At 67.0% G+C, this 114854-nt stretch carries 102 protein-coding genes, 3 tRNA genes and 1 pseudogene (2 of these 106 running past the window's edge); 69 read left to right on the top strand and 37 right to left on the bottom strand.

The window, feature by feature from the left end; translation table 11 throughout:
• On the top strand, positions 1-28 hold the final stretch of the coding sequence (locus tag OY559_RS13010) for a pirin family protein (RefSeq protein ID WP_277726658.1). 680 nt of this gene lie to the left of the window's left edge; 28 of the gene's 708 nt are visible here — the last part of the coding sequence; its start codon lies beyond the left edge, outside the window; the stop codon is at positions 26-28.
• An 80-nt stretch (positions 29-108) separates the two neighbouring features.
• On the opposite strand, the gene OY559_RS13005 is transcribed toward OY559_RS13010, so the two are convergent.
• The 7 genes from OY559_RS13005 to OY559_RS12975 all read right to left on the bottom strand — a co-directional run bounded on the left by OY559_RS13005 (position 109) and on the right by OY559_RS12975 (position 5948).
• The gene (locus tag OY559_RS13005) at positions 109-264 is read right to left on the bottom strand and encodes a DUF1427 family protein (protein WP_277726657.1); all 156 of its coding nucleotides are present in this window, start codon (positions 262-264) and stop codon (positions 109-111) included.
• A gap of 23 nt (positions 265-287) precedes the next feature.
• Complete coding sequence (locus OY559_RS13000) at positions 288-494, bottom strand: DUF1427 family protein (protein WP_277726656.1); 207 nt, start codon at positions 492-494, stop codon at positions 288-290.
• Positions 491-2125, bottom strand: coding sequence for an MFS transporter (locus OY559_RS12995; protein WP_277726655.1), 1635 nt, complete (start codon positions 2123-2125; stop codon positions 491-493). The genes OY559_RS13000 and OY559_RS12995 overlap by 4 nt, the downstream gene beginning before the upstream one ends.
• Before the next feature lie 3 nt (positions 2126-2128).
• Positions 2129-3970: an amidohydrolase gene (locus OY559_RS12990; protein ID WP_277726654.1), complete on the bottom strand. Its 1842-nt coding sequence runs from the start codon at positions 3968-3970 to the stop codon at positions 2129-2131.
• Positions 3971-4097: 127 nt separating this feature from the next.
• Positions 4098-4754, bottom strand: coding sequence for a hydrolase (locus tag OY559_RS12985; RefSeq protein ID WP_277726653.1), 657 nt, complete (start codon positions 4752-4754; stop codon positions 4098-4100).
• A 91-nt stretch (positions 4755-4845) separates the two neighbouring features.
• Positions 4846-5445, bottom strand: coding sequence for an NAD(P)H:quinone oxidoreductase (wrbA, locus tag OY559_RS12980; protein WP_277726652.1), 600 nt, complete (start codon positions 5443-5445; stop codon positions 4846-4848).
• A 59-nt stretch (positions 5446-5504) separates the two neighbouring features.
• Positions 5505-5948, bottom strand: a complete 444-nt coding sequence (locus tag OY559_RS12975; RefSeq protein ID WP_277726651.1) for a helix-turn-helix transcriptional regulator — start codon at positions 5946-5948, stop codon at positions 5505-5507.
• 228 nt (positions 5949-6176) lie between these two features.
• On the opposite strand from OY559_RS12975, the gene OY559_RS12970 reads away from it, so the two are divergent.
• From OY559_RS12970 to OY559_RS12955, 4 genes are all read left to right on the top strand, one after another.
• A complete protein-coding gene (locus OY559_RS12970; RefSeq protein ID WP_277726650.1) occupies positions 6177-6794 on the top strand; it encodes a response regulator in 618 nt (205 codons plus the stop codon).
• Between the two features lie 77 nt (positions 6795-6871).
• Entirely contained in the window at positions 6872-7678 is an 807-nt protein-coding gene (locus OY559_RS12965) for a MipA/OmpV family protein (protein ID WP_277726649.1), read from the top strand.
• A gap of 137 nt (positions 7679-7815) precedes the next feature.
• A complete protein-coding gene (locus OY559_RS12960) occupies positions 7816-8292 on the top strand; it encodes a GNAT family N-acetyltransferase (protein ID WP_277726648.1) in 477 nt (158 codons plus the stop codon).
• Positions 8285-9415 (top strand): MBL fold metallo-hydrolase, encoded by a 1131-nt coding sequence (locus OY559_RS12955; RefSeq protein ID WP_277726647.1) that lies wholly within the window; start codon positions 8285-8287, stop codon positions 9413-9415. Before OY559_RS12960 ends, OY559_RS12955 begins: the two co-directional genes overlap by 8 nt.
• Before the next feature lie 15 nt (positions 9416-9430).
• Here OY559_RS12955 and OY559_RS12950 read toward each other — a convergent pair whose 3' ends face one another.
• The 3 genes from OY559_RS12950 to OY559_RS12940 all read right to left on the bottom strand — a co-directional run bounded on the left by OY559_RS12950 (position 9431) and on the right by OY559_RS12940 (position 11705).
• Complete coding sequence (locus tag OY559_RS12950) at positions 9431-10807, bottom strand: ATP-binding protein (RefSeq protein ID WP_277726646.1); 1377 nt, start codon at positions 10805-10807, stop codon at positions 9431-9433.
• Positions 10804-11436, bottom strand: a complete 633-nt coding sequence (locus OY559_RS12945; protein ID WP_277730003.1) for a response regulator transcription factor — start codon at positions 11434-11436, stop codon at positions 10804-10806. The genes OY559_RS12950 and OY559_RS12945 overlap by 4 nt, the downstream gene beginning before the upstream one ends.
• Before the next feature lie 194 nt (positions 11437-11630).
• A tRNA-Glu gene (locus tag OY559_RS12940) sits at positions 11631-11705 on the bottom strand.
• 118 nt (positions 11706-11823) lie between these two features.
• On the opposite strand from OY559_RS12940, the pseudogene pcnB reads away from it, so the two are divergent.
• The 6 genes and pseudogenes from pcnB to pgi form a co-directional block, all read left to right on the top strand.
• Positions 11824-13134, top strand: a pseudogene (gene pcnB, locus OY559_RS12935) (polynucleotide adenylyltransferase PcnB); the annotation flags it as partial.
• Entirely contained in the window at positions 13131-13622 is a 492-nt protein-coding gene (gene folK, locus OY559_RS12930) for a 2-amino-4-hydroxy-6-hydroxymethyldihydropteridine diphosphokinase (protein WP_277726645.1), read from the top strand. The pseudogene pcnB and the gene folK, both read left to right, overlap by 4 nt.
• Positions 13623-13639: 17 nt before the next feature.
• Positions 13640-14452: a 3-methyl-2-oxobutanoate hydroxymethyltransferase gene (gene panB, locus OY559_RS12925; protein WP_277726644.1), complete on the top strand. Its 813-nt coding sequence runs from the start codon at positions 13640-13642 to the stop codon at positions 14450-14452.
• Positions 14453-14488: 36 nt separating this feature from the next.
• Positions 14489-15331: a pantoate--beta-alanine ligase gene (gene panC, locus OY559_RS12920; RefSeq protein ID WP_277726643.1), complete on the top strand. Its 843-nt coding sequence runs from the start codon at positions 14489-14491 to the stop codon at positions 15329-15331.
• Positions 15332-15433: 102 nt separating this feature from the next.
• Positions 15434-15814, top strand: coding sequence for an aspartate 1-decarboxylase (gene panD / locus OY559_RS12915; protein WP_192201462.1), 381 nt, complete (start codon positions 15434-15436; stop codon positions 15812-15814).
• Position 15815: 1 nt separating this feature from the next.
• Positions 15816-17327: a glucose-6-phosphate isomerase gene (gene pgi, locus OY559_RS12910; protein ID WP_277726642.1), complete on the top strand. Its 1512-nt coding sequence runs from the start codon at positions 15816-15818 to the stop codon at positions 17325-17327.
• Between the two features lie 188 nt (positions 17328-17515).
• Here the strand turns inward: pgi and queG are convergent, their stop codons facing one another.
• Entirely contained in the window at positions 17516-18595 is a 1080-nt protein-coding gene (gene queG / locus OY559_RS12905; protein WP_277726641.1) for a tRNA epoxyqueuosine(34) reductase QueG, read from the bottom strand.
• A gap of 67 nt (positions 18596-18662) precedes the next feature.
• Between queG and OY559_RS12900 the strand changes: the two genes are divergently transcribed.
• The 6 genes from OY559_RS12900 to OY559_RS12875 all read left to right on the top strand — a co-directional run bounded on the left by OY559_RS12900 (position 18663) and on the right by OY559_RS12875 (position 26108).
• Positions 18663-20135 carry an NAD(P)H-hydrate dehydratase gene (locus OY559_RS12900; RefSeq protein ID WP_277726640.1) on the top strand — a complete coding sequence of 491 codons (1473 nt, stop codon included), beginning with the start codon at positions 18663-18665 and terminating at the stop codon, positions 20133-20135.
• Between the two features lie 50 nt (positions 20136-20185).
• Positions 20186-20668: a tRNA (adenosine(37)-N6)-threonylcarbamoyltransferase complex ATPase subunit type 1 TsaE gene (gene tsaE, locus OY559_RS12895; RefSeq protein WP_277726639.1), complete on the top strand. Its 483-nt coding sequence runs from the start codon at positions 20186-20188 to the stop codon at positions 20666-20668.
• Positions 20669-20755: 87 nt separating this feature from the next.
• Positions 20756-22342, top strand: a complete 1587-nt coding sequence (locus OY559_RS12890) for an N-acetylmuramoyl-L-alanine amidase (protein WP_277726638.1) — start codon at positions 20756-20758, stop codon at positions 22340-22342.
• Between the two features lie 65 nt (positions 22343-22407).
• The gene (gene mutL, locus OY559_RS12885) at positions 22408-24219 is read left to right on the top strand and encodes a DNA mismatch repair endonuclease MutL (RefSeq protein ID WP_277726637.1); all 1812 of its coding nucleotides are present in this window, start codon (positions 22408-22410) and stop codon (positions 24217-24219) included.
• Between the two features lie 34 nt (positions 24220-24253).
• A complete protein-coding gene (locus OY559_RS12880; RefSeq protein WP_277730002.1) occupies positions 24254-25159 on the top strand; it encodes a DUF1684 domain-containing protein in 906 nt (301 codons plus the stop codon).
• 13 nt (positions 25160-25172) lie between these two features.
• Positions 25173-26108: a TraB/GumN family protein gene (locus OY559_RS12875; protein WP_277726636.1), complete on the top strand. Its 936-nt coding sequence runs from the start codon at positions 25173-25175 to the stop codon at positions 26106-26108.
• 12 nt (positions 26109-26120) lie between these two features.
• Here the strand turns inward: OY559_RS12875 and rnfB are convergent, their stop codons facing one another.
• The 5 genes from rnfB to OY559_RS12850 all read right to left on the bottom strand — a co-directional run bounded on the left by rnfB (position 26121) and on the right by OY559_RS12850 (position 34575).
• A complete protein-coding gene (gene rnfB / locus OY559_RS12870) occupies positions 26121-26537 on the bottom strand; it encodes an Rnf electron transport complex subunit RnfB (RefSeq protein WP_277726635.1) in 417 nt (138 codons plus the stop codon).
• 22 nt (positions 26538-26559) lie between these two features.
• Positions 26560-28620, bottom strand: a complete 2061-nt coding sequence (metG, locus tag OY559_RS12865; RefSeq protein ID WP_277726634.1) for a methionine--tRNA ligase — start codon at positions 28618-28620, stop codon at positions 26560-26562.
• A 116-nt stretch (positions 28621-28736) separates the two neighbouring features.
• A complete protein-coding gene (locus OY559_RS12860; RefSeq protein WP_277726633.1) occupies positions 28737-29174 on the bottom strand; it encodes a DUF2147 domain-containing protein in 438 nt (145 codons plus the stop codon).
• 182 nt (positions 29175-29356) lie between these two features.
• Complete coding sequence (locus tag OY559_RS12855) at positions 29357-32263, bottom strand: TonB-dependent receptor plug domain-containing protein (RefSeq protein ID WP_277726632.1); 2907 nt, start codon at positions 32261-32263, stop codon at positions 29357-29359.
• 293 nt (positions 32264-32556) lie between these two features.
• Positions 32557-34575, bottom strand: a complete 2019-nt coding sequence (locus OY559_RS12850) for an alpha/beta hydrolase family protein (RefSeq protein WP_277726631.1) — start codon at positions 34573-34575, stop codon at positions 32557-32559.
• Positions 34576-34817: 242 nt separating this feature from the next.
• Between OY559_RS12850 and apbC the strand changes: the two genes are divergently transcribed.
• Both apbC and dcd read left to right on the top strand, forming a co-directional pair.
• Positions 34818-35657, top strand: a complete 840-nt coding sequence (gene apbC / locus OY559_RS12845; protein WP_277726630.1) for an iron-sulfur cluster carrier protein ApbC — start codon at positions 34818-34820, stop codon at positions 35655-35657.
• A 97-nt stretch (positions 35658-35754) separates the two neighbouring features.
• Positions 35755-36327 (top strand): dCTP deaminase, encoded by a 573-nt coding sequence (dcd, locus tag OY559_RS12840; RefSeq protein ID WP_062353420.1) that lies wholly within the window; start codon positions 35755-35757, stop codon positions 36325-36327.
• A gap of 190 nt (positions 36328-36517) precedes the next feature.
• Here the strand turns inward: dcd and pcp are convergent, their stop codons facing one another.
• From pcp to OY559_RS12800, 8 genes are read right to left on the bottom strand one after another with little or no spacing between them, the layout of a single operon-like run.
• Positions 36518-37171, bottom strand: a complete 654-nt coding sequence (gene pcp / locus OY559_RS12835; RefSeq protein ID WP_277726629.1) for a pyroglutamyl-peptidase I — start codon at positions 37169-37171, stop codon at positions 36518-36520.
• 24 nt (positions 37172-37195) lie between these two features.
• Complete coding sequence (locus OY559_RS12830; protein WP_277726628.1) at positions 37196-38161, bottom strand: 5-oxoproline transporter, DUF979 family subunit; 966 nt, start codon at positions 38159-38161, stop codon at positions 37196-37198.
• The gene (locus tag OY559_RS12825; protein WP_277726627.1) at positions 38148-38849 is read right to left on the bottom strand and encodes a DUF969 domain-containing protein; all 702 of its coding nucleotides are present in this window, start codon (positions 38847-38849) and stop codon (positions 38148-38150) included. The genes OY559_RS12830 and OY559_RS12825 overlap by 14 nt, the downstream gene beginning before the upstream one ends.
• Positions 38846-39607, bottom strand: coding sequence for a 5-oxoprolinase subunit PxpA (locus OY559_RS12820; RefSeq protein WP_277726626.1), 762 nt, complete (start codon positions 39605-39607; stop codon positions 38846-38848). Before OY559_RS12820 ends, OY559_RS12825 begins: the two co-directional genes overlap by 4 nt.
• 20 nt (positions 39608-39627) lie before the next feature.
• Entirely contained in the window at positions 39628-40566 is a 939-nt protein-coding gene (locus OY559_RS12815; RefSeq protein WP_277726625.1) for a 5-oxoprolinase subunit C family protein, read from the bottom strand.
• Positions 40563-41261, bottom strand: coding sequence for a 5-oxoprolinase subunit PxpB (gene pxpB, locus OY559_RS12810; protein WP_277726624.1), 699 nt, complete (start codon positions 41259-41261; stop codon positions 40563-40565). The genes OY559_RS12815 and pxpB overlap by 4 nt, the downstream gene beginning before the upstream one ends.
• Positions 41258-41665, bottom strand: coding sequence for an HIT domain-containing protein (locus OY559_RS12805; RefSeq protein ID WP_277726623.1), 408 nt, complete (start codon positions 41663-41665; stop codon positions 41258-41260). The genes pxpB and OY559_RS12805 overlap by 4 nt, the downstream gene beginning before the upstream one ends.
• The gene (locus OY559_RS12800) at positions 41662-42321 is read right to left on the bottom strand and encodes a dienelactone hydrolase family protein (RefSeq protein ID WP_277726622.1); all 660 of its coding nucleotides are present in this window, start codon (positions 42319-42321) and stop codon (positions 41662-41664) included. The genes OY559_RS12805 and OY559_RS12800 overlap by 4 nt, the downstream gene beginning before the upstream one ends.
• A 146-nt stretch (positions 42322-42467) precedes the next feature.
• On the opposite strand from OY559_RS12800, the gene rimO reads away from it, so the two are divergent.
• Together rimO and OY559_RS12790 are read left to right on the top strand one after the other, a co-directional pair.
• Positions 42468-43829 carry a 30S ribosomal protein S12 methylthiotransferase RimO gene (rimO, locus tag OY559_RS12795; RefSeq protein ID WP_277726621.1) on the top strand — a complete coding sequence of 454 codons (1362 nt, stop codon included), beginning with the start codon at positions 42468-42470 and terminating at the stop codon, positions 43827-43829.
• Positions 43826-44653 carry a DUF3025 domain-containing protein gene (locus OY559_RS12790; protein WP_277726620.1) on the top strand — a complete coding sequence of 276 codons (828 nt, stop codon included), beginning with the start codon at positions 43826-43828 and terminating at the stop codon, positions 44651-44653. Before rimO ends, OY559_RS12790 begins: the two co-directional genes overlap by 4 nt.
• A 3-nt stretch (positions 44654-44656) precedes the next feature.
• Here the strand turns inward: OY559_RS12790 and greB are convergent, their stop codons facing one another.
• Genes greB through OY559_RS12775 form a run of 3 tightly spaced genes read right to left on the bottom strand, consistent with a single transcriptional unit; the run spans position 44657 to position 47073 of the window.
• Positions 44657-45160: a transcription elongation factor GreB gene (gene greB / locus OY559_RS12785; RefSeq protein WP_277726619.1), complete on the bottom strand. Its 504-nt coding sequence runs from the start codon at positions 45158-45160 to the stop codon at positions 44657-44659.
• A 1-nt stretch (position 45161) separates the two neighbouring features.
• On the bottom strand, positions 45162-45560 hold the full coding sequence (locus OY559_RS12780) for a copper resistance protein NlpE N-terminal domain-containing protein (protein WP_277726618.1): 399 nt from the start codon (positions 45558-45560) through the stop codon (positions 45162-45164).
• Positions 45561-45570: 10 nt separating this feature from the next.
• Positions 45571-47073 carry a helicase HerA-like domain-containing protein gene (locus OY559_RS12775; protein WP_277726617.1) on the bottom strand — a complete coding sequence of 501 codons (1503 nt, stop codon included), beginning with the start codon at positions 47071-47073 and terminating at the stop codon, positions 45571-45573.
• A 135-nt stretch (positions 47074-47208) separates the two neighbouring features.
• Between OY559_RS12775 and OY559_RS12770 the strand changes: the two genes are divergently transcribed.
• Positions 47209-48789 carry a transglycosylase SLT domain-containing protein gene (locus OY559_RS12770; RefSeq protein WP_277726616.1) on the top strand — a complete coding sequence of 527 codons (1581 nt, stop codon included), beginning with the start codon at positions 47209-47211 and terminating at the stop codon, positions 48787-48789.
• A gap of 61 nt (positions 48790-48850) precedes the next feature.
• Here the strand turns inward: OY559_RS12770 and OY559_RS12765 are convergent, their stop codons facing one another.
• The 3 genes from OY559_RS12765 to OY559_RS12755 form a co-directional block, all read right to left on the bottom strand.
• Complete coding sequence (locus OY559_RS12765; protein WP_277726615.1) at positions 48851-49297, bottom strand: REP-associated tyrosine transposase; 447 nt, start codon at positions 49295-49297, stop codon at positions 48851-48853.
• A gap of 360 nt (positions 49298-49657) precedes the next feature.
• Entirely contained in the window at positions 49658-50500 is an 843-nt protein-coding gene (gene asd / locus OY559_RS12760) for an archaetidylserine decarboxylase (protein WP_277726614.1), read from the bottom strand.
• Positions 50497-51150 carry an SCO family protein gene (locus OY559_RS12755; protein ID WP_277726613.1) on the bottom strand — a complete coding sequence of 218 codons (654 nt, stop codon included), beginning with the start codon at positions 51148-51150 and terminating at the stop codon, positions 50497-50499. The genes asd and OY559_RS12755 overlap by 4 nt, the downstream gene beginning before the upstream one ends.
• Positions 51151-51288: 138 nt before the next feature.
• On the opposite strand from OY559_RS12755, the gene prmB reads away from it, so the two are divergent.
• The 7 genes from prmB to OY559_RS12720 all read left to right on the top strand — a co-directional run bounded on the left by prmB (position 51289) and on the right by OY559_RS12720 (position 58951).
• Positions 51289-52218 carry a 50S ribosomal protein L3 N(5)-glutamine methyltransferase gene (gene prmB, locus OY559_RS12750; protein ID WP_277726612.1) on the top strand — a complete coding sequence of 310 codons (930 nt, stop codon included), beginning with the start codon at positions 51289-51291 and terminating at the stop codon, positions 52216-52218.
• Positions 52219-52355: 137 nt separating this feature from the next.
• Complete coding sequence (aroC, locus tag OY559_RS12745) at positions 52356-53459, top strand: chorismate synthase (RefSeq protein WP_277726611.1); 1104 nt, start codon at positions 52356-52358, stop codon at positions 53457-53459.
• Positions 53452-54486 carry a 2-hydroxyacid dehydrogenase gene (locus tag OY559_RS12740; RefSeq protein WP_277726610.1) on the top strand — a complete coding sequence of 345 codons (1035 nt, stop codon included), beginning with the start codon at positions 53452-53454 and terminating at the stop codon, positions 54484-54486. Before aroC ends, OY559_RS12740 begins: the two co-directional genes overlap by 8 nt.
• 76 nt (positions 54487-54562) lie before the next feature.
• On the top strand, positions 54563-55588 hold the full coding sequence (locus OY559_RS12735; RefSeq protein WP_277726609.1) for an aspartate-semialdehyde dehydrogenase: 1026 nt from the start codon (positions 54563-54565) through the stop codon (positions 55586-55588).
• A 38-nt stretch (positions 55589-55626) separates the two neighbouring features.
• Positions 55627-57354, top strand: coding sequence for a type IV pilus assembly protein FimV (locus tag OY559_RS12730; protein WP_343228721.1), 1728 nt, complete (start codon positions 55627-55629; stop codon positions 57352-57354).
• A gap of 15 nt (positions 57355-57369) precedes the next feature.
• Positions 57370-58188, top strand: coding sequence for a tRNA pseudouridine(38-40) synthase TruA (gene truA / locus OY559_RS12725; RefSeq protein WP_277726608.1), 819 nt, complete (start codon positions 57370-57372; stop codon positions 58186-58188).
• Between the two features lie 124 nt (positions 58189-58312).
• Positions 58313-58951 carry a phosphoribosylanthranilate isomerase gene (locus tag OY559_RS12720; RefSeq protein WP_277726607.1) on the top strand — a complete coding sequence of 213 codons (639 nt, stop codon included), beginning with the start codon at positions 58313-58315 and terminating at the stop codon, positions 58949-58951.
• A 3-nt stretch (positions 58952-58954) separates the two neighbouring features.
• Here OY559_RS12720 and OY559_RS12715 read toward each other — a convergent pair whose 3' ends face one another.
• Positions 58955-59836 (bottom strand): LysR family transcriptional regulator, encoded by an 882-nt coding sequence (locus OY559_RS12715; RefSeq protein ID WP_277726606.1) that lies wholly within the window; start codon positions 59834-59836, stop codon positions 58955-58957.
• 96 nt (positions 59837-59932) lie between these two features.
• On the opposite strand from OY559_RS12715, the gene trpB reads away from it, so the two are divergent.
• The 5 genes from trpB (at position 59933) to OY559_RS12690 (ending at position 65384) form a co-directional block, all read left to right on the top strand.
• The gene (trpB, locus tag OY559_RS12710) at positions 59933-61144 is read left to right on the top strand and encodes a tryptophan synthase subunit beta (protein WP_277726605.1); all 1212 of its coding nucleotides are present in this window, start codon (positions 59933-59935) and stop codon (positions 61142-61144) included.
• Between the two features lie 100 nt (positions 61145-61244).
• Positions 61245-62042 (top strand): tryptophan synthase subunit alpha, encoded by a 798-nt coding sequence (trpA, locus tag OY559_RS12705; protein ID WP_277726604.1) that lies wholly within the window; start codon positions 61245-61247, stop codon positions 62040-62042.
• Positions 62043-62129: 87 nt separating this feature from the next.
• Entirely contained in the window at positions 62130-63023 is an 894-nt protein-coding gene (accD, locus tag OY559_RS12700; RefSeq protein WP_277726603.1) for an acetyl-CoA carboxylase, carboxyltransferase subunit beta, read from the top strand.
• A complete protein-coding gene (gene glmM, locus OY559_RS12695; RefSeq protein WP_277726602.1) occupies positions 63020-64369 on the top strand; it encodes a phosphoglucosamine mutase in 1350 nt (449 codons plus the stop codon). The genes accD and glmM overlap by 4 nt, the downstream gene beginning before the upstream one ends.
• 76 nt (positions 64370-64445) lie before the next feature.
• A complete protein-coding gene (locus OY559_RS12690; RefSeq protein ID WP_277726601.1) occupies positions 64446-65384 on the top strand; it encodes an isopenicillin N synthase family dioxygenase in 939 nt (312 codons plus the stop codon).
• Between the two features lie 73 nt (positions 65385-65457).
• On the opposite strand, the gene OY559_RS12685 is transcribed toward OY559_RS12690, so the two are convergent.
• Complete coding sequence (locus OY559_RS12685) at positions 65458-66270, bottom strand: SDR family NAD(P)-dependent oxidoreductase (protein WP_277726600.1); 813 nt, start codon at positions 66268-66270, stop codon at positions 65458-65460.
• Positions 66271-66381: 111 nt separating this feature from the next.
• On the opposite strand from OY559_RS12685, the gene tpiA reads away from it, so the two are divergent.
• The 28 genes from tpiA (at position 66382) to OY559_RS12545 (ending at position 96079) form a co-directional block, all read left to right on the top strand.
• On the top strand, positions 66382-67140 hold the full coding sequence (gene tpiA, locus OY559_RS12680) for a triose-phosphate isomerase (RefSeq protein ID WP_277726599.1): 759 nt from the start codon (positions 66382-66384) through the stop codon (positions 67138-67140).
• A 68-nt stretch (positions 67141-67208) separates the two neighbouring features.
• Positions 67209-67646: a preprotein translocase subunit SecG gene (gene secG, locus OY559_RS12675; RefSeq protein ID WP_277726598.1), complete on the top strand. Its 438-nt coding sequence runs from the start codon at positions 67209-67211 to the stop codon at positions 67644-67646.
• 49 nt (positions 67647-67695) lie between these two features.
• Positions 67696-67780, top strand: a tRNA-Leu gene (locus OY559_RS12670).
• 309 nt (positions 67781-68089) lie between these two features.
• Positions 68090-68446 carry an NADH-quinone oxidoreductase subunit A gene (locus OY559_RS12665; protein ID WP_055943822.1) on the top strand — a complete coding sequence of 119 codons (357 nt, stop codon included), beginning with the start codon at positions 68090-68092 and terminating at the stop codon, positions 68444-68446.
• A complete protein-coding gene (locus OY559_RS12660) occupies positions 68437-68991 on the top strand; it encodes a NuoB/complex I 20 kDa subunit family protein (RefSeq protein ID WP_093299488.1) in 555 nt (184 codons plus the stop codon). The genes OY559_RS12665 and OY559_RS12660 overlap by 10 nt, the downstream gene beginning before the upstream one ends.
• A gap of 45 nt (positions 68992-69036) precedes the next feature.
• A complete protein-coding gene (locus OY559_RS12655) occupies positions 69037-69762 on the top strand; it encodes an NADH-quinone oxidoreductase subunit C (protein WP_277726597.1) in 726 nt (241 codons plus the stop codon).
• Positions 69759-71063, top strand: coding sequence for an NADH-quinone oxidoreductase subunit D (locus OY559_RS12650; protein ID WP_277726596.1), 1305 nt, complete (start codon positions 69759-69761; stop codon positions 71061-71063). Before OY559_RS12655 ends, OY559_RS12650 begins: the two co-directional genes overlap by 4 nt.
• Entirely contained in the window at positions 71060-71587 is a 528-nt protein-coding gene (gene nuoE / locus OY559_RS12645) for an NADH-quinone oxidoreductase subunit NuoE (RefSeq protein ID WP_277726595.1), read from the top strand. The genes OY559_RS12650 and nuoE overlap by 4 nt, the downstream gene beginning before the upstream one ends.
• A 4-nt stretch (positions 71588-71591) precedes the next feature.
• Positions 71592-72962: an NADH-quinone oxidoreductase subunit NuoF gene (gene nuoF, locus OY559_RS12640; protein WP_277726594.1), complete on the top strand. Its 1371-nt coding sequence runs from the start codon at positions 71592-71594 to the stop codon at positions 72960-72962.
• Entirely contained in the window at positions 72959-75193 is a 2235-nt protein-coding gene (gene nuoG, locus OY559_RS12635; RefSeq protein WP_277726593.1) for an NADH-quinone oxidoreductase subunit NuoG, read from the top strand. The genes nuoF and nuoG overlap by 4 nt, the downstream gene beginning before the upstream one ends.
• Positions 75190-76281, top strand: a complete 1092-nt coding sequence (nuoH, locus tag OY559_RS12630; RefSeq protein WP_277726592.1) for an NADH-quinone oxidoreductase subunit NuoH — start codon at positions 75190-75192, stop codon at positions 76279-76281. The genes nuoG and nuoH overlap by 4 nt, the downstream gene beginning before the upstream one ends.
• Positions 76282-76770, top strand: a complete 489-nt coding sequence (gene nuoI, locus OY559_RS12625; RefSeq protein ID WP_055943845.1) for an NADH-quinone oxidoreductase subunit NuoI — start codon at positions 76282-76284, stop codon at positions 76768-76770.
• Between the two features lie 10 nt (positions 76771-76780).
• Complete coding sequence (locus OY559_RS12620) at positions 76781-77434, top strand: NADH-quinone oxidoreductase subunit J (RefSeq protein WP_277726591.1); 654 nt, start codon at positions 76781-76783, stop codon at positions 77432-77434.
• Positions 77431-77736, top strand: coding sequence for an NADH-quinone oxidoreductase subunit NuoK (nuoK, locus tag OY559_RS12615; protein WP_277726590.1), 306 nt, complete (start codon positions 77431-77433; stop codon positions 77734-77736). Before OY559_RS12620 ends, nuoK begins: the two co-directional genes overlap by 4 nt.
• Positions 77737-77752: 16 nt before the next feature.
• Positions 77753-79987: an NADH-quinone oxidoreductase subunit L gene (gene nuoL, locus OY559_RS12610; RefSeq protein WP_277726589.1), complete on the top strand. Its 2235-nt coding sequence runs from the start codon at positions 77753-77755 to the stop codon at positions 79985-79987.
• A gap of 58 nt (positions 79988-80045) precedes the next feature.
• The gene (locus OY559_RS12605; RefSeq protein ID WP_277726588.1) at positions 80046-81557 is read left to right on the top strand and encodes an NADH-quinone oxidoreductase subunit M; all 1512 of its coding nucleotides are present in this window, start codon (positions 80046-80048) and stop codon (positions 81555-81557) included.
• Between the two features lie 9 nt (positions 81558-81566).
• On the top strand, positions 81567-83030 hold the full coding sequence (gene nuoN / locus OY559_RS12600) for an NADH-quinone oxidoreductase subunit NuoN (protein ID WP_277726587.1): 1464 nt from the start codon (positions 81567-81569) through the stop codon (positions 83028-83030).
• A 125-nt stretch (positions 83031-83155) separates the two neighbouring features.
• Positions 83156-83232: transfer RNA gene (locus OY559_RS12595), tRNA-Met, on the top strand.
• Between the two features lie 167 nt (positions 83233-83399).
• A complete protein-coding gene (gene rimP, locus OY559_RS12590; protein WP_277726586.1) occupies positions 83400-84014 on the top strand; it encodes a ribosome maturation factor RimP in 615 nt (204 codons plus the stop codon).
• A 3-nt stretch (positions 84015-84017) separates the two neighbouring features.
• Complete coding sequence (gene nusA / locus OY559_RS12585; protein ID WP_277726585.1) at positions 84018-85529, top strand: transcription termination factor NusA; 1512 nt, start codon at positions 84018-84020, stop codon at positions 85527-85529.
• Positions 85530-85671: 142 nt separating this feature from the next.
• A complete protein-coding gene (gene infB, locus OY559_RS12580; protein ID WP_277726584.1) occupies positions 85672-88320 on the top strand; it encodes a translation initiation factor IF-2 in 2649 nt (882 codons plus the stop codon).
• Between the two features lie 2 nt (positions 88321-88322).
• Positions 88323-88700 (top strand): 30S ribosome-binding factor RbfA, encoded by a 378-nt coding sequence (gene rbfA / locus OY559_RS12575; RefSeq protein WP_277726583.1) that lies wholly within the window; start codon positions 88323-88325, stop codon positions 88698-88700.
• Between the two features lie 201 nt (positions 88701-88901).
• The gene (gene truB / locus OY559_RS12570; RefSeq protein ID WP_277726582.1) at positions 88902-89855 is read left to right on the top strand and encodes a tRNA pseudouridine(55) synthase TruB; all 954 of its coding nucleotides are present in this window, start codon (positions 88902-88904) and stop codon (positions 89853-89855) included.
• Between the two features lie 152 nt (positions 89856-90007).
• Positions 90008-90268: a 30S ribosomal protein S15 gene (gene rpsO / locus OY559_RS12565; RefSeq protein WP_162336597.1), complete on the top strand. Its 261-nt coding sequence runs from the start codon at positions 90008-90010 to the stop codon at positions 90266-90268.
• 182 nt (positions 90269-90450) lie between these two features.
• Positions 90451-92559: a polyribonucleotide nucleotidyltransferase gene (gene pnp / locus OY559_RS12560; protein WP_277726581.1), complete on the top strand. Its 2109-nt coding sequence runs from the start codon at positions 90451-90453 to the stop codon at positions 92557-92559.
• A 199-nt stretch (positions 92560-92758) separates the two neighbouring features.
• The gene (locus OY559_RS12555) at positions 92759-94024 is read left to right on the top strand and encodes a CynX/NimT family MFS transporter (RefSeq protein ID WP_277726580.1); all 1266 of its coding nucleotides are present in this window, start codon (positions 92759-92761) and stop codon (positions 94022-94024) included.
• A gap of 57 nt (positions 94025-94081) precedes the next feature.
• Positions 94082-94303 carry a hypothetical protein gene (locus OY559_RS12550; protein WP_277726579.1) on the top strand — a complete coding sequence of 74 codons (222 nt, stop codon included), beginning with the start codon at positions 94082-94084 and terminating at the stop codon, positions 94301-94303.
• Between the two features lie 633 nt (positions 94304-94936).
• Positions 94937-96079: an NAD-dependent epimerase/dehydratase family protein gene (locus OY559_RS12545; RefSeq protein WP_277726578.1), complete on the top strand. Its 1143-nt coding sequence runs from the start codon at positions 94937-94939 to the stop codon at positions 96077-96079.
• 157 nt (positions 96080-96236) lie between these two features.
• Here the strand turns inward: OY559_RS12545 and OY559_RS12540 are convergent, their stop codons facing one another.
• From OY559_RS12540 to OY559_RS12530, 3 genes are all read right to left on the bottom strand, one after another.
• Entirely contained in the window at positions 96237-97721 is a 1485-nt protein-coding gene (locus OY559_RS12540) for a DUF1501 domain-containing protein (protein WP_277726577.1), read from the bottom strand.
• Positions 97722-97728: 7 nt separating this feature from the next.
• Positions 97729-99606 (bottom strand): DUF1800 domain-containing protein, encoded by a 1878-nt coding sequence (locus tag OY559_RS12535; RefSeq protein WP_277726576.1) that lies wholly within the window; start codon positions 99604-99606, stop codon positions 97729-97731.
• Between the two features lie 98 nt (positions 99607-99704).
• Entirely contained in the window at positions 99705-101108 is a 1404-nt protein-coding gene (locus OY559_RS12530) for a GntP family permease (protein ID WP_277726575.1), read from the bottom strand.
• 190 nt (positions 101109-101298) lie between these two features.
• On the opposite strand from OY559_RS12530, the gene OY559_RS12525 reads away from it, so the two are divergent.
• The 3 genes from OY559_RS12525 to OY559_RS12515 all read left to right on the top strand — a co-directional run bounded on the left by OY559_RS12525 (position 101299) and on the right by OY559_RS12515 (position 107879).
• Entirely contained in the window at positions 101299-103524 is a 2226-nt protein-coding gene (locus OY559_RS12525) for a TonB-dependent receptor (RefSeq protein ID WP_277726574.1), read from the top strand.
• A 424-nt stretch (positions 103525-103948) separates the two neighbouring features.
• A complete protein-coding gene (locus OY559_RS12520) occupies positions 103949-107293 on the top strand; it encodes a hybrid sensor histidine kinase/response regulator (RefSeq protein ID WP_277730000.1) in 3345 nt (1114 codons plus the stop codon).
• 97 nt (positions 107294-107390) lie between these two features.
• Entirely contained in the window at positions 107391-107879 is a 489-nt protein-coding gene (locus tag OY559_RS12515) for an NUDIX hydrolase (protein ID WP_277726573.1), read from the top strand.
• Between the two features lie 884 nt (positions 107880-108763).
• Here OY559_RS12515 and OY559_RS12510 read toward each other — a convergent pair.
• Positions 108764-109426, bottom strand: coding sequence for a response regulator (locus OY559_RS12510; RefSeq protein ID WP_277726572.1), 663 nt, complete (start codon positions 109424-109426; stop codon positions 108764-108766).
• Positions 109427-109525: 99 nt separating this feature from the next.
• Positions 109526-110293 (bottom strand): 3-hydroxybutyrate dehydrogenase, encoded by a 768-nt coding sequence (locus tag OY559_RS12505; RefSeq protein ID WP_277726571.1) that lies wholly within the window; start codon positions 110291-110293, stop codon positions 109526-109528.
• Between the two features lie 133 nt (positions 110294-110426).
• Here OY559_RS12505 and OY559_RS12500 point away from each other — a divergent pair, with 133 nt between their 5' ends.
• From OY559_RS12500 to OY559_RS12485, 4 genes are all read left to right on the top strand, one after another.
• Positions 110427-112262, top strand: a complete 1836-nt coding sequence (locus tag OY559_RS12500; protein ID WP_277726570.1) for a 3-hydroxybutyrate oligomer hydrolase family protein — start codon at positions 110427-110429, stop codon at positions 112260-112262.
• A gap of 206 nt (positions 112263-112468) precedes the next feature.
• Positions 112469-113083 carry a CDP-alcohol phosphatidyltransferase family protein gene (locus tag OY559_RS12495; RefSeq protein ID WP_185742028.1) on the top strand — a complete coding sequence of 205 codons (615 nt, stop codon included), beginning with the start codon at positions 112469-112471 and terminating at the stop codon, positions 113081-113083.
• 72 nt (positions 113084-113155) lie between these two features.
• Positions 113156-114547: a class III poly(R)-hydroxyalkanoic acid synthase subunit PhaE gene (phaE, locus tag OY559_RS12490; RefSeq protein ID WP_277726569.1), complete on the top strand. Its 1392-nt coding sequence runs from the start codon at positions 113156-113158 to the stop codon at positions 114545-114547.
• On the top strand, positions 114544-114854 hold the 5' end (the start) of the coding sequence (locus tag OY559_RS12485) for a class III poly(R)-hydroxyalkanoic acid synthase subunit PhaC (protein WP_277726568.1). The gene runs 760 nt beyond the window's last position; only the first 311 of its 1071 coding nucleotides appear in the window; the start codon lies at positions 114544-114546; its stop codon lies beyond the right edge, outside the window. Before phaE ends, OY559_RS12485 begins: the two co-directional genes overlap by 4 nt.

The following is a 114854-nucleotide window of genomic DNA, read 5'->3' as shown; positions in this document are numbered from 1 at the left end:
GGTGTTCGACCTGCCGCCGTTGAAGTAGGCGGGTAGCGCTGCGGCGCTTGTATCGACCAGAAAGGGTGCGCGGACACGCATCCTTTTCTGTTTCCGCAAAGGCGGCGATCAGGCGAGCATGCGCTCCGCGACCAGGAAGCCTGCCGTCATGGCGACCACCAGCAGCGCGCCCTGCAGCCGGGGCGGTGCGGGCAATGGCACGTCCAGCAGACGGCAGCCCATGCCGATGGCCAGCGCGAGCACGAGGCCAAGCAACGCCATCATCCGGGGTGTCCTCCCTGTTTCGTCTAGCCGGTCGGTCCGCCACAGTGGGCGACGTGGCGTGCTTCGCGGCGCGCCATGAAACGGTCTGCGACCACATACCCCAGCGTCATCGCCACCACCAGCAGCGCGCCCATCAGCACCGGCGGCGCCGGCACCGGGATGCCCATCCAGCGACAGCCGAAACCGATGGCGAAGCCCAGCAGCACGCCCGCGAAGAATTTCAGGTTCACGCCATGCCTCCGGGTGCCTGCGATGGTGCCGGCACGCGATGGCCCGGTGCACCGCCGATGAAATGCCGCACGGTGGGTGCGTGGGTCGGGTCTTCCAGCAGCGCCTTGATCGTGTCCTGCAGGGCGCGCTCGTCTTCGGTGACGCGTTCGTGCTGGCGGAGGTGCTCGTGCCAGGAGCAGTCGACGAAGTATTCCAGGTAGGTGCCGGGCTGGGTGCTGTCTTCGGCCACGCCCCATTGCACGGCGCCGTTGCGTCGGCGTGCGTGCCCCAGGGGCTGCATGCGGGCCAGGAATTCCTCGCGCCGCGCGACCGCCACGCGGTACTCGACCGTCACCAGCACCGGGCCGCGGTCACCACCGACATCACCCGCGACCACCGGTTGTGGCCAGTGGCCGGACGGGGTGACGTTGACGCGCGCGGCCTCGCCCAGCTTGAACCGCCAGCTGGCGAGTGCAGCGATCACCGTGCCGATCCCCGCCACGATCAGCGCCGTCGGCGTTCCGCAGGCCTGTGCGATCGCGCCCCAACCCAGGCTGCCGACCGCCATGCCGGCGGAAAACACCACGATGTACAACGACAGCGCCCGTGCCCGTACCCACACCGGCACCGAGGTCTGCGCGGCGATCTGCAGCGATGACAGTACCGTGATCCATGCGAAGCCATTGAACAGCGACACGACGTACAGCACGGGGATGCTCCGCAGCAGGGCGAGCGCCACCATGCAGCCCGCGTAGACGCCGGTGGCGGCCAGCACCATCGCGTCGGGATCGAAGCGCGTGCGCAGCGTCGGCAGCAGCATGGCGCCGCCGATCGCGCCGATGCCGATACAGCCCAGCAGCAGGCCATAGGTGCCTGCACTGGCACCCAGCTCCTGCTTCACCACGATGGGCAGCAGTGCGGTCAACGCGCTGGTGAAAACGAAGAAGCAGGCGGCCTTCACCAGCACCGACTGCAGCACCGATGCCTGCCTGGCGTAACGCAGCCCCGCGCGGAGCGCCATGCCGAACGTTTCCGGCGGCAGCGCCGAGGATGCCGGCGTGCGCCGCCAGCGCCACAGCACCACGACCACGCCGAGGAAACTCAACGCGTTCACCGCGAACGCCCATGCGATGCCGGCCTGCGCCACGATCAGGCCACCGAGCGCAGGACCGATGGAGCGCGCGATGTTCATGCTCAGCGAGCCCAGCGCGACCGCCGGGCCCAGCATCGGCCGGGGCACCAGCTCGGGCGTGGTCGCCTGCTGCGCGGGCATCGCCATCGCTGCACCGATGCCGAGCGCGAACGTCAGCGCGACCAGTGTCCATGGCCGCAGCATGTCCAGGTGCGCCAGCACCGCCAGCGTGCTGGCGACCAGCAGCATCCACAGCTGCGCGATGATCAGGTAGCGCCGCCGGTCGACGATGTCGGCCAGCGTGCCGGCCACGATGGCCAGCAACACGACGGGCAGGGTGGTGGCGGACTGCACCGCGGCCACCATCAACGGCGAACCCGTGGTTTCCGCCATGACCCAGGCGGCCGCGACATCGTGGATCCACGTGCCGATGTTGCCGACCAGGATGGCCAGCCACAGTGCACGGAACGTCGGTTGTTTCAGTGGTGACCAGGGTCCGGCGGGTGCGGGCGTCGCCATCGGTCAGAACGCGAAGCAGGAGCAGCCCATCGCGCCCCAGAAATTCCGCAGGTCATGCGTGGGCGTGGCGTGGTGCGCGGCATGGCCGTGCTCATGCACCTGGCAGTGCTTGCCATGTGCATGCGATATCGCCGCGGTCGCCTGCGCCAGGGTGCCGCCCTGATAGCCACCGAAACGGTTGACCGGCGACCAGTCCGGCATCGGCGGCGGCAACGTGGGGGCGAGCGGTGCATAAGGGCCGTCGCCGTGCACGATGCGGCCGCCCACCACGGTCAACACGCTGGTGATGTCGGGGATGTCGGCCTCGGGCACGCTGAAGAAATCCGCGGACAGCAGCGACACGTCGGCGAACTGGCCCGGCGCCAGCCGTCCCTTGTGGTCCTGTTCGCTGGAGAACCACGCGCTGCCCCGGGTCCACAGCGTCAGTGCTTCCTCGCGTTCCAGCCGGTTGTTATCGCCGTACATGCGCAGGCCGCCGAGCGTGCGCCCGCTGACCAGCCAGTACAGCGCCACCCAGGGGTTGTAGCTGGCGACGCGGGTGGCGTCGGTGCCGGCGCCGACCGGCACGCCCGCCTGCAGCATGCGGCGTACCGGTGGTGTGTGCTTCAGCGCGTCGCTGCCATAGCGTTCGGCGAAGAACTCACCCTGGAAGGCCATGCGGTGCTGGATGGCGATGCCGCCGCCCAGTGCGCGCACGCGGTCGATGTTGCGCGGCGAGATGGTCTCGGCGTGGTCGATGATCCAGTGCAGGCCATCGAACGGCACGTCGCGGTTCACGCGCTCGTAGACGTCCAGCACGCGACTGATGCTTTCGTCATACGTGGCGTGGATGCGGAACGGCCAGCGCTTTTCGGCCAGCAGGCGCACCACGCCATCCAGCTCGCCTTCCATGCCGGCTGGCAGTTCCGGGCGCGGTTCGCGGAAATCCTCGAAATCGGCCGCCGAGAACACCAGCATCTCGCCGGCGCCGTTGTGGCGCAGCATGTCGTCGCCCTGGCGCGGCGAGAGCAGCCCTGACCAGCGCTGGAAGTCGGCCAGTTCCTGGCCCTTTTTCTGGGTGAACAGGTTGTAGGCGATGCGCACGGTCAGTTCGTCGTCCGCGTGCAGTTTCTGGATGATCTCGTAGTCTTCCGGGTAGTTCTGGAAGCCGCCGCCGGCATCGATCACCGACGTGATGCCGAGCCGGTTCAATTCGCGCATGAAGTGGCGCGTGGAATTCAGCTGGTACTCGGCCGGCAGCTTCGGTCCCATGGCCAGCGTCGCATACAGGATCAATGCATTGGGTTTGGCCAGCAGCAGCCCGGTGGGATTGCCTGCCTTGTCGCGCTGGATCTGCCCGCCCGGGGGATCGGGCGTATCGCGGGTGTAGCCCACCGCACGCAGCGCGGCGCGGTTGAGCAACGCGCGGTCGTACAGGTGCAGCAGGAATACCGGCGTATCCGGCGCCAGCGTGTTGATCTCCTCCAGCGTGGGCAGGCGCTTTTCGGCGAACTGGTGCTCGCTGAAGCCGCCCACCACCCGCACCCATTGCGGCGCCGGTGTGCGATCCACTTGGGTCTTCAGCATCGCCATGGCGTCGGCCAGCGAGCGCACGCCGTCCCAGCGCAGCTCCAGGGTGTAGTTCAGGCCGCCGCGGATCAGGTGCGTGTGGCTGTCGTTGAGGCCGGGGATCAGCCGGCGTCCGCCGGCGTCGACGACGCGCGTGGCCGTACCTGCCGTGGCCATCACCGTGGCTTCGTCGCCGACGGCCAGCACGCGACCCTCCGCGATCGCCAGCGCCGACGCCGAGGGACGTGCGTCATCAAGGGTGGTGATGCGCGCGTTGCGGATGATCAGGTCTGCCATCGGACGGTCTCCGGAATAGGCGCGGCCGGCACTCGCCATGACCGCAGCCGCGGCCACGCCTTTCAACAGGCTTCGGCGCTGGTCATCGATCGAAGGCATCGCGGAGGTCCAGGTCGCGTTGCCGGATTCAATGACCGCCTTCGGTCGCCCCGAACATGCTCTTGGCATACTGGATGCCCAGCCCGTAGCCGCCGCCGTGGATCTTCGCGATGCCGGTGGTCAGGTCGTAGGTCGCGCCACGCGCCCAGTCGCGTTGGAGTTCCAGCAGGTACTGCACGCTGGTCATCGGTCGAACGCCGGCCTGGATCATGCGCTGCATGGCGCGCTCGTGCGCCTCGGCGGTGACGTCGCCGCAGGCATCGGCTATCACGTAGACCTCGAACCCCTGGTCCAGCGCCGACAGCGCCGGCCCGACGATGCACACACTGGTCCACAGGCCACCGAGCACGATGCGCCCTTTTCCGGAGGCGTTTACCGCCGCGATGACCGCCGTATCCTCCCAGCAGTTCATGGTGGTGCGGTCGAGCGCCTTCGCATTCGGGAAGGCCTCGGGGATTTCGGGGAACAGCGGACCGGAGAAGGATTTCTCGGCCACGGTGGTCAACAGCGTCGACACGCCGAAGCCGGCCGCGCCCTTGGCGACCAGCGCAACATTGTTGCGCAGCATCGCCACATCGATGGAATGCGTGGCGAACGCCATCTGGGACTGGTGGTCGATCAGCACCAGCGTGTGGTCGTTCGGCGTGAGCAGGGTCTTGCCGGCGGCGGGGGTGGCGGTGGGCATGGCGGGCTCCGGGTCGGAAGGTGGAATCGCAACACTGTCGCGTGCCGGCACGCGCGCCGGATTGCATCGGCGTGCGCGCTACCCGCGAACCTCAACCGTGCAGCTTGATCGCGGTCTCGGCGACGCGCTGGCCCTGGTAGCGTGCGGCGTCCAGTTCGTTCTGCGTGGGCTGGCGCGAGCCGTCGCCGCCGGCAATGGTCGTGGTGCCATAGGGAGAGCCACCGGTCACTTCGTCCAGTTTCATCTGCCCCACGAACCCGTAGTCCAGTCCCACGATGACCATGCCGAAGTGCAGCAGGTTGGTGATGATGGAGAACAGCGTGGTTTCCTGGCCGCCGTGCTGGGTGGCGGTGGAAGTGAAGGCGGCGCCGACCTTGCCGTGCAGCGCGCCCTTGGCCCACAGGCCACCCGCCTGGTCCAGGAAATTCGCCATCTGCGACGACATGCGGCCGAAGCGCGTGCCGGTGCCGACGATGATGGCATCGTAGTCGGCGAGTTCCGCGATGGTGGCCACGGGTGCGGGCTGGTCGAGTTTGTAGTGCGATGTCCGGGCGACCTCCTCGGGCACCAGTTCGGGCACGCGCTTGATGTCCGCGCTGGCGCCGCCTGCGCGCACGCCTTCAGCTACGGCATGGGCCATGGTCTCGATATGCCCGTAGGCGGAGTAGTAGAGGATCAGGACCTTGGCCATCGTGCGACTCCCGTGGAGGACGGAGGAATGCGGCGACCACGCCGCGATGCAGGGCAGGGTTACCCGTGCCGGGTTACAGGCGCGTGTAAGTGGCGGAATTCGCGCGGCGAGTAGCCGGTCATCCGACGGAAGGTGCGGGTGAAATGGCTCTGGTCGAAGAAGCCCAGCGACGCCGCGGTGGCGGAGATCTTCTGCGGTCCGCACGCCAGTTGCGCCTTGGCCAGGGCGATGCGCTTGGCCAGCACGTATTCCATCGGGCTCTGGCCGGTACTGATACGGAACAGGCGGGCGAAATGGAAGCGGCTGACGCAGGCCGCGGCCGCAATGTCCGTCAGCGTCAGGCTGTCGCCGATATGCCGTTCGATGTGGTCGAGCGCGCGTGCGAGTGCGCGGGCGCCGAGGCCTCGCGGCGGCGCATCGTCCGTGCCTGCACCAGCGGCGGCGGAGTGCGCGGGCGGCGCAGCTGTCGATTCGTGAAGGAACAGGGACGGGGAGCTATCCACGGCAGTGTCCTCGGGTGTTGGCGGTGGGATGCGCCCGCGATCGATGGCGGATGATGCAGGGCGGGTCCCGCCATGGTCCTTGCGCGGCAAGCAACGCATAACCCCTGATCGGGCGACGTGCGGACCCCCCGAATGGGGGGCGGGTTGCCTGTCCCGAGTCCGCGCCCGTATCGTGCCCGGACATGCTGCGTCGCCCCTCACGTCGCACCCGCCCAGGCCGATATCCGAATGCCCATCCGCATCCTCACCGTCGACGATCACCCCTTGCTGCGCGAAGGCATCGCGGCGGTGATCGAAGGGCAGTCCGACATGCAACTGGTGGGGGAGGCCGCCAACGGGCTCGAAGCCCTGCAGGTCTTCCGCGACTGTCGCCCGGACGTGACGTTGATGGATCTGCAGATGCCGGAAATGGACGGCGTGGACGCGATCGGCGCGATCCATCGCGAATTCCCGGAGGCGCGCATCGTGGTGTTGACCACGTACCAGGGCGACGCGCAGGCACTGCGCGCATTCAAGGCAGGAGCATCGGGGTACCTGCTGAAGAGCATGTTGCGCCGGGAACTGGTGGACACGATCCGCAGCGTGCATGCGGGGCGTCGGCGCATCCCGCCGGAGATCGCCACCGGCATCGCCGAACATGCGTCCGATGATGCGCTGACCCTGCGCGAGATCGAGGTGCTCCGGCAGGTCGCGGATGGTAACGGCAACAAGCGGATCGCCCACCACCTCGGCATCGCGGAGGAAACGGTGAAGGCGCACATGAAGAACATCCTCGCCAAGCTGGGTGCCAACGACCGTACGCATGCGGTCACGATCGCGGTCCGTCGCGGGATCTTCCATCTGTGAAGGATTTAAGGAGTTCTTAAAGAGCGTACGGGAGCATGGGTGGGCCGGATGTCCGGTCCCCCGCCTGCGAGGTCTCCATGAGTGCATTGCGTGCCTGTACGCCGTTGTTGTTGCTGTTGCCACTCTCCGCTGCCGCACAGGTGGTCGAACGCACGGACAAGCAGGCGCACGACCAGTTGCCGTCGCGCTGGAGCGCCGGTCTGGCGGTCGTCCACCGCGACAGCGAGTACGCCGGCGAAGGCACCCGCACGCGCCTGCTGCCCAACATCGCCTACGATGGCGACCGCTTCTACCTGCGTGGCGCCGCGTTCGGCTATCGCGCCTACAACGACGATCGCTTCGAGGTGCGTGCCTTCGTCGCAGGTCGCCTGGACGGTATCGATGCCGATGACTTCGGCAGGGCCGAACTGGCGCAGCGTGGCGTGGACCGGAATCTGCTGGAAGATCGCGACGACAGCGTCGACGTCGGCGCGGGTGCGAGCTGGAAGGGCGCCGCCGGCAAACTCGACCTGGATGCACGCGTCGATGTCACCGGCACCAGCGATGGCTATTCCATCGCATTGGACTACAGCTATCCGCTCACGCTGGGGCGCACGACCCTGGTGCCTTCCATCGGCGCGATGCGCCTGTCGGCGGACATGGCCGACTACTACTACGGCACGCTGGACGAAGAGATCGCACGCGGCGTGATCGCCTACCGTCCGGGTGCCGCGACGGTGCCGCGTGCCAGCCTCACCCTGATCCATCCCTTCGCCAAGCGCTGGGCGTTGCTGGGCAACCTGGAGTACCGCGCGTTGCCCGACGCGCTGCAGGACAGTCCGCTGGTCGAGGCGGGCAAGGACCGCAGCACGTCCCTGTTCATTGGCATATCGCGCGGATTCTGACGCGCGGCCCTGCTTTCCATCACCGGAGTGACCCGATGCTCTCCAGACCCCCTCATGCCGGGACGGAACCGCTGCCTGGTCCGACCTCCACGGCACACCTGCCTTCACCGGATGAACTGGGTGGGATGCATGTGCCCGTGGATCGGGACATCGTGATACGGCGTGTCTCGCGCCCCCAGGCTGCGGCGCTGATGCGGCTGTGCGATCGCCAGATGGCCGAACTGCCGCATGCGCCCGGCAGGCGCGTCGGCGGCGTGCTCGAACTCATGGAGGCCTTGTTCGAACCGCCCCTGCGCGCATGGGCCTGGATGGCGGAGCGGGGCGGTGAACCCATCGGCCATGCATTCGCCACGGTGGGCTTCTCGATGATCGAGCGCGCGTATTACTTCAACCTGGAATCGCTGTTCGTTCCAGCGAACGAGCGACCGTCCGGGGTCGCGGTCGCCCTGCTCGCCGAGGCCCGTCGCATGGCCGAAACGCTCGGCTGCGTGGATCTGCGCTGGCAGGTTCCGCTGGCGCAGGGCAGCGGGGAGATCGCGCTGCCCGGACACGCCGGCGCGGCGGCGATGGTCCAGTACGTTTTCCCCACCTTGCAGGACCTGCCGCATGACTGACGTACCCGGAAGACATCTGCAGCGCCTTGAGCCCCGCAAAGGGCGCTGGCACTTGCGGCGCCTGGTCGCGGCCGCCTGCGTTTCCGCCACCGCCTTCGGGTATGCCGGCCTGTCCGGCTGCAGCACGGTGTCGTATCCGCAATCGCCCCAGTTCGGCGAGGATGGATTCCAGAACACGCGCAAGCCACGCCCGCTGGGCTGGCGCCAGACCGGCAAGCTCTGGTGGGATTTCCTCATCGGCGGCAAACCGGCGGGCACGGTGCCCGCCGGCACGATCCCCGTGCAGGCAGTAACGACCGCGCAGTTGGACCACGCCGCAGACGGCACGCTGTACCGGCTGGGGCATTCCACGGTGCTGATGAAGCTGGACGGACGGTTCTGGCTGACCGATCCGGTGTTCTCCGAACGTGCGTCACCGGTCCAGTGGGCCGGACCGAAGCGTTTCCATTCGCCACCCTTGACCATCGAGCAACTGCCGCATCTTTCCGCCGTGGTGCTCTCGCACGATCATTACGATCATCTCGACCGGGACGCGGTGCGCGCGCTGGCAGCGAAGACGGACGTGTTCCTCACCCCGCTTGGCGTGGGTGATCGCCTGGTCCGCTGGGGCGTGCCGCGCGACAAGGTGCGGCAGCTGGACTGGTGGGGCGACGCAGCGCTGCATGGCGTGCGTTTCACCGCGACGCCGTCGCAACACTTTTCCGGCCGCACGCCGTTCGATCGCAATGCCACGCTGTGGGCGTCATGGGTGATCCAGTCGGACGATCTGCGGATCTTCTTCAGCGGGGACACGGGCTACTTCGACGGCTTCCGCACGATTGGCGAGCGCATGGGGCCTTTCGACATCACCTTGCTGGAATGCGGTGCCTACGACCGCCGTTGGCAGGACGTCCACATGCTGCCCGAGCAGACCCTGCAGGCGCACCTCGACCTCGGCGGCAAGTGGTTGCTGCCGATCCACAACAGCACCTTCGACCTGGCTTTCCATGGATGGAGCGAGCCGATGGAAACGCTGTACGTCCTTTCGCGGCAAGCGGGCGTGGACATCACCACGCCCGTGATCGGCCAGCCATTGGTGGTCAGGCAACCGGAAGGCACGCATCCATGGTGGCGCAGCGAGTGAGGGGTGTTGCGCGGCTCAGGCGTCCTGGGCCGCACTGAATCCGACCCTGCAGCCGAAGCCCCGGCCGGAGATGCCGTCACCGACCGTGATCGTCGCCTCGTGCGCGCGCGCAATGCGCTGGACCAGCGAAAGGCCGATGCCGCTGCCACGTTCGCCATTGCCCTGGCTGCCACGGAAGAAGCGCTCGAAGATGCGTTCGCGCTCGTCCGGGTGGACGCCGGGACCGTTGTCGCGAACCGTCAGCCAGGCGCTCGTGCCATCGGGGTCCGTGCCGCAAGCGATTTCGATGCGGGTACCTTCGCCGCTGTAGCGCACCGCGTTGTCCAGCAGGTTGCGGGCGAGGATGCCGAGATCGTCCAGGTCGCCCTGGACGCTGGCCGGCTCGGCGTGGATCGCGAGGGTCTGCTGGCGCCGCGACGCCATCGATTCGAACTCGCGCGCCACCATCGTCACCACATCGGGCAGTGCGACGATGGGACGGTCTTCGCGCAGGGGCGACGCATCCACGCGTGCAGAGTCGAGCAACTGCTGCGCAAGCCGCGAGGTGCGCTGGATGCCCTGCGCCAACTGCTCCAGCGCCGCATGCGCGTCGGCCTGGGTACCGGCGCGCAGCGCGACCTGGGTCTGCGTGAGCAGCGCCGCGAGTGGCGTACGAAGTTCGTGCGCAGCGTCTGCAAGGAACTGTCTCTCGCCCCGCATGGCGTGGGACAGGCGTTCGAGCAGGAGGTTGAACGAATCCACCAGCGGCCGGATCTCGCGCGGCATGCCCGCAGATGGCAGCGGGGCGAGATCGTGCGCATCGCGTTGCGCCATGTCCCGGCGCAGGCGGTTCATCGGCCTCAGGCTCCAGTGGATCGCCAGGCCTACCGTCATGGCCAATATGAGCAGGATGCCGATTCCGCTCCAAAGACTGATCTTCACCCAGTGGGCCAGTTCCGCGCGCATGGCGGACTGCGCCATGCCGGCCTGCACCTGGATGCGGCCGCTGGCATCGGAGACGGCATAGACGCGCCATGGTTCGCCGCCCACCTGGCTGATCACGAAGCCGGGTTCGAAATCGGGACGCAGCGGCTCGGTCGGTGCGCCGGCCGACAGCACGACAGGATGTTGACGGCCGAGGATCCACACCTGGTAACGCAGGGTTTCGAATTTCCTGTAGGTGGAGCGGGCACGCGTGGGCAACTGGAGTCGGGGCCCTTCGCTCAGTGCATCGAGGTTGGCCGGCATCGACAGCAGGATCTGCTCGCCGACCTCCTGCAGGAAATGGTCTTCGTGCCCCTTCTGCTGCCGCGTCATCTGGAAGTGCTGTCCTCCCAGCCAGCACGCCCACCCCACTGCCAGGGGCGTCATCACGGCCAGCAACAGTTTGGCCTTCAGCGAATGGTGGCTCATTCGCCTTCTCCCAGCCGGTAGCCGAAACCGTGCACGGTGGCGATGACGCCGTCGCCGAGCTTCTTGCGCAACTGGTGGATGTAGACCGCGATGGTGTTGCTCTCGATCGCCCCGTCGCCGCCATAGACCAGCGACTCCAGCGTTTCTCGCGCGATCACGCGGCCGGGACGTTCCATCAGCGCCAGCAGGGTGCGGTATTCGTGCACGCCGAGCTTGATGGGGCGGTCGTTCTGGCGGACCGAGCGATCCGCCGGGTCCAGCACGATGTCGCCGTGGCGCAGCACCGGTGCGACGCGCCCTTGTGTCCGCCGCACTACGGCACGCAGGCGTGCGCCGAGTTCGCCGGTTTCGAAGGGTTTGACGATGTAGTCGTCGGCACCGGCGTCCAGGCCGCGGACACGATCGCTCAACTGGTCGCGGGCCGTGATGATGAGGACCGGAGTGGTGTCGTAGCGCTGGCGCAACGCAGCCAGCACATCCAGCCCGGACCCGCGAGGCAGGCCAAGGTCCAGCAGGACCGCCGTGTAGCCGTGCTCGACCAGCGCGAGCCGAGCCGCAGGCGCATCTTCGGCACGATCGATGGACCAGCCATCCTGTGCCAATGCGGCGGCCAGTGCGTCGCCGAGCATGCGATCGTCTTCAACCAGGAGCAGGCGCGACACGGGCGACCCTTGGGGATGGCGGGGGCTCCATGCTAGGTCGAAGCGATTAAACAGTCTTTAATAGGCCCGTGGCACCGCCAGCTGAAACACAAAACCCCGCCGGAGCGGGGTCTTGAGTCGATTCACCGGCCATGGTTCTCAACCCGTGGCCCTGTGCCGGATGGCGCTCCCTAGGGGACTCGAACCCCTGTTTTAGCCTTGAGAGGGCCACGTCCTAACCTCTAGACGAAGGGAGCGTTTTTGGTGAAACCGGCTCAGCGGATTAGTATAGGCGGCGACCCGGTCCAGGGCAATCATCCTGGCTACCGCGCGACCCACCAGCATGGAACCGCCACTATCACGCCGCTCACCGCTCTGCGAACTATTCCCCGCGACCAGCACACCATCTCGCGCAAGGACATCAGCCCGAACGCGCTGCGCGTGCTCTACCGGCTGCGGGATGCCGGTTTCCAGGCCTATCTGGTCGGTGGCGCGGTGCGTGACCTGCTGGTGGGAGGGCACCCCAAGGATTTCGACGTGGCCACCGACGCCACGCCGGAACAGGTACGCCAGCAGTTCCGCAATTGCCGCCTGATCGGGCGCCGCTTCCGCCTGGCGCATGTGGTGTTCGGTCGCGAGATCATCGAGGTCGCCACGTTCCGCGCCAACGTCGACGACGGCAGCGGCGACCGCGAGATGGACAACGGCCGCCTCGTCCGCGACAACGTGTACGGCACCGTGGAAGACGATGCGGTGCGCCGCGACTTCACCGCCAACGCGTTGTACTACGCCATCGACGACTTCTCCGTGCGCGACTACGTGGGTGGTTTCGAGGACGTGATGGCGCGTCGCCTGAAACTGATCGGCGAGCCGGAACTCCGCTACCAGGAAGACCCGGTGCGCATGCTGCGCGCGGTCAGGCTGGCGGCGAAGCTCGATTTCGAGATCGACGCGGCCACCGCCGAACCGATCGGCCGCCTGGCGCCCCTGCTTTCGGAAGCCGCGCCCGCCCGCCTGTTCGAGGAAATCCTGAAGCTGTTCCTGTCCGGCCATGCGGTCGCCAGTTTCGAGGGGCTCGAGCGCTTCGGTTTGCTGAAGGTGCTCTTCCCCGAGACCGCCGCAGCGCTGGCGTCCAACCGCAGCGGCGCGTTGCGCCGGATGGTGATGGCGGGGCTGGCGGGAACCGACCAGCGCGTCGCCAACGACGAACCCGTATCGCCGGCCTTCCTGTTCGCGTTGCTGCTCTGGCCGGCGTACTGCCGTGCCCTGATGGGGCTGCAGGCCCAGGGCGTGCATGCCGAAGAAGCCCAGCGCCGCGCCGCCGACCGCGTCACGCTGCACCAGTTGAAGACCGTGGCGCTGCCTCGCCGTTTCTCGTTGCCCATGCAGGAAATCTGGTTGCTGCAGACCCGCTTCGGCAACCGGCAGCGCAAGCGCGTCACGCGACTGCTGTCGCATCCGCGTTTCCGCGCGGCGTTCGACTTCCTGGCGTTGAGGCTCGCGGCATCGCCGGAACATGCAGAGGACGTCGCGTTCTGGCGTGATGCACAGACGCAGTCCGGCGAAGAACTCGCGGCGGCCCTCGGCGTCGCGGTGCCGGAGGAGGCCTTGGGCGAAGAGGGGGGGCCGGCATCCAGGCGTCGCCGTCGCCGCCGTTCCCGCAGCACGGCCTCGTCGCCCGAATGAAGACGAGCGTCCAGGCCTGCATCGGCCTGGGAGCCAATCTCGGCGATGCCGAAGGCACGCTACGGCGGGCGGTGATCGCGCTCGGGCAATGCAAAGAGGTCACGGTGCGGCGGATGTCGCGCTGTTACCGCACGCCCGCGTGGGGCAGGGAAGACCAGCCCGACTTCATCAACGCGGCCGTGTTGCTGGAGACGAGCCTGTCGCCGCGCGCGCTGCTCGATCTTCTGCTGGCGATGGAAGCCGGTTTCGGTCGTCATCGGATCGATGGCGAGCGCTGGGGCCCGCGTACGCTGGACCTGGACCTGCTGCTCTACGGTGATGCGATGATCGACGAGCCCGGCCTGCGCGTGCCGCACCCGCATCTGCACGAGCGCGCGTTCGCGCTGGTCCCGTTGCTGGAGGTCATGCCGGATGCCCGTATCCCGGGTTACGGCGACGCGCGGGACGCTGTGTCCGTGCTGGAAATGTCCAACATCCATCCCTTATGAGTGGATAATGCGGGGCTATGAGCACGCACGCAGACAACAAGCCCTGGACCGTTCCCGCCCTCGCCGACGCCAAGCGCGAGGGCCGCAAGCTGGTGATGCTGACCGCCTACGACAACAGCTTCGCCCGGGTCATGGATGCCAATGGCGTGGACCTGGTGTTGATCGGCGATTCACTGGGCATGGTGGTGCAGGGTCATGACTCCACGCTCCCGGTGACGGTGGACGACATCGTCTACCACACCCGCGTGGTGGCGCGTGGATTGACCCGCGCGCTGCTGGTGTCGGACCTGCCGTTCCAGTCCGATGCCACCCCCGAGCGCGCGCTCGACGCGGCGACCGCATTGCTGCAGGCGGGTGCCGAGATGGTCAAGCTGGAAGGCGCGGGGCACAAGCTCGACGTCATCCGTTTCCTGGTCGAGCGCGACATTCCGGTCTGCGCGCACCTGGGGCTCACGCCGCAGTCGGTGCTGAAGTTCGGTGGTTATCGCGTGCAGGGTCGCGGTGACGCGGCGGCCGCGCAGTTGCGCGACGATGCGCGCGCGGTGGCGGAGGCAGGGGCGCAGATGCTGGTGCTCGAATGCGTGCCGTCGTCGCTGGCGACTGCGATCACGGCGGATATCGCCATTCCCACCATCGGCATCGGCGCGGGCCCCGGCTGCGACGGGCAGGTGCTGGTGCTGCACGATTTCCTCGGCCTGGACACGGGCCACCGGCGTCCGAAGTTCGTCAAGGATTTCCTCGTCGAAGGCGGCTCGGTGGCGGGCGCGGTCCGTGCCTATGCCGACGCAGTGCGCAGCGGGGCGTTCCCCGACGACGCCCACTCCTACTGACCGCGCTGCGCGCACCGATACGCCACAGGGGCCACGATGATCGAGACCATTACCGAACTTGACGCGTTGCGCGCACGCGTCAGGGAGTGGAAGCAGCAGGGCCTGCGGGTCGGCTTCGTGCCCACCATGGGCAACCTGCATGCCGGCCACTACTCGCTGGTGATGCTCGCGCGGCAGTACGCCGACCGCGTGGTGTCCAGCGTGTTCGTCAACCCGACCCAGTTCGGACCCAACGAGGACTTCACCCGGTACCCGCGCACGCCCGAAGCGGACATGAGCGGGCTCGAAGGCGCCGGCTGCGATGTCCTGTGGCTGCCGACGGTCGAGTCGATGTACCCGTTCGGGGTCGAACTGGCGGCCAAGGTGCACGTGCCCGGTGTCAGCAGCGTGCTGGAAGGCGCGCACCGGCCCGGTCACTTCGATGGTGTTTGTACGGTGGTCAGTCGCCTGTTCAACCAGGTGCTGCCCGACGTCGCCGCCTTCGGCAAGAAGGACTACCAGCAACTGGCGGTGATCCGGCAGATGGTCACAGACCTCGCGTTTCCCATGCAGATCCTGGCGGGCAGCATCGTGCGCGAGGCCGATGGCCTGGCGATGAGCTCGCGCAACCAGTACCTGTCCGCGGACGAACGGCCGCGCGCAGCGGAAATCCGCAGGACCCTGATCGCGATGCGTGAAGGCCTGCTGGCGGGGCAGTCCCGCCAGCAGGTCGAGTCCGACGCCGCGCGGCACCTTGCCGGCGTGGGCTATGCGGTCGACTACACCGTGGTCCGCCGTCACGACCTGAGCGAACCGCAGGACGGCGAACAGGGCGCGAAGGTCGCGTTGATCGCCGCGAAGCTGGGGCGTACGCGGCTGATCGACAACCTGGAATTCTGACGGCGCAGGCGATCCGGCGCCGCACGCGGTGTTGCACGGGCATGCACGCCATGGCGTGCACGAGCGGCTAAACTTCGCGTTCCCGTCCCCCATGCCGCCGACATGCACCTCAGCCTGCTCAAGACCAAGATCCACCGCGCCACCGTCACCCATTCCGAGCTGAACTACGAAGGCTCCATCGCCATCGACGGCCTGCTGCTGGACGCGACCGGCATCCGCGAGTTCGAGCAGGTACATATCTGGGACGTGACCAACGGCGCCCGCTTCTCGACGTACGCGATCCGTGCCGACGAGGGCAGCGGCATCATCTCGCTCAACGGCGGCGCCGCGCGCCACGTGCAGGTGGGGGACCTGGTGATCATCGCCGCGTTCGCGTCGATGAGCGAGGAGGAAGCCGACCGGTTCCAGCCCACGCTCGTCTACGTGGACGGCCAGAACCGCATCACCCACACCAACCGCAGCATCCCCAAGCAGGCTGCCTGACATGACCACCGGTTTCGATGCGCTGCAGTCCCACGCCACGCGCCTGCGTGGAGGCCCTCTGGGCGAGTTGCTGGCGCGCGAGCCCGATCGCGTTGCACAGCACGCCGTGCGCAATGGGCCGCTGTACTTCAACTTCGCACGCCAGTCCTACGATGCGCCGGCATGGCAGGCGCTGCTCGAGCAGGCGCGTGCCGCGGACCTGGCGGGCGCGTTCCGGCGCCTGTTCGACGGTGAGAAGGTCAATGTCACCGAAGGCCGCGCGGCGCTGCATACCGCCTTGCGCGGACAGCACACCGACGCGGTCGCCGCACGCGAGGCGCATGCGTCGGCAGTGGATGTCCGGCAACGCATGGCGGCACTGATCTCGCAACTCGAAGGCAGCGACGTGACCGACATCGTCAGCGTCGGCATAGGCGGTTCCGACCTGGGGCCGCGCCTGGTGGCCGATGCCCTGCGTGATCCATTGCCGGGCCGATTCCGCGTGCACTTCCTGTCCAATGTGGACGGCGCGGCCGCGCAGCGTACCCTTGCGCCGTTGGACCCGGCACGCACCGCGGCGGTGCTGATCTCCAAGACATTCGGCACGCAGGAGACGCTGCTCAACGGCACCATCCTGCGCGACTGGCTGGGCGGCAGCGAACGGCTCTACGCGGTCAGCGCGAATCCCGAGCGTGCGGCGGCGGCATTCGACATCGCGGCCGAGCGCGTGCTGCCGATGTGGGATTGGGTCGGCGGGCGCTATTCGCTGTGGTCGGCGGTCGGTCTGCCGATTGCGCTGGCCATCGGTTTCCCTCGTTTCGAGCAGTTGCTTGAAGGTGCGTCGTCGTTCGATGCGCACGTCATCGGCGCACCGCTGGCCGACAACATCGCGGTACGCCATGCGTTGACGGCCGTGTGGAACAGGAACGTGCTCGGCCATGCGGCGCAGGGCGTGATGACCTACGACCAGCGCCTGGCGCTGCTGCCGGCCTATCTGCAGCAGTTGGTGATGGAAAGCCTGGGCAAGTCGGTCAAGCTGGACGGCAGCCCGGTGGCCGTCGATACGGTGCCCGTGTGGTGGGGCGGCGCGGGCACGGATGTGCAGCACAGCTTCTTCCAGGCCTTGCACCAGGGCACGGGCATCGTGCCGCTGGATTTCGTCGGTACGGTCAACAGCGACGCGCCTTACGCGGAGAACCATCGCGCGCTGCTGTCCAACCTGCTGGCGCAGAGCGAGGCGCTCGCCAACGGCCAGCGCAGCGAAGATCCGCATCGCAGCTATGCCGGTGGCCGTCCGAGTACGCTGATCCTGCTGGATGCGCTGACGCCGCAGTCGCTGGGTGCATTGATCGCCATGTACGAACACAGCGTCTACGCGCAGTCAGTGTTGTGGGGCATAAATGCCTTCGACCAGTTCGGCGTGGAACTCGGCAAACAGCTGGCCAATGGGTTGCTGCCGGCATTGCGGGGCGAAGTCGAAGCGCAGGACCCGGTGACGCGCGCGTTGCTGGCGGAGATCGCCGCGCGCGGCTGAAGGCGCGCGCATCGCCGCATCCATTCTGTAGGCGCGACATGGGTCGCGACCGCACGAATGAAGCGCAGTCGACGACGGATCACGCGGATCACAGAGGACGTGGTCCCGCACGAGCGAGCTTCCGTGTCCGTTCGCATGATGCATGCCCCGCGTTCGCTTCGCTCGTGCGATCGCGACCCACGTTGCGCCTACCGGGAGTGATGCCTGTGCAGGGCCCATGCCACGTGTTCGCGCACGAGCGGGGAGGTATCTTCGCGTCGGCTTTCCAACGCGGCGAGTACGTCGGGCGTCGTCGGCGCATTGCCCAGCGCCACCGCGATGTTGCGCAGCCAGCGCTCATGCCCGCTGCGCCGGATCGCCGAGCCTTCGGTGCGGCGAAGGAACTCGTCCTCGTTCCACGCGAACAACTGCGGCAGGGTCGCCACGTCCAGATCGTTGCGCGCGCGGAAATCCGGTTCGTCGGTGCGCCTGGCGAACTTGTTCCACGGACACACCAACTGGCAGTCGTCGCAGCCGAAGATGCGGTTGCCGATCGCGGGCCGCAGGTCTTCCGGAATCGCGCCCTCGTGCTCGATGGTGAGGTAGGAAATGCAGCGGCGCGCATCTAGCCGGTACGGCGCGGTGATCGCCTGCGTCGGGCACACGTCGATGCAGCGCGTGCAGGTGCCGCAATGCGCCGAGGCGGGCGCATCGATCGGCAGCGGCAGGTCGACGTAGATCTCGCCGAGGAAGAACCACGAGCCGCCGTCCTTGTCGATCAGGCAGGTGTGCTTGCCGATCCAGCCGAGTCCCGCGTTGCGCGCCAATGCGCGCTCCAGCACCGGTGCCGAGTCCACGAACACCCGATGGCCGAACGCGCCGACTTCCTGCTGCAGGCGTTCGGCCAGCTTCTGCAGGCGGTTGCGCATCAGCTTGTGGTAGTCGCGGCCCAGCGCGTAACGCGCGACATAGGCGCGCGTGCCGTCCTGCAGCGTGTCCCAGGCGTCGTCACTGTCGTTCCGACCATAGTCGAGCCCCACGGAGATGACCCGCAACGTGCCGGGAATCAGTTCCTGTGGCCGTGCGCGCTTGTCGCCGTGGTGTGCCATCCACGCCATCGAGCCATACAGGCCCTGCGCCAGCCAGTCGCGCAGGTGGTGTTCGTCGTCGCCGAGTTCGATGCCCGCGATGCCGCAGCGCTGGAAGCCGAGTTCGCGCGCGAGGGCGCGCACGCGCAGCGCAAGCGCGTGCGAGTCTGGTGCGGGCGTCGTCGGGCCGGGCAGGGACATGCGGGAATTATAGGTGGCGGGAGCGCATTCACTTCCCCGCAACCCCGGCCAGTCCTAGAATCCGGCCATGTCCGGCACCTTGCCCCTTCATTCCACGCTCGCCGCGCGGGCATTGGACGAGCGCGCCACGCGTGCACTGGGGGATGATCCCTACGTGCTGATGCAGCGCGCCGGGCAGGCCGCTTGGCAGCATCTGCTGCTGCACTGGCCGGAGGCCCAGCGCATCGTCGTGGTCTGCGGCCCGGGCAGCAACGGCGGGGATGGCTACGTACTCGCACGACACGCACATCGCGCAGGCCGGCGCGTCGAGGTCGTGCACCTGCCGGCGCACGTGCCCGGCAACGCCGTCGCGCAGCGCGCGTGCACGGACTACGTGGCGGCCGGCGGGCACGTGACGTTGTTCGGCGGCACCTTGCCGAAGGCCGACATCGTGATCGACGCGCTGTTCGGCATCGGACTTTCGCGCGCACCGGATGCAGGCGTGCAGGCCGTGATCGATGCGATCAACATGCAGTCGGCGCCGGTGTTCGCGCTGGACGTGCCCAGTGGTGTGGACGCCGATCGAGGCAGCGCTCCCGGGGTGGCGGTGGTGGCGACGCGCACGTTGCAGTTCATCGCGCGACATGCGGGCCTGCATACAGGGGATGCGCTGGAATACACCGGCGTACTCGCGCTGGATGACCTCGGCCTGCCTGCCGACACGCATGACGGCGTGCAGGCGCAATCGTCGCTGTTGCAGCAGGAAGCGCTGGCACGCTGGTTGCTGCCACGCCGTCGCAACACGCACAAGGGAGAGTCCGGGCACGTGCTGTGCATCGGAGGAGATGAGGGCAGCGGCGGCGCGGTTGCCTTGTGCGCGGAAGCCGCGCTGCGCGCAGGCGCTGGCCTGGTGAGCGTGGCGACGCGCGCGGCGCACGTCGCGGCACTGCTGTCGCGCAGGCCAGAGGCGATGGTGCGGGCGGTAGAGTCGACGAGCGACCTGATGCCGTTGCTGGCGCGCTCGGATGTTGTCGCCATCGGGCCCGGACTTGGGCGGCACGACTGGGGGCAAGCCCTGTTCCAGTATGCCGTGCGCAGTGCGAAGCCGCTGGTGCTCGATGCGGACGCACTCAATCTGCTGGTCGACATGCCGCAATCGCTGGAAGACGCGATCCTGACGCCGCATCCGGGCGAAGCCGCGAGGTTGCTCGGCTGCAAGACGACGGACGTGCAGCGGGATCGATTCGGTGCTGCGGCAGCCATCGCGCAACGCCATGCATCCGTCGTGGTGCTGAAGGGCGCAGGCACCCTCGTTGCCGCGCCCGGCCAGGTGCCGCGGGTGATCGATGCAGGCAATCCCGGCATGGCGGTGGGTGGGATGGGCGATGTGCTCACGGGCATCATCGCGGCATTGCGTGCGCAGGGGCTGTCGGGGTTCGATGCGGCAAGTGCAGGCGCGTTGCTGCATGCGCTGGCCGGCGATGCGGCAGCGTGGGATGGCGAACGCGGCCTGCTGCCTGCGGATCTGTTTCCCCACGTACGGCGCTTGGCGAATCCCTGACGCGCAGGCAAGCGAACCGCCCGACGTGGGCAACCCCGTAGAATCCGGACATGCACATCCTTCTCGCCGACAGCGATGCCACCGAAGCGTTGGGCCATGCGCTTGCCCGCACCCGCCCGCAACCTGCCGTGGTGCACCTGCAGGGTGACCTGGGCGCGGGCAAATCGACCCTGGCACGCGCCCTGCTGCGTGAGCTGGGTGTAACCGGCGCGATACGCAGCCCGACCTACACGCTCGTCGAGCGCTACCCCCTGGAAGGTGGCGAAGCCTGGCATCTGGACCTCTACCGCATCGGCGATGCCGGTGAACTTGAATTCCTGGGCCTGGATGAAGGGGCTGCGGTGCTCTGGCTGGTGGAATGGCCCGAGCGTGGCATTGCGGCGCTGCCGCAGGCAGACCTGAAGGTGCTCCTGGATGTGGAGGGGAGGGGGCGTTCGGCGCGACTTGTCGCATCCTCACTGGCCGGTGAGCAGTGGTTGTCCCGGCTAGCCTCAGAGGGGCAGTTGCAGGCGCCATCTCTCCAGACTGGTTAGGAACATCTGGCAGGTCACGGATTATTAAGGGAAAACGCCTTGCATTCGTGACTCGATGGTGCTTGAATCCGCGGCATGATCCCGGGGATGCCCACCACCACCACCACCGCGTTGCGCCTTGCCCTCGCGGGCTTGCTGGCGTTGGCGCCTTGCGGGCTGCGCGCGGGTGAAGTCACCGCCGTCAGCCTGAGCCAGGGCAGTACCGGCACCCGGGCGGAAATCCAGCTCGCGGGCGCCGGGCAGTACAAGACCCTGACGCTGAAAGCACCGGACCGGCTGGTCGTCGACCTGCCGGCCTCCAAAGCGAAGGCCGGCCTGCGTCTGCCCGTGCCCGCAGGCGTCGTGCGTGCAGTCCGCACCGGCCAGCCCGATCCCACCACCCTGCGCATCGTGTTCGACCTGGCATCGCCGGTTGCCGCGCTGAAGCCCCGCATGGAGCAGGCGGGCGGAAGCTCGCGCCTGGTGATCGAATGGCCGGGCGATGGCGTGCCCGCATCCACGGCCCAGGCGCCGACGACCCCGCCCACGCAGGCAGCGACGGTGCCGACCACGGTCGCGTCGACTGCCGCATCGACTGCCTCGCCGCAGGCCGATGCCGCCCGCGCCACCGCGTTGCTGACCGCGCAGGTGGTGCAGGCCGGGAATGCGCCCGCGGTAGCCGTGCCGACGGCACCGGCACCGGCACAGACGACAGTGGGGAGCGCCGCCACGACGCCCTCGCCGCAGGCCATCCTCAATGGCCAGCCGACGCCGAATACCGCGCCGGCATCCACGGTGGGCGGCGAGCGTCCTGCCTATACCATCGCCACCGGTCAGCCGGCCCCTGTGCCTGGCTCGACCGTCACGCCGGCGACCGGAACGGCACCCGCGCCGGAGGCTCCGAAGCCGTCCAGCAGCCTCATCGCCGGTACGCGACCGCTCGTGGTTGCGATCGACCCTGGTCACGGCGGCCAGGATCCGGGCGCGATCGGCCCCAGTGGCCGCTACGAGAAGCATGCAGTGCTGGCCATCTCCAAGGAGCTGGCCCGGCAGATCAATGCCACCCCGGGCATGAGGGCCTACCTGGTCCGTGATACCGACGTCTATGTGGAACGCCCGCAGCGCGCCCGCAAGGCGCGTGGTGCGAAGGCCGACATGTTCGTGTCGATCCATGCGGACGCTGCGGAGAACCGCAGCGCTTGGGGCTCGTCCGTCTACGTGCTCTCGTTGCGCGGTGCGTCGTCGCAGCACGCGCGCTGGCTGGCCGACAAGGAAAACGCCTCCGACCTGGTCGGCGGTGTGCGCCTGACCAAGGACACGTTGTCGAACGTGTTGCTGGATCTCGCCCAGAGCGGCCACATGAAGGCGTCGCAGGACGCGGCGGGGCACGTGCTGACCTCCCTGAAGGGGTTGGGCAAGACCCACAAGCCGCAGATCGAGTTCGCGAACTTCGAGGTGCTGCGCAATTCCGACATGCCGGCGATGCTGGTGGAAACAGGTTTCATCTCCAATCCGGACGAGGAGAAGCGCCTGTTCGACCCGGCCCACCAGCGCAAGGTGGCAAGCGCCGTGCTGGAGGGCATCCAGTCCTACTTCACCCGCCAGCCGCCACCGGGCACGTTGTTCGCCGCGCGTGCGCAGGCCGAGGCCGAGGCGCGCACCGTCGCCGCCGGCGGTGCGGCCGGCGCGCCCTGATCCCGCACGCGCTCGGCTATCATCACGTCTGATTCCCCGGGACGGCGCGCCAGCGCCGCCAGCACGTGCCGATCCGCCAGCTCCCCGATACCCTCATCAACCAGATCGCCGCCGGCGAAGTCGTCGAACGCCCCGCGTCCGTGGTCAAGGAACTGGTGGAGAACGCGCTCGATGCCGGCGCGCGCCGCGTCGACATCGACCTGGAAGAGGGCGGCGTCCGCCTGATCCGCATCCGCGACGACGGCGGCGGCATCGCGCCGGACGAACTGCCGTTGGCGGTGTCGCGCCACGCCACCAGCAAGATCGCTTCGCTCGACGATCTGGAAGCGGTGGCCACGCTCGGCTTCCGTGGCGAAGCCCTGCCGTCGATCGCATCGGTCAGCCGCTTCGCGCTGACGTCGCGGCGCGCGCAGGATGAGCACGGCGCATCGCTGCAGGTGGAAGGCGGCAAGGTCGGTGAAGTCGCGCCCAAGCCGCACGCGGTGGGTACCACGGTGGAAGTGCGCGAACTGTTCTACAACGTGCCGGCGCGGCGCAAGTTCCTGCGCGCCGAACGTACCGAAATGGGCCACATCGAAGAGTGGTTGCGGTCACTGGCGCTGGCGCGTCCCGACATTGAACTGCGCGTCTCGCACAACGGCCGTCCGTCGCGGCGCTACAAGGCCGACGAGCTCGAATCGCTCGCACGGCTGGGCGAAACGCTGGGAGAGGAGTTCGCACGCAACGCGCTGCGCGTGGACCATGCCGCCGCCGGCCTGCGCCTGCACGGCTGGATCGCGCAGCCCGGTTACTCACGGGCCAGCGCCGACCAGCAGTACGTTTACGTCAACGGACGTTCCGTGCGCGACCGCAACATCGCGCACGCGGTGAAGATGGCCTACCAGGATGTGCTGTTCCATGGTCGCCAACCTGCGTACGTGCTGTTCCTGGAGCTCGATCCCACGCGTGTGGACGTGAACGTCCATCCGGCCAAGCATGAAGTCCGCTTCCGCGACACGCGACTGATCCATGACTTCGTCTACCGCACGCTGCATGAAGCCCTGGCGGAGACACGTGCGGGCATGGTGCCGCAGGGTGCCAGTGCATCGCCGTTCGCATCGCACGCCGCTGCTGCTGCGCCCGCGCCTTCGGCGTGGATGCCTACGCAGCAGTCTCCGCTGGGCCTCAGCGTGGCCGAGGCACCGGCGGCATACGCGGCGCTCTATGCGTCCGCGCCTGCGGCTCGCCCGGATCTGCAAGCGGCATATTCCCCATCCTCCATGCCGGTGATGCCGGCAGACGACGCGAGGGGCATTCCACCACTGGGCTTTGCCATCGCGCAGTTGCATGGCATCTATATCCTGGCGGAGAACGCCGATGGCCTGATCGTGGTGGACATGCATGCCGCGCACGAACGCATCGGCTACGAAAAACTGAAGGATGCGCACGACAGCATCGGCCTGCGTACCCAGCCGCTGCTGGTGCCGCTGGTGCTGGCGGTGGCCGAGCGTGAGGCGGACGTGGCCGAGCGCGAGGCCTCCACGCTCGCTGCACTGGGGTTCGATGTCACCCGCAGCGGCCCGCAGTCGCTGAGCGTGCGCAGCATCCCGGCCCTGCTGTCCAATGCCGAGCCGGAGGCATTGCTGCGCGATGTGCTGGCCGACCTGCGCGAGCATGGCGAAAGCCGGCGCGTCGCGGCTGCGCGCGACGAACTGCTGGCAACGATGGCCTGCCACGGCGCCGTGCGCGCCAACCGGCGCCTCACGCTGCCTGAAATGAATGCCCTGCTGCGCGAGATGGAAATCACCGAGCGCTCCGGGCAATGCAACCATGGCCGTCCGACCTGGACGCGCTTTTCCTTGGGCGAGATCGACCGCTGGTTCCTGCGAGGACGCTGAAATGGGGAAGAACACGGGATGGCTGGGGATGGCCATGCTGCTGGGCCTGCTGGCCGCGTGTGGAGGGGATGGCGGGAAGGGGGCGACGACCGGCAAAGTGGTCGATGCCGGCTTCCTGGCCGACAACGCCACGTGGCGCGAGCAACGGAAGAACGAACTGGTGGCGCCGGATGGCTGGACCAGCCTGGTCGGCCTGCACTGGATCGAACTGAAATCGCACTTCCTCGGCAGTGGACCGGCCAGTGGCATCAAGCTCGCCGTGGGCCCGGCGAAGATGGGCATGTTGACGCAGCAGGAAGGGCGCATCTTCTTCACGCCCGAGCGCGGTGTCGACCTGACACTCGACGGCGAACCGCTGAAGGGGCGCGTGGAACTGCAGAGTGATCGCGATCCTTCGCCAAGCGCCGTCGGGTTCGATGAAGGCAAGGGCACGCTGTCGGTCATCGAACGCGGAGGGCGCCACGCGCTGCGCGTGAAGCATGCCGATGCCGAATCGCGCACGCAGTTCGTGGGACTGGATTACTGGCCCCTCCAGGAGGCGTGGCGCGTGGAGGGGCGTTACATCGCGCACCCACCAGGCAAGACACTGACCATCGTGGACGTGATCGGCGTGACCAACGAGTCACCGAATCCAGGCGCGGTCGAGTTCGAGCGCGATGGCAAGATGTTCCGCCTCGAAGCGCTGGGTCCTCCCGAGGGACCGTTGTTCTTCGTGCTCGCCGATCGCACCAGTGGGCACGGCAGCTATCCCGCAGGCCGCTTCCTCGATGCGGAAGGACCGAGCAACGGCAAGGTGGTGCTGGACTTCAATCGCGCCTACAACCCGCCTTGCGCGTTCACGCCATACGCCACCTGTCCGCTGCCACCTGCGGAGAACCGCCTCGACCTGCTGGTCGACGCAGGTGAGAAGGCTTACGCGAAGCCCATCAAAGTGCTCTGAAAGGAAGGCTCCGATGCTGTTGCGCCAATCGCTGAAAACCTTCGTCCTGATCGGTGTGCTGGTCAGCACGTCCGTTCTCGCGGCAGATGTGCCCAAAGCGACGGGAGCGCCCGTACCGCTGATGTGGAAGGTCTCGGACAAGGACAATGCGGTGTACCTGCTCGGCTCGTTCCACCTGCTGCGGACCAGCGACTATCCGCTCTCCGCCGACATCGACGCCGCGTTTGCCGATGCCGAGCGACTGTTGTTCGAACTGTCGCCCGAGGAAATGCAGTCCCCGGCACTGCCGCAGTTGATGATGCAGGCCGCCATGCGTACCGATGGCAAGACGCTCCAGCAGGATCTGGATGAGGCGACATGGTCGCGCCTTGACGCCTGGGCCGGCGAGAACGGCATGCCGCTGGCCACGTTCAACAGTTTCGAGCCGTGGTTCGTCGCTCTTACCATCAGCATCGTCGAGATGACCAGGCAGGGGCTGGATCCGAAGTTGGGCCTGGACAACCACTTCATGGACAGGGCCAAGGCCGCCGGCAAGCCGACGGGCGGGCTGGAGCGCGCGCGGGAACAGATCGGTGTGCTGGACGGCATGGATGCCACCGAGCAGCGCCAGTTCATCACGGAAGCGCTGGAACAGGCCGACAAGGGGGCGGCGGAAACCGAGCGGCTGCACCAGGCCTGGCGTCGCGGCGATGCCGAAGGCCTGTGGACCCGCATGGCAGCCGACATGAAGCGCCAATACCCGCGCCTCTACCAGCGCATCAATGTGGAGCGCAACGACGCATGGGTGCCGAAGATCCGGCAGATCCTCACCCAGCCCGGCGACGACGATGCGCTGGTCGTCGTGGGCGCCTTGCATCTGCTGGGCAAGGATGGGGTGGTGGAGAAATTGCGTGCGCAGGGTTATACGGTCGAGCGCGTGTGCTCGGCTTGCGCAAACGGCGATCGTTGATCGTTCTCGAACTCAGGGTGCCCGGACCGGCTCCATCACAATGCAGTCCACCGGGCATGCAGGCACGCAGAGTTCGCAGCCCGTGCACAGGGGGTCGATCACCACGTGCATATGTTTCGCGCCGCCGATGATGGCATCCACGGGGCAGGCCTGGATGCACTTCGTGCAGCCGATGCAGTCGGCTTCGACCACCACTGCGACGATGGCCGCCTTGTGCGTACCGCGCGTGCGGTCGTAGGGCAGGGGCGGTACTTCCAGCACCCTTGCGAGGGCCCGCGCGCCCTCATCGCCACCGGGCGGGCAATGGTCCACGCCTGCGTCGCCATGCGCCATTGCCTGCGCGTAAGGCAGGCAACCGTCGTACCCACACTGGCCGCATTGCGTCTGCGGCAATAGGCGGTCGAGGCGTTCGACGAGATCGGCGTTCATCGCCGTAGCGCGACCGCGCGGATCAGCGCACCGGCATGCCGGGCAGGGCGCCGGCATCCGCATCCAGCAGCGCCAGTGCGCCACCATCGAAGCCGGCCGACAGGATCATGCCCTCGCTGAGGCCGAAGCGCATCTTGCGCGGGGCCAGATTGGCGATGAACACCACGTTGCGCCCGATCAGCTTTTCCGGCTCGCCGTAGCTGGCGCGGATGCCGGAGAAGATCTGCCGCTGGCCCAGGTCGCCCGCGTCCAGCAGGAAGCGCAGCAGCTTGTCGGAACCGTCGACGAAACCGCATTCCAGCACCTTGCCGACGCGCAGGTCGAGCTTGGCGAAATCGTCGATGCCGATGACGCCGGTGGCGTCCTTCGCTTCCACGGGCGCAGCCGACTTCGCCTCGGCCTTCTTCTCGGGGGGGGCAGGTGCGGGTGCGGCGAGCGTGTCCTTGGATGCGTCGGTCATGGCGTCGATCAGTTTCGGGTCGATACGGGTGAACAGTGGCGAGTAGGGCTGGATGGTGTGGCCGAGCAGCGGCGCAGCCACGTCGCTCCACAGCACCACCGGCGCGCTCAGGAAGGCTTCCGCCTCCGCCGCCGTGCGCGGCAGGACGGGTTTCAGTGCGGCGGCCAGGATGCGGAACAGGTTCAGACCTTGCGTACAGATGGCCTGCAGTTGGGTGTCGGCGCCCTCCTGCTTGGCGATCACCCACGGCTTCTTTTCGTCGATGTATTTGTTGGCGTCGTCGGCCAGTGCCATGGTCAGGCGCAGCGCGGTGGCGGGTTCGTTGCGTTCATAGGCCTCGGTGATGGGGCCGAGCGCCTCGACGAAGCGCTGGTACATCGCCGGCTCGGGCAACACGTCCGCGAGCTTTCCCCCGAAGCGCTTGTCGATGAAGCCCGCGCAGCGGCTGGCCAGGTTGACGAACTTGCCCACCAGGTCCGCGTTCACGCGCGCGATGAAGTCGCCCAGATTCAGATCGAGATCATCCACGCCGCCCGAGGACTTGGCGGCGTAGTAGTAGCGCAGCGCCTCCGGCTCCAGGCCGACATCCAGGTAGGTGCGCGCCATGATGAAGGTGCCGCGCGACTTGGACATCTTCGCGCCATCCACGGTCAGGTAGCCGTTGACGTGCAGCCGCGTGGGTGCGCGCAGGCCGACACCGTGCAGCACGGCAGGCCAGAACAGGCCATGGAAGTTGACGATGTCCTTGCCGATGAAGTGGTGCAGTTCGGTGTCGGTGCCGGCTTTCAGGTATGGGTCGAAGTCCATGCCCAGGCGTGCGCACAGCGTGCGGAAGCTGCTCAGGTAGCCGATCGGGGCATCCAGCCACACGTAGAAGTACTTGCCGGGCGCGCCGGGGATCTCGAAGCCGAAGTAAGGCGCGTCGCGCGAGATGTCCCAGGCGCGCAGGCCGCCCTCCGCATCCAGCCATTCGCGCAGCTTGGCCTTGACGCCCGGCAGTGCCACGTCGCCGGCCAGCCATTCCCGCAGGAACGCCTCGAAGCGGCCCACCTCGAAGAAGTAGTGTTCGGAGTCGCGGATCTCGGGCGTGGCGCCCGACAGCACCGACTTCGGTTCCTTCAACTCGGTCGGCGCGTAGGTGGCCCCGCACACTTCGCAGTTGTCGCCATACTGGTCGGCCGAACCGCAGTTCGGGCAGATGCCCTTGATGTAACGGTCCGGCAGGAACATGCCCTTGGCCGGATCGTAGAACTGCGCGACGCTGCGGCGCGCGATGTGGCCGCCGGCCTCCAGACGCCCGTAGAACGCTTCCGTGAGCTCGCGGTTGGCGACCGAGTTGGTGGAGTCGTAGTGGTCGAACGCCACGCCGAAGGCGGCGAAGTCGCGTTCGTGTCCGGCCTGGATGCCGGCGATGAAGGCCTCGGGTGTGATGCCCGCCTTCTCCGCGGCCAGCATGATCGGCGTGCCGTGGGTGTCATCGGCACACACGAAGAACACCGTGTCGCCACGCATGCGCCGTGCCCGCACCCAGATGTCGCCCTGGATGTAGCCCACCAGGTGACCGAGGTGCAGCGGTCCGTTGGCGTAGGGCAGGGCGTTGGTGACGAGGGCGGTGCGGCTCATGACGGACTTCGCGACGGGGGGCCGCGATTATCGCATGGACCGAACGGCACCCTTTCCGCCCCTGCAATGCAGCGGGCCCGGCAATGACCGGGCCCGCGGGAACTCATGAAAAGCGTTTACTGGCGGATCCAGGTCTGCGACTTGCAGATGAAGGCGATGCAGCCCGACACCTCCAGCTTCTTGCCGCCGTCGATCAGTTCCATCTTCGACTTGTACACCTTGCCTTCGTCCGGCTTCAGGATCGTGCCGCCGCTCCATTCATTGGCACCGTCGGCCTTCATGCCGCGGATGATCTCCATGCCGGTGATCGGCTTGTTCTTGCGGTCGTCCTTGCACTTGTCGCAGACCGGATTCGGCTTGCTCGGGTTGAGCAGCTCGATGATCCGGCCGCTGAGCGTACCGTTGGCGGCACGGGTGATTTCCACGATGGACTTGGGCTTGCCGGTATCGCTGTCGATGGTCTTCCAGCGCCCGGTCGCATCGGCAGCGGCGGCCGACAGCGACAGACCAAGCAACGGAACGGCCAGCCAGGCGGCCAACAGGGTCTTGCGCATGTTCCCCTCCCAGGGATGTTGGTCAGGCCCGCCGGCGGTGGCCGGCGGGATGGCCTCTTTATACCGCATCCGGTGGGGTATGGAAGAAGGGTCGTGCTCGACTTGTTGCCGGAGGTTCCGCAAAAAAGCAGAGGCGGCTTTCGCCGCCCCTGCCTGTTACACCACGATGCGCGGACCGGCCGTCAGAACTTGTAGTTCACACGGGCGAACAGCGAAACGCCGAGGTAGTCGTACTGGGTGGCACTCACCGGTACGTTGCCGTAGCGGTTGTAGCCAGCGGCGGCCGATATGGTGTCCGGTTCCTTGTTGAACAGGTTGCGGATACCCATCAGGAACGACCACTTCGGCTGTTCATACTGCACCGATACCGTGTGGTAGGTGCGGCTGTCGGCCTTGGTGTCGACGACGGCGTTGGGATGGCCGAAGTAGGTGTAGCTGCCGGTGGAGGTGAGTGGCGTCAGACGACGGGTGCTGTCGACGAACTCGATGCCCCAGTTGTACGTCCAGTCGCCGCGCTCCAGCGAAGCCGACAGGTTGCCGACGGTCTTCGGACGGCCGATGCCGCCGACGTAGTTGGAGATTGTCGAACCACCCGCCAGCGGACTGTCGAACAGCTGCACCACATCTTCTTTCATGTAGGTGACATTGGATTCCAGCGTCAGCTTGCCGAACGAGAAATCGTCTTCGTAGCGGACCAGCAGGTCATAGCCACGCACCTTCTGCTTGTTGATGTTGACGTAGGTCGCATAGACCTCCTGGATGCCGTTTGGTTCGACCGCAGCATCCGGTGCGTTACGCGTGAACATCGAGCAGAAGTTGTTCGGATACACGTCCGAGCCGTAGCAACTGGCGACGATCGTCTGCGCTTCCAGTTCGCCGATCTGGTCCAACACCTCGATCTCGAAGTAGTCCAGAGCGACACTTATCGGAGCGAATTCCGGGGTCCAGATCAGACCGCCGGTGAAGGCGTTGGAATGTTCCGGTGTCAGGAAGCCCGCACCGCCACCTTGGTAGATGGTGGCCGAACTGGGTGCGCCGTTGTAGTTGTCCGGAATACCTGCTGCACCGCAATTGGCACGGATGTTGGCATTGGAACTTTCGCCCCAGTTGATGCAGGGATCGATCGCTGTCTGACCCAGGAAGGCCGACTGATTGCCCAAGTACAGCTCATACAGGCCCGGAGCACGGTACGAAGTGCCCTTGGTTGCACGCAGGCGCAGCGAGGGCACGATCTGCCAGCCCAGACCGATCTTCCAGACATCGTCGCTGTCGCCTACCGAGTCGTAGTCGAACCAGCGGGTCGAAGCGTTGAACGTCAGCGACTCGACGCCCGGCAGGCCCTTCAGCAGCGGCACTTCGACTTCGGCGAACACTTCCTTCACCGAATCGTCGCCCTTGGTCTGCTGTGCAGAGGACGCGCCCCAAAGGAGACCGTTGACCGAGTAAAAGCCCGGCTGGTCGTCAATGCTGAATTCGCGGTACTCGGCACCGATCGCCGCGCCCACCGCACCTGCAGGCAGGTTGAACAGCTCACCGGTCACCACGCCGGTCACGACCGTCTGGTCGTACACGGTCTTGCCGGTATCCCACACACCAATCAGGCCGACCAGTTCGTCCATCCGGGTGCCATTGAGGAAACCCGGATCGAAGTAATTGATGGTCGGGGCATCTTCACCGTAGTTCCAGTCGCCGGTCTTGGATGCGTCGATCGCCAGATTGCTGTAAGTACCGCTGGAGCGCGAGTACGACGCATTGATGTCCCAGGACCACGTGTCGGCGAACAGGCCGTTGAAGTTGGTGTTGACGTAGTAGTAGTCGACCTTCTGGCTGCTGTTCGAGCGGAAAGGCATGACCGGCTGAGAAACACCGGAGGGTGTTGCGGTATTCCGGAAATCGGGGTCGTTGGCGTAGAAGTAGCCCGAACCACCGACGATGACCGGGAAGAACTGGCGGAAGCCCCTGTACTCGCTTTCGCGACGATTGACCAGGAGTTCGGTCTTCCAGTTCACGTCACCCAGTGAGAAGTCGGTCGACAGGTAACCGCTGAAGCGTTCGAGATCCTGGATGACGTACTGCTCGCCGAAGAAGGGGAAGTTCAGCACGTCGGTGTAGCTGGCCTGCGGCGAGTTCGCGTAGGTCGTGCTTACGCGCGGGCGGTAGCCCGGGATGTTGCCGATGGTCTGGCCGTTCCAGGTAGGCACGTAGCGCGCACCCGTCAGCAGGTCGCTGACGGTGTTCGCGTACAGGTTGCCGCTGGTGCAGCCGCCGAGCGGGGTGCCGGCGAGGATGGAGCGATCCTCGCGGTCGATGCGGTTGCCTTCCTGATCCCACACCAGGTCTTCAGCGCACTTCAGGAAGTCGCGGTCGCCGACAGTCAGCGGAGACTGCTTGTAGTACTCGCCCGCCAGCGTGATGCTGCCGTTGTCGAAGTTCCAGCCGGTCGCGCCGGACAGATTGATCACTTCGCCACCGCCAAAGAATGGGGCGCGGAAGCTCACGGAGATTTCCGGAGAGGTGATGTTCTTGCGGGTAATGACATTGGCCACACCGGCTACGGCATCCGAACCGTAGATCGAGGACGAGCCGTCTTTCAGCAGTTCGATGCGCTGCACGATCGAAGAAGGCAGCACGTTGAGGTCGAACGCGCCCACCTGGCCGCGCGTACCGGCCGGGCCGGGGCGGTGGCCATTGAGCAGGACCAGACTACGGTTCGGGCCAAGGCCGCGCAGCGACAGGGTCTGCGCACCCACGCCACCTTCGGTCACGAATGCGCCGAACTGGTGGCTGATCTGGGTAGCACCTGCAGCGATGCTCGACTTCTGCAGGAACTCGGAGGTTTCAACCTGCCCCAGCGCGATGTTGGTATCAGCGGTGATGACCTGGACCGGTGACACGGAGTCGTATTCGACACGCTTGAGCAGCGAGCCGGTAACCGTGATCTTGTCGAGCTGAACGGCTTCTTTCTTCTCCTCCGGTTCATTCTCGGTTGCCTCGTCCTGTGCCATAGCGTTGCCGCCGTACAGGCAGCCGAGGACGGCGACGAACAAAGGCAACTTCTTGAAGGCAATGCCTTTCTTTGCTTGCTGCATGGTTGAATCCCCTAAGAGTCCCGCTAGATGAGTGCCCCTGCACGTTATGCAGGGGTTAAGCGAGTATATGCACCGTCCGGTTCCCATAGCAACCAAATGTTAGAAACATGTGACACGGGCATAACCGCCTTCCGCGAAGCTGTGCTAAGGGGGGGGCGCGCAATACGCTGGCTTGTCGCACGGGAAACCGCAGATGAGGCCGGATCGGGCATCGGGCCGGTAGCACGCTCGGAGAACGGTGAAAAAAGAAACCCCGCCGGGCGGCGGGGTTCCAATGCGTGGAAGCGTGGGGGTCAGAGTCCGCCCGGCCCGCAATCCTTGGCCAGGAAGTTTTCCATCAGGCCAAGGGCTTGCTGCTGGTGGCGGTAGTACCACGGCATGCTGTGGGGCATGTCGGCGATCAGTTCGAATTTTGCCGGTACCTTGTCCTTGACCGCATCGTAGAAGCCGCGGGCATGGAAGGACGGGGTGCGTACATCGCGATCGCCCACGTACAGCAGTACCGGGACGTTGGCTTTGTCGGTATTGAGCATGGGGTCCATGCCCTTGACGGTCCGGCCTTGCAGGATCCGCTGCAGGCGGTTCTCACTCCATGACCAGCCCAGCTTGGTCAGGTCGGTCACCGGTGCGCCGGAGATTGCGCACTGATAAGGACTGTTGGGGCGGACCACGGCCGCCGCCGCTGCGAAGCCGCCGTAGGAATAACCGAAGATGGCCAGGCGTTCGGGGTCGGCGATGCCCTGCTTGACCAGCCAGTCAGCGCCATCGTCCTTGTCATCCTGCATCTTCTGGCCCCATTCGGCGTCACCGGCCAGCCACAGCTTGCGTCCCAGACCACTGGAGCCGCGGTACTGCGGACGGAGCACGGCGTATCCGCGCGAGGTGAGGAACGGTACCCAGCCCGACGCGTCCCAGCCGCCGTAGTCACGGGCCCAGGGACCTCCGTGCGGATGGATGATGGTGGGCAGCGGGCCATCGCTCTGCTTCCAACCGGCCGGCAGGTCGAGCAGGGCAGGGATGCTCAGGCCGTCACGGGCGGGATAGTTGACCCAGCGCTGCTCTCCAATCTGTTTGGAGTCGATCCAGGGGCGCTCATCGCCTAGGTCAACGACACGCTTGCGATCGATCAACAAGCGATAGCTGGATGCCTGCTGCGCACTTTCGGTGGTGAACAGCACACGCGACAGGTCATTGTTGTAACCCGTGATGGCGACCGTGCGGCCGGGATAGGCCTTCTTCAAGCCGGCGTGGATCGAGGTCAGTTCCGGGTCGACGTACGTCGCCTCCGGTTCCGGACCGTCGACGACAAAGCCGAGCACGCGGTTGAAGTTGCTTGGTTGCGAGCCCAGGATCAGGCGGCTGATCGAGAACTTGGGGTGGGCGAGCAGTGGCTCGCTATCGAACTTGCGCGTTGCAGGGTCATACATCCATGCCTGCACAAGGTCCGAAAACATGTCGGTCAGTACATAGAACTTGCCGGTCTGCTCATCGATGCCGACGATATCGACGGCATTGCGCTGGCTGAGTTTACTGGTCAGAGGCTCGTGCACCTCGAATTCGCCGGCCTTGTTGCGGATGAGGATGCGCTGCTCGTATTCGCCAGGCGAGATCGGTTCCAACTGGCTACGGGTCAGAAGTTCGCCATTGCGCGGATTGAACAGGCCGGGGCTGGTACGGTTGTTGGCGCGGAACAGCAGCTTCGTGTCGTTGGTACGCAGGTTGTAAAGGTAGTAGGCGCCGCTGAGCGACAGGCCGCTGGTCTGCGAAATAATGACGTTGTCCGGATCCAGCGGCAGCGTATGCACCAGATTGGCCGTGCCCGCGATCTCAAGGCAGCGCTTCAGGTCCTCGCCAACACCGAGGCGCCGTGTGTTGTCCGCGAACGCCTCGTCGAACTTCTGCTGTTTGACGTCGGTCAGGTAGGGCTTGACCACGAAGGTCTTGGTCGCGCCCACCGTGCTGCCTTCGCCGCAGCCGCCCAGTTGCCCCGTCCACTCCTGGCGGCCCAGGACGAGTACCCGGTTGGCCTTCATCGCATTGGCGGCGATGAACTTCATCCTGTCGCCGGAGGGCGTGATGACCGAGCCGGCATCCAGATCGTCCAGATTCCAGGTCGCCAGCCCTGTTTCCTGATTGTTGGAGCCGGGCATCGCCACGATGGCAACTAGGTTCTTGCCATCCGTGCTCATGGACACGGACTGGATGTTGGGCAGGCGCGCGAAGGATTCGATCGGAATCGCTTCTCTAGCCGTGGCGTTTCCGGTCATCAAAAGTAATGACGCAACGATCAAATATCCTTTCCCAATCTTCATGGTCTGTTTCGTACCCTGGAGTCTTATGAAATGGCGCCAATGGACGGCTGCAGCTGTCCAGATGATCCGATACTGAACATCTCGTTCAGGCATTGGCTTGCGGGCCAGAGTAGTGCAGCGGGCGCGGACTGGAAAGTCCCTCGGCCTGGAGTATGAGATGATCCGTGCCCGCTCTGCCGATGCGCGCGGTGCTTTCTCGACGCAATGGCACGCACTTTTGCCACGTCCCGAGTAGCTTTTCCATGTCAGTTCGAGCCCACACCGTCCAAGGCGCCCTCACTCCCCACCCCCGCGTCCGCAACGTCATCGCGGTCGGCTCTGGCAAGGGTGGCGTGGGGAAATCCACCACGGCGGTGAACCTGGCCCTGGCGCTGGCCGCCGACGGGGCGCGGGTCGGTGTGCTGGATGCCGACGTCTACGGGCCCAGCGTGCCGGCCATGCTGGGTCTGTCGGGACGGCCGGACAGCCCGGACAACAAATTGATCGAACCGATGCGGGCGTTCGGGGTGGAGGCCATGTCCATCGGGCTTCTGGTGGACCAGGACACCCCCATGATCTGGCGCGGACCGATGGCCACGTCGGCACTGATGCAGTTGTTCAATGACACCCTCTGGGGCGATCTGGACTATCTGCTGATCGACCTGCCGCCGGGTACCGGCGACATCCAGCTGACGCTGGCGCAGAAGATCCCGGTCGCGGGGGCCGTCATCGTGACCACGCCCCAGGACATCGCGACGCTGGACGCCAAGAAGGCGCTGAAGATGTTCGAGAAGGTCGAAGTGCCGGTGCTGGGCATCGTCGAGAACATGGCCGTCCACACCTGTTCGAACTGTGGCCACGTGGAGCACCTGTTCGGCCAGGGCGGTGGCGAGCGGATGGCGGCGCAGTACGGCGTGCCGCTGCTGGGGTCCTTGCCGCTGGACATCGCCATCCGCGAGCAGGGGGATGCGGGGCAGCCTGTCGTCGTGGCCGCACCGGATTCGGCTGCGGCACAGGCCTATCGGCAGACGGCGCGGGTGATGGCGGCGACGCTGGCGCAGCGACCGCGGGCGTCCGTGCCCATCGCCTCTTCGTTGGTTTGACCGGTCAGCCGAAGACGGCGGGCCGGGGCCCGCCCTACAATTCCCCGTCCGCCGCGCGCCGTCCGTGCGGCCTTCGCCCCACCAGACCAGGATTTGCATGAGCATCAAGAGCGACCGTTGGATCCGCCGCATGGCCGAACAGCAGGGCATGATCGAACCGTTCGAGCCGGGACAGGTGAAGCAAGTCAACGGCGAGCGCATCGTCAGCTACGGCACCTCCAGCTATGGCTACGACGTCCGCTGCTCGCGCGAGTTCAAGGTGTTCACCAACATCAATTCCACCATCGTCGACCCGAAGCACTTCGATCCGAAGAGTTTCGTGGACATCGAAGCCGACGAGTGCATCATCCCGCCCAACAGCTTTGCGCTGGCACGCACGGTGGAGTTCTTCCGTATCCCGCGCGACACGCTGGTGGTCTGCCTGGGCAAGAGCACCTACGCGCGCTGCGGCATCATCGTCAACGTCACCCCGCTGGAGCCGGAATGGGAAGGCCACGTGACGCTGGAGTTCAGCAACACCACGCCGCTGCCGGCACGCATCTACGCAAATGAAGGTGTGGCGCAGATGCTGTTCTTCCAGTCCGATGCCGACGACGTCTGCGAGACCAGCTACAAGGACCGTGGCGGCAAGTACCAGGGCCAGACGGGCGTGACGCTGCCGCGAACCTGAGTCTTCCCGCGCACGCATCCCAGGTAAGCAGCGCCACGCCGACGGGCAGGGCTATCCGCGGCATGCCATCGCCTACATCCCGTGCATGGGCTCGATCTACGTGCTGGTGGATGTGCCGATGGTCTTTCGGGACGATCGCCGTTGCCTGCACGACCTCATTGCGGGTACGGGGGTGGCCGTTTCGCGCTGATCAGTGTTCCGCGCCGCCCGGCAGACGCGCGTCCTCACGCACGCGCAGTGCGGCCTGCAAGGCGATACGGAGCGCGCCCGTCGCCGTTTCCACGGCAAGACTCGGTGCACCCGGATGCCTTGCGGCCTGCGCAGGCGAATAGGGCAGGTGGATGAAGCCGGCACGGACGTGGCGCTGCGCGCGCAGCGCATGCATCAGGCCGTAGAACACGTGGTTGCAGACGAAGGTGCCCGCGGTCTGTGAAATCTCGGCGGGAAATCCTGCCTCCTGCAGTGCCTGCCGCATCGCCTTGATCGGTAGCGTGGCGAAGTACGCCGCGGGCCCGCCAGTCACCACGGGGACATCCACCGGCTGCTTCCCGGCGTTGTCGGGGATGCGTGCGTCGTCCACGTTGATCGCGACGCGCTCCAGCGATATCTGCGCGCGTCCGCCGGCCTGGCCCACGCAGACCGCCAGCGCCGGGCGCGTGTCGCGCAGCGCAACCCGCAGCGCCTTCAGGGCGTCTCCGAACGCCACCGGAAGTTCGCGCGCCACCACGCGATGCCCGGCGATGCGCGTGCCATGCAAGGCCGCTACGGCTTGCCAGCTTGGGTTTTCCTGCTCCCCGCCGAAGGCCTGGAAGCCGGTCAGCAGGAGGGTACGGGTGGCGGTCATGTCAGAGCTCGGGAAAACATCGCATCAACGGAAACACAGCCAGGCCATCAGCAGCACGTTGGTGACCATCAGCCACAGTCCGGTGGCGGCCTGCGCGCGGATCACGCCGTACTGGTCGTCCAGCCCCAGCAGCACCGCCGGCACGATGTTGAAATTGGCGGCCATCGGCGTCAGCAGGGTGCCGCAATAACCGGTCAGCATGCCGATCGCCCCCAGGACGGCCGGGTCGGCACCATGCCGTTGCACCAGCAGCGGCAGGCCGATGCCGGCCATCATCACCGGGAATGCGGCAAACGCGTTGCCCATGATCACCGTGAACACCACCATCCCCAGCGCGAAGGCCAGCAGGCAGGCCATGCGGCTGTCGGCGGGAATCACCATCGAGACCAGCGACGCCACGGCTTCGCCCACGCCACTGACGGCGAAGACGCCACCCAGGGTCGCCAGCACCAGGGGCAGGAGTGCCGCCCAGCCCAGTGTGTCCAGCAACCGCCGGCCTTCGTCCGCGGCCCGCAACGGACGCTGGTGCGTCACCGCGACGGCCGCGAGCGCCGATACCGTGCAGGCCAATGCCAGCCCGGTCAGGGTGAGGCCGGCGGAGGCGAACAGAGGCGTTCCGGCGAGCGAAAGATGCGGACCCGCCAACACCACCAGGATGGTCAGCGCAGGAATCAGCAGCGCGGGGAGGAACAAGCGATGCCCCAGTCGCAGCGCGGACGCGAGGCGCTCCGATTCCGGCGCTTCGTCCTGGGGTTCGCGGCGCATGCGCGTGGCCAGCAGAGCGAGCGCGATCACCGCGGCACCGGCCAGCTGCGCGGGCAGCGCGTCGCCGGCCTTGCTGGCGCGCACTACGTGTCCTCCGCCCGCGAACAGCAACGCGATCAGTCCCCAGAACGCGGCGTGCGCGTACCGGTGCTGGCGGAGGTTCCTCCAGCCGGCGTAGGCCAGGAAGGCCGCCAACAGCAGGTAGAACTGGTCAATCGACAGCATCGCTGCGCTCCGTCGCCGGCACGGCCTTGCGATCCAGCCGGCGCTGGAACAGCACGATGCGCACCGCATGGATGACGAACGCGGCGATCGCCGTCGGCAGCGCCCACAATGCGATCTGCAGCGGCTCCAGCGCGATGCCGTGCTGGGCATAGAAGCCCTGGATCAGCAGCACCGCGCCGAAGGCCAGGAACACGTCCTCGCCGAAGAAACGGCCGATGTTGTCGGTGGCGGCGGCCATCGCATGCACGCGTTGCGCTTCCTCGCGCTGCAAGGGCGCACGGGTCTTTTCCGCGGCCGATTCAGCCATCGGGGCCAGCAGCGGGCGCACGGTCTGCGCGTGGCCGGCGATGTCGATCAACCCCACCATGCTGAGCCCCTGGCGCACCAGCAGGTAGCCCGCCAGCAGCCGCGACAGTGTCAGCCCGCGCAGTCCCGCGATCCAGCGCAAGGCATGCTCGCGCAGCCCCGCACGTTCCAGCAGCCCGATGGTGGGCAGGGTCAGCGCGAACATCAGCAAGGCGCGATTGGAGACGAAACTCTCCCCCAGCAACGCCAACAGGTCGGGGATCGACTTGCCGGCGGCAACGCCGCTGATCAGGCCTGCGCTGACCACCACGATCACCGGGTTGAAGCGCAGCACGAAGCCGAGGACCACCACCACGATGCCCAGCAACGGCCAATAGTTCATGCGTGACGCTCCATGCTGCGGACCGCGAAACCGGCGGCCTCGATGGCCTGACGCAGTGCGCGCGCGAAAGCCGCGGCATCGGCGCGGTCGCCATGCAGGCAGATGCTGTCGGCCTGCAGCGGCACGGCAGGCCCGGTGCGCGAGATCACGTCGCCCTGCCGCAGCATCCGCGCGACCTGCGCTACCGACGCGTCGATGGACGGCAGGCATGCATCCGCATGCGTGCGCGGCGTCAGGCTGCCATCGGATTCGTAGCGACGCTCGGCGAAGGCTTCATGCGCCACCTTCAATCCCAGTCCTTCACCGGCGGCGGTGAGCCTGCTGCCGGAAAGTCCGTACAGCACCAGTCCCGGGTCATGGTCATGCACGGCCTGCGCGATGGCGCCTGCGAGTGCCGCATCGTGCGCAGCCTGGTTGTACAGCGCGCCATGCGGCTTGACGTGATGCAGGCGCCCGCCGGCGGCACGCACGAAACCATCCAGTGCCGCGATCTGGTACAGGGTGAGCGCGTACGCGGCGGCGGGTTCGATCGCGTGCGGAATGCGGCCGAAGTTGTCGCGATCCGCGTGCGAAGGGTGCGCGCCGATCGCCACGCCGCCTGCCAGGCACAGCGCCACCGTCCGTTGCATGGTGTCCGGCGACCCGGCATGGAAGCCGCAGGCGATGCTGGCCGAACTGATGAAGGGCAGGAGCGCGGCGTCATCCCCGCAGTCCTCGCCCAGGTCGCAATTGAAATCGATGTCGCGCGTTGCGTGCATGCGATGAGCGTACCCCAGCCTTACAGGCGTTGCGCGATGGCCAGCCGCAATCGCGCCAGCCGGTGCTGGTACCCGAGCGCGAGTGCGCGGGCTTGCCGCAGTTCGATGGGCTCGAAGTGGACCGATTCGCCGGGTCGCAGCTGTGCCGCCCGGCCCAGGTCGCAGGCGATCACATGGCCCAGCCGTGGGTAACCGCCCACCGTCTGTGCATCGGCGAGCAACAGGATCGGTTGCCCGTCGGGAGGAAGTTGCAGCGTGCCCACCGCCACCGGCTCGGAGACGCCACTGCCGTCCTGCGCTTCGAGCGGTGCCCCGTCCAGTCGAAGGCCCTGCCGGTTGCTGTTCGGATGGACACGCCAGCGCTGCGTGCCGAGCGCCGACGCTGCAGCGTGATGCAACGGGACATAGCGAAGCACGTGCCGATCCACGGTCCACGGATCGTCGGGATCTATCCACCAGGCGGGAAACCGCGGCTGCGAGGCGGCATCATGTGTGCTGCCGGCAGGCAACAGGTCGCCAGCACGCAAGGCACGCCCTTCATGACCGCCGAAGCCCCCACGCAGGTCGGTGCTGCGGCTGCCCAGTGTCGGCGCGACATCCATGCCGCCGGTCATTGCCAGCCAGGCGCGCGCGCCGTCGCGTACCGCGCCGAGCGTCAGTTCCCCGGCGGGGACTCGGATCGGGCGGCCCATCGGCAACGGCACGTCGTTCCACGAGGCACGCACGTGTGCACCGACCAGCGCGATGTCGGCAGGCCGGGGCAGGCGAAGGCGTGGCCCCCGCAGCACGATTTCCAGCCCCGCGCAGGATTCCGCGTTGCCGACCAGCCGATTGGCCAATGCGAGCGCGGACGGGTCCAGTGCGCCAGCGCGTGCCACGCCCAGGTGACGCCAGCCGGTGCGCCCCTGGTCCTGCACGGTGGTCTGTACGCCCGGCGACAACACTTCCCAGCGGCTCATGGCTCGCCCGCCAGTGCGGCGAAGGCGTGTGCATCGATCGGTACGAAACGGACTTCATCACCGGGCAGCAGCAGCGAGGGCGCCTCGCGCCGTGCATCGAACAAGGTCAGCGGCGTGCGCCCGAACAGGCGCCAGCCGCCGGGCCCCGCATGCGGATAGATGCCGGTCTGCGCGCCGCCCACGGCCACGGAACCGGCCGGCACCCGTGCGCGCGGTGTCGCCAGCCGCGGCAGCGCGAGCGCCGGATCCAGCCCCAGCAGGTACGGGAATCCCGGCGCGAAGCCGAGCATCGCGACGCGATAGCGCGGCGCGCTGTGGCGTGCGATCAGCTCGGTTTCCTCCAGCCCCAGTTCACGCGCGGCCGTCGCGAGGTCCTCGCCGAAGCCAGCGCCGTAGCACACCGGGATGTCGTGGAGTGTGGGTGTCGCGTTCCCGAGGGGCGCCGGCGGGTCCACCCTGGCGGTCACGGCTTCCGCGATCACGGCATGGGGATCGTCGCCCGGCATGCAGGTGCTGTCGAAAAACACGCCGAGGCTGGCATAGGCCGGCACCAGGTCGCGCAACCATGCGGGTGATAGGGAACGCAGGTGACGGGCCAGGGCGTGCACACGCTGATTGGTGGCGTCGTCGATGCCATCGCCGAAGCGCAGCAGCAGCGCATCATCGCCCAGCCGTTCGATCTGGGGGCCGCTCATCGCAGCCGGTGCTGCCAGCGCGCGACTTCATCAGCCAACGCGCCGGGGGTGTGCCGGACCATCGCGCCGCTGCCCCACACCGGTCCTGGCCATGCCGCATCACCGTCATGCCGTCCGACCAGATGGACATGCAGTTGCCGCACGATGTTGCCGAGCGCGCCGATGTTGAGTTTCTGCACGCCGTCCTGCGCGCGGATCAGGTTGCCCGCCTGGTTGATTTCCGCCAGCAGCAGGCGCTGTTGGCCGCCGTCCAGCTCCAGCCATTCGGTGACGTCGGCGACGCGCGGCACCAGCACCAGCCAGGGGAAGCGGGTGTCGTCCATCAGCCGCACCTGCGACAGCGGGCCGTCGGCGATGAAAACACTGTCGGCGGCCAATCGCGGGTCGAGGACGAAGTCGCTCATGAAAGATGGGTCCTGAAGAAATCGAGCGTGCGCTGGCGCGCGATCTGTGCACTGGCGGGATCATAGTCGGCCCGCAGGTCGCAGTTGAACCCGTGTCCGGCGGGATAGGTGTGAACCGCCATCTGCGGTAGCGCGTCGCGATGCGCCTGCACCATGTCCGGCGGGATGGAGGCATCCTGTTCGCCGAAGTGGAACATCACCGCCGCCTGCGGCGTCTCATCCAGGAACGGCAGGTTGCGCGCGCCGTAGTAGCTGACCGACGGCAGGCCCAGCCGCAGCGCGGCGAGCAGCGCGACGGTGCCGCCCCAGCAATAGCCCACGGTGCCGACCCTGCCGTGGCCCGCCAGCGCATCAGCCGCGGCGCGGGTGATGTCCGACGCGCGTTCCAGGCCCAATGCAGTGATCAGGGCCTTGCCGCGCGCGATGCCATCGGCGTCGTAGTCCAGTTCCACGCCGAGCTCGACCGGGTCGAAGTAGGCTGGTGCCAGCGCGACATAGCCCTCGCGCGCAAATCCTTCGGCCACGGTGCGGATATGCGGATTGACGCCGAAGATCTCCTGCACCACGACCAGTGCACCGCGCGGTGGGCCCTCGGGATCGGCCCGCCAGGCGTGGATGCGGCCGTGCGGGGATTCGAAAGGCAGCCACTGGCCCATGCGCGGGGTCCGTTCGTGAGGGCAGGACAGTGTAGGCGCCGCCCGGTAGAGCGGTGTGCAGGGAGCACCGCCTGAACGGTCCGGCCCGGCCTACCGATGCCCGGGGGCTATAATCCGCGCCCCGTACACGCCGCCGCCGTACTCCCATGTCCCTGCAGAACCCCAAGGTGGGCTTCGTCAGCCTCGGCTGCCCGAAGGCCCTGGTCGACTCCGAACGCATCCTCACCCAGCTCCGCGTGGAGGGATACGACATCGTGCCGACCTACGACGCGGCGGACGTGGTGGTGGTGAACACCTGCGGCTTCATCGATTCCGCGGTGGCCGAATCGCTGGACGCCATCGGCGAGGCGATGAACCAGAACGGCAAGGTCATCGTCACCGGTTGCCTGGGCAAGCGCCCGGAGCAGATCCGCGAGCAGTACCCCGACGTGCTGGCGATCAGCGGTCCGCAGGACTACCAGAGCGTGATGGAAGCGCTGCACGAAGCGCTGCCGCCGAAGCACGACCCCTTCGTCGACCTGGTGCCGGACTACGGCATCAAGCTGACGCCGCGGCATTACGCCTATCTGAAGATCTCCGAAGGCTGCAACCACCGGTGCAGCTTCTGCATCATCCCGTCGATGCGTGGCGATCTGGTGTCGCGCCCGGTCGATGACGTGCTGCGCGAGGCCGAGCGCCTGGTGCGCGGAGGGGTGAAGGAATTGCTGGTGGTCTCGCAGGACACCTCCGCCTACGGCGTGGACGTGAAGTACGCCGAGCGCGAATGGCGCGGCAAGGCGTACCAGACGCGGATGAAGGCACTGTGCGAAGGGCTGGGCGAACTCGATGCCTGGGTACGCCTGCACTACGTGTACCCGTATCCGCACGTCGACGACGTGGTTCCGCTGATGGCCGAGAACAAAGTGCTGCCGTACCTGGACATCCCGTTCCAGCATGCCAGCCCGCGCATCCTCAAGCTGATGAAGCGCCCCGGCGCCGTCGACAAGACGCTGGAGCGGGTGAAGCGCTGGCGTTCCATCTGCCCCGACATCACCCTGCGCTCGACCTTCATCGTTGGCTTCCCGGGTGAGACGGACCAGGAGTTCGAGGAGCTGTTGCAGTTCCTCGACGAAGCGCAATTGGATCGCGTCGGTGCATTCGCCTATTCGCCGGTCGAAGGCGCCGCCGCGAACCTGCTGCCGGATCCGGTGCCGGAAGAGGTCAAGCAGGAGCGCCTGGCGCGCTTCATGGAGAAGCAGGCGGAGATCTCCGCCGCGCGTCTGGAGGCCAAGATCGGCACCGTGCAGCAGTGCCTGGTGGACCTGATCGAGGACGACATCGCCGTGGCGCGCTCGAAGGCCGATGCGCCGGAGATCGACGGCCTGGTGCACATCCAGAATGGCGGCGAGCTGGGTTTGCGCGTCGGCCAGTTCGTCGACGTGGAGATCACCGAAAGCGACGAGCACGACCTGATCGGTGATGCCATCGCCGGAACGGCGGGCACGCCGCTCGATCTCAAGGTGCTGTGACCGCGCCCACGACAGGAGCACACGCGGGCACTGGCCGGCGTCGTTTCGTCGCCCCCTTGCGTGAACAGGTGGATGCCGCGCGTTTCCGGCATCCCTTGTTCGAGGGCTTTGGCGAATATCTGGACCTGGTGACGGCCGCACGATGGCCCGATATCGAGGACCTCAATGCGCGGATGCCGCTCTCGGGGCCTCGCTTCGTGATGCAGGACGCGGCCTTGCTCGCCGACGGGTTGCACTACGAGGCACGCATCGCGCAGGGGCGCATCGCCACGCGGGCGGAGAACTGGCATGACCTGTTCAACGCGATGGTCTGGATGCGTCATCCGATCCTCAAACAAGCGCTCAACCGGCAGCAGTGCCGCGAAGTCGCGCGATGGGGCACGCGAGAGCGCGGTCCTGCGCAGCAGGCCCTCACCCAGTTCGATGAAAGCGGTGTCATCGTGCAGCTGCGCGACACCAGCCTGCTCGACCTGTGGGACCGGCACGACTGGCAGGCCCTGTTCCATGCGAATGCCGGGCGCTGGCGCGACGGTGGCATCGCGGTGGTGGCGGTGGTCGGTCACGCGTTGATGGAGCAGGCGTTGGTGCCGGGACGCCTGCTGGTCGGCAAGTGCCTGGTGGTGCCCGGTGATCTGGCCGACGGTGTCGCGCACGTGGCCGAATCGATGGCGGCGGGTGCGACCCTCGCCGCGCCGTCAGAGCTTCGTCCGTTGCCCCTGGCAGGCATCCCCGGGTGGCACGCGGAACAGTGCGAGGCGTTCTACGCGCAGGCGGACTACTTCAGGCCGCTGCGGGAGCGTCGCGTGTATCCGCGGCCCTGGTGAGCATCAGCCCGCGTAGCTGACATCCACCAGCACGAAGCGGGTGATGCCGCCGGGCAATTCGACCGAGAATTCATCGTCGATGCGTTTCTTCAGAAGCGCACGCGCCAGCGGCGAATCGATGCTGATCCAGCCGCGCACGGGGTCGGTTTCGTCGGGACCGACGATGCGATAGCGCGAGCTCTCGCCGCTGGCGAGGTTCTCCAGTTCCACCGTCGCGCCGAAGAACACCGCCTCCGGATCGCTGGGCGCGGTGTCGACCACCCGCAGCGCTTCCAGCCGCTTGCTCAGGTAGCGCACGCGACGGTCGATTTCGCCCAGCTGCTTCTTGCGGTAGGTGTACTCGGCGTTTTCCGAGCGGTCGCCTTCGGCCGCGGCGGTGGCCAGGGCTTTGACCACCTCCGGACGACGCGCGCGCCACAGATCGTCCAGTTCCGCCTTCAGGCGGTCATGGCCCTCGCGGGTGATCAGGGCGGTGCTTTTCTCGCCCGGCGGGCGCCAGCGCGACACCTCAGCGATCCCCGGCGGTGTCCGCGCGCCGCAGCGTGCGCCCGCGCGGGTCTTCGACCGGTTCGATGCAACTGCCCAAGGTCAGCACCAGCAGGTCGTCGTCATGGATGGCGAATTCCTGCGTCGGCTGGTCATCGTCCGGCGTGAGCTGCACGCAGGTGCCATTCCACGTCACCGACCAGCGGCCGGCACGTGCCGGTGCGGCGTGCAGGTCGTCCTGGCAGTGCGCCTGCAGGGTGTAGCGTCCGTCGGCGCGCAGGTCCAGCAACACGTTCTGCATCACGCAGCCGGTGGACGGCAGGCTGCCGAAGAACGGACCGGCGAAGGCCGCCGGTGTCGGGCTGGCGGCCGAAGCCGCCAGCGACACGGCGACGCCCGGCACGACGAAAAGCCGTTTCATGCGCATGCGATCAGCGTCGACCGCCGAAGATGCTGCCCAGGATGCCGCGCACGATCTGGTTGCCCAGCTTGGTGCCGATGGTGCGCGTGGTCTGCTTGGCCATCGTCTCGATCATGCCCTGGCGACGCTTGGTGCCGAACACCGCGTCCTTCACCGTCTGGCCGAAGCCGCCGGCATCCGGATCGTCCTTCTCTGTCTTCGCGGCAGGCGCATTCGCGGCCTCCATCGTCGACTCCGCACGCTTGGCCAGCATTTCGGCGGCGGATTCGCGGTCGATGGCGGTGTCGTACTTCCCGCCCACGGGACTGCCGTTGCGCACCTGCTGCCGCTCGGCCTCGCTGATCGCACCCATGCGGCAGCGCGGCGGCGACACCATCGTCTGCTGCACGGGCGAGGGGATGCCCTTCTCCTGCAGCGTCGAAACCAGCGCTTCGCCCGTGCCCAGTTTGGAGATGGCCTGGGCCACGTCCAGCTTCGGGTTCGGCACGAACGTTTCGGCGGCGGTTTTCACCGCCTTCTGGTCGCGCGGGGTGAAGGCGCGCAATGCATGCTGCACGCGATTGCCCAGCTGGCCGAGGATGTTGTCGGGCACGTCGTCGGGGAACTGCGAACAGAAATACACGCCTACACCCTTCGAGCGGATCAGGCGCACGACCTGTTCGATGCGTTGCTGCAGGGCGGCCGGCGCATCGTCGAACAGCAGATGCGCTTCGTCGAAGACGAACACCAGCTTGGGCTTGTCCAGGTCGCCGACTTCCGGCAGCGTCTCGAACAGCTCCGACAGCAGCCACAGCAGGAAGCTGGAATACAGGCGCGGCTTCAGGATCAGCTGGTCCGCGGCCAGGATGCCGATCACGCCGCGGCCGTCGGTGTTCGTGCGCATCAGGTCGGCCAGTTCCAGCGCGGGTTCACCGAAGAACATCTCGCCGCCTTCCTGCTCAAGCCGCAGCAGCGCGCGCTGGATGGCGCCGACCGACTGCGTGCTGACCAGGCCATAGCTGGTGGAAATGTCCTTGCGCTCGGCGGCGACCAGGCCGAGCAGCGCGCGCAGGTCTTCCAGGTCGAGCAGCAACAGGCCGCGGTCGTCGGCCAGCTTGAACACGATGTCCAGCACGCCGCTCTGCGTGTCGTTGAGTTCGAGGATGCGGGAGAGCAGGGTGGGGCCCATCTCGCTGACCGTGGTGCGGACGGGGTGGCCCAGCTTGCCGTACAGGTCCCAGAAGATCACCGGATTGGTGCCCGGCGCGTAGTCGGTGATGCCGATGTCCTTCGCGCGCTGCATGACGCGTTCGCTGCCATCGCCTGCGGCGGCCAGGCCGGCCACGTCGCCCTTCACGTCGGCCATGAACACCGGCACGCCCATCCGCGAGAAGCCTTCGGCCAGCGTCATCAGGGTGACCGTCTTTCCGGTGCCGGTGGCGCCGGCCACCAGGCCGTGGCGATTGCCGAACTTCGGTTGCAGCGTGACCGGAATGTCGTCCGTGACGCCCTTGCCCAGCAGGATGGGATCCATGTTCAACCTCGCGTGATGATGCCCGGATTCTAGCGGCTGGATGCTGCATCCGGGGAAACGTTCCATGACGCGCGACCTTGCCCGGGGTGCACGGCGGGGGCTACCCTCCCGACTCACACTCTGGATGCTCACCTGATGTCGTTTGCGGTTCCTGCCTGTCTGCGCCACTGGCCCGTTGCGGCCGTCCTTTCCCTGCTGCTGGTCTCGCCTGTTTCACTGGCCCAACGGGTGTCCGCGCGTGACCGCGCTGCTGCTGAGGCGCTCGAACAGCGCATGGCCGCCGCCGAGAAGCGCTACCGCGATGGCCTGGTGCTGGTGGCCAACAGCGATCCGCGCGGCGCAACTGAGAGCGACGCGGCGCTGGAGGACATGGAGGACGTGCTGGACGCCTGCATCAAGCAGCGCGGCTGCCAGGTGCCCACCTTGCTGGCAACGTACAAGCGGCTGCTCAAGGGCAACGCCGATGCGCAGGGTGAAGATGATGCGGGCGAGGGCGACGCGATCGATGCGCTGGACGACGGCACCGACCACGCCATCGCAGCGGGCGCCCCGGTGCCGGAGACGGCGCGCACCGCGGCGTTGCTCAACGACCAGCGGCATGCATTCGATCGCATGGTGGAGTACAACCCGGCGGTCCAGGCCGGCATCCGCCGCTGGCTGACCGACATGCGCCCGGCGTTGATCGACAGCTTCGAGAATTACCAGAACATGCGCTCGGACCTGTACCCCGCTTGGGAGCGAAGCGGCCTGCCGGAAGCATTGCTGTTCGGCATCATGGCCAAGGAATCCAACGGGCGCGTGCATTCCACCTCGCGCGCGGGTGCGGCCGGGCCGATGCAGTTCATGTTCCACACCGGCGCCCGCTTCGGGTTGGGCCGCGATGCCAGCGGCTTCGATACGCGTTATGACCCGTATGCCTCCGGGCAGGCCAGCGCGGCCTACATGAACGAGCGTATGCGAGGACTGAACAACAACATCGAACTGGCGTTGGCCGCCTACAACGGTGGCGAAGGGCGCGCGGCGCGCGTCTATCGCGAAAACCCCGGCCTCGGCTTCTGGGATGACGTGGTCTACCGGCAATTCCCGGGCGAGACGCGGGACTACGTGCCGATGGTGATCGCGGCGGCGTGGCTGTTCCTGCACCCCCGCCAGTACGGGCTCGAGTTCCCGAAGGTCAGTGCGCAGGCGGCCCCGCTGAAACTCGCTCGTGATGCATCCATCTACGAGTTGACCATCTGCCTGGGCAATGGCGGTACGCGCGAGGGTTACATGCGCACGCTGCGCAACCTCAATCCTCGTTACCAGGCGGAAAGCTGGATCCCGGCCGGCACCACGCTGAAAGCCAATGCGCGCATCGTGGGCCTCTACAACCGCCATTGCGTCAGCGGTCCCCGTGCCGAACTGGCCCGCACGCTGGTCAATGCCGATCCTGCCGCCGCGATCCGGCGCGCGCTGCCAACGGGCAGTGTCGCGGTCGGCGACGTGACGCCGGTGGCGGGCGTACCGACCACGGTCGCCACCGGAGAACCCCAGGCGGCGGAACCCAAGAAAGAGCAGACGCGCGAGTACCGCGTTGCCAAGGGCGATACGCTGGGCCGTATTTCGCAGCGCTTCCAGTGCGACCTCAAGAAGCTTGCGCGGGCGAACAAATTGAAGGCGCCAGCGTACGCGGTGCGCCCGGGCCAGGAGTTGAAGTTGGAGAGCTGCGGGAAGTAGCGTGCGCTATGCGCACGACATCGCGATGCCGGCAGGATTGAGGTCGTGCGCATAGCGCACGCTACGGTTCGCCGGCGTCTAAGGTATCGATGTCGCGGGTTGCACGCCAATTGCCGTCATAGGCGCCCGCATGGACATGTCGGGAGAAACTGGAATAGGGCCACGCTGCGGGAGCATCCGCGTGGCCGTGCCGGACGGGATTGAAGTGGATGTAGTCGACATGCCGATGCAGGTCATCGGTGTCGCGTATGAGATGTTCCCAATAGCGTCGTTGCCATAGCCCGCTTTCGCGACGCGCGACCATCGAACAGGAGCGCGCCATCGGCGGCAGTTCAGCCAGTTGGGATGTCCTGCGCTTGATGATCGACCAGCGTCGTGGATAGTCCGTATCGCCCTCTGGAAGTGTCCAGATCACATGAAGGTGGTCCGGCAGAATGACCCAGGCCGGCATCGAGAATGGCAGCGTTTGCTGAACTTCGCGCATTGCCGTGCCGAAGGCCGAGATCACGCGCGGGTCTGTCAGCAGGGGGCGCCGTCCTGCGGCGACGACGGTAAAGAACCAGGTCGCGCCTGGCGTGAATACGCGTCGAAAACTCGCCATCCTTGGCCGCCTTTTGGAGAGAACAGGCGGCCATGATGCGATTCATTTTTCGTCGGCGCCATTAACAATGCCCGCCGGATGGCGAGTATGGCGTCTGTGCGCCTCAGCGCGTCGAAGAGATGCATCGTGCAGTCGTGCGCATGGCGCACGCTACGGTTCAGGAGGGCGGTCCACGTAGCGTGCGCTGCGCGCACGACCATGGGATGCCTGGAGAGCTTGTGCACGTGTGATGCATCGTGCGGTCGTGCGCATGGCGCACGCTATCTGTTACCGCAGTCGGGCGAGAGCCTGACCTAATCGCACCGGTGATTCGGCTTTCAGATTCGGCGCCAGTTCCGCCACACCCGGCGGCAACAGCACGATCACCGTCGAGCCGTAGTTGAATCTCGCCATCTCCGCGAACCGCTCCAGCGTGATGCCCTTGCCCCGGTAATCCTTGCGCGTGACCGCGGTGCCGTAGGCAGGAATCTCTTCGCCGCTCCACACCGTTTCCACACCCGAAACAAGCAACGCGCCCACCATCACCGACACCATCGGGCCGAAATCGGTGTCGAAATGGCAGACCAGCCGTTCATTGCGCGCGAACAGGCGCGGCACGTTGGCCACCGCATCCGTGCCGACACTGAAGAGACGGCCGGGCACGTGCACGGTCTCGCGGAGCGTGCCGGTCCACGGCATATGCACGCGGTGGTAGTCGCGCGGCGACAGGTAGACCGTGGCGAACAAGCCGTTGCGGAACGGCTCCGCTGCCGCGGCATCGCCGAGCAGTTCGGCCGCGGTGAACGACTGGCCCTTGGCCTGGAAGATGCGCCCGTGCTCGATGGGGCCACACTGGCTGATGTGGCCGTCGGCCGGCATCAGCAGCGCGCGCGGATCGGAATCGGCGACGCGTGCGCCCGGCTTCAGCGCGCGGGTGAAGAAGGCATTGAAGCTGGGGTAGGCGCGCGGGTCGGGTTCGGCCGCCTCGCCGAGGTCGACATTGAACTTCCTCGTCACCGTGTCGATCAGCCAGCGGCTGGTGCCGGGCGAGGTGGAATACGCCAACCGGCGTGCCAGCGACGACAGGAACCGGTGCGGCAGGACGTACGTCAGCGAGGTCAGCAGGCTCATTTCGTCGACGCCTCGGTCAGCGCGCGCATGTCCGCTGCGATCGCCTTCGGCTGGAACGGCGGTCGGATCAGGCCGGCCAGGCGGCCCTGCGGGTCCAGCACGCCGATCGCCGAGGAGTGGTCCATGCTGTAGTCGTTCGGGTTCTGCTCGAAGCCGTCACCGGGCACTTTCATGAAGACGAAGCCGAGCGACTTGGCGAAGTTCTCCAGCGTCGGGACATCGGCCGTGGCGGCCATCGTGTCGGGATGGAAGGCGTGGGCGTACTCGCCGATGCGGGTGGGCGTGTCGCGTTCCGGGTCGACCGAGACGAACAGCACGCGCGGGCGGGTGGAGTCGGGCAGGTCCTTCCACTGCGCCTGCGCCTGGGCCAGTTCGGCCAGCGTGGTCGGGCAAACGTCCGGGCAGAAGGTGAAGCCCAGGAAGACCAGCGTCCAATGACCCTTCAGCTCGCCGTCGGCCAGTTGGGTGCCGTCCGACTGGCGCAGCGAGAAGGGCGGCAGCGGACGCGCCTGCGGGAACAGGGTCACCGTCTGCGTGGCCGGCCATTGGGTGGCGGGCGTGACCGGGCCGAAGAACGTCTGTGCGGCCAGCAGGCCCAGGCCGGCGGCGAGCGCCAGGATGAGGATGAGGCCGATCTTCTTGTTGAACATGCGGTGGGGTTCCCACGAGGAGGAGGGCGCAGCCGGTGGGCTGGGGCCGCATGGGCGCGGCGTGAAGGCGACCATGATACCGGGGCAGCCCCTATAATCGGCGGCCTTCGCCGTTCCGGCGTCTTCACAAGCCTTGCCATGACCGCCGACGTCGCCGCCGAACTGCACACCATCATCGATCTGATCCGCTACGGCGCCAGCCGTTTCAACGCCGCCGGCCTGACCTTCGGCCACAGCTACGACAACGCGCTGGACGAGGCCTCCCATCTGGTGCTGCACACGCTGCACCTGCCGCCGGACCTGGGCCCGGCGTACGGACAGGCGCGCGTCACCAGCGCGGAAAAGGCAGAGGTGCTGGCGCTGGTCGAGCGTCGCGTCAACGAGCACATCCCGGTCGCCTACCTGACCGGCGAGGCCTGGTTCGCTGGGCTCAGCTTCAAGAGCGATGCGCGCGCGCTGGTGCCGCGTTCGCCGATCGCCGAACTGATCGAAGCCGGTTTCGAGCCCTGGTTGGGAGGGCGTGAAGTGAACCATGCACTCGACCTGTGCACCGGCTCCGGCTGCATCGCCATCGCGATGGGCCACTACAACCCGGACTGGCAGGTCGACGGCGTCGACATCAGCGACGACGCGCTGGCGCTGTCGGCCGAGAACAAGGCACGCCTGCTGGCCGACAACGTGCAATTCCTCAAGTCGGACCTGTTCGCCGGCCTTACCGGCAAGCATTACGACCTGATCGTCACCAATCCGCCCTACGTCACCAACGACGAGACCGATGCGCTGCCGAGGGAGTATTCCTACGAGCCGGAACTCGGCCTGCGCGCTGGCGACGATGGTCTGGATCTGGTGCTGAAGATCCTGCGCGACGCGCCGCTGCACCTGAGCCAGGACGGCCTGCTGATCTGCGAGGTGGGCGAGTCCGAGCGCGCGCTGGTCAAGCTGCTGCCGGACGTCGAGTTCGCCTGGATCGAGTTCAAGGTGGGGCAGATGGGCATCTTCGCCGTCGAGTGCGCCGAGCTGATCCGCCACAACGCCCGCATCACCGAACTCGCCGCCGCGCGAAAATAAGGCCGCGCGCCTCGTGCGAACGTCCGCAGCGGTTGCGCCTGCAACCGTCGCGGCCGGCGTTGGCGCGCTGCACAATAGGGTGGCCGGCATGCGATGCTTCACGCCCCGGCACGGGTAGTTCCACAGCGGAGCGACGCTTGAGCAGCAACAGTTTCGGAAAACTCCTCACGGTCACCACGTTCGGCGAATCGCACGGGCCGGCCATCGGCTGTGTGGTCGACGGCTGCCCGCCCGGGCTGGAGATCGCACCGGAGGAGTTCCGTCACGACCTGGAACGCCGTGCCACCGGCAAGTCGCGGCATACGTCCGCACGCCGCGAGGCCGATGAGGTCGAGATCCTCAGCGGGGTGTACGAAGGCCGTACTACCGGCACGCCGATCGCGCTGCTGATCCGCAACACCGACCAGCGCAGCAAGGACTACACCGACATCGCGCGGCAGTTCCGTCCGGGGCACGCGGACTACACGTACTGGCAGAAGTACGGCATCCGCGATCCGCGTGGCGGCGGACGTTCGTCGGCGCGCGAGACCACCATGCGCGTGGCGGCCGGCGTGATCGCCAAGAAGTGGTTGCTGCAGCGGCATGGCGTGACCGTGCGCGGTTACCTGTCGCAGCTTGGCCCGATCGTGCCGGAAGGCTTCGACTGGAGCGCGGTGGAAGACAACCCGTTCTTCTGGCCGCATGCCGCGCAGGTGCCCGCGCTGGAAACCTACATGGACGCGCTGCGCAAGTCGGGTGATTCCATCGGCGCGCGCGTCAATGTGGTCGCCGACGGCGTGCCCGGCGGCTGGGGCGAGCCGATCTACGGCAAGCTCGACGGCGACCTCGCCGCGGCGCTGATGAGCATCAACGCCGTGAAGGGCGTGGAGATCGGCGACGGTTTCGCGGCGGTCACCCAGAAGGGCACGGAACACCGCGACCTGATGACGCCGGACGGCTTCCTGTCCAACCACGCCGGCGGCATCCTCGGCGGCATTTCCACCGGCCAGCAGGTCACTGCATCGATCGTGTTGAAGCCCACCTCCAGCCTGCGCCTGCCGGGCGCGACGGTGGATGTGGACGGCAACACCGTCGAGGTCATCACCACCGGCCGCCATGACCCCTGCGTCGGCATCCGGGCCACGCCCATCGCCGAAGCGATGATGGCGCTGGTGCTGATGGACCAGGCGCTGCGCCATCGCGCGCAATGCGGCGACGTGGGCGATGTACCGCCGTACGTTCCCGGCAGCGTCGATGGCTGAGCCGCGGCCGCGCGTCTGGGTGTCGCAGCCGCTGTTCGACGATATCGTCGCGCGGCTGGCGGCGCATTTCGACGTGCGATCGACGAGCCATGTCACCGAGTACACACCGCACGTCATCGCCGATGCGCTGCGCGACAGCGCGGGTGCGCTGGTCACGCTGAACGAGCGGATCGGCGCGGAGGAAATCGCCGCTGCCTCGTCGCTGCGCGCCATCGCCAACGTCGGCGTGGGCTACAACAACCTTGACGTCGATGCGCTGACGCAGGCCGGTATCGTCGCCACCAATACCCCCGACGTGCTGACCGAGACCACGGCCGACTTCGGCTTCGCGCTGCTGATGGCCACCGCGCGACGCATCACCGAGGCCGAACGCTGGCTGCGTGAAGGCCAGTGGCAGCAGTGGTCGTTCGGCACGCTGCTCGGCGCCGACCTGCACGGCAGCACGCTGGGCATCGTCGGCATGGGCCGGATCGGGCAGGGCATCGCCCGCCGTGCGCGCGGCTTCGGCATGCGCGTGCTGTACCACAACCGCAGCCGCGTTCCGGACACGGTGGAGCGGGAATGCGGTGCGAGCTACGCGGGTTTCGACGAGCTGCTCGCCCAGTCCGACCACGTGGTCCTGGTGCTGCCGTACTCGCCGCAGGTACATCACCTGGTCGATGCCGCGGCACTGGCGAAGATGAAGCCCACCGCCACGCTGGTGAATATCGCGCGGGGCGGCATCATCGACGAACTCGCGCTGGCCGATGCGCTGGCGAACGGCCGCCTCGCCGCCGCTGGGCTGGACGTGTACGAAGGCGAGCCTGCCGTGCGCCCGGAACTGCTCGCGCTGCGCAACGTGGTGCTGACGCCGCACATCGCCAGCGCCAGCCTGGCTACGCGCCGCGCGATGGTGTCACTGGCGGTGGACAACCTGATTGCCGCGCTGGGCGAAGGCCCGCAGGCCGGCCGTCCGCCGACGCCCGTGAATCCCGACGCGCTGGCCGCCCCCGCGAAAACCACCATCGCCAAACGACAGGGAGCCTGAGGCACGCCCGCAGGTTCCCCGAACACAGCCAACACGTGTCTGCTGTCTTCATTCCCTTCTTCGCGAAAACCCATCCATGAGCAACCAGAACCGAACCTTCAACGTCGCCGTCGTGGGCGCCACCGGCGCCGTCGGCGAAACCATGTTGTCCATTCTTGCCGAGCGCAACTTCCCCGTCGGCAAGCTCGTCGCACTGGCCTCGGAGCGCTCCGCCGGCAGCACGGTCGAGTTCAACGGCGAGAAGATCACCGTGCAGGACCTGGCCACCTTCGATCCGGCCGGCATCGACATCGCGCTGTTCTCCGCGGGCGGCGGCATTTCCAAGGAATTCGCACCCAAGTTCGCTGCGGCCGGCGCCGTCGTCATCGACAACTCTTCGGCGTTCCGCTACGACGCCGATATCCCGCTGGTCGTCAGCGAAGTGAATCCGGAGCAGGTGCAGAACCGTCCGCGCGGCATCATCGCCAATCCGAACTGCTCGACCATGCAGATGCTGGTGGCGCTGGCGCCGATCCACCGCAAGTACGGCATCGAGCGCATCAACGTGGCGACCTACCAGTCCGTATCCGGTGCCGGCCGTTCGGCGCTGGAAGAGCTCGGTCGCCAGACCGGCGCGCTGCTCAACTTCCAGGACCCGGATCCGCAGCGCTTCCCCGTGCAGATCGCCTTCAACCTGATCCCGCATATCGACGAGTTCCTCGACAACGGCTTCACCAAGGAGGAGATGAAACTGGTGTGGGAGACGCGCAAGATCCTCGGCGACGAGAGCATCCAGGTGAATCCGACCGCCGTGCGCGTGCCCGTGTTCTATGGCCACTCCGAAGCCGTCGCCATCGAGACTCGCGACAAGGTCACCGCCGCCGAAGCGCGCGCGCTGCTTGAAGCCGCGCCGGGCATCGAAGTCGTCGATGACCGTGCGCCGGGCGGCTATCCCACGCCCGTCACCCATGCCTCCGGCACCGATGCCGTCTACGTCGGCCGCATCCGCGAGGACATCTCGCATCCGCGCGGGCTGAACCTGTGGATCGTGTCCGACAACATCCGCAAGGGCGCGGCCCTGAATGCCGTACAGGTAGCGGAACTGGTGGCGAAAAACGGCTGACCGGCTATAGTCGTGGCCGGGAAACATGGGGAAGGGCCGTGAAACCGAAGCACAGACCTCGGACGGCAAGGCTCCTGCTGGCCGGCATGATCGGGCTGGGGCTCGCGTTGTTGAGCAACGCGGCCCTCGCGCTCGGCCTGGGGGAGATCAAGGTCAAATCGCAGCCCGGCCAGCCTTTGCTGGCCGAGATTCCGATCATTTCCAGCGAGCCGGGCGAGCTGGAACAGCTGAGCGCGCGCCTGGCGTCGCCGGTGACGTTCGAGCGCGTCGGCCTGCCGCGGCCGCAGGGCCTGGTCAATGAACTGGATTTTGCCGTCGCACTGGATGATGCGGGGCGCCCGGTGGTCCGCGTCACCAGCCGCACGCCTGTCGATGTGCCGGCGGTCAACTTCCTGATCGAAGTCGATTGGGGGCAAGGCCGGCTGGTGCGCGAATACTCCGCGCTCGTGAGTGCGCCAGGAACGCTGGCGGCCGCCGAGCAACCGGTGATCGACGCCCCGGTGGCCGCGCCCTCGGACATCATCAGCCGACCGGTCGAGCCGGTCGTCGTGGCGACGCCGGAACCTCCACCCGTGGCGCAACCGGCTCCCGAGGCGCCGGTGCGTGCGGCACCGGAGCCCGTCGCGACCGCCGCGCCCGTGCCGCAGGTTTCCCCTGGCGACACGCTGGCGCCGGTGCGCCGGGGCCAGTCGTTGTCGCAGATCGCGGCGCCGTTGGCGCGTGAGCAGGGCTACACGCTGGACCAGGCGATGGTCGCGCTACTGCGCGCCAATCCCGAAGCCTTCATCAACGGAAACGTCAACCTGCTCAAGCAGGGCGCGGTGTTGCGCGTACCGGAAACGGCCGAGGCGCAGACGATCCTGGAAAGCGAGGCCGCAGCGCTGGTGCGCAGCCAGATCGCCGAGTGGCGACGCGCGCGCGCGCCCATCCCGCAACCGGCGGCCGTGGTCGAGCCGACGGCGCCTGCTCCGGCGGCTGCGACGCCCGCGCCCCAGGTGGCGGAAGCGCGCCTGGAAATCGCGCCCGCGGCGACAAGCACGTCGGGTTCTGGAACGCAGTCCGGCGTCAATGCCGGCGGTGAGGGCGAGATGTTGGCGAACGAACAATTGCAGCAGTCGAAGGAAGACCTGGCCGCGCGCGAAGCGGAAGTGCAGGAATTGCGCTCGCAGGTCGCGGACCTGGAAAAGCTCAAGGCGCAGCAGGAAAAACTGCTGGCCATGAAGGACAGCGATCTCGCCGCCGCCCAGCAGCGCCTGGCGCAGAGCAATGGCAGCGATGGCGGTGTACCGGTGTGGGCGTGGGCAGGCTTCGGCCTGTTGTTCGCGGGTGCGCTGGCCTGGGGCTTCGCACAGCGTCGCAAGCGCCTGTCGCCGGCGCCGACACCGCGCAGCAGCGTGTTCGGCGAGTCGCCGGTCGTCAGCCGCGCCGCTGAACTCGCGGCGGGAATGCCGACGGCGCCCGTGGCGGAACCCGCGCCCAGCCCGACGCTGCAACCGGTGATCGTACCCACCGCTGCGCCGCCCTCGAAGCCGGTCGAGAAGCCGGCGCCGGTCGCGGCGGGTCCCACGTGGCATTCCGGCGGTGCGCCCACGCCCCTCGCACATCCTGCCCCGGCACCCGTGGGCCGCGAGCGGCTGGAATTGGCCGTGGCTTACCTGGACCTGGGCGATGTGGTCACGGCGCGCGACCTGTTGAACGAAGTCGCCGCCGGCGGCGATACCGCCGCCCGCGATGAAGCGCTGCAGTTGCTGCGCGAGATCGGATGACCGGGTGATGCGCTGATGCGTTACGCGCTGGGCGTCGAATACGACGGCGGCGGATTCCTGGGCTGGCAGCGGCTGAGCAAGTCCGGCACGCCGGACGACACCACCACCATCCAGGCGGCGCTGGAGGGCGCACTGTCGTCGGTGGCCAATGCCCAGGTGAACACCATCTGCGCCGGCCGCACCGACGCCGGCGTGCATGCGCAATGCCAGGTGGTGCACTTCGACAGCGATGCCGCACGCGACTCCCGGGGCTGGCTGCTCGGCACGACGGCGCGGCTGCCGCCCGCGGTGTGCGTGCGCTGGTGCCAGCCGGTGGCAGAGGACTTCCACGCACGTTTTTCCGCGCGGGCACGCCGCTACCGCTACACGCTGGTGAACCGGTTGGCACGCCCCGCGCTGGAACGCCAGTACCTGAGCTGGGAACGGATGCCGTTGGACGCCGCCGCGATGCATCGCGCCGCGCAGGTGCTGCTGGGTGAAAACGACTTCAGCGCGTTCCGTACGGTCCACTGCCAGTCCCCGCATGCGATGCGCAACCTGCATGCCATTTCGGTCACGCGCCATGGCGAGCGTGTCGTGGTCGAAGTGCAGGCCAATGCGTTCCTGCACCACATGGTGCGCAACATCGTCGGCTCGCTGCTGGTGGTGGGGCGTGGCGAACGGCCCGAAGACTGGATCGCCGAACTGCTGGCCGGGCGGGACCGCACGGTCGCCGGTCCCACGGCGCCTCCGGACGGACTGGTCTTCGTCAGCCCGCTCTATCCGCCCGAGTGGAAGATGCCCGCGGAAGTGACGTTGCAGGACATCCCGGACCGTCACGCCATCGCGCGGTAGCAGCGCCTTGCGGCGCGACGCACGGCGACCGGATCGCGGAAAGCACCGCGCCCGGGATCGCCTCCCAACGGGACCAGCCGAAAGCGGATACGCTTCGCCCACGCCTGATCGCCTTGCGCCCGCCATGCATACCCGCATCAAGTTCTGTGGCCTCACCCGTGCCGAGGATGTACGCCTCGCCGTCGAATTGGGCGTGGATTACCTGGGGCTGGTCTTCGCGCCGCACAGCCCGCGCCACCTGCTGCTGGGCCAGGCGCGCATGCTGCGCGAACTGGTGCCCGAGGAGATCGCGGTCGTCGCCCTCGTGATGGACAACCCGCGTGGCGAGGTGGAGCAGATCGTCGAATCGCTGCAGCCGGACGTGTTGCAGTTCCACGGCGCCGAGGACGATGCGTTCGCCGTGTCGTTCGGTATTCCCTTCTGGAAGGCGATCGCGATGGGCGGGCAGGGCGATGGCGCTTTCGCGACCCTGGCGGCGTACCCCGATGCGCAGGGGTTCCTGTTCGACGGTCATGCTGCGGGCGAGCAGGGCGGCAGCGGCCAGCGCTTCGACTGGCGGCGCATGCCGGCCGCCACCGACAAGCCGTTCCTGCTGGCGGGTGGTCTGTCGCCGGAGAACGTGGGGCTGGCGTTGCGCACGGCACGTCCCTGGGGCGTGGATGTATCCAGCGGCATCGAAGCGGGTCCCGGCATCAAGGACGCCGACAGGATGCGGCGCTTCGTCGACGCGGTACGCGTGGCGGACGCCAGGCCCTCACCGTAGGCGTCAAGCGAGTTCCGCGCGTAGCCAGTCGGCCAGCGCTGCGATGCGGGGATCAGGATTGCCGCGCGCACTGCACAGCGCCCATTCGCCCCCGGTGTCGGAGAACCCCCAAGGTGCCACCAGGCGACCGCTGTCGAGATCGGACTGCACCAGCTCGCGCGGCGCGATGGCGACGCCGAGGCCGGCGATGGCGGCTTCCAGCAGGTAGGTGAGGTGGTCGAAGCCGGTGCCCAGGCGCGGCGCATCCGGCAGTTGCCGGCTGGCGAACCAGCGCGGCCACGCCTGCGGTCGCGAGACCGTATGCAGGAGGGGCTCGTCCCGCAATGCCAACGGCGGGGCATCACGCAGCGCCGCGAAGTGCGCGTGGTGGGGGCTGAGCACAGGGCCGATCTGTTCGGGCGCCAGCGTCCGCACCTGCCAGGCCGAAGGCCATGGCGCCTCGCCCAGCAGCAGGGCCGCGTCCAGGTCGGCCGCGGCCAGATCTATCCCGCCTTCCTGTGCGGACAGGTGCAGCGTCAGGTCCGGCAGGTCGGTCGCCAGCCGTTCCAGCCGGGGGATCACCCAGCGCGCCAGAAGGCTGCCAGGACAGCCCAGCACGAAGGCGGCCGGCCGGCGTTCGTGCTGCAGTGCACGCCAGCCGGCCTGCAGGCTGGTGAAGGCGTCGCCGGCAATGTCGCGCAGGCGCTGGCCGTCGGCAGTCAGCGCGAGGCCTCGCCCTTCACGGACGAACAGCGGCCGGCCCAGCGCATCCTCCAGCGTGCGGATGTGGCGACTGATCGCGCCGTGGGTGACATGCAGTTCGCCTGCCGCCCGGCTGAGGCTGCCCAGGCGGGCGGCGGCCTCGAAGGCGCGCAGGGCGTTGAGGGGCGGCAGGGGACGTGACATTACGTGAGTCTAAGTCACGGATCGATGAGATTTCATCGTTTTTCCGCGGTCGACCTGCGCGCTAGAGTGACAGCCCACGACGACTGCCCTGCTGCCATGTCCATTCCCGCCGATTACCACGCCTATCCTGACGCTGCCGGCCATTTCGGTCGCCACGGCGGCCGCTTCGTCGCCGAAACCCTGATGGGTCCGCTGCAGGAATTGGCGGCGGCCTATGACGCCGCGCGGACCGATCCGGCCTTCATCGCCGCCTTCGACAAGGACCTCAAGCACTATGTCGGCCGCCCCAGCCCGATCTACCACGCCGAACGCCTGAGCCGCGAAGTGGGCGGCGCGCAGATCCTGCTCAAGCGCGAGGACCTGAACCACACCGGCGCGCACAAGATCAACAACACCATCGGGCAGGCCCTGCTGGCCAGCCGGATGGGCAAGAAGCGGATCATCGCCGAGACCGGTGCCGGCCAGCACGGCGTGGCCAGTGCCACCGTCGCCACCCGGCTGGGCCTGGAATGCGTGGTCTACATGGGCGCCACCGACATCGAGCGCCAGAAGATCAACGTCTACCGGATGAAGCTGCTCGGCGCGACCGTGGTGCCGGTCACCAGCGGCTCGGCGACGCTGAAGGACGCACTGAACGAAGCGATGCGCGACTGGGTGACCAACGTGCACGACACGTTCTACATCATCGGCACCGTCGCCGGCCCGGACCCGTATCCGCGCATGGTGCGCGACTTCAACGCCGTGGTCGGCCGCGAGGCGCGGACGCAGATGCTGGCCGACTACGGCCGCCTGCCGGATGCGATCACCGCGTGCGTCGGCGGCGGCAGCAATGCGATCGGGTTGTTCCATGCCTTCCTCAACGATCCCGGCGTCCGCATCGTCGGTGCCGAAGCCGCCGGCGATGGCATCGAGACGGGCCGCCATGCGTCCTCGCTCGCCGCCGGCCGCGTAGGCGTGCTGCATGGCAACCGCACCTACGTGATCTGCGACGACGATGGGCAGATCATCGAGACCCATTCGATTTCCGCAGGCCTGGATTACCCGGGCGTGGGCCCGGAGCACGCCTTCCTGAAGGACAGCGGGCGCGCGGAGTACGTCGGCGTCACCGACGAGGAGGCGCTCGCCGCGTTCCATCGGCTGACCCGCACGGAAGGCATCCTGCCCGCACTGGAATCCAGCCATGCCGTCGCGCAGGCGATCAAGCTGGCGCGCGACCTGCCGAAGGACCGACTGGTGCTGTGCAACCTGTCCGGTCGTGGCGACAAGGACGTGCACACGATCGCCGCCCGCGAAGGCATCACGCTGTGACCCTGTAGGAGGGGCTTCAGCCCCGACCGTGGATTCGGAAAGCGGTCGGGGCTGAAGCCCCTCCTACAACGGCCGACCCATTGAGCAACCTGAGCCCGCCATGTCCCGTTTCGAACAGAAATTCGCCGATCTCAAGGCCGCCCACCGCAAGGCATTGATCCCCTTCATCACGGCGGGCGATCCATCGCTGGAGTCCACCGTACCGGTGATGCATGCGCTGGTGGCTGCGGGTGCCGACGTCATCGAGCTGGGCGTGCCGTTCTCCGATCCGATGGCCGACGGTCCGGTCATCCAGCGCAGTTCGGAACGCGCGCTGGCGCGTGGGGCCGGCCTGCGTTACGTGCTGGAGGCGGTGGAAGTGTTCCGCCAACAGGACGATTCCACGCCGATCGTGCTAATGGGCTACCTGAACCCCGTGGAGATCCACGGTGCGGAGCGCTTCGCCCGCGAAGCGGTCGCGGCCGGCGTCGATGGTGTGCTGCTGGTCGACTTGCCGCCGGAAGAAGCCGCTGAGACGCGCGCCATCTTCGATGGCCACGGCCTGGCCCTCGTCGCGCTGGCGTCGCCGACCACCTCGCCGGAACGCCTGCGGATGCTGTGCGACACCGCCCAAGGCTACCTGTATTACGTCAGTTTCGCCGGTGTCACGGGCGCCTCCGACCGCCTGGACATCGGCGCGGCAGGCGAGCGGCTGAAGCATTTGCGGGCGGACTCGCGCGCGCCGGTGGTCGCCGGCTTCGGCATCAAGGACGCGGCCAGTGCAGCCGCGATGGCCGCGGATGCCGACGGCGTGGTGGTGGGTAGCGCGCTGGTCGCGGCATTGGCCGAGGCGGGCGCGGATGCGCCGGCGCGGGCCGCCGCCTTCCTTGCGCCGTTGCGCGCGGCGCTGGACAGCTGATCTACCGTACGGTTGTGCATGGACGACTGAGCTAAACTGCCGCGCTAATCCATTGGGCCCCTCCCGGGGCAGGCAGCAAGACCACGCATGAGCTGGCTCAGCAAACTGATGCCGTCGGGCATCCGCACCGAGGGCAACGCAGGCAAGAGCAAACGCAGCGTCCCCGAGGGCCTGTGGGAAAAGTGCGACCGCTGCGGCGCGGTGCTGTACCGGCCGGAGCTGGAAGAAAACCTGGAGGTCTGCCCGAAGTGCAGCTTCCACATGCCGATCCGTGCCCGCGCGCGCATGGCGGCCCTGTTCGACCCGGGCAGCACCCGCGAGATCGGCGCTGCGCTGGGTCCGACCGATGTGCTGAAGTTCAAGGACCAGAAGAAGTACGCCGACCGTATCAAGGCCGCGCAAAAAAGCACCGGCGAGCGCGATGCGCTGATCACCCTGCAGGGCACGCTGAAGGGCCGCGACCTGGTCGCCAGCGCGTTCGACTTCGCCTACATGGGCGGCTCAATGGGCTCGGTCGTCGGCGAACGTTTCTCGCTGGGTGCGGAGAAGGCGCTGGAGATCGGCTCGCCGTTCGTGTGCTTCTCCGCCAGTGGCGGTGCGCGCATGCAGGAGAGCCTGTTCTCGCTGATGCAGATGGCCAAGACCTCCGCGGCGCTCGGCCGCCTTCGCGAGGCCGGACTGCCGTACATCTCGGTGATGACGCACCCCACCACCGGTGGCGTGTCGGCCAGCTTCGCCATGCTGGGCGACATCAACCTGGCGGAGCCGGAAGCGCTGATCGGCTTCGCCGGCCCGCGCGTGATCGAGCAGACCGTCCGCGAGACGTTGCCAGAGGGTTTCCAGCGTTCGGAGTTCCTGGTGGTGCATGGCGCCATCGACCAGATCTGCGACCGCCGCGAGCTGCGTGACCGCCTCGCCGACCTGCTGGCGTTGATGATGCGACAGCCCAAGCCCGAGCAAAGCGAACTGGTGACCGCATGAGCCGCAAGTATTTCGGTACCGACGGCATCCGTGGCCGCGTCGGCACCAGCCCCATTTCCGCCGACTTCGTGCTGCGCCTGGGCAACGCGCTGGGTCGCGTGCTGTGCCAGAACGCCGGCGACGCGCGTCCGGTGGTGGTGATCGGCAAGGACACGCGCATTTCAGGCTACATGTTCGAAGCGGCGCTGGAAGCCGGCCTGGTCGCCGCCGGTGCCGACGTGCAGTTGATGGGCCCGATGCCCACGCCAGCGGTCGCCTTCCTGACCCGCACGCTGGGTGCCGATGCCGGCATCGTGATCAGCGCGTCGCACAACCCGCACTACGACAACGGCATCAAGTTCTTCTCGGCCGAAGGCGAGAAGCTGGATGACGCCACCGAACTGGCCATCGAAGCCGCACTGGATGCGCCGTTCTTCACCGCCGAATCCGAGAAACTCGGCAAGGCGATCCGCACCCGTGATGCGGTCGGTCGCTACATGGAGTTCTGCAAGGCCAGCGTGCCGCGCCGTTTCGACCTGAAGGGACTGAAGCTGGTGCTGGACTGCGCGCATGGCGCGACGTACCACATCGCACCGCTGCTGTTCCGCGAACTGGGCGCCGACGTCATCACCATCGGCGCCGAGCCGAACGGCGTCAACATCAACGACGGCGTGGGCTCCATGCACATCGACAGCCTGGCCGCGAAGGTGCGCGAGTCCGGCGCCCATCTCGGCATCGCCTTCGATGGCGACGGCGATCGCGTGCTGATGGCCGATGCGCAGGGCGCGCCGGTCGATGGCGACCAGTTGATCTACCTGCTGGCGCGCGACTGGCAGGCCAGCGGCCGCCTGCGTGGCCCCGTGGTCGGCACGCTGATGACCAACTACGGTCTTGAGCGCGCACTGGCCAAGCTGGAGATCCCGTTCGTCCGCACCAAGGTCGGCGACCGCTACGTGCACCAGGCGCTGGTCGAAGGCAATGCGGTGCTGGGTGGCGAAGCGTCCGGCCACCTGCTGTGCCTGGATCGCACGACCACCGGTGACGCCATCATCGCGGCGCTGCAGGTGCTGGAAGCCCTGAGGCGTCGCAAGGTCTCGCTGCGCGATGCGCTCGATGGCCTGGCGATGCTTCCGCAGAAGACCATCAACGTGAAGCTGGCCAACGGCGCCAGACCCACCGAGGCCGCGAGCGTGCAGGCTGCGCTCGCGCAGGCGCAGGCAGCGGTGTCGGGGCGTGGCCGGGCGTTCCTGCGCCCTTCCGGTACCGAACCGGTGGTGCGCGTGACGGTCGAGGCCGACGACGACGCGCTGGTGAAGAACACGCTGGAAACCCTGGCCGAGGCCGTGCGGGCTGCCGCCACCGCTTGAGCCTGATCAATGAACATCTGGCGCGGGAACGCTTCAATGGCGCTCCCGCGCAACACATCTGTTGGAGCAGAGTCGCATGAGTGCCCGTATCCCTACCTTGGACATCACCCGTTTCGACACCGACCGTGACGCCTTCGTGGCCGAGCTGGGCGCGGCCTATCGCGAATGGGGTTTCGCCGGCATCCGCAACCATGGTATTCCGCAGGCGCAGATCGATGCGGCCTACGACGTGTTCAAGCGTTTCTTCGCGCTGCCCGACGAGGTGAAGACGCAGTACCACTTGCCCGGCAGTGGCGGGGCCCGCGGCTACACGCCGTTCGGCGTGGAGACGGCGAAGGACTCCAAGCACTTCGACCTGAAGGAGTTCTGGCATATCGGCCGTGAGATCCCGGACGATTCGAAGTACCGCGACGTGATGCCGCCGAACCTGTGGCCGGACGAGGTGCCGGGCTTCCGCGAGCATGGCTATGGCCTGTACCAGGCGCTGGACCAGCTCGGTTCGCGCGTGCTGTCGGCGCTGGCGCTGCACATAGGTCTGCCGGAGGACTACTTCGCCGACAAGACCGATTCCGGCAATTCCATCCTGCGCCCGATCCACTACCCGCCGATCACCGCCGACGACATCCCCAACGTGCGTGCCGGGGCGCACGAGGACATCAATCTGATCACGTTGCTGGTGGGTGCCAGCGCCGCCGGTCTGGAAGTGAAGTCGAAGCAGGGCGAGTGGGTGCCGTTCACCTCCGACGCCGACACCATCGTCGTCAACATCGGCGACATGCTGCAGCGCCTGACCAACCATGTGTACCCGTCGACCACGCACCGTGTGACCAATCCGCCGGGCGAACAGGCGCGCCAGCCGCGCTATTCGGTGCCGTTCTTCCTGCATCCGAATCCGGACTTCCTGATCGACGTGTTGCCGTCCACGGTCACGCCGGACAATCCGAAGCGCTATCCCGAGCCGATCACGGCCCAGGGCTATCTGGAAGAGCGCCTGCGCGAGATCAAGCTGAAGTAGGGCGGGCCCAGGCCCGCCGTTGCGCAACCTTGCGACGCCGGGAGCTTCCCGGCGTCGTGCGTTTCCCGATGGATCAATCCAGTGGCCGCACCTTGCGCGAGTTCCGCGCCATCAAGCCCATCGCCAACCGGTGCGGCAGCAGCTTCACGATCATGTGCAGCAGCCGGTAGCGCCAACCGGGGACCACCAGCACGTCCCCGCGCTCGCTGCCGTCGATCCCGGCACGCGCCACCTCCGCCGCTTGCAGCCACATCGTCGGCGACACCCGCATGCGTGATCGGGTGCCGGTGACGTCGTGGAACTCGGAATACGTGAAGCCCGGGCACAGCGCCGTGGCATGCACGCCGCGATCGGCGTTTTCGAGCGCCATCGCCTCGCTGAACTTCAGCAGGAAACTCTTCGCCGGCGCATACAGTGTCTGGCCCTCGGCGGCCGGCATCAGCGCGGCGAACGAGGCGACGTTGAGGATGCGGCCCTGGCCGGAGGCGCGGATCGACGGCAGCAGTCGCCACGTCAGTTCGCATACCGCGGTCACCATCACCTGCAGGAACGCTGCATGATCGGCCCATGCGTTGCTGCCGTAGCGGCCCGGCATGCCGTAGCCGGCGTTGTTGACCAGGATGCGGATCGCCACGCCGCGCCGTTCCATCTCGGCGACCAGCGCCGCCGGAGCGGCCGGATCGGCCAGGTCCGCCGCCACGATCTCCACCGGTACCTGCGCCTGCAGTTCCGCCGCCAGAGCCTGCAAGCGCTCCACGCGGCGAGCCGTCAGCACCAGCGGTACGCCGCGGCGCGCGTACTCGCGGGCGATCTGTTCGCCGATGCCGCTGGACGCGCCGGTGATCAGGGCGTAGCCGGCGGCGCGGGCAGAAGAAGCATCGGTCATGGAAGATCCTGGTCGTCGAAGGCGGCTCGGCCTGCACGATAGCGCGACGGGTAGGTGCGCCGGACAACATCGGCTAGACTGCGCGACCCGAACTGGACAGGAATTGGTCTTATGCGCCGCAAGCTCGTGGCTGGGAACTGGAAGCTCCACGGCAACCGCGGTTTCGCCGCCGCGCTGATGGACGAGTTGGTCGCAGGCCTTCCTCTGGACGGCGTGGACGTGCTGGTCCTGCCGCCGTTGCCCTACCTGGGCGAGCTGATCGAAGACTACGGCCAGCGCGGCGTCGCGTTCGGCGCCCAGGACGTCAGCAGCAACGAGAAGGGTGCCTATACCGGCGAAGTCTCGGCCTCCATGCTGGTCGACGTGGGCGCGAGGTATGGCCTGGTGGGCCATTCCGAGCGTCGCCAGTACCACAACGAGAGCAGCGAGTTCGTGGCCCGTAAGTTCGTCGCGGCCAAGCATGCCGGCCTGATCCCGGTGCTCTGCGTGGGCGAGACCGAGCAGCAGCGCAAGGACGGCCAGACCGAGTTCCGCATCCTGAAACAACTGGAAGCGGTGTTCGACCTTGCCGGACCGCAGGCCTTCGCCGACGCAGTGATCTCCTACGAGCCGGTCTGGGCCATCGGCACAGGCCTGACCGCCACGCCGGAGCAGGCGCAGGCCGTCCATGCCTTCATCCGTGGCGAAGTGGCCGCGCGCGATGCTAGAATCGCCGATTCGCTGACCCTCCTCTATGGAGGCAGCGTGAAGCCCGACAACGCCGCGGAACTGTTCTCGCAGCCCGATGTCGATGGAGGGCTGGTGGGCGGCGCTTCCCTGGTCGCCCGGGATTTCCTGGCCATCGCGCAGGCGGCGGCCGGTCGGGGGTAGCCCCTGGCAAGACCGGACCCTCGCGGGCCGGACGACTCAACCGGTTGAGACTGATTCCGATGCAGTGGATGTTGATCCTGAATGTGGTTTACGTGCTGGTGGCCATCGCCATCATCGCGCTGGTGCTGATGCAGCGTGGCTCGGGTGCCCAGGCCGGTTCCGGCTTTGGCGGCGGGGCTTCCGGCACGGTGTTCGGTGCGCGCGGCGCGTCCAACTTCCTGTCCAAGAGCACCAAGTGGCTGGCCATCGTGTTCTTCGGCATCAGTCTGTTCATGGCGTGGTACGCCACGCACAGCGCGCGTCCGACCACGCAGCAGAACCTCGGCGTGATGTCGCAGCTGCCGGCGGCGCCTGCCGCTCCTGCTGGCGAATTGCCGAAGCCGTCGACCGTGCCGAGTACACCGATCCAGCAGGCGCCTGCACCGGCCGGCACCGTGCCCGCCGCGCCGCAGGACGCAGCGCCCGCAGGCGAACAGGTGCCGGCGACACCGCCGCAGGGCGGCTGAGCCCGGCTACAATGGCGGGGCGCGCGAAGCGCTGCGTAAAGGTTTGATTGCCCAGGTGGCGGAATTGGTAGACGCACTACCTTGAGGTGGTAGCGACGAAAGTCGTAGGGGTTCGAGTCCCCTCTTGGGCACCAATACGGCGGGTCGGCATGAATGTCGTTCCCGCATCGAAAAACCCGCCATCCGGCGGGTTTTTTCTTTTGTCGAGAACCGCGATATGCGCGGGTAATCGTTTACTAGCGAGTTCACGAACCGTTACAATCCCGGCGATTCATCGGGCGCCCGGTACGTGTTGCGGAAGGGCTCCCGCAGAAGGTGGGCCCGGGCGGCGTCGCCAGAGGGTCGGTCGCGGCATACGCCGGGGCCGGGCGGGCGATGCAAGCCCCATTCATGCCGAGCCGCAGTCATGCGCGCCGGCGGATAGGACAAGAAGAGACAAGCGAGTGCTGGCCAACTACCTGCCCACCCTGTTGTTCCTGATCGTCGCCACCGGCATCGGCATCGCGCTGATGGTGGCCGGCCGCTTCCTGGGGCCGCGTCGTCCGGACGCGCAGAAGCTGTCTCCGTACGAATGCGGCTTCGAGGCTTTCGAAGACGCACGCATGAAGTTCGACGTGCGCTACTACCTGATCGCCATCCAGTTCATCGTGTTCGATCTGGAAATCATCTTCATTGTTCCGTGGACGCTGGTGTTCCAGGAGCTGGGTCCGCGTGCGCTGGTCACGATGGGCCTGTTCGTGGGCATGCTGTTCCTCGGCTTCATTTACGTTTGGAAGAAGGGAGCGCTCGAATGGGAGTGATCCAGACCGTCGACCGTCTGATGAACAACCCGATCCCGGAAGGGCGGGTGGACGACATCCTGCGCCCCGAAGGCGACAATCCGTTGCTGGAAAAGGGCTACGTGACCACCAGCGTGGATGCGCTGATGAACTGGGCGCGTACCGGTTCGATGTGGCCGATGACCTTTGGTCTGGCCTGCTGTGCGGTGGAGATGATGCACGCGGGCACCTCGCGCCTGGACCTGGATCGCTACGGCGTGGTGTTCCGCCCGTCGCCGCGCCAGTCCGACGTGATGATCGTGGCCGGCACGCTGGTCAACAAGATGGCCCCGGCGCTGCGCAAGGTCTACGACCAGATGCCCGAGCCGAAGTGGGTGATCTCGATGGGCAGCTGCGCCAATGGCGGCGGCTACTACCACTACTCGTACTCCGTCGTGCGCGGTTGCGACCGCATCGTGCCGGTGGACGTCTACGTACCCGGTTGCCCGCCCACGGCCGAGGCGCTGGTGTACGGCATCCTGCAGTTGCAGAAGAAGATCTGGCGCACGCAGACCATCGCGCGCTGATTCCTGCTTCCCCCCGACATCCCCCTTCAGAGCACGCCACGCCCCATGGCAGAGCAAGCTGCAAACTTCACCGACCAGCTGCGCGCCCGCTTCGCGGACGCGACGGTCAGCGTGGCCGAGCCGCGCGGCGAGATCACCCTGGAAGTGCCCTCCGCGTCCTGGCACGCTGTCTGCCTGGCGTTGCGCGACGAGTTCGGCTTCGAACAGGCCGTCGATGTCAGCGGCGTCGATTACCTGGGCTACGGCAGTACCGAATGGGACACGGCCGACGTCTCCTCCGCGGGTTTCAGTCGCGGCGTGGAGGGGTTCGGTCCGGGTCGCTTCAACTGGGAGCAGCGCCCGCAGGGTGCCGCGCAACCCAACCGCTTCGCGGTGGTCCTGCACCTGCTGTCGTACCAGCACAACCGCCGCGTCCGCGTGCGCTGCTTCGCGCCGGATGACGGCCTGCCGGTGGTGGCGTCGCTGTGCGACGTGTGGCCGGGCCTGAACTGGTTCGAGCGCGAGGCGTTCGACCTGTACGGCATCATCTTTGAAGGTCATCCGGACCTGCGCCGCATCCTGACCGATTACGGTTTCGTCGGTCATCCGTTCCGCAAGGATTTCCCGCTGATCGGCAACGTCGAAGTCCGTTACGACGAAGAGAAGAAGCGCGTGGTGTACGAGCCGGTCACCTCGGTTGAGCCGCGCGTCGGCGTGCCGCGCGTGATCCGCGACGACGCCCGTTACCAGACCGCTGCAGGCGAAGCTGCTGCACGCGAGGGCAAGGCATGAGCAATCCGCAATCCGGCGTCGCGTTCGCCAGCAATCCTGCCGAGGGCAAGCAGGAAATCCGCAACTACACGCTGAACTTCGGCCCGCAGCATCCGGCCGCGCACGGCGTGCTGCGCCTGATCCTGGAAATGGACGGCGAGACCATCGTGCGCGCCGATCCCCACGTCGGCCTGCTGCACCGGGGCACCGAGAAGCTGGCCGAATCCAAGCCGTTCAACCAGTCGATCGGCTACATGGATCGCCTGGACTACGTGTCGATGATGTGCAACGAGCACGCCTACGTGCGCGCCATCGAGACGCTGATGGGCATCGAGGCGCCGGAACGCGCGCAGTACATCCGCACGATGTTCGACGAAATCACCCGCATCCTGAATCACCTGATGTGGATCGGTTCCAACGCGCTCGACCTCGGTGCGATGGCGGTGATGCTGTACGCCTTCCGCGAGCGCGAAGAGCTGATGGACTGCTACGAAGCGGTCAGTGGCGCGCGCATGCATGCGACGTACTACCGTCCGGGCGGCGTGTACCGCGACCTGCCGGACCGCATGCCGAAGTACAAGGAATCGCCCTGGCGCAAGGGCAAGGCGCTGAAGCAGTTCAACCAGGCGCGCGAAGGTTCGCTGCTGGACTTCCTGGAAGACTTCACCAACGAATTCCCCAAGCGCGTCGATGAATACGAGACGCTGCTGACCGACAACCGCATCTGGAAGCAGCGCACCGTCGGCATCGGCGTGGTCTCGCCGGAACAGGCGCGTGCGCTGGGCATGACCGGCGCGATGCTGCGTGGTTCGGGTATCGCCTGGGACCTGCGCAAGAAGCAGCCATACGCGAAGTACGACGTGGTCGATTTCGACATTCCGGTCGGTGTCAATGGCGACTGCTACGACCGTTACCTGGTCCGCGTCGCCGAGATGCGCCAGTCCAACCGCATCATCCAGCAGTGCGTGAAGTGGCTGAAGGCCAACCCGGGCCCGGTCATGGTGCAGAACTTCAAGGTCGCGCCGCCCTCCCGCGAGGAGATGAAGGACGACATGGAAGCGCTGATCCACCACTTCAAGCTCTTCAGCGAAGGCTACTGCGTGCCGGCCGGCGAAACCTATGCCGCGGTCGAGGCACCGAAGGGCGAGTTCGGTTGCTACCTGGTGTCCGATGGCGCCAACAAACCGTTCCGCGTGAAGTTGCGCGCGCCGGGCTTCGCGCACCTGTCCTCCATGGACGAGATCGTGCGCGGCCACATGCTCCCCGACGTCGTCGCGATGATCGGTACTTATGATCTTGTCTTTGGTGAGGTGGACCGATGAGGGCCACGGGTAATTTCGAGGCGGCGCAGAACGTCGATCCGCTGGTGGCGTTGAGCGACAGGACGCGCGCGCACATCGATCATTGGCTGACCAAGTTCCCGCCGGACCGCAAGCGTTCCGCGGTACTGCAGGGTCTGCATGCGGCGCAGGAGCAGAACGAAGGTTGGCTGACCGACGAGCTGATCGCCGCCGTCGCCAAGTACCTGGACCTGCCGCCGGTGTGGGCCTACGAGGTCGCCAGCTTCTACTCGATGTTCGAGACCGAGAAGGTCGGCCGCAACAATGTCGCCTTCTGCACCAACATCAGCTGCTGGCTCAACGGTGCCGAGGATCTGGTCGCGCACGCGGAGAAGAAGCTCGGCTGCAAGCTGGGCGAATCCACCGCCGACGGTCGCGTGTACCTGAAGCGCGAAGAAGAGTGCGTGGCCGCGTGCTGCGGCGCGCCGGTCGTGGTCATCAATGGCCATTACCACGAGAAGCTGACGCCGGCGAAAGTCGACGAGCTGCTGGACGGGCTGGAGTAAGCGCATGGCAGGCCACTCTCACTATTCCGAAGGCTACGGCCCGGTCGGCCCCGCTCCCAAGGAGCACCAGGCCGTCTACACCACGCTGCACTTCGACAAGCCGTGGTCGTACGAGAACTATCTGAAGACCGGCGGCTACGCCGCGCTGCGCAGGATCATCGAAGAGAAGATCCCGCCGGCCGATGTCGTCGAGATGGTCAAGCAGTCCGGCCTGCGCGGCCGTGGCGGCGCAGGTTTCCCGACCGGCCTGAAGTGGAGCTTCATGCCCAAGGGCGATATGCAGAAGTACATTCTCTGCAACTCGGACGAGTCCGAGCCAGGCACCGCCAAGGACCGCGACATCCTGCGCTACAACCCGCATGCGGTGATCGAGGGCATGGCGATCGCGTGCTACGCCACCGGCTCCACCGTGGGCTACAACTACCTGCGCGGCGAGTTCCACCACGAACCCTTCGAGCACCTGGAAGAAGCCACCGCCGAAGCCTACAAGCATGGCTGGCTGGGCAAGAACATCCTCGGCTCGGGCGTGGACATCGACCTGTACAACGCGCTCGGCGCGGGCGCCTACATCTGCGGCGAAGAAACCGCGCTGATGGAGTCGCTGGAAGGCAAGAAGGGCCAGCCGCGCTTCAAGCCGCCGTTCCCGGCCAACTTCGGCCTGTACGGCAAGCCGACCACGATCAACAACACCGAAACCTACGCGTCGGTGCCGGCGATCGTGCGTAACGGCGCCGAGTGGTTCATGAACTTGGGCAAGCCCAACAACGGCGGCTGCAAGATCTTCTCGGTCTCAGGCCACGTCGCGAAGCCGGGCAACCATGAGATCCGCCTTGGCACATCGTTCGCCGACCTGCTCGAGCTGTGCGGTGGCATGCGCGAAGGACGCAAGCTCAAGGCGGTCATCCCGGGCGGTTCCTCGATGCCGGTGCTGCCGGGCGAGGTGATGATGGGCCTGACGATGGATTACGACAGCATCCAGAAGGCCGGTTCCGGTCTGGGATCGGGCGCGGTCGTCGTGATGGACGACACCACCTGCATGGTGCGTGCCTGCCAGCGCATCGCGCGGTTCTACTTCAAGGAAAGCTGCGGACAGTGCACGCCGTGCCGCGAAGGCACCGGCTGGATGTACCGCATGCTGACCCGCGTGGCCGAGCACAAGGCCACGATCGAGGACCTGCACACGCTTCGCGCGGCCGCGGGCCAGATCGAAGGCCACACCATCTGCGCGTTCGGCGAAGCCGCCGCGTGGCCGGTGCAGGGCATGCTGCGCCACTTCTGGCACGAATTCGAATACGCGATCGTCAACAAGCGTTTCCTCGTCGACGACGAGCGCGACGGCACGGTGGTCCGTTCCAACCTGGAGGTGGCCGCGTGAGTGCGCAGCCCGTGAATCCCAACCTGCCGCCGGACCACGTCACCGTTTTCATCGACGGTGTCGAGATGGCCGCGCCCAAGGGTTCGATGATCATCCAGGCCGCCGACAAGGCGGGCATCCCGATCCCGCGCTTCTGCTACCACGAGAAGCTGCCGATCGCGGCCAACTGCCGCATGTGCCTGGTGGAAGTCGAGAAGATGCCGAAGCCGGCGCCGGCCTGCGCCACGCCGGTGATGGATGGCATGAAGATCGCCACGCGCAGCGACAAGGCGTTGAAGTCGCAGCGCAACGTGATGGAATTCCTGCTGATCAACCATCCGCTGGACTGCCCGATCTGCGACCAGGGCGGCGAATGCGAGCTGCAGGACCTGTCGCTCGGCTACGGCCGCTCGGTCAGCCGCTTCCAGGAACGCAAGCGCGTGGTGCCGGACGAGGACATCGGTCCTCTGGTCGCCACGGAGATGACCCGCTGCATCCAGTGCACGCGCTGCGTGCGCTTCACCGCCGACGTCGCCGGTACCTACGAGCTGGGCGGCATGTACCGCGGCGAGAACCTGCAGATCGGTACCTACGACGGCAAGCCGCTGACCACCGAGATCTCCGGCAATGTCATCGACGTGTGCCCGGTGGGCGCGCTGACCAACAAGGTGTTCCAGTTCCGCGCCCGTCCGTGGGAACTGATCGCGCGTGAATCCGTGGGCTTCCACGACGCGATGGGCTCCAACGTGTTCTATCACTCGCGCCGCGGTGAAGTGCTGCGCGCGGTGCCGCGCGAGAACGAAGCCGTCAACGAATGCTGGCTGTCCGACCGCGACCGCTATTCGCACCAGGGCCTGTACGCCGATGACCGCGCGGTGAAGCCGCTGCAGAAGATCAATGGCGAGTGGCGCGAAGTGTCCTGGGCCGAAGGCCTGGCCGCCGCTGCCGAGATCCTGCGCGCGAACAGGGGCGACAGCCTCGGCGTGCTGGTGCACCCGGCGGTGTCGAACGAGGAGGGCGGCCTGCTGGCCAAGCTCGCCGACGGCTTGGGCACCGGCAACCTGGATCACCGCATCAACAACCGCGACTTCTCCGATGGCGCGGTGGCCGAGCCGTTCGCGCTGCCGCTGGCGGAGATCGAGCAGGCCGATGTCATCGTGCTGTTCGGCACCAACATCCGCCACGAACTGCCGCTGCTGCACCAGCGTATCCGCAAGGCCGTCCGCAAGGGCGCCAAGGTGCATGCGGTCAATCCGGTCGACTTCGACTTCGCGTTCAGTCTGGCGGGCAAGCAGATCGTCGCACCGTCGAAGTTGGGCGAAGCATTGAACGGAGCCGCATTGCGCGATGTCGCCAGGGGCGCCAACCGTGCGGTCGTGATCGTCGGTGGCGTCGTCGAGAACCATCCGCAGGCCGCCGCGCTGCGCGCTGCCGCCGGCGAGTTCGCCACCGCGACCGGCGCTTCGCTGTGCCGCATCCCGCAGGGCGCCAATGCCGTTGGCCTGGCGCGTCACGGCGTGCTGCCGAGCGGTCGCGACGTGGCCGGCATGTTCGCCGAGCCGCGCAACGCCTATGTCATCTACGGCATCGAGCCGGGCCTCGATTTCGCCGATACGCCGGCCGCGTCGCGCGCGCTGGCCTCTGCGAAGGTCGTGGCGTTCAGCCATTTCGCGTGCAAGTCCACGCGCGACGTGGCCGATGTGATCCTCCCCATCGGTCTGCTGCCGGAAATCGAGGCGACGCTGACCAACCTCGACGGCGTGGACCAGCGCACGCAGGCCGCCGGCAAGTTGCCGGGTGAAGCACGCGAAGGCTGGAAGGTGCTGCGCGCACTCGGCGGCGAACTGCAGCTCGCCGGCTTCGAGTTCACCGATGTTGCAGGGATGCGCGATGCCATCAGCAACGCGAAGCCCGTCGTGATCGCGAAATCCGCAGCACCTGCACTGAATGGTCAGGGACTGGAACTGGCCGTCAGCGCGGCGATCTATCGCACCGACGGTACCGTCCGCCGCGCCGAAGCGTTGCAGGCGCACCCGCTGAACGTGGGTGACCGCATCGTGCTGAATCCTGCCGACGCGCAGGCCGCCGGCGTCGCCGAAGGCCAGATGGCCAAGGTCGGCAACGGCATCGGCACGGCCGCGTTGCCGGTAGTGGTGGATGCCCGCGTCGCGGCGGGCGCCGCGTGGATCGAGAGCGGCTACGGCGCGACTGCGCCGCTGGGCGCAGGACGTGTCACGGTGGTGAGCGCATGAACGAGCTGTTGATCAACGCCGTCGGCCCCCTGCGCGAGTGGTTCTTCGGGCTGGGCGACATCGGCATGGCGCTGTGGATCGTGCTGAAGATCCTGGTGATCGCCATGCCGGTGATCATCTCGGTTGCGTTCTACGTGGTGTGGGAGCGCAAGCTGATCGGCTGGATGCACGTGCGCCACGGGCCGATGTACGTGGGCATGGGCATCTTCCAGGCCTTCGCCGACGTGTTCAAACTGCTGTTCAAGGAAATCATCCAGCCCAGCAGCGCGCAGAAGACCATGTACATCCTGGCGCCGCTGATCACGCTGGCGCCGGCGTTCGCGGCATGGGCGGTGGTGCCGTTCGACTACCAGTTGGTGCTGTCGAACGCCAATGCCGGCCTGCTGTACCTGCTGGCGATGACCTCGCTGGGCGTGTACGGCATCATCATCGCCGGCTGGGCGTCGAACTCGAAGTACGCGTTCCTCGGCGCGATGCGTTCCGCCGCGCAGGTGGTCAGCTACGAGATCGCGATGGGCTTCGCGCTGGTCGGCGTGCTGATCGCCGCCGGCAGCCTGAACCTGACCGACATCGTGATGGCGCAGTCCGGCAACGCTGGCTTCTTCGAGTGGTTCTGGCTGCCGCTGTTCCCGCTGTTCATCGTGTACTGGGTGTCCGGCGTCGCCGAGACCAACCGCTCGCCGTTCGACGTGGTGGAAGGCGAGTCGGAAATCGTCGCCGGCCACATGGTGGAGTATTCGGGTGCGGCGTTCGCGCTGTTCTTCCTGGCCGAATACGCCAACATGATCCTGGTCAGCTTCCTGGTGTCGCTGTTCTTCCTGGGCGGCTGGCTGAGCCCGCTGCAGGGCTGGATCACCGCCGACGTATCGCCGTGGATCAACTGGATCTGGGCCGGCGGCTGGCCGTGGCTGCTGCTGAAGGTGCTGTTCTTCGCCAGCGCCTACATCTGGTTTCGCGCCAGCTTCCCGCGCTACCGCTACGACCAGATCATGCGCCTGGGCTGGAAGGTGTTCATTCCGCTGACCATCGCGTGGATCGCGGTGACGGCGTTGTTGGTGTTCTTCGGTGTGTTCGAGAAGGGTGTGTAAATGAACAAGGTTGTGCACTACTTCAAGAGCCTGATGCTGCTGGAACTGATGCAGGGCCTGTGGCTGACGCTGAAGTACACCTTCAAGCCGAAGTACACGCTGATGTACCCGATGGAGAAGTTCCCGCAGTCGCCGCGCTTCCGCGGCCTGCACGCGCTGCGCCGTTACCCGAACGGCGAAGAGCGCTGCATCGCCTGCAAGCTGTGCGAAGCGGTCTGCCCGGCGCTGGCCATCACCATCGACTCGGCCCCGCGCGAGGACGGCACCCGTCGCACCACGCGCTACGACATCGACCTGTTCAAGTGCATCTACTGCGGCTTCTGCGAGGAAAGCTGCCCGGTGGATTCGATCGTGGAGACGCACGTGCTGGAGTACCACTTCGACAAGCGCGGGCAGAACATCGTCACCAAGCCGCAGCTGCTGGCGATCGGAGACCGGCTGGAAGCCGAGATCGCCGAGCGCCGCGCCGCCGACGCCGCCTTCCGCTGAGGTCCGAAGAATGGATTGGGTCCTGATCAGTTTTTACGCTTTCGCCACCGTCGCGGTCATCGCCGCCGGCGCAGTGATCAGCGTGCGCAACCCGGTGCATGCCGTGCTGTGCCTCATCCTGACGTTCTTCTCGGTGGCCTGCACCTGGTTGCTGGTGGGCGCGGAGTTCCTGGGCGTCGCGCTGATCCTCGTCTACGTGGGCGCGGTGATGGTGCTGTTCCTGTTCGTGGTGATGATGCTCGACATCGATGTCGACGCGTTGCGCGAGGGCTGGGTGAAGTTCCTGCCGGTCGGCCTGCTGGTCGCCGTGGTCATGCTGGCGCAGATGCTGGTGCTGATCGGCATCAAGGCGAAGATGGCGATGCCGTTCCAGGACAACGCCGCGTCCGCCGCTGCCGAAGTGTCCAACACCGCGTGGCTGGCACGCACGCTGTTCACCGAGTTCCTGCTGCCGTTCGAGTTCGCCGCCGTTATCCTGACCGTGGCGGTGGTCGCCGCCGTGATGCTGACGCTGCGCAAGCGCACCGGCATCAAGACGCAGGACCCGGGCGAGCAGTCGCGCGTGAAGGCGCGCGACCGCATCCGCATGGTGTCGATGCCGGCCGAGAAGCCGGTGCGCGAAACGCCGGCCAGCGCCCCGGCAGAAGGGGAGGGCAAGGCATGATTTCCGTAGGCCACCTGCTGGCGCTCGGCGCCGTGCTGTTCTGCATCAGCCTGGCCGGCATCTTCCTGAACCGGAAGAACGTCATCGTGCTGCTGATGTCGATCGAACTGATGCTGCTGTCGGTGAACATCAACTTCGTCGCGTTCTCGCGCGAGCTCGGTGACGCGGCCGGCCAGATCTTCGTGTTCCTCATCCTGACCGTGGCCGCGGCCGAGGCCGCCATCGGCCTGGCGATCCTGGTCACCCTGTTCCGCACCCGGCGCACGATCAACGTGGCCGAAGTCGACACGCTCAAAGGCTGATGCACCGATGACCGGTATGGAAGTCCTCCTCTCCAAGAACGTGCTGCTGGCCATCGTGCTGGCGCCGCTGCTGGGCAGCATCATCGCCGGGCTGTTCGGCCGCTTCGTCGGTCGTGCCGGCGCGCACACCGCCACCATCCTGGGCGTGGCGACCAGCTGCGCGCTGTCGTGCTGGGTGCTGTACCAGCTGGTGGCGCAGGGCGCGTCGCCGTTCAACCAGAACCTGTACACGTTCTTCGAAGTGGGCAACATCACCGGCCACGTCGGTTTCATGATCGACAAGCTGACCGCGATGATGATGGTCGTGGTGACCTTCGTGTCGCTGCTGGTGCACATCTACACCATCGGCTACATGGCCGAAGATCCGGGCTACCAGCGCTTCTTCAGCTACATCTCGCTGTTCACCTTCAGCATGCTGATGCTGGTGATGAGCAACAACTTCCTGCAGCTGTTCTTCGGCTGGGAAGCGGTGGGCCTGGTGTCGTACCTGCTGATCGGCTTCTGGTTCAAGCGGCCGACGGCGATCTTCGCCAACATGAAGGCCTTCCTGGTCAACCGCGTCGGCGACTTCGGCTTCCTGCTCGGTATCGGCTGCGTGCTGCTGATGTTCGGCACGCTGGATTACGCCACCGTGTTCGCCAACTCACCGATGCTGGCCGGCAAGGCCGTGCCGGTGTGGTCTGGCGCGCTCACGCTGTTCGGCGAAACCTGGCAGGTCCTGGACCAGCCGGTGATCTGGTCGATGGCGACGCTCACCTGCATCTGCCTGTTCATCGGCGCGATGGGCAAGTCGGCGCAGGTGCCGTTGCACGTGTGGCTGCCCGATTCGATGGAAGGCCCCACGCCGATCTCGGCGCTGATCCACGCGGCGACGATGGTGACCGCCGGCATCTTCATGGTGGCGCGCATGTCGCCGCTGTTCGAGCTGTCGCAGACGGCGTTGGACTTCGTGCTGTTCATCGGTGCGACGACCGCGCTGTTCACCGGCCTGATCGGCATCGTGCAGAACGACATCAAGCGCGTGGTGGCGTACTCCACGCTGTCGCAGCTGGGCTACATGACGGTGGCGCTGGGCGTGTCTGCGTACTCGGCGGCCGTGTTCCACCTGATGACGCACGCCTTCTTCAAGGCGCTGCTGTTCCTGGCGGCGGGCTCGGTCATCATCGGCATGCACCACGAGCAGGACATGCGGAAGATGGGTGGCCTGCGCAAGCACATGCCCATCACCTGGATCACCAGCCTGATCGGCACGTTGGCGCTGGTCGGCACGCCGTTCTTCTCGGGGTTCTACTCGAAGGACACCATCATCGAGGCCGCCAAGCACCACCAGCACGTGGCGCACGAAGTGGGCGAGAAGGTGGCCGAGATGGGCGTGATGGCCGCGCAGGGATACCAGGGGCCGAGCGAGTGGATCGCCACCTACGGTTACTGGGCGGTGCTGCTGGGTGTGTTCGTCACCAGCTTCTACAGCTTCCGCCTGCTGTATCTGACGTTCCATGGCAAGGAGCGCTTCCGGGACGCGCATGCGGACCATGGCCATGGCCACGACGCCCATCACGACCACGCCCACGACGACCATGGTCACGACGATCACGGTCACCACGGCGCACACGAGCCGCACGAATCTCCCTGGGTGGTGACGGTGCCGCTGGTGCTGCTGGCGATCCCGTCGATCATCATCGGCTATTTCACCGCTGGGCCGATGCTGTTTGGCACCGACTGGACCGGTCACCATGAGGCGACGCCGTTCTTCCTGGGAGCGATCGACTTCCTGCGCCTCGACCCGTCGCTGGCCGTCTCACCACGCGATACCGTAATGGCGCTGAAGGACGAGCTGTGGCACGGCCCTTGGGCGCTCGCGCTGCATAGCGTGAAAACCCCCGCCTTGTGGCTGGCAGTGGGTGGCTTCGCGCTGGCGACGTTTCTGTACCTGTTCAAGCCAGACCTGCCGGGCAAGGTCCGCCACAGCACCGTTGGCGCCTTCCTGACCAACATCCTGGACAAGAAGTACTGGGCCGACCATCTCTGGATCAACGGCTTTGCCGGCGGCGGCGTGAAGCTGGGCAAGGCGTCGCGCGCCTTCGACAGCCACGTGATCGATGGCGCGGCGGTGAACGGTACGGCGAAGCTGGTCGACCTGGGGGCGCAGTTGCTGCGCAAGACCCAGTCCGGCTACCTGTACCACTACGCGTTCGCGATGATCGTCGGCCTGATCCTGCTGCTGGGCGTCGTCATCAAGTTTTGGCAGTAACGACCTGACACCGCTGCGTGCGGATCGTCCTGGCGAAGAACTCAACGGATAACACAACGTGTCGAACTGGCCCCTGCTTAGTGTTCTGATCTGGCTGCCCATCCTGGGTGGCGCGCTGGTGCTTGCCCTGGGCAACGCCCGGGCCGATGCCGCCCGCTGGCTGGGTCTGGTGGTTGCGGTGCTGACGTTCGTGGCCAGCCTCGGCCTGCTGACCGGCTTCGACTACGCGAATCCGAGCCTGCAGTTCATCGAAACCCACGCCTGGATCCCGAGTTTCGACATCCACTACAACCTCGGCGCCGATGGCATCGCGGTGGCGCTGTTGCTGCTCAACACGCTGATCACCGTGCTGACGCTTGCAGGCGCGTGGGGTTCGGTGAACAAGCGTGTGGCGCAGTACGTGGCCGCGTTCCTGATCCTGGAAGGCCTGACCAACGGCATCTTCGCTGCCAGCGATGCGGTGCTGTTCTACGTGTTCTTCGAAGCGATGCTGATCCCGATGTTCCTGATCATCGGCGTCTGGGGCGGTCCGCGCCGCATCTATGCCTCGCTGAAGTTCTTCCTGTACACGTTCCTCGGCTCGGTGTTGATGCTGGTCGGCCTGGTGTATCTGTACATCAAGGGCGGCAGCTTCCAGCTGGCCGACCTGTATGCGCTGCCCTTGAATGCGAAAGAACAGATGTGGCTGTTCTTCGCATTCCTGATCGCGTTCGCGGTGAAGATCCCGATGTTCCCGGTGCATACCTGGCTGCCGGACGCGCATGTCGAGGCGCCGACCGCGGGCTCGGTGATCCTGGCGGCGATCGCGCTGAAGATCGGCGGCTACGGCCTGCTGCGTTTCAGCCTGCCGATCGTCCCCGACGCCGGCCATGAGTGGGCCACGTTCGTCATCGTGCTGTCGCTGATCGCCGTGGTCTACGTGGGCCTGGTGGCGCTGGTGCAGGACGACATGAAGAAGCTGATCGCCTATTCGTCCGTTTCGCACATGGGCTTCGTCACGCTGGGCATCTTCATCGCCTTCAGCCTGGTGCGCGACGCCGGCAACCTGGACGGCGCGCGCCTGGGCCTGCAGGGCGCGATGGTGCAGATGATCAGCCACGGCTTCATTTCCGGCGCGATGTTCACTTGCGTCGGCGTGCTGTACGACCGCATGCACACCCGCATGATCAAGGACTACGGCGGCGTCATCAACACGATGCCGTGGTTCGGCGCATTCTTCATCCTGTTCGGCATGGCCAACTCCGGCCTGCCCGGCACCAGTGGCTTCGTCGGCGAGTTCATGGTCATCCTGGCCTCGTTCCAGTTGCACCCGCTGATGGCCTTCTTCGCCGCCACCACGCTGGTGATCGGTGCGGCCTACACGCTGTGGCTGGTCAAGCGCGTGATCCTCGGCGACGTGGCGAATGCCCATGTGGCCGAGCTGAAGGATGTGTCCCTGCGCGAGGCATTGGTACTGGGTGGGTTCGCCGTCTGCGTGCTGGCGCTGGGCGTGTATCCCAAGCCGCTGACCGACCTGATGGAGCCGTCGATCGCGCAACTGGCGATGCAGCTCGCCAACAGCAAGCTGTAAGGAAGAATCATGACGACGCCGATGCCCATCTCCGCCGCCGACCTGCAGCCGCTGCTGCCAGAACTGACCCTGATCGGCGGCGCGTTCGCGCTGCTGATGCTGGACCTGTTCCTCGACAATTCCCGCCGCTTCATCACCCATGCGCTGGCGCTGGTCGTCATGGCCGCCGTGGTCTGGATGCTGGCCACGGGCGTGGGCGGGCAGGGCGCCGTGTTCAGCGGGATGTTCGTGCGCGACACGCTGGCCGATGTCAGCAAGGTCGTGATCGTCGCGGTGAGCGCACTGTCGCTGGTCTACGGTTGGCCGTACCTGCGCGAGCGCAACCTGTATCCGGGCGAGGCGCCGGTGCTGGTGATGTTCGCGACCGCCGGCATGATGATGATGGTGTCCGCCGGCAGCCTGGTGATGGTCTACCTGGGCCTGGAGCTGTTGGCGCTGTGTTCGTACGCGCTCGTGGCGCTGAACCGCGACGACGGGCTGGCCACCGAGGCGGCGATGAAGTACATCGTGCTCGGCTCGCTGGCCTCGGGCCTGCTGCTGTACGGCATGTCGCTGGTGTATGGGGCGACCGGCTCGCTGCACCTGCCGGCGATCTTCGATGCGACCGGAGCCGCCTTGGGCGGCAGCAGTGATGCACGCATGCTGTTGCTGACGGGTGTGGTGTTCATGGTGGCAGGCGTGGCGTTCAAGCTGGGCGCGGCACCGTTCCACATGTGGCTGCCCGACGTCTATCAGGGCGCCTCCACGCCGGTGACGCTGTTCATCAGTGCGGCACCGAAGCTGGCCGCGTTCGGCATGGCATTCCGCCTGCTGCAGGACGGCCTGGGCCCGGCGGCGGCGCAGTGGCAGTGGCTGCTGGCCGGTCTGGCGGCGGCGTCACTGGTGATCGGCAACGTCATCGCCATCGCGCAGACCAACCTCAAGCGCATGCTGGCGTACTCGACGGTGTCCCACGTCGGCTTCCTGCTGGTCGGCTTCGCTGGCGGCGGCGAAACCGGATACTCGGCGGCGCTGTTCTATTCGATCAGCTACGCCACCATGTCGGCGGCGGCGTTCGGCGCGATCATCGTGCTGTCGCGGCAGGGTTTCGAAGCCGACAGGATCGACGACTTCAAGGGCCTCAATGCGCGCAATCCGTGGCAGGCGGGCCTGGTGCTGTGCGTGATGGCGTCGCTGGCCGGCGTGCCGCCGTTCCTGGGCTTCTGGGCCAAGCTGGTCGTGCTGGGCGCGGCGGTCAATGGCGGCTTCCTGTGGCTGGCCATCGTCGGCGTGCTGTGCGCGGTGATCGGTGCCTTCTACTACCTGCGCGTGATCAAGGTGATGTACTTCGACGAGCCGGTGGGCGAAATACCGCCGCCGCGGGCGGACCGCGTGGTGCCGCTGGTGTTCGGCGTCAATGCACTGGCCTTGCTGGCGCTGGGCGTGGCATGGAATCCGATCATGGCGTGGTGCAAGCTGGCGTTCGCCGGCTGACCGTACGCGACGGGGAGTTACCGCCGGAGAAAGGCGCCGGCGGCGCGCGATGAACGCGATGTTTCAAGTTGGTGCATGACAAGGCTTGCAATGCACCGGCGTATTCATCATAATTTCGCTTCTGCTGCGGGGTGGAGCAGTCTGGCAGCTCGTCGGGCTCATAACCCGAAGGTCGCAGGTTCAAATCCTGCCCCCGCTACCATGTTTGTCCGAGGCCGCCTGAGTACAGGCGGCCGACGAAAAACCTGGGCACGCAACGACGCATGTTCCCGTCGTTGCACCGACATCCAGCGTATCGGACAAGGGGCCCATCGGGCCCCTTGTCTGTTTCAGCGGCACGCAACACCACGAACCATTGGCAGCGAACCCGTGAGCGACAAGGCCAACGACATCGCCAACCTGCTGGCTCCCACCGTCCAGGCACTGGGCGTGGAACTGCTTGGCATCGAATACCTGCCGGCCCCCGGCGGCGCTACGGTGCGCCTGTACATCGACGTGCAGGAAGCCGAGCGCGCCACGCGGCACGTCAACATCGAGGACTGCGAAGCGGTGAGCCGTGAAGTGTCGGCGCAGCTCGACGTCGAGGACCCGATCACGGGCAATTACACGCTGGAAGTCTCCTCGCCCGGCGTGGACCGTCCGCTGTTCCAACTGGCGCATTTCGCACGCTTCGTCGGCGAATCGGCCAAGGTGGTGCTGAAGTTGCCGCAGGAGCGCCGCCGCCGGCTGCAGGGCACGATCAGCCGCATCGAAGGCGAGGACATCGTGTTTGCGCTGGACGGCGCCGAAATGACGGTGGCGTTCGATAATATCGACAAGGCGCGCCTGGTCCCCGACTGGGCCGCGCTGGGCCTGGCGCCCGAGAAACCCGGTGGCGGCCGCAAGGCCGGTGCCAAGAAGGCCGGCGACGCCAAGCGCGCGCCTGCCAAGAAAGCAAAGAAAAAACCCAACCAACCGGCGGCCCGCAAGCCGCGCGCGGAGTGATCAATGAGTAAGGAATTGTTGCTGGTCGTGGATGCGGTGGCCAACGAAAAGGGCGTGCCGCGCGAAGTCATCTTCGATGCCATCGAGGCCGCCCTGGCGTCCGCCGCCAAGAAGCGCTACATGGACCAGGACGTGCAGGTGCGCGTCACGATCGACCACAAGGACGGCAGCTACGAGACGTTCCGCCGCTGGGAAGTGGTGGCCGACGACGTGGTGATGGAATCGCCCGATCGCCAGATCCGCCTGATGGACGCCGAGGACGAAGCCGAAGGCGCCGAAGTGGGCGACTGGATCGAAGAGAAGATCGAGAACCCCGATTTCGGCCGCATCGCCGCGCAGGCCGCCAAGCAGGTCATCGTGCAGCGCGTCCGCGAAGCCGAGCGTGCGCAGGTGGTCGATGCCTGGAAGGACCGCGTGGGCGAACTGGTGACCGGCGTGGTCAAGCGCGCCGAGCGCGGCAACATCTACGTGGACCTGGGCGGCAACGCCGAGGCCTTCATCCCGAAGGACAAGGGCATCCCGCGCGACGTGCTGCGCGCCGGCGACCGCGTCCGCGGCTACCTGTTCGATGTGCGCTACGAACCGCGCGGCCCGCAGCTGTTCATCAGCCGCGCCGCACCGGAATTCATGATCGAGCTGTTCAAGCTGGAAGTGCCGGAAGTGGGCCAGGGCCTGGTCGAGATCAAGGCCTGCGCGCGCGATCCGGGCGACCGTGCCAAGATCGCGGTGCTCGCCCACGACACCCGCACCGACCCCATCGGCGCCTGCATCGGCATGCGCGGTTCGCGCGTGCAGGCCGTGAGCAACGAGCTGAACGGCGAGCGCGTGGACATCGTGCTATGGAACGACAACCCGGCCACCTTCGTCATCAACGCGATGGCGCCGGCGGAAGTGCAGTCGATCATCGTCGATGAAGAGAAGCACTCGATGGACCTGGCCGTGGCGGAAGACCGCCTGGCGCAGGCGATCGGCAAGGGCGGCCAGAACGTGCGCCTGGCCAGCCGCCTGACCGGCTGGCAGCTCAACGTCATGACCGCCGACCAGGTGCAGGCCAAGAGCGAGGCCGAACAGGCCGTCGCCCGCCAGCTGTTCATGGACAAGCTGGAAGTGGACGAGGAAATCGCCGCCATCCTGGTCGCCGAGGGCTTCAGCACGGTCGAGGAGATCGCCTACGTGCCGGTCGGCGAACTGCTGGCCGTCGAGGGCTTCGACGAGGACATCGTCGAGGAACTGCGCTCGCGTGCCCGCGACGCCCTGCTGAACGAGGCGCTGGCCGAGGAAGAGGGCCTGGAGGAAAACCACCCGGCAGAGGACCTGCTGGCGCTGGAGGGCATGGACGAAGAGACCGCGTTCGCGCTGGCCTCGCATGGCGTCCGTACCAGCGAGGACCTGTCCGACCTGGCCGCCGACGAAGTGGTCGAGTTCGGCATCGAGGGCCTGGACGAGGGTCGCGCCGCGGCGCTGATCCTGGCCGCCCGCGCCGAGGAAATCGCCCGTCTGGAGCGCGGCGAATGACCGCCCTCCGGGCTCGCCTGGGACGCGGCGCATGAGCCACCCATGAACACCGCCCTGGCACCCGCAGGGCTTAGAATTCCCCCTCTTGAACAGGGTTGCCCCACCACCACCGGGGGGGCGCAACACCCAACCTAGGATCCGAATGTCGCAGCAAACCACCATCCGCAAGCTCGCTGAACTGGTCAATACGCCGGTCGAGAAACTCCTGGAGCAACTGGCCGAGGCCGGGATGAGCTTCAGCGGTCCCGACCAGGTCGTGACCAGCATGGAAAAAGTGAAGCTGCTCGGCTTCCTCAAGCGCTCCCACGGCAAGAGCGATGCCGCCGCGGATGATGCCGGCTCCAAGAAGATCACGCTGAACCGCCGCAAGGTGCAGGAAGTGACCGTCGCGGCCGGCCGCAGCAAGACCACGGTGAACGTGGAAGTGCGCCAGAAGCGCACCTACGTGAAGCCGACCGACGCCGAATCCGTCAGCACCAACTGGCAGAACGAGCCGGACCCGGAGCGCGCCGAGATCCTGCGCAAGCTGGAAGAATCCCGCCAGCGCAACCTCGACGAACAGCAGCGCCTGGCCCAGGAAGACGCCAAGCGCGCCGAAGAGCTCGAGCGCCGCCGCCAGGAAGAAGCCGCCGCCCGCGCCGAAGCCGAGGCCGCGCGTGCGCAGGCCGACGCCGAGGCTGCCGCGCTGGCCGCCGGTGCCGTCGCCGTGGACGGCGACGAACCCGCGCGCCCGGCCAAGCCGGCCACCCCGGGCCACCACGTGCCCAAGATGGTCGTGCGCAAGGATCCGCCGCGCACCGACGACCGCAACAATGCCGCGGCCGCCAAGCACAAGACCCGCGGTTCGCACGCGATGGTGGCCGGCGTCGAAGACGACGACAACACCAGCCGCTTCGCCGGCCAGTTGCACCTGTCCGCCGCCGACCGTGCCCGTCGCGGCGCTTCGCGCGGCAAGCCCAAGCCGCCGCGCCGCCATGAGCAGAGCCGCGGTGGCGGCGGTGCGCACGGTTTCGAGCGCCCGACCGCGCCGATCGTGCGCGAAGTGGCCATCGGCGAGACCATCACCGTGGCCGACCTGGCGCAGAAGCTCGCGCTGAAGGGCGGCGATGTGGTGAAGGCGCTGTTCAAGATGGGCGTGATGGCCACCATCACCCAGTCCATCGACCATGACACCGCTGCGCTGATCACCGAGGAACTGGGCCACAAGGCTGTCCGTGCCGACGCCAACGACGTCGAGAACGAACTGCTGGCGCATTCGGAAGAGCAGCAGGGCGAGAAGGTCGCGCGTCCGCCGGTGGTCACCATCATGGGCCACGTCGACCACGGCAAGACCTCGCTGCTGGACTACATCCGCCGCACCAAGATCGCCAGTGGCGAAGCAGGCGGCATCACCCAGCACATCGGCGCATACCACGTGGAAACGCCGAAGGGCGTCATCAGCTTCCTCGACACCCCGGGCCACGCCGCGTTCACCGCGATGCGTGCCCGTGGCGCCAAGCTGACCGACATCGTGGTGCTGGTGGTCGCGGCCGATGACGGCGTCATGCCGCAGACCCGCGAAGCCATCCAGCATGCGAAGGCGGCCAAGGTGCCGCTGATCGTGGCGGTGAACAAGATCGACAAGTCCGACGCCGACCCGCTGCGCGTGAAGAACGAGCTGCTGGCCGAGGAAGTGGTCGCCGAAGATTTCGGCGGCGACACCCAGATGGTCGAGATCTCGGCCAAGACGGGGCAGGGCGTGGACAACCTGCTGGATGCCATCTCCATCCAGGCCGAACTGCTGGAACTGAAGTCGGTCGAAGACGGTCGCGCCAGCGGCGTGGTCATCGAATCCTCGCTGGACAAGGGCCGTGGCCCGGTCGCGACGGTGCTGGTGCAGCAGGGCACCCTGAAGAAGGGCGACTACCTGGTCTGCGGCGTCCAGTACGGCCGCGTGCGTGCGCTGTTCGACGAGACCGGCGCCCAGCCGCCGTCGGCCGGCCCGTCCATCCCCGTGCAGGTGCTCGGCCTGTCGGGCGTGCCCGAGGCCGGCGACGACTTCGTGGTGGTCGAGGACGAGCGCCTGGCCAAGGACGTGGCGCAGCAACGCGATGCCAAGCGCCGCGAGTCGCGCCTGGTGCAGTCCGCCGGCAGCCGCATGGAAGACATCATGGCGCAGCTGGGCAAGGGCGAAGGCCAGCTCAGCCTCAACCTGATCATCAAGGCCGACGTGCAGGGTTCGGTGGAAGCGCTGCGCCATTCGCTGACCGCGCTGTCCAACGAATCGATCCGCATCAACATCATCAGCTCCGGCGTGGGCGGCATCACCGAGTCCGACGCCAACTCCGCGGTCACCTCCAAGGCGACCGTCATCGGCTTCAACGTGCGTGCCGACGCCTCCGCGCGTCGCATCATCGAATCCAATGGCGTGGACCTGCGTTACTTCTCGATCATCTATGACGTGATCGACCAGGTGAAGCAGGTGGCCTCCGGTCTGCTGGGCGTGGAGATCCGCGAAGAGATCATCGGCATCGCCGAAGTGCGCGACGTGTTCCGCAGCTCCAAGTTCGGCGCGGTCGCGGGCTGCATGGTGGTCGAGGGCACGGTCAAGCGAAACAAGCCGATCCGCGTGCTGCGTGCCAGCACGGTGGTGTTCGAAGGCGAACTGGAATCGCTGCGCCGCTTCAAGGAGAACGTCGACGAAGTGCGCAACGGCACCGAGTGCGGCATCGGCGTGAAGGCCTACAACGACGTGCAGCCGGGCGACCAGATCGAGTGCTTCGAGCGCATCGAAGTGCAGCGCACGCTCTGATCATGCCCACCAAGTCGTTCCACCGCACCGACCGCGTTTCCGCCCAGCTCCGCCGCGAGCTGGGCACGCTGGTGCACGAGGCCGTGCGCGAGCACGGCCTGCCGTCGGTCAGCGTGTCCGACGTGGAAGTCACCCGTGACATGGCGCATGCCAAGGTGTTCGTCACCGCCCTGATGCCCGAGCGTTCCGCGGAAGCCGTGAAGGGCCTGAAGGAACTGGCCTGGGGCTTGCGCATGGAACTGGCACGTCGGGTCAAGATGCGCCACGTGCCCGAGCTGCATTTCCACTACGACGATTCCGTCGACCGCGGCGAGCGCATCGAGAACCTGCTGCGCGACCTGCCGCCACCGCCGGCAGACGAAGAACCGCGGGATCCGTAAGCGGGCGGCGTCTGGCCTGGGCACGATCGAGCCTGCCGCCGTACCGTCACATGGGACGGTCCACGCGGCCGGTGTTCGTGCCCAACCTGGGAGCGGCTGTTGTAGGAGCGCGCCATGCGCGCGATGCTCCTGCTCTGCCCACCCATGCGAAGAGCATCGCGGGCATGGCCCGCTCCTACAGTAAGGAATGCGCCTCTCCCGATGTCGCCGCCGAAGCTCAAGTTCCGTTCGCTGGATGGCCTGCTGCTGCTGGACAAGCCGCAGGGGATGAGTTCGAACGCCGCACTCCAGGTCGCACGCCGGCTGTTCCGGGCAGAGAAGGGCGGGCATACCGGCAGCCTCGATCCGCTCGCCACTGGCCTGCTGCCACTGTGCTTCGGTGAGGCGACCAAGATCGCCGGCCTGTTGCTGGGATCCTCCAAGGCCTACGACACGGTCGCCGTGCTGGGTGTCACCACCGATACCGACGATGCCGACGGTGCGACGCTGCGCGAGCGGCCGGTGCCGGTGCTGGATGCCGCCACCGTCAAGGCCGCGCTGGTGCCCCTGACAGGGCGCATCCGCCAGCGGGCCCCGATCTATTCGGCGCTCAAGCAGGGCGGCGAGCCGCTCTACACCAAGGCCCGCCGCGGAGACGTCATCGAGGCGCCCGAGCGTGATGTCGACGTCCACGCCATCGAGGTGCTCGAGATCGCCCCGGGCCGGCTTTCCCTGCGCGTGGAGTGCGGTTCGGGCACCTATGTGCGCAGCCTGGTCCGTGATCTGGGCGAGGCGCTGGGCTGTGGTGCCCACGTGGCCGAACTGCGTCGTCTCTGGGTCGATCCGTTCAGGCAGCCACGCATGTATTCACGGGACGCGCTGCAGGCGTTGGCTGAACAGGGTGGAGAAGCCGCCCTCGAGGCGTGCCTGCTGCCCATCGAGGCCGGCTTGGCCGGCTTCCCGCGCGTGGATGTCGACGCCGTCGATGCGCGCCGGCTCGCGCAGGGCCAGAAGCTGCGCGGACATCCCCCCAGCGACGGCCCGGTCGCGATCCACGGGCAGGAAGGCCGGGTCCTGGGGCTGGGTACGGTCGGCCCCGATGGCACGCTATCGCCGCAGCGATTGTTCGCCTGGGCCGTAGCCGGTACCGCCACCAAGGCCGGCAACACTCAATAAAACCTTGTTTCACAAGGCCCCCGCGGCTACACTACGCCGCCGGTTTCGCACCGGCGTTTCCTTATTTCCCCAGCTTCATCAACGGCGAGCCAGGCGGTGCGCGCGGAGGACAGCCCGCGTTCCTGCAGGCCACGCATCAACGAGAGAACAGCATGTCCGTCGATACCCAGAAAGTGATTGCCGACAACGCCCGTGGCGCCAACGATACCGGCTCCCCGGAAGTGCAGGTCGCCCTGCTGACCGCGCGCATCGAGCACCTGAGCGGCCACTTCAAGACCCACAAGAAGGACCACCACAGCCGTCGTGGTCTGCTGCAGCTGGTCAACCGCCGCCGCAGCCTGCTTGATTACCTCAAGAAGAAAGACAACGAGCGCTACAAGACCCTGATCGAAAAACTCGGTCTGCGTCGCTGATATACCCCCACCGCGGCGCAGAGATGCGCCGCGGTTTGCATTTCAGGGAACGGAATGCGCTGCATCCGCTGGCCGCACCGGGCCCGCCCCTCAAAGCTCCATCGGCCGGACGCATCCGGCCAGCCGCACGCGACAAGGGTCGCGTGAGGTCCAACCCGCACAAGGCATCTCAAGGAACCAACGTGGCAAAAATCACCAAAACCTTCCAGTACGGCAAGCACCAGGTCACCCTGGAAACCGGCGAAATCGCCCGCCAGGCCGGCGGCGCCGTCGTCGTCAAGTTCGATGACACCGTGCTGCTGGTTACCGCCGTGGCGGCGAAGTCGGCCCGCGAAGGCCAGGACTTCTTCCCCCTGACGGTCGACTACCAGGAGAAGTTCTACGCCGGCGGCCGCATCCCCGGTGGCTTCTTCAAGCGCGAAGGTCGCGCGACCGAGAAGGAGACGCTGATCTCCCGCCTGATCGATCGCCCGCTGCGCCCGCTGTTCCCGGAAGAATTCCGCAATGAAGTGCAGGTCATCGCCACGGTGATGTCGCTGAACCCGGAAATCGACGGCGACATCCCGGCGCTGATCGGCGCCTCCGCGGCCGTCGCCCTGACCGGCGCGCCGTTCAACGGCCCGATCGGTGCCGCCAAGGTCGGCTACATCAACGGCGAATACGTGTTGAACCCGACCGTCAGCGAACTGAAGGACTCCAAGCTGGAGCTCGTCGTCGCCGGTACGTCCAACGCCGTGCTGATGGTCGAATCCGAAGCCGCCGAGCTGTCCGAAGACGTGATGCTGGGCGCGGTGATGTTCGGCCACCGCGAAATGCAGAAGGTCATCAACATCATCAACGAGCTGGTCACCGAAGCCGGTACCAAGAACTGGGAGTGGTCTGCGCCGGCCAAGAACGAGGCGATGATCTCCGCGCTGAAGGAAGCCGTGGGCACCCAGCTCGAGTCCGCCTTCCAGGTGCGCGACAAGCTGCAGCGCCGCGACGCCATCGCCGCCATCAAGAAGGACGTGATGCAGCAGCTGGCTGGCCGTGCCGAAGCCGATGGCTGGAGCGCCGGCGCGCTGTCGAAGGAATTCGGCGAGCTGGAATACCAGACCATGCGCGGTTCCGTGCTGGCCACCAAGGTCCGCATCGACGGTCGTGCGCTGGACACCGTCCGCCCGATCTCCTCCAAGGTCAGCGTGCTGCCGCGCGTGCACGGCTCCTCGCTGTTCACCCGTGGTGAGACGCAGGCGATCGTCGCCGTCACCCTCGGCACCGCGCGCGATGGCCAGGTGATCGACGCCGTCGGCGGCGAGTGGAAGGACCACTTCCTGTTCCACTACAACTTCCCCCCGTTCTCGGTGGGCGAAGCCGGCCGCATGATGGGCCCGAAGCGTCGCGAAATCGGCCACGGCCGCCTTGCCAAGCGCGGCGTGCTCGCCGTGATGCCGACGATGGAAGCCTTCCCGTACACGATCCGCGTGGTCTCGGAAATCACCGAGTCGAACGGCTCCTCCTCGATGGCCTCGGTCTGCGGCAGCTCGCTGGCGCTGATGGATGCCGGCGTGCCGATCAAGGCGCCGGTGGCCGGCATCGCGATGGGCCTGGTGAAGGAAGGCAACGACTTCGTCGTGCTGAGCGACATCCTGGGTGACGAAGACCACCTGGGCGACATGGACTTCAAGGTCGCCGGTACCGCCAACGGCGTGTCCGCGCTGCAGATGGACATCAAGATCGAAGGCATCACCGAAGAGATCATGAAGCAGGCGCTGACGCAGGCGAAGGCCGGCCGGTTGCACATCCTGGGCGAAATGGCCCATGCGATGACCTCGCCGCGCCAGGAGCTGAGCGAGTTCGCGCCGCGCCTGATCACCATCAAGATCCACCCCGACAAGATCCGCGAAGTGATCGGCAAGGGCGGTTCGGTGATCCAGGCCATCACCAAGGAAACCGGCACGCAGATCGACATCCAGGACGACGGCACCATCACCATCGCCTCGGTCAACGGCGCCGCCGGCCAGGCCGCCAAGGCCCGCATCGAGCAGATCACCTCCGACGTCGAGCCGGGCCGCATCTACGAAGGCAAGGTCGCCAAGATCATGGACTTCGGTGCGTTCGTCACCATCCTGCCGGGCAAGGACGGCCTGGTGCACGTGTCGCAGATCTCCAACGACCGCGTCGAGAAGGTCAGCGACGCGCTGAAGGAAGGCGACGTGGTCAAGGTCAAGGTGCTGGAAGTCGACAAGCAGGGCCGCATCCGCCTGTCGATCAAGGCCGTGGAAGAAGGCGAGGGCGTGTCGGCCGAGTAAGCCGCACGACATCGCGACGCGATACGGAAAAGCGGGCTTCGGCCCGCTTTTTCTTTGCACGGGCATGAGCCGTGAGAAGTGCGGCTACTCCCTCTCCCCGCAGGCGGGGAGAAGGATTCAGGCCATGCACGATCGCGCAGGACACAGCGTCTTCATGCGTGCGCCGACGGCTGTCATGCGGTCGACGATAATGACGTGCATGGAATCCAAGAAGACGCACGCCGCAGCATCCGCATCGCTCTGGTCCGGCCGCGGGCTGGTGCTGCTCGGCATCGTGCTGTCCGCGTTCAACCTGCGCACGGCGGTGACCTCGCTGACGCCGCTGCTCGACACCTTGGGCGATGCGTTCGGCTTCGGTGCCACCATGACCGGGGTGTTCGGCATGCTGCCCACGGCGGCGTTCGCAGTGTTCGGCGTGGCGACGCCTGCGCTGGCGCATCGCATCGGCCTGGAGCGCACCGCATTGCTCGCCATGTTGCTGGCGATGCTGGGTCTGCTGTTGCGCAGCGCGGCCGGCGACACGACCGCGTTGATGGCCGCCTCGCTGACGGCGCTGGCCGGCATGGGCATCGGCAACATCGTGCTGCCGCCGCTGGTGAAGCGCTACTTCGCCGATCGCGTAGGCACGGTCAGCACGCTGTACATCACCGTGCTGCAGGCCGGCACCATTCTGCCCGCGCTGGTCGCCGTACCTGTGATGGAGGCTGCCGGCTGGCGCATCTCGCTGGGTTTGTGGGCGGTGTTCGCCGCCGCATCTGCGGGGCCCTGGTGTCTTGTTCTGTGGCAGGAGCGTGGGCGCAACACGCCGCTAGCGCGTGTGCACGACGCAGCGGTCACTGTCGACGACGAAGCGCCCGAACTGGCGGCGCCGCGTCCCACAGGTCGCGCGTGGCGCTCGCCGGTGGCCTGGGGCATGGCGCTGATGTTCGGCATGACATCGCTGGTGACGTATTCGATGTTCACCTGGCTGCCGAAGCTGCTGGTCGAAGCCGGTGGCACGCCGGCACTGGGCGGCACGATGGTGGCGCTGTTCTCCACGCTCGGCCTGGTGGCGTCGCTCAGCATGCCGCTGATCGCGGTGCGCATGCGCAACCCCTTCATCGTGGTGGTGGTCTGCGCGGGCTTCTACGCTGCAGCGTTCGCCGGCCTGCTGCTGGCGCCGATGGCCGCCCCGGCGCTGTGGGTCGCGCTGCTGGGGCTGGGGCCGAGCACGTTCCCGCTGTCGTTGACCATGATCAACCTGCGCACGCGCACGCCGGAAGGCTCGGCGTCGCTGTCCGGCTTCATGCAGGGCGTGGGCTATACGCTGTCCTGTGCTGGCCCGCTCACGTTCGGCCTGCTGCACGAACACACGCACGGCTGGGCGTTGCCGATGACGTTCCTGTCCGCATGCATCGTGGTACTGGTGATCGGTGGCTACCTGGCCTGCCGGCCGAGGTATCTGGAAGACACCTGGCACGCGTGAGTAGGATGGGTTGAGCCGCAGGCGATACCCATCATCGTGGCCTCGAAGTGCTCCTTGATGGGTATCGCTGCGCTCCACCCATCCTACGAGCTGGAGCCGGAGTTCACGATCCCCAACACGCGTGGTTGGTTGATTGTCGGGAATGGAACCTATCGCCTGGTGCCGGCCGTGCCCGACCATCACGCCCCCTTGGGCGAGGCCCTCGACGAGATCCTGCGGCTTGAGCCGAATCCGTTCTTCGGTTCATTGGACGATGTCCGCGCGCACCTGCGTGGTTAAGCCGGCCAGGCCGAGCATCGGCCACTGGAATGTGGATGATGAGGCGACACGGGCGGTGGTCCATGCCGCGGGCAACGCCCGTAAGCCCCTGGCCGGCGACTTTCCGATTCTCGACCTCGATACGCATACGGCTCGGGTGCGACCCGCAGATCCTCGAACGCGAATGTCCGTGCTTCGAGGTGCAAGCCTGGATATGTCGGCTGCCAATCCCTGGGTATCGGCTTCGAGGCACGGAGTGTCGCGCTTCACCCGTGGCGTGTCGGCGGCGAGTCCCCGACGTTTGAAGCGACAAGCATGTCCGGCTCGCGCGCGAGACTCCGCGCGTTGCCGGCGAAACGCGGTGGATCGCGTGCGACTCTTTTTCAGTGACGTGTCAGTTTCCGGACATCGCCGGCGAGTGATGCGGACTCGACGACGAGCACATGAGAGTCACGCATGACACGGGGGTGTATCTCGCGTAGGCCCGCACGTGTTGAAGGCCAGCCCATCGGACCAGTGTTCCGGACACCGGCGCCCCCCGTTGTTCCGGCCATACCGACTGTTCACAAGAAGTCACAACGACTTCCGGCAGGGGTTTGCCGGCCGGCGCAGTGCTATCTAGTCGTTTTCCTGACACCGCTGGGGAGCACCCGCATGACCACCCGTCGTGACCTGTTCAAGCTGGGCGCGCTGGCCGCCGCCGCGGCCGCGCTGCCGTCCTTCGCCTCCGCTGCCAGCGAGGGCAAGCCGGTGGGGAAGGCGTCCAAGCCGCTGAACATCCTGATCCTCGGCGGCACCGGCTTCACCGGGCCGTTCCAGGTCGACTACGCGCTCAAGCGCGGCCACAAGGTCACCCTGTTCAACCGCGGCAAGCGGCCCTCGCCGGAATGGCCGGGTGAAGTGGAACAACTGCACGGCGACCGCAACACCGGCGACCTCGCCTCATTGAAGGGCCGCAAGTGGGACGTCTGCATCGACAACCCCACCAGCCTGCCGTTCTGGGTGCGCGATGCCGGCCAGGTGCTGAAGGGCAACGTGGGCCACTACCTCTTCATCTCCACCATCTCGGTGTATGCCGAAGGTGGCAAGCCCGGCATCAACGAGGATTCTCCGCTCGCCGTATACAAAGGCAAGGACGCGATGGCCGAAACGCAGCAGACGCTGCGTGCCGACATCGAGAACCTGTATGGCTCGCTGAAAGCACTGAGCGAAGCCGAAGCGCACAAGCAGTTCGGCAGGAACGTCACCATCGTGCGTCCCGGCTACATCGTCGGCCCGCGCGACGAGACCGACCGCTTCACCTACTGGCCGCACCGCGTGGTGCAGGGCGGCGAGATCCTGGTGCCCGGCGAGGGCAACGACCCCATCCAGATCATCGACGGCCGCGACCTGGGCGAATGGATGATCCGTCTGGCTGAAGCGAAGACCTACGGCACCTTCAACGCCTGCGGCCCGGACTACACACTGGGCATGGACGCCATGCTGCATGGCTGCCAGGCCGTCACCGGTGGCGGCATGACGCTGACCCACGTGTCCCCCGGGTTCCTCGAACAACAGCAGGTCGGCCTGCCGATCTGGGTGTCGCCGACGCACCCGCAGTACGGCGGCTACGGCGCGGTCAGCAATGCGCGCGCCATCGCGGCAGGCCTGACCTTCCGTCCACTCGCGACCACCGTCACCGACCTGCTGGCGTGGTTCCGCAGTCTGCCGGCCGAGCGCCAGGCCAAGCTCAATGCCGGCATCACCCGCGAGAAGGAAGCCGAGCTGCTGAAGGCGTGGCACGCGCGCAGCGGCTGAGCACGACGCTATCCCTGCAGGAGGGGCTTCAGCCCCGACCCGTCACCCCAGGCGCGTCGCCGCCCACGGATATGCGCGCCTGCATGCTGCGCGGTGCCTGCCATCGGACGGGTCCGGCAAGCATCGGGGCTGAAGCCCCTCCTACAGGAGCCGGCGCTTATCGCTCCCGTCGTACCAGCATGCGGTTCACCGGGCCGCGGCGTTGCCAGTCGGGGACCACGCGCTCGGCGGGTGCGCTGGTCACCGGCATCGGGGTGGGGGCATCCGGCACCACCAATGATGGAATCGATGTGGCGGTGGTTGCCGCAGCGTCCACCTTCGGCGCGATGTCGGTGCCCTGCATGAGGCCCAGCGGCGCATAGCCCGTGTAGCCGGGGAACACCTGGCTGAGGTTGGCGTTGCCCATGCGGCGGATCAGGATTTCCGACATCACGCGGCGGTAGTCGGTGGTCACAGGCACGTCGCCGAAGGTGGGCGAGAGGGTTTCCGGATTCAGGCCGGGCCAGCTGCCGTAGAAGCGGCGTCCGTTGACCGGACCACCCAGCACCAGCATCGGATTGCCGTAGCCATGGTCGGTGCCGCCGTTGGCGTTGGCGCGCACGCGGCGCCCGAATTCCGACTGCACCACCACCGTCACCCGCGCCATCTCGCCGGTACCGTTGAGTTCGGCGTAGAACGCGGCCAGCGCCTGCGAGAGCTCCGCGATCTTGTTCTGGTAGTAGTGGTAGCCGCTGCCTGCCGTGCCCTGGCCCTCGTGCGTGTCCCAACCGCCGAGATCCAGCGTGGCGTAGCGCAGGCCGAGGTTGAAGCGGATGGTCTGCGCGATGGTCCACAGCTGCTGCGCGAAATTGCCCGTCGGCCAGCTGGCCGGCAGGCTGGCGTAGCCCTGCTGCCCGATCAGGCGCAGCGCGCCGTCCGCGCGGCGACCACTGGTCTCCATGCCGGTCTGGCCGTTCCACAGCGAGGCCACGGTTTCGCTGACGCCACGCAGGCCGCTGGGCGAGTCGCTGCGCGTGCGCTGCCAGCTCCACGCCGTGGTGTTGAGCGAGAAGTCGGACGGGCTGCTCATCGTCAGCGCGTCGATCGCGCCCATCAGGCCGGCGGGCTGCGTGCCGCTCACGCCGAGCGCAGGCAGGGTGCCGGTGCCGTTGGGCCGCGTCTCCCACGCGCGCGTCATCCATCCCGTCGGTGAGCCGTACTTCCCGGGTGTACCCAGGTCGATGTACAGCTGCGCATCGAAGTGGCTGCGCGTCACCGTGGTCGCCATGCCGCAGGCGTGGACGATGGCCATTCTGCCGTCGTTCCACAGGTCGCGCAGGCCGCTGGCCGAGGGATGCAGGCCGAAGCCGGTGCCGGCGCCGCCCGACAGGGTCAGCGGCAACGCGCCGTAGGCACCGCTGGTCTCGATCTTCAGGCTGGGGCGCGCTTCCTCATAGAAGCCGCGGTCCACGCCGTCGACCGGCACCACCAGGTTGAGGCCATCGATGCCGCCGCGCAGGAACAGATGCACGACCGTGTCGTAGCTGTTGACGGCGGCATCGGCGGGGTCGGCAAACATCAGGCTGCCGCCTGCAGTGCCGACGATGGCGGCCGCGCCGCAGCCTTTGACGAAGTCGCGTCGGGTCAGTCGGAAGTCGGTCATCGTCGCCTCAGCGGCTCATGAATTCGGGAGTCATCAGGATCAGCGCCACCAGGCTGCGCAGGCGCTCGTGGTTGTAGTGCCGCTTCAGGTCGCTGCCCTGCCACGTGTTGGTGTCGGTGATGACGTAGGTGTTCGGGTCGCCGTTCTGCGCCATGAACGCCACCAGCGCCTGCTTGCGCGCCGCTTCGGGCTGATAGCCGAGCAGGCGGGTGCACCACCACGTCACCAGCGTGTTCGCCGTCCAGTTGGCCACCGGCACGTTGGCGCGCGTGGTGTCCACGATGGGGTGCAGCGGCACGTCGCCATCCCTGCTTTCGGTCAGCCAGCCCAGCAGGCGCCATGTCATTGCGTAGGAATTGGAACCCGACCACGCCAGTCCGCTGTCGGGATAGCCGTTCGGCGCAGGCCAGTTGTACGGCGTGTGGCCGGTGAAGCCATACATCCACATGAAATCGCCGCTGCGGCCGTGGTCCAGCCGGATCGTCCAGTCGCCGCCCAAAGTGCGCATCGCCGCGACGGAAGCATCGAACGGGCGACGGTTCTTCTGGCCGAAGCTGTTGATGAAGTCGTCGGAATTCAGGATGTGCCGCAGCACGAGTTCGATCTGGTTCGGCGCGCGCCAGTTGGCGCGGAAGATCGCCGCTGCGCTGTCGATCAACGCCTGCTTCGGTGTGTCGCTGATGAAGCGGCGGATCAGCTTCTTGCAGATGAACTTGGCCACGCGCGGGTGGCTGGCCAGCCGGTCCAGCACGTCGCGGCCGTCCTTCAGCGCGGGCTGCTCGGGATAGATCAGCATGCCCAGCAGGAATTTCGGGCCGGCGTCGTGCCACGACTGCCGGTAGACGAAGGTGCCGTCGTTCTCGGTGGGGAACTGCCAGTGCCCGTTCTTCGCCGACCAGCCGGTGAACGCGGCCGAGGTTTCGTACACGTCGATGTCGGTGTAGCCGATCGGGTAGGCCGGGTCTTCGGGGCAGGGCGGCACCTGGAAGGGATCCATGAAGCCCAGGTAGTTCTCCGCGCCGAAGGTGTGCAGTTCCAGCAGTTCGCGGGCGAAGTTCTCGTTCGGGCCCGAACGGGAATTGCTGATGTTGTCCAGGTAGTAGAGCATCGCCGTGCTCTGGGCGACGGCTTCCAGCATCGTGCGGAAGTTGCCCTTGGCGTTGGCGCGGATCACGTCGCGGTCGTAGTGCACGAACACCGGACCGGTGCTGAAGTCGTTGCCCAGCACGTTGAAGTGGTCGTGCCAGAAGTTGACCAGCACCTCGCGCAGCTGCCGGCGCGAATACACCGCGCGCACGAAGGCGGCGCGCTGCACTTCGTTGGCCGGGCGGATGCGGATGCTGTACTCCGGGTCCGTCACCACGTGGTCGGCCCACAGCTGGGCCAGCGACTTGTTCAACGTGGTGTAGCCGGCGGCGGTAAGGCGGTTGGTGACGGCGCTGTCGTCGATGGCGTCCCAGTTGAGCTGCCAGTCCACGTAGTTCGCCAGCCGCTGGCGGTCGGTGCTGCCCAGCGCGCTGAACTCGGCAATGGTGGTGGCGGTGGCGCCGTAGCTGAGGTTGTTGAGCGCCTGCACGGCGAACGGCGGGCGCGCCATCGTCAGCAGGCTGGGGTTCGACTGCCCCATCATCACGCGGCCACCGCTGGGTGCGGCCACGGCTACCGCCTCCGCTGCGGGCGTGGTGTCCTTCGGACTGGCGCGTTCGCCGCCCTTCCAGCCGTACAGGCGGTTCAGGCGTTCACGGACCTGCACGCCGAGATCGGGCGTGGCAACGCGCGGTTTTGCCTGCACGCGGGCGTCGAGGCGCGCACGCGTGCCCGCGATCCTGCGTCGCCACTGGCCACGCGCGAACAGCCGACGCCACGGGACGGTGTAGTACGCCATGCGGATTTCCCTGCCTTCCCCGGAATGCGGGAAGTATTGGCCAAGCGCCGCGCGCCGTTTGCGACCGCGCGCACAGGCCGGTCACGCCGGACGGTGCGTCAGACCCAGCCGGTGGCGTAGAACACGCCGATGATCACGAACACCGCCGTGGTCTTGATCAGGGTGATGGCGAAGATGTCCTTGTAGGACTGCCGATGGCTGAGGCCGGTGACGGCCAGCAGGGTGATCACCGCACCATTGTGGGGAAGGGTGTCCATGCCACCCGAGGCCATCGAGGCCACGCGGTGCAGCACGTCCATCGGGATGCCCGCCGCGTTCGCATTGGCGATGAAGCTGTCGGCCATCGCTGCCAGTGCGATGCTCATGCCGCCGGACGCGGAGCCGGTGATGCCGGCCAGGGCGGTGACGGAAATCGCCTCGTTGACCAGCGGATTCGGAATGGCCTGCAGCGCGTTGGCGACCACCAGGAAGCCGGGCAGGGCGGCGATGACGGCGCCGAAACCGTATTCCGATGCGGTGTTCATCGAGGCCAGCAACGCACCGCCGATGGCGCTCTTCGTTCCCTCGGCGAAGCTGGCGAGCACCGGCTTCCACGCGAACACGATCACCGCGACGATGCCCACCAGCAGCGCGCCCTGCACGGCCCAGATGGCGGCGACCTTCGACACCTCCTGCACCACAGGCGCCGGGTTGCCGATCACGGCGGGCACGAAGGATTGGCTTTCGCCGTAGAAGCCGGGAATCCAGCGGGTGAACAGGAAGTTCGCCACCCCGACCAGCAGCAGCGGCAGGATGGCGATGAGCGGATGCGCCAGCCTGTCGCCCTTGAACGGTTCGGGCTCGTTGCGCAGTTCGTCGCTGCCCGCATAGCCCTCGCCGTTGCGCGCGGCGACGCGACGGCGCCACTCCAGATAGGTCATCCCGACGATCAGGATGAAGATGCCTCCGATCGTGCCCAGCACCGGAGCCGCCCAGCCGGTGGTGCCGAAGAACGAGCTGGGAATGATGTTCTGGATCTGCGGCGTGCCCGGGAGCGCATCCATGGTGAAGGTGAAGGCTCCCAGCGCGATGGTGCCCGGCACCAGCCGCTTGGGGATGTTGCTCTGGCGGAACAGTTCCGCCGCGAACGGATACACGGCGAACACCACCACGAACAGCGACACCCCGCCGTAGGTCAGCAGCGCGCACACCAGCACGATGGACAGCATCGCGCGCTGTGCGCCGACCACCTTGATCGTGGCGGCTACGATCGCCTTGGAGAAACCGGAGATCTCGATCAGCTTGCCGAACACCGCGCCGAGCAGGAACACCGGGAAGTACAGCTTCAGGAAGCCGACCATCTTGTCCATGAACAGGCCGGTGAACATCGGCGCGACCAGCGAGGGATCGGTCAGCAGCACCGCGCCCAGCGCCGCGATGGGCGCGAACAGGATGACGCTGTAGCCGCGGTAGGCCACGAACATCAGGAAGCACAGCGCGGCCAGCACGATCAGGAACGACATCCGGTACTCCTCGACATCTGCGACCCCTCGGCCAGCGCCGATTTCAAGTGCGGCGAGTATCCGCAGCCGCACGCCGGCCGGCCCACTGTACGAAGGTACGATGCCGCCCACGCGGCCGGCCCCCTAGTGTTCGTTTCAATCGGCGGCATCCGTCCGCCGCCAACGTCATACCCGGGAGGAGGGGAGACCCATGAAGCGCAAGCATCTGAGCCTGGCCATCGGCTGCGTCCTGTTGTCGTCCGTGCCGGTGGCATGGGCGCAGGACGCTGCGCCGACCGGCGCATCGCCAGCCACCAACGCCACCACGCTGGATACGGTCAAGGTCACCGCGCGCAAGCGCGAAGAGACCCTGCAGGACGTGCCGGTGGCCGTCACCGCATTCACGCCGGAAACGCTGGACAAGCTGAACATCAAGGACCTGGGCGACCTGGACGCACAGGTGCCGAACCTGACCGTGTACGCGGCGCGTGGCTCCACCAGCACCGTCACCGCCTACATCCGCGGCGTGGGCCAGGCCGATCCGCTGTGGGGCGTGGACCCGGGCGTGGGCATCTACCTGGATGATGTCTATATCGCCCGTCCTCAGGGCGCGCTGCTGGACGTGTTCGACGTGGAGCGCATCGAGGTGCTGCGCGGCCCGCAGGGCACGCTGTACGGCAAGAACACTATCGGCGGCGCGATCAAGTACATCTCGCGCGGCCTGCCGCAGGAAACCACGGGCTTCGCCTCGGTCACCGTGGGCAACTACAACCAGCTGGACGTGAAGGCGGCGCTGGGCGGCGAGATCGGCGGCAAGGACAGCGGCCTGCGCGGCCGCGTGTCGGTGGCCAGCATGAACCGCGACGGCTTCGGCGAGAACAAGCTCAACGGCCAGCAGGTCAGCGACAAGGAGATCAATGCGGCCCGCATGCAGCTGGGTGCGTACTCGCAGGACGATTTCGACGTGCAGTTCGCCTTCGACTACTTGAAAGACCAGTCCGGCGTGCGCGGTGGCAAGCTGTTGTCGGTCAACACCAGTCCGACGGCGAACTTCCTGTTCCCGGGGCTGTCGACCTATACGCCGATGGACAGCCGCTACGACATCTACAGCGCGATGCCCAACGTCAACGACACCGAGATGAAGGGGCTGTCGGCGACCGTGAACTGGCGCCCCAACGATGACTGGGCGTTCAAGTACATCGTCGCCAAGCGGGAGTCGGATACCGAGACCAACATCGATTTCGACATGACGCCGTTCCCGGTCGCGGACGTGAAGGCGTTCTACAGCGACAGCCAGGTGACCAACGAAGTGCAGGTCAACTACGATGGCGGCGGTCGCGCGCGTGGCGTGGTCGGCATCTACCATTTCGATGGCGATGCCGGCGGGCAGGTGCTGAACAACTTCTTCGGCCTGAGCTTCGGCGATACCCAGGGCGTGGTGAACACCAGCAGCTTCTCGGTCTATACCGACTGGACGTTCGACCTGACCGATCGCCTGAAGCTGGACGTCGGCGCCCGCTATACCGACGAGGACAAGCATGCGGTGGCCTACAACATTGGCTACACCGATGCGACGTTCACCACGCCGAACGGCGTCGTCGCGGCGAACTTCGACAAGACCATCAACTTCAAGAACGTCTCGCCGAAGGTCTCGCTGGACTACCAGATCACGCCCGACATCATGGTCTACGGCCTGGCCTCGCGCGGCTTCAAGTCCGGCGGCTACAACATCCGCGCCAACACCACGGCGGTGCCGCGTTCGGGCGAGCCGTTCGACGACGAGTCGGTCGACAGCTTCGAGATCGGCAGCAAGATGTCGTTCCTCGACCAGCGCATGTTCCTGAACCTGTCGGCGTTCCACAACAAGTACGAGGACATCCAGTTGTCGGTGTTCACGCAGTACATCGACGGCAACGGAAACCCGCAGTTCTTCGGCGACTTCACCAACGCCGGCAAGGGCACCGTCAACGGCGCGGAAGTCGAATACCAGTTCCTGCCGACGGCGAACTGGCTGATCAGCGGCAACCTGGCCTGGCTGGATGCCAAGTACGACGAGTTCATCACCGGCGGGGTCAATGTCGCCGACAGCCAGCACTTCACCAATGCCCCGGAATTCTCCGGCGCACTCAACGTGGAGTACCGCACGGACCTCGCCAATGGCGGCAATCTCTCGGCGCGGGTGACGTACTCGTACCAGTCCGAGGTCTATCCCACCACCGACCTGAGCGAGGCGATCAAGCAGCCCGGCTACGGCCTGCTCGGTGCCGGCGTGGTCTGGCGCGCGAACGACGCATGGTCGTTCTCGCTGCAGGGGACCAACCTCACCGACGAGGAATACCGCACCACCGGTTACAACCTGCAGGCGGCGCTGGGCGTGCTGTCCGGCTTCTACGGCCCGCCGCGCCAGTACAGCCTGACCGCGCGCTACGATTTCTGAGCACGCGCAGGGCGACGATGCGGGAACGGCAACGGCGGGCGAAAGCCCGCCGTTGCTGCGTTATGCTCCCGCGCATGCCATCCCGTCCTGTCGCGTGCGCTGCGCGCATCGCCGAATCCGCCATGCGCCTCGCACGGCCCGGCTGCGACACTGCGTCGAACGTCGCGGTGGGACCGATGTGCTGGTTCGCGCATCGGGGGGTCGTGCGCATGGCGCACGCTACCGTGGGTCCGGTTTTCGCTGTGGGTCTCGCGTCCGGGAGCATCGCCGACGAGGTAGCGTGCGCCGTGCGCACGACAACGGAACCCTTCATGCGTCACCTGGGTGTGAGCCGTGATGCGGCGTTGGATGTCACGGGGCTGTCTTCAGGTGGAGTCTGGCATTGCGCGGTCGTGCGCGCAGCGCACGCTACGTGGGGGGCTGCATGCTGAGCGTCGGCATGGTGGTGTTCGCCGGCCTGCTGTGGCTGGGCGTGCTGTTCGGATCAGCGCTGTACGCCGAGCGGCACCCGCGCGTGCTGGCGGTGCAGTGGCCGTACATCTACGCGCTGTCGCTGGCGGTGTACTGCACCTCGTGGACGTTCTTCGGCACGGTGACCCAGGCGGCGCGCTACGGTTGGCCGCTGCCGCCCACGTTCGTCGGCACCATCCTGCTGTACCTGTTCGGCGCGTTCCTGCTGGTGCGGCTGGTGCGGATGGCGCGCGAGTCGAATGCCACGTCGCTGGCCGACCTGATCGCCACGCGGCTGGGCAAGGACGGCTGGCTCGCGGCCACGGTGACGCTGGTCGCGGCGCTGGGCCTGATTCCGTACATCGCGTTGCAGCTGAAGGCCGTGGCGATGAGCTTCGCGCTGCTGACACGCTCACCCGGCAATGACGCGCTGCCGGCCTGGCAGGACAGCGCGCTGTACGTCGCGCTGGCGATGGCCGTGTTCGCGATGCTGTTCGGCACGCGCCGCGCGAGCGCGGTGGAGCACAACCGCGGCCTGATCCTGGCGATGGCGTTCGAGTCGCTGTTCAAGCTGGCGGCGATGCTGGCGTTGGGATTGTTCGTGTGGTTCGGTCTGCCGGACCTGGAAGTGCCGCCGCCTGCACCTGCGCCTGCTTCCACCACGTATGGTTTCCTGCCGCTGGTGGCGCTGGGCGTGCTGGCGATGTTCACCCTGCCGCACCAGGTACACGTGGGCGTGGTGGAATGCCGGGACGAGCGCCATGTGCGTACCGCGCGCTGGCTGTTCCCGCTGTACATGGTGCTGATGGCGGCACCGCTGCTGCCGTTGGCGCGCGCGGGCGGCGCGATGTTCGGCGATGCGGTGCCCTCCGACCTCTACGTGCTGGCGCTGCCGTTGTCGCAGGGGCACCAGGGCCTGGCGTTGCTCGCGTTCCTCGGCGGCCTGAGTGCGGCCACCGGCATGGTGGTGGTCAGCACGCTGACGCTCAGCCTGATGATCGGCAATCACTGGCTGGCGCCGGGCCTGTTGCGGGGGGGCTGGGTACGCGGTACCGGACGCGACCTGCGCGGGGCCGTGCTGACGCAACGTCGCGTGGGGATCGTGGCGGTGATGCTGCTGGCGTGGGCGTACAGCCGCCTGATCGCCGGCAATGATGCGCTGGCCGACGTGGGCGCAGTGTCGTTCTCCGCATTGGCCACGCTGGCGCCAGCGCTGGCGTTCGCCATCTGGCGTCCGCAGACATCGCCGCGGGCCGTCATCGCCGGCATCGTGGCCGGGTTCCTGGTGTGGGCATGGCTGTTGCTGCTGCCGGTGGCGATGGATGCACGCGGCGTTTCGCCGGCATGGCTGCAGACGGGGCCATTCGGTCTGGCCGGCCTGTCACCGGACGGCTTTTTCGGCCTGACCGGATGGAGCCGCCTGGGTCGCGCCGTCGGTGTCAGCCTGTTCGTGGGCACCGTGGTCACGTTGCTGGTGGCGAGCTGGCGCGGTGCGGCGCCGCGCCGCGCCGACAGCCGGGGCTTCGATGCGAAGACGCTGCGCGATGCCGGCCGTCGCTTCCTGCCGCGCGAGCGCGTGGAGGAACTGTTGGCCGACGCGCCGCGCAACGGACCGGTGCCGGCGATCATCGAAGCCCGGCTCGAGCGCGAACTGTCGGCGGTGCTGGGTTCTGCGTCCGCGCGGCTCCTGCTGGACGCGGCGCGTCGCGAAACCGGCGACCTGGAGACGGTGGCCGCCATCGTGGGCGAAGCATCGCAGGACCTGCGCTTCAACCAGCAGGTGCTGGAGGCCGCGTTGCAGAACATGAGCCAGGGCATCAGCGTGATCGACCGCGATCAGCGGCTGGTGGCGTGGAACCGGCGCTATGCGCAGATGTTCGGCTTTCCCTCCGATCTGCTGCAGGTCGGGCGTCCCATCGCCGACCTGACCCGCTGGGCGTTGCAGCGCATGCCGCAGCGCGGACACGACGAACGTGCGCTGGAGCGGCGCCTGGCCTTCATGCGTGCCGGCACGCCGCACCTGACCGAGCGCGTGTTCCCGGATGGCAGCATCGTGGAGGTGCGCGGCAATCCCATGCCGGGCGGCGGCTTCGTGGCCACCTACACCGACGTCACCGCATCACGCCAGGCCGAGCGCGAACTCAAGCAGGCCAACGAGACGCTGGAGCAGCGCGTGGTCGAACGCACCGCGTTGCTGGAAACCGCCAAGCGCGAAGCCGAACACGCGAACGACGCGAAGAGCCGCTTCCTGACCGCGATCGGTCACGACCTGCTGCAGCCGCTGCACGCGGCGCAGCTGTTCACCGACGCGCTGTCGCAGCAGCTGCCGGAGGCGCGGCAGCGCGAGACGGCGCTGCAGGTGCGCGGGGCGCTGGATTCCACCACCGATCTGCTGACCGGCCTGCTGGACATGTCGCGGCTGGAAGCCGGTGGCCTGCTGCCCGAGCCGCGCGACCTGCCGTTGATGGAAGTGCTGGAGCCGCTGGCCTCCGAGTTCCGCGTACTCGCGCTTGAGCGAGGACTGTCGTTCGACATCGTGCCCACGCGTGCCTGGGTGCATACCGATCCGCAACTGCTGCGCCGGATCCTGCAGAACTTCCTGGCCAATGCCGTGCGCTACACCGCGCGCGGTGGCGTACTGCTCGGCGCGCGCTGGCGCCATGCGCGCGTGCGCATCGAAGTGTGGGACACGGGGCCAGGCATCGCCGAGTCCGAGCAGCGCCGGATCTTCGAGGAATTCCGGCGCGGCGACGATGTGCCGGGACAGGGCCTGGGCCTGGGCCTGTCGATCGCGGACCGTATCGCCGTGCTGCTCGACGCTCCGCTGTCGCTGCGCAGCCGGGTAGGGCACGGCGCCGTTTTCGCGGTGGATCTGGTGCGCGTGGCGGCCCCTGCGGCGATCCCTTCCCTGGCCGGCAAGCCCGGCCTGGCCGGTCGCCATGTGCTGGCGGTCGACAACGATCCCGAAGCGCTGGCTGCCCTGCGCCAGGTGCTGGAAGGCTGGGGATGCAGTGTGGCGACCGCCAGCGATGGCGCGGCGGCCGATGCCGCTTTGCGCGAGCGGGATGCGGACCTCTGGTTGTTCGACTACCACCTGGATGCCGGCGACACCGGCGTCGCGCTGGCCGAACGCCTGCGTGCCTCGCATGGTCAACGTCCGTGCCTGATCCTGAGTGCCGACCAGACCGATGCCGTGCGCCGTGCCGTCCGGGATGCGGAACTGCCGCTGCTGGCCAAGCCGGTGCGGCCGCTCGCATTGAAGTCGGTGCTCGACCGGCTGATGGCCGCGCGGGCGTCAGCCGCTGTGGCAGCGACGTAAGTCGCGAAATGGGGTTTGCTGGTGCGGCCATCGCGACTCGCGTCGCTCCCACGACAGCCAACGCTAGAATGCACGGCCATTGCACAGGAAACCGCGCATGCCCTACACCCCCATCGTCGCCACGCTCGGCTACGTGCTGTCGCCCGATCGTTCGCAGGTGTTGCTGATCCATCGCAATGCACGTCAGGACGACCAGCATCTGGGCAAGTACAACGGCCTGGGCGGCAAGATCGAACGGGACGAGGACGTGGTAGCCGGCATGCGCCGTGAGATCCACGAGGAAGCCGGCATCGATTGCGACGCGATGACCCTGCGCGGCACGATCAGCTGGCCGGGCTTCGGCAAGCACGGCGAGGACTGGCTGGGATTCGTCTTCGTCATCACCGCTTACAGCGGTACGCCATTCGAGCGCAATCCGGAAGGCACGCTGGAATGGGTGCCGGTGGAGAAGATCCTGGACCTGCCGCTGTGGGACGGCGACCGCCACTTCCTGCCGTTGGTGTTCGACGAGGACCCGCGCGGCTTCCACGGCGTCATGCCGTACCACGAGGGCCGCATGGTCTCGTGGGACTACTCGCGGATCTGAGCCTGCACGTGCGCATGCTTCTCCTGTAGGAGCGACGTAAGTCGCGACCGGAATCCAGCACAGCCAGCGCGCGTTGGATGAGCAGGGATCGCCACGAAGCAGCGTCCCCCTCGTCCGTGTCATCCGTCATCAAGGCTTCCCGTGTCCACGGTCGCGACTTACGTCGCTCCTACAGTGGGGCGGCGCCTGTGTTCCACGCTGATGCTTGTCCACACGGCATGTGGAGAGTGTTCGGGAAACCATGTGGATAACCGCGCCGGCGCCTTGTGCCGCAAGCCTGTCAAGATGGGTGGCGAATTTTTGACCAGGCCGTGACGGTACGGTGTCCGGGTTGTCCACACCCGGTGTGGATGGCCTGTCGATCAACATGTGGATAAGCGCCGGCGCGCGTTGTGGCGCAATGCTGTCAAGGTGTGTGGCGAAAAAATGACCGCAGCTCTTTGGAGGTCGCTGAATCTGCATGTTCCACGAGAAGGGTTCCGTCGTCCCAGCGAATGCTGGGACCCATGTTGCCTTTGCTGGGCGGTACTACGATCCCAGCGAAGCACCCGCAGGATCCAGATGGATCCCAGCTTCCGCTGGGATGACGAGCAGGGGGCAGGCTGGCTCCGTCGTCCCAGCGAATGCTGGGACCCATGTTGCCTTTGCTGGGCGGTACTACGATCCCGGCGAAGCATCTGCAGGATCCAGATGGATCCCAGCTTGCGCTGGGATGACGAGCAGAGGGCACGCAAGCCCGTCGTCCCAGCGAAGGCTGGGACCCATGTTGCTTGTGCTGGGCGGTACTACGCTCCAACGAAGCAGCTGCGGAATCCGGATGGATCCCGGCTTGCGCCAGGACGACGACGGGGAACCAGGAGGTATTGTCTCGGCGGATTACGGGATTACTCGATATGCCGCGCCGGATCCGTCAGCTCCAGTTCGCGCAGCACCACGCCCGCCTGGGTACGGTTGCGCACGCCCAGGCGGTCGAAGATGGCGGACAGGTGCGCCTTGACGGTGCGTTCCTGCACATCCAGGCGGTCTGCGATCTGCTTGTTCAACAAGCCCTGCGCCACCAGCGTCAGTACGCGGAACTGCTGCGGCGAGAGGCTGGCCAGTCGGCCAGCCAGTGCGGTGTCGTGTTCGGACGACTGTGCGCGCGCAACGGCGCCGCGCAGCGATGCGGGCAGCCACTGCTCGCAGGCCAGCACGCTGCGGATCGCATCGCGTAACTCATCCAGTCCGGAACTCTTCGGCAGGTAGCCGGCAGCACCGTGGTCCAGTGCCCGGCGCACCACGCGCGGATCATCGTTCGCCGACACCACCACGACGGCCACTGCGGGGAACTGCGCGCGGATCGCCGCAAGACCCGCCAAGCCATGGTTGCCGGGCATGTGCAGGTCCAGCAGCACCAGATCGATGTCGTCGTGCGCCTCCAGCGTGGCGATGACGCCATCCAGCGACTCGGCTTCGCGCACCGACAGCTGCGCCACGGCATCCGCTGCGGCACCGCGCAGGGCGGCACGGAACAGCGGGTGGTCGTCGGCGATCAGCAGGCTGGGCATACAGGCAGAAGTGAGCGGAGAGGGGTGGGAAGTGAGGGAGGCAAGGACGGAGAAGCGGCCTTTCGCTCACTCCTCACGCCTCTTCACTCGCAGCTCGCTTCATTGCACCGTCCAGCCGCCATCCACCACGATGGTCTGGCCGGTGATGTTGCGCGCGGCGGGCGAGGTGAGGAAGGCGGTGATGCCGGCCAGTTCGTCCAGGCCTATGAAGACGCCCTTCGGCATCGGCTTCAGCATCACCTGGCTGACCACGTCGGCCTCGGAAATGCCGCGCGTGCGCGCCTGGTCGGCGATCTGCTTGTCCACCAGCGGCGTCTTCACGTAGCTGGGGCAGACGGTGTTGATGGTGATGTCGGTGTCGGCGGTTTCCAGCGCCAGCACCTTGGAGAAGCCGACCAGGCCGTGCTTCGCCGCCACGTAGGCGCTCTTGTACGGGCTGGCCACCAGCGCGTGGATGCTGCCGATGTTGACGATGCGGCCGAAGCCACGCTCGCGCATGCCCGGCAGCACCGCGCGGGTCAGGCGGGCCACGCCCACCAGCATCACCTGCACCAGGAAGTCCCACTTCTCGATCGGGAAGTCCTCCAGCGGCGAGACATGCTGCAGGCCGGCGTTGTTCACCAGTACGTCGATGGGGCGCGAGATCGTGGCCAGCGCGGCATCGATGCTGTCCTGCGAGGTGACGTCCAGTGCCACGGCCTCCGCCGAACCGCCTTCGGTGCGGATCTGCGTCGCGACCGCTTCGGCCGCGTCGAGGTTGAGGTCGCTGACGATGACGTGGCGGCCGGCTTCGGCCAGTTGCGCGGCGATGCCGGCGCCGATGCCGCTGGCGGCACCGGTGATGAGGAGGGTGTGGGTGGGCTGCATGGGGGAACTCCTGCGTGTCACCGCTAGGGTATCAGGCAGGCGCGCACGGTTCGTGGTACCAAAGTACGATGACGGCGCTTCCCGCGGAGGGTAGTTTCGTGGCACTGACCGGAACCCTGGATGATTTCCACGCATGAACGCGAAGACGCGCATGTCCTGCGGCCTGTTGCTCGCTGCGGCACTGGCCGCCTGCAGCAGTACGCCGCCCAAGCCTGAAGCGGTGGCCCACATGATCCAGCCCCAGCGCGTCACCGAGCACCGTGGCGATGACGATCTGCTCACCGCGGGCCTGGGCCTGGACGGCCTGCGCGCGATGGCGGCGCCCGCGTTCGCTGATTCCGCCCATCCCACACCCGCCGAACTGCGCCGTCGCGCGATCTGGGGGAACTGGCGCGGCATCGCCGACCTCTCCCTGACGGGCGGCTACGGCCAGGCCTATGGCAGCGTGGCTGCGGTGCCTGGCCGCGAGTACTCGGCTCTGGCGAAAGTCCAGGGTGCCAGCCAGCCGCATCGCTTGCTGGTGCAGGTGCCGGACAACTTCGACGCCACCAAGCGCTGCGTCGTCGTCACCGCTTCGTCCGGGTCGCGCGGGGTCTATGGCGCCATCGCGGTAGCCGGACCGTGGGCATTGCCGAAGGGATGCGCCGTCGCTTACACCGACAAAGGGGCAGGCACGGATTACTTCGATCTCGACGAGCAGCGCGGCGCGCGGGAGGACGGCACCATTGGCGAACTTGGCGTCGATGCGCTGGCCTTCGTGCCGGACGCGCCGGTCGGCGCCAGCGGCGTGGCGGTGAAACACGCGCATTCCAAGGACAATCCCGAGGCGGACTGGGGTCGCCACGTGAAGCAGGCGGCGGAGTTCGCGCTGGCCGCGCTGGACCAGGCGTTCCCGCAGGCGGCGCCGTTCCGCTTCGACAACACCCGCGTGATCGCGGTCGGCATCTCCAACGGCGGCGGTGCCGTACTGCGTGCCAGCGAGGAAGAAGGCGGCTGGCTGGATGCCGTTGTCGCGGGTGAGCCGAACATCCTGGCGGCGGATGCGCCCGGTGCGCGGTCGCTGTACGACTACACGACGGAAGCCGCCCTGCTGATGCCGTGCGCGCTGCTGCACCTGCCCGCGGACACGCTGCCGCAGCCGCCGCTGCGCGCGCAGGTGGAACCGGTGTGGACCGCGCGTTGCGCCACGCTGAAATCAGCCGGGTTGGTCAGCGGCGCGGATGCGAAGGCGCAGGCGGCATCGGCGCATGCACAGCTGAAGGCGAGCGGCTGGAGCGATGCAGCGCTGGTATCCGGCGCGTTGAGTGTCGGCTTCGACCTGTGGCGCGCCGTGGCGGTGACATATGCCTCCGCCTATGGCCGCTATGGGGTCGGCGAGCATCCCTGCGGCTTCGCGTTTTCTGCGCAGAACCCGGACTTCAGTGCGCGCGCGGCCAGCGCCGCCGAGCGCGCCGCGTGGTGGTCCGACGGCAGTGGCATTCCGCCGGGAGCGGGCGTGGGCATCGTCGACACGAAGCTGGCGCCGCCGGACTTCACCCTGCCAGGCCTGCAATGCCTGCGTGCCCTGCAGACCGGCAGCAGCGATGATGCGCGTCGCGTGCAGGCCGGCATCGCGCAGACGGCCGCGCGCTTCCCGCGCACGCGGCGTCCGGTGGTGGTGATCCATGGACTGGACGACGGGCTGGTGCCGCCGGCGTTCTCCAGCGCGCCGTACGTGGAAGCCGCGCGCGCCGCCAATCCCGACGTGCGCTACTGGCAGGTGCGGCACGCGCAGCACTTCGACGGCTTCCTGGCGCTTCCGGCTTATGGCGCCCGCTACGTGCCCCTGCTGCCCTATGTCTACGCGGCGCTGGACCAGGTCAACGCCACGCTGGATGGAAGCCGGGAATTGCCGGCGAATGCGCTGATCAATGCCAATCCACGGGGCGCGGGCAGCGTCGAAGCCAGCCAGTTCGCGATTCCGCGGTAGGTATCGATAGCTGTGGGAGCGACGTAAGTCGCGATGGAACGGAGTCCGGACGACAGGAAGTGTCCGGAGTCCTTCAGCATCCCTGGATGTCGGACATCCTTTCGCGACTCACGTCGCTCCTACAGTAGAGAGGGTGAGCCGGCCCCCACGACGATTTCACCCGGTTCCGCTTACCCTGTAGGCCGTCCCTGGTCACGCCTGCCGCCATGTCCCGACATTTCTCGATGATCCGCGACTTCCAGCTGGCCGACTGGTTCACGCTGGGCAACGCCTTCTGCGGCACCGGCGCGGTGTTCGCATCGATGCGCTTCCTCCAGGAAGGCATCCTGCGCGACCTGATGATCGGCATGGCGCTGATCCCGCTGGCCTTCATTTTCGACGCCCTCGATGGCCGCGTGGCCCGCTGGCGCAAGCAGGCGTCGGTGCTGGGGCGCGAACTGGATTCGCTGGCCGATGTCATCTCCTTCGGCGTCGCACCGGCGGCGCTTGCCTACGCCTGCGGCATGCAGGGCGGCTGGGACTGGCTGGTGCTGTCGTACTTCGTCGCCTGCGGCGTCAGCCGGCTGGCGCGCTACAACGTCACCGCCGAAACGCTGGCCGAAGGCGGCGACAAGGTGAAGTTCTTCGAAGGCACACCCATCCCCACCAGCCTGGCGCTGGTCATCGTGCTGGCCATCGCCGCATACCTTGGACATGTCGGCCCGGCGCTGTGGCTGGGCGAGGTGAAGCTCGGTCCCTGGCTGTTGCACCCGCTGGTGCTGCTGTATGCGGTGTCCGGCACGCTGATGATCAGCAAGACGCTGCGCATTCCCAAGCCCTGAGAACCGTGAGGTGAGGGTGCGTCATGCACGCGTCGCCCGCCGCGGCTAGAATCGGTCGGGAAGGGAGGGCACATGACAAATTCCGTTCCACCGTGGCCGGGCGATTTCGAATCGGTGGCCAAGCAGTACTGGAGTCTGTGGGGTGACGCCCTGCGACAGACCGGCGCCACGCCCGCGATGTCCATGCCGGGCGCAGCGCCCGGCTGGCAGCAGACCGTGGACTGGTGGTCGAAGCTGGTGCCCGGCGGGCAACCGCAGGTGGATGAAGCCGTCGGCCGTTTCCAGCGTCAGGCCGGCCAGTGGTTTGGGCAGATGCAACAGGTCGCCGCGCAGTTCACCGGCCGCGACCACGATGCCGGCGACATCGGCCGCGCCTGGCGTTCGGCGCTCGGCATGGCCGACCCCACGCCGGCCCACAATCCGTTCGCCGACATCTTCCGCAGCATGCAGGGCGGTGCGCACGGCATGGACGGGTGGATGCAGCAGGTACGCCCCTGGCTGGAGAACCTGCAGCGGGATGGCGATCGCTGGATGCACCTGCCGACCTTCGGCCTGTCGCGCGAACACCAGGAACGCTGGCAGCACCTTGCGCAGGCGTACCAGGATTACCAGCGTCAGGTCGGCGAGTACGACACGCTGATGCTGCAGGTGGCGCAGGATGCCTTCGTGCGCTTCGAGCGCAAGCTGGAGGAGCATGCCGAACCCGGCCGCCAGTTGCAGAACGCCCGTGCCCTGTTCGACCTGTGGATCGATGCGGCCGAAGAGGCCTACGCGCAGGTCGCCATGTCCAGCGATTTCCGCCACGCCTATGGCGGACTGGCGAATGCACAGGCCCGGCTGCGTCTGGGCGTGCAGCGTGAAGTCGAACAGGCCTGCACGCTGTTCGGCATGCCGACGCGGACCGAAGTCGATTCCGCCCACCGCAAGGTCGTCGAACTGGAGCGCGCACTGCGCAAGTTGACCCGCGCTCAGGCGGCGCCCGTCCGCCGCGCACCGGCGCAGCGCGCCGCGGCGCCAGTGGACACGCCCACGGCCGCTGAAACACCTCAACCCGTCGTGTCGGCACCAGCGAGACCGAAAGCGGCGAAGAAGCGGACATCGGTCCGTCGCAAGCCGTCGCCGGCGCCGAAGGCTGCGCCCAAGAAGCGCGCCGCCGCCAAGAAGCAGGCACCCAGGAAACGTGTGCGACGGGCGGTGGCCGCCACAGCGCCGGTCGTGACGAAGAAAGAACGCCCGCCCGCGGCGACCAAGGCTGCCGCGCGCAAGCCGGCCAAGGCCAGGAAACACGTCGCCAAGGCGGCGAAAGCGCCTGTCCCCAAAGCGTCGAAGAAAGCTGCCGCGCCCGCTGCCAAGCCGGCATCGGTCGTGTCGATGAAGGACTGGGTGGCGCGCAACGCCACGCGAGGCGCAACGAGCGATACGCCCAAGGCCGGCAAAAAGGCGAAGCGGGGTAGCGGCAAATGAACGGACCGCTCAACTTCACTGCCGAAGCGCTGGCCCACGAGGCCACCACGCTGACGCAGAAACTCTCCGCCGGCCTGCACACGCTGCCGGAGGTGGAGGATGTCCACTATGGCGCCACCCAGAAGCAGGAAGTCTGGCGCGACGGCAAAGTGGTGCTGTACCGGTTCATGGGCGAGAAGGCACCCACCGCGAAGGTCCCGCTGCTGATCGTCTACGCGCTGGTCAACCGGCCCTACATGGTGGACCTGCAGCACGACCGCTCGCTGGTGAAGGGCCTGCTGGCGCAGGGCGAGGACGTCTACGTCAT

The organism is Pseudoxanthomonas sp. SE1, assembly GCF_029542205.1.
GTDB lineage: Bacteria > Pseudomonadota > Gammaproteobacteria > Xanthomonadales > Xanthomonadaceae > Pseudoxanthomonas_A.
This window is presented reverse-complemented; position numbering and strand designations above follow the sequence as displayed.

Excerpts from the sequence above, each read along its gene's own strand:
- tsaE (WP_277726639.1), top strand. The coding sequence starts at position 20,186 with ATGCACATCCTTCTCGCCGACAGCGATGCCACCGAAGCGTTGGGCCAT.
- OY559_RS12875 (WP_277726636.1), top strand. The coding sequence starts at position 25,173 with ATGCTGTTGCGCCAATCGCTGAAAACCTTCGTCCTGATCGGTGTGCTG.
- accD (WP_277726603.1), top strand. The coding sequence starts at position 62,130 with ATGAGCTGGCTCAGCAAACTGATGCCGTCGGGCATCCGCACCGAGGGC.
- OY559_RS12830 (WP_277726628.1), bottom strand. The coding sequence starts at position 38,161 with ATGCTGTCGATTGACCAGTTCTACCTGCTGTTGGCGGCCTTCCTGGCC.
- OY559_RS12715 (WP_277726606.1), bottom strand. The coding sequence starts at position 59,836 with ATGTCACGTCCCCTGCCGCCCCTCAACGCCCTGCGCGCCTTCGAGGCC.
- OY559_RS12965 (WP_277726649.1), top strand. The coding sequence starts at position 6,872 with ATGAGTGCATTGCGTGCCTGTACGCCGTTGTTGTTGCTGTTGCCACTC.
- OY559_RS12740 (WP_277726610.1), top strand. The coding sequence starts at position 53,452 with ATGGCTGAGCCGCGGCCGCGCGTCTGGGTGTCGCAGCCGCTGTTCGAC.
- nuoE (WP_277726595.1), top strand. The coding sequence starts at position 71,060 with ATGAGGGCCACGGGTAATTTCGAGGCGGCGCAGAACGTCGATCCGCTG.
- nusA (WP_277726585.1), top strand. The coding sequence starts at position 84,018 with ATGAGTAAGGAATTGTTGCTGGTCGTGGATGCGGTGGCCAACGAAAAG.
- panB (WP_277726644.1), top strand. The coding sequence starts at position 13,640 with ATGAGCACGCACGCAGACAACAAGCCCTGGACCGTTCCCGCCCTCGCC.
- nuoH (WP_277726592.1), top strand. The coding sequence starts at position 75,190 with ATGAACGAGCTGTTGATCAACGCCGTCGGCCCCCTGCGCGAGTGGTTC.
- dcd (WP_062353420.1), top strand. The coding sequence starts at position 35,755 with ATGAGCATCAAGAGCGACCGTTGGATCCGCCGCATGGCCGAACAGCAG.
- panC (WP_277726643.1), top strand. The coding sequence starts at position 14,489 with ATGATCGAGACCATTACCGAACTTGACGCGTTGCGCGCACGCGTCAGG.
- OY559_RS12650 (WP_277726596.1), top strand. The coding sequence starts at position 69,759 with ATGAGCAATCCGCAATCCGGCGTCGCGTTCGCCAGCAATCCTGCCGAG.
- OY559_RS12510 (WP_277726572.1), bottom strand. The coding sequence starts at position 109,426 with ATGCCCAGCCTGCTGATCGCCGACGACCACCCGCTGTTCCGTGCCGCC.
- OY559_RS12800 (WP_277726622.1), bottom strand. The coding sequence starts at position 42,321 with ATGGGCCAGTGGCTGCCTTTCGAATCCCCGCACGGCCGCATCCACGCC.
- OY559_RS12720 (WP_277726607.1), top strand. The coding sequence starts at position 58,313 with ATGCATACCCGCATCAAGTTCTGTGGCCTCACCCGTGCCGAGGATGTA.
- OY559_RS12555 (WP_277726580.1), top strand. The coding sequence starts at position 92,759 with ATGGAATCCAAGAAGACGCACGCCGCAGCATCCGCATCGCTCTGGTCC.
- OY559_RS12685 (WP_277726600.1), bottom strand. The coding sequence starts at position 66,270 with ATGACCGATGCTTCTTCTGCCCGCGCCGCCGGCTACGCCCTGATCACC.
- glmM (WP_277726602.1), top strand. The coding sequence starts at position 63,020 with ATGAGCCGCAAGTATTTCGGTACCGACGGCATCCGTGGCCGCGTCGGC.
- OY559_RS12950 (WP_277726646.1), bottom strand. The coding sequence starts at position 10,807 with ATGAGCCACCATTCGCTGAAGGCCAAACTGTTGCTGGCCGTGATGACG.
- OY559_RS12815 (WP_277726625.1), bottom strand. The coding sequence starts at position 40,566 with ATGAGCCGCTGGGAAGTGTTGTCGCCGGGCGTACAGACCACCGTGCAG.
- OY559_RS12890 (WP_277726638.1), top strand. The coding sequence starts at position 20,756 with ATGCCCACCACCACCACCACCGCGTTGCGCCTTGCCCTCGCGGGCTTG.
- OY559_RS12690 (WP_277726601.1), top strand. The coding sequence starts at position 64,446 with ATGAGTGCCCGTATCCCTACCTTGGACATCACCCGTTTCGACACCGAC.
- OY559_RS12515 (WP_277726573.1), top strand. The coding sequence starts at position 107,391 with ATGCCCTACACCCCCATCGTCGCCACGCTCGGCTACGTGCTGTCGCCC.
- OY559_RS12775 (WP_277726617.1), bottom strand. The coding sequence starts at position 47,073 with ATGGATCCCATCCTGCTGGGCAAGGGCGTCACGGACGACATTCCGGTC.
- prmB (WP_277726612.1), top strand. The coding sequence starts at position 51,289 with ATGACCGCCGACGTCGCCGCCGAACTGCACACCATCATCGATCTGATC.
- secG (WP_277726598.1), top strand. The coding sequence starts at position 67,209 with ATGTTGATCCTGAATGTGGTTTACGTGCTGGTGGCCATCGCCATCATC.
- OY559_RS12735 (WP_277726609.1), top strand. The coding sequence starts at position 54,563 with ATGAGCAACCAGAACCGAACCTTCAACGTCGCCGTCGTGGGCGCCACC.
- OY559_RS12970 (WP_277726650.1), top strand. The coding sequence starts at position 6,177 with ATGCCCATCCGCATCCTCACCGTCGACGATCACCCCTTGCTGCGCGAA.
- nuoK (WP_277726590.1), top strand. The coding sequence starts at position 77,431 with ATGATTTCCGTAGGCCACCTGCTGGCGCTCGGCGCCGTGCTGTTCTGC.
- OY559_RS12620 (WP_277726591.1), top strand. The coding sequence starts at position 76,781 with ATGGATTGGGTCCTGATCAGTTTTTACGCTTTCGCCACCGTCGCGGTC.
- OY559_RS12540 (WP_277726577.1), bottom strand. The coding sequence starts at position 97,721 with ATGACCGACTTCCGACTGACCCGACGCGACTTCGTCAAAGGCTGCGGC.
- nuoN (WP_277726587.1), top strand. The coding sequence starts at position 81,567 with ATGACGACGCCGATGCCCATCTCCGCCGCCGACCTGCAGCCGCTGCTG.
- OY559_RS12850 (WP_277726631.1), bottom strand. The coding sequence starts at position 34,575 with ATGAAGATTGGGAAAGGATATTTGATCGTTGCGTCATTACTTTTGATG.
- OY559_RS12995 (WP_277726655.1), bottom strand. The coding sequence starts at position 2,125 with ATGGCGACGCCCGCACCCGCCGGACCCTGGTCACCACTGAAACAACCG.
- pxpB (WP_277726624.1), bottom strand. The coding sequence starts at position 41,261 with ATGAGCGGCCCCCAGATCGAACGGCTGGGCGATGATGCGCTGCTGCTG.
- truA (WP_277726608.1), top strand. The coding sequence starts at position 57,370 with ATGCGTTACGCGCTGGGCGTCGAATACGACGGCGGCGGATTCCTGGGC.
- OY559_RS12880 (WP_277730002.1), top strand. The coding sequence starts at position 24,254 with ATGCTGCTGGGCCTGCTGGCCGCGTGTGGAGGGGATGGCGGGAAGGGG.
- rnfB (WP_277726635.1), bottom strand. The coding sequence starts at position 26,537 with ATGAACGCCGATCTCGTCGAACGCCTCGACCGCCTATTGCCGCAGACG.
- OY559_RS12500 (WP_277726570.1), top strand. The coding sequence starts at position 110,427 with ATGAACGCGAAGACGCGCATGTCCTGCGGCCTGTTGCTCGCTGCGGCA.
- asd (WP_277726614.1), bottom strand. The coding sequence starts at position 50,500 with ATGAGCCTGCTGACCTCGCTGACGTACGTCCTGCCGCACCGGTTCCTG.
- OY559_RS12985 (WP_277726653.1), bottom strand. The coding sequence starts at position 4,754 with ATGCCCACCGCCACCCCCGCCGCCGGCAAGACCCTGCTCACGCCGAAC.
- tpiA (WP_277726599.1), top strand. The coding sequence starts at position 66,382 with ATGCGCCGCAAGCTCGTGGCTGGGAACTGGAAGCTCCACGGCAACCGC.
- truB (WP_277726582.1), top strand. The coding sequence starts at position 88,902 with ATGTCGCCGCCGAAGCTCAAGTTCCGTTCGCTGGATGGCCTGCTGCTG.
- OY559_RS12820 (WP_277726626.1), bottom strand. The coding sequence starts at position 39,607 with ATGCACGCAACGCGCGACATCGATTTCAATTGCGACCTGGGCGAGGAC.
- OY559_RS12505 (WP_277726571.1), bottom strand. The coding sequence starts at position 110,293 with ATGCAGCCCACCCACACCCTCCTCATCACCGGTGCCGCCAGCGGCATC.
- OY559_RS12955 (WP_277726647.1), top strand. The coding sequence starts at position 8,285 with ATGACTGACGTACCCGGAAGACATCTGCAGCGCCTTGAGCCCCGCAAA.
- pgi (WP_277726642.1), top strand. The coding sequence starts at position 15,816 with ATGACCACCGGTTTCGATGCGCTGCAGTCCCACGCCACGCGCCTGCGT.
- panD (WP_192201462.1), top strand. The coding sequence starts at position 15,434 with ATGCACCTCAGCCTGCTCAAGACCAAGATCCACCGCGCCACCGTCACC.
- nuoL (WP_277726589.1), top strand. The coding sequence starts at position 77,753 with ATGGAAGTCCTCCTCTCCAAGAACGTGCTGCTGGCCATCGTGCTGGCG.
- trpB (WP_277726605.1), top strand. The coding sequence starts at position 59,933 with ATGTCCATTCCCGCCGATTACCACGCCTATCCTGACGCTGCCGGCCAT.
- OY559_RS12945 (WP_277730003.1), bottom strand. The coding sequence starts at position 11,436 with ATGCTCGGCGACGCACTGGCCGCCGCATTGGCACAGGATGGCTGGTCC.
- folK (WP_277726645.1), top strand. The coding sequence starts at position 13,131 with ATGAAGACGAGCGTCCAGGCCTGCATCGGCCTGGGAGCCAATCTCGGC.
- OY559_RS12805 (WP_277726623.1), bottom strand. The coding sequence starts at position 41,665 with ATGAGCGACTTCGTCCTCGACCCGCGATTGGCCGCCGACAGTGTTTTC.
- OY559_RS12770 (WP_277726616.1), top strand. The coding sequence starts at position 47,209 with ATGTCGTTTGCGGTTCCTGCCTGTCTGCGCCACTGGCCCGTTGCGGCC.
- OY559_RS12535 (WP_277726576.1), bottom strand. The coding sequence starts at position 99,606 with ATGGCGTACTACACCGTCCCGTGGCGTCGGCTGTTCGCGCGTGGCCAG.
- rbfA (WP_277726583.1), top strand. The coding sequence starts at position 88,323 with ATGCCCACCAAGTCGTTCCACCGCACCGACCGCGTTTCCGCCCAGCTC.
- apbC (WP_277726630.1), top strand. The coding sequence starts at position 34,818 with ATGTCAGTTCGAGCCCACACCGTCCAAGGCGCCCTCACTCCCCACCCC.
- queG (WP_277726641.1), bottom strand. The coding sequence starts at position 18,595 with ATGTCCCTGCCCGGCCCGACGACGCCCGCACCAGACTCGCACGCGCTT.
- OY559_RS12780 (WP_277726618.1), bottom strand. The coding sequence starts at position 45,560 with ATGAAACGGCTTTTCGTCGTGCCGGGCGTCGCCGTGTCGCTGGCGGCT.
- OY559_RS12660 (WP_093299488.1), top strand. The coding sequence starts at position 68,437 with ATGGGAGTGATCCAGACCGTCGACCGTCTGATGAACAACCCGATCCCG.
- OY559_RS12755 (WP_277726613.1), bottom strand. The coding sequence starts at position 51,150 with ATGTTCAACAAGAAGATCGGCCTCATCCTCATCCTGGCGCTCGCCGCC.
- pcp (WP_277726629.1), bottom strand. The coding sequence starts at position 37,171 with ATGACCGCCACCCGTACCCTCCTGCTGACCGGCTTCCAGGCCTTCGGC.
- OY559_RS12530 (WP_277726575.1), bottom strand. The coding sequence starts at position 101,108 with ATGTCGTTCCTGATCGTGCTGGCCGCGCTGTGCTTCCTGATGTTCGTG.
- OY559_RS12860 (WP_277726633.1), bottom strand. The coding sequence starts at position 29,174 with ATGCGCAAGACCCTGTTGGCCGCCTGGCTGGCCGTTCCGTTGCTTGGT.
- OY559_RS13005 (WP_277726657.1), bottom strand. The coding sequence starts at position 264 with ATGATGGCGTTGCTTGGCCTCGTGCTCGCGCTGGCCATCGGCATGGGC.
- nuoF (WP_277726594.1), top strand. The coding sequence starts at position 71,592 with ATGGCAGGCCACTCTCACTATTCCGAAGGCTACGGCCCGGTCGGCCCC.
- nuoI (WP_055943845.1), top strand. The coding sequence starts at position 76,282 with ATGAACAAGGTTGTGCACTACTTCAAGAGCCTGATGCTGCTGGAACTG.
- OY559_RS12855 (WP_277726632.1), bottom strand. The coding sequence starts at position 32,263 with ATGCAGCAAGCAAAGAAAGGCATTGCCTTCAAGAAGTTGCCTTTGTTC.
- OY559_RS12825 (WP_277726627.1), bottom strand. The coding sequence starts at position 38,849 with ATGAACTATTGGCCGTTGCTGGGCATCGTGGTGGTGGTCCTCGGCTTC.
- OY559_RS12900 (WP_277726640.1), top strand. The coding sequence starts at position 18,663 with ATGTCCGGCACCTTGCCCCTTCATTCCACGCTCGCCGCGCGGGCATTG.
- OY559_RS12520 (WP_277730000.1), top strand. The coding sequence starts at position 103,949 with ATGCTGAGCGTCGGCATGGTGGTGTTCGCCGGCCTGCTGTGGCTGGGC.
- OY559_RS12990 (WP_277726654.1), bottom strand. The coding sequence starts at position 3,970 with ATGGCAGACCTGATCATCCGCAACGCGCGCATCACCACCCTTGATGAC.
- wrbA (WP_277726652.1), bottom strand. The coding sequence starts at position 5,445 with ATGGCCAAGGTCCTGATCCTCTACTACTCCGCCTACGGGCATATCGAG.
- OY559_RS12495 (WP_185742028.1), top strand. The coding sequence starts at position 112,469 with ATGTCCCGACATTTCTCGATGATCCGCGACTTCCAGCTGGCCGACTGG.
- metG (WP_277726634.1), bottom strand. The coding sequence starts at position 28,620 with ATGAGCCGCACCGCCCTCGTCACCAACGCCCTGCCCTACGCCAACGGA.
- trpA (WP_277726604.1), top strand. The coding sequence starts at position 61,245 with ATGTCCCGTTTCGAACAGAAATTCGCCGATCTCAAGGCCGCCCACCGC.
- phaE (WP_277726569.1), top strand. The coding sequence starts at position 113,156 with ATGACAAATTCCGTTCCACCGTGGCCGGGCGATTTCGAATCGGTGGCC.
- OY559_RS12525 (WP_277726574.1), top strand. The coding sequence starts at position 101,299 with ATGAAGCGCAAGCATCTGAGCCTGGCCATCGGCTGCGTCCTGTTGTCG.
- OY559_RS12550 (WP_277726579.1), top strand. The coding sequence starts at position 94,082 with ATGGGTATCGCTGCGCTCCACCCATCCTACGAGCTGGAGCCGGAGTTC.
- rimO (WP_277726621.1), top strand. The coding sequence starts at position 42,468 with ATGTCCCTGCAGAACCCCAAGGTGGGCTTCGTCAGCCTCGGCTGCCCG.
- OY559_RS12655 (WP_277726597.1), top strand. The coding sequence starts at position 69,037 with ATGGCAGAGCAAGCTGCAAACTTCACCGACCAGCTGCGCGCCCGCTTC.
- infB (WP_277726584.1), top strand. The coding sequence starts at position 85,672 with ATGTCGCAGCAAACCACCATCCGCAAGCTCGCTGAACTGGTCAATACG.
- OY559_RS12545 (WP_277726578.1), top strand. The coding sequence starts at position 94,937 with ATGACCACCCGTCGTGACCTGTTCAAGCTGGGCGCGCTGGCCGCCGCC.
- rpsO (WP_162336597.1), top strand. The coding sequence starts at position 90,008 with ATGTCCGTCGATACCCAGAAAGTGATTGCCGACAACGCCCGTGGCGCC.